105 protein-coding genes, 1 pseudogene and 5 riboswitches (2 of these 111 cut by a window edge) are annotated in these 115,343 nt (G+C 36.7%); of the genes and pseudogenes, 36 read left to right on the top strand and 70 right to left on the bottom strand.

Going from position 1 to position 115,343, the window contains the following annotated elements; genetic code table 11:
* Together pflB and pflA are read left to right on the top strand one after the other, a co-directional pair.
* On the top strand, nt 1-1,434 hold the 3' portion of the coding sequence (pflB, locus tag OEV98_RS13220) for a formate C-acetyltransferase (protein ID WP_263073791.1). 795 nt of this gene lie to the left of the window's left edge; the window shows 1,434 of its 2,229 coding nt (coding positions 796-2,229); the start codon falls outside the window, past its left edge; its stop codon occupies nt 1,432-1,434.
* Nucleotides 1,435-1,725: 291 nt separating this feature from the next.
* Nucleotides 1,726-2,469, top strand: coding sequence for a pyruvate formate-lyase-activating protein (gene pflA / locus OEV98_RS13215; protein WP_263073790.1), 744 nt, complete (start codon nt 1,726-1,728; stop codon nt 2,467-2,469).
* Between the two features lie 191 nt (nt 2,470-2,660).
* Here the strand turns inward: pflA and OEV98_RS13210 are convergent, their stop codons facing one another.
* The 4 genes from OEV98_RS13210 to OEV98_RS13195 form a co-directional block, all read right to left on the bottom strand.
* Nucleotides 2,661-3,011: a hypothetical protein gene (locus tag OEV98_RS13210; protein WP_263073788.1), complete on the bottom strand. Its 351-nt coding sequence runs from the start codon at nt 3,009-3,011 to the stop codon at nt 2,661-2,663.
* Between the two features lie 204 nt (nt 3,012-3,215).
* Nucleotides 3,216-4,433, bottom strand: coding sequence for a DUF819 family protein (locus OEV98_RS13205; RefSeq protein WP_263073787.1), 1,218 nt, complete (start codon nt 4,431-4,433; stop codon nt 3,216-3,218).
* 140 nt (nt 4,434-4,573) lie between these two features.
* The gene (locus tag OEV98_RS13200) at nt 4,574-5,581 is read right to left on the bottom strand and encodes an LLM class flavin-dependent oxidoreductase (protein ID WP_263073785.1); all 1,008 of its coding nucleotides are present in this window, start codon (nt 5,579-5,581) and stop codon (nt 4,574-4,576) included.
* 105 nt (nt 5,582-5,686) lie between these two features.
* Nucleotides 5,687-6,352 (bottom strand): SIMPL domain-containing protein, encoded by a 666-nt coding sequence (locus OEV98_RS13195; protein ID WP_263073784.1) that lies wholly within the window; start codon nt 6,350-6,352, stop codon nt 5,687-5,689.
* A 171-nt stretch (nt 6,353-6,523) separates the two neighbouring features.
* Between OEV98_RS13195 and OEV98_RS13190 the strand changes: the two genes are divergently transcribed.
* Nucleotides 6,524-8,080 carry an ABC-F family ATP-binding cassette domain-containing protein gene (locus OEV98_RS13190; RefSeq protein ID WP_263073783.1) on the top strand — a complete coding sequence of 519 codons (1,557 nt, stop codon included), beginning with the start codon at nt 6,524-6,526 and terminating at the stop codon, nt 8,078-8,080.
* 1,296 nt (nt 8,081-9,376) lie between these two features.
* On the opposite strand, the gene OEV98_RS13185 is transcribed toward OEV98_RS13190, so the two are convergent.
* From OEV98_RS13185 to OEV98_RS13155, 7 genes are all read right to left on the bottom strand, one after another.
* A complete protein-coding gene (locus OEV98_RS13185) occupies nt 9,377-9,883 on the bottom strand; it encodes a GNAT family N-acetyltransferase (protein ID WP_263073782.1) in 507 nt (168 codons plus the stop codon).
* 44 nt (nt 9,884-9,927) lie between these two features.
* A complete protein-coding gene (locus OEV98_RS13180) occupies nt 9,928-10,557 on the bottom strand; it encodes a response regulator transcription factor (RefSeq protein ID WP_263073781.1) in 630 nt (209 codons plus the stop codon).
* A 19-nt stretch (nt 10,558-10,576) separates the two neighbouring features.
* A complete protein-coding gene (locus OEV98_RS13175; protein ID WP_263073780.1) occupies nt 10,577-11,650 on the bottom strand; it encodes a sensor histidine kinase in 1,074 nt (357 codons plus the stop codon).
* The gene (gene liaF / locus OEV98_RS13170; RefSeq protein WP_263073779.1) at nt 11,647-12,381 is read right to left on the bottom strand and encodes a cell wall-active antibiotics response protein LiaF; all 735 of its coding nucleotides are present in this window, start codon (nt 12,379-12,381) and stop codon (nt 11,647-11,649) included. The genes OEV98_RS13175 and liaF overlap by 4 nt, the downstream gene beginning before the upstream one ends.
* A 223-nt stretch (nt 12,382-12,604) precedes the next feature.
* Nucleotides 12,605-13,249: a PspA/IM30 family protein gene (locus tag OEV98_RS13165; RefSeq protein WP_263073778.1), complete on the bottom strand. Its 645-nt coding sequence runs from the start codon at nt 13,247-13,249 to the stop codon at nt 12,605-12,607.
* 43 nt (nt 13,250-13,292) lie between these two features.
* Nucleotides 13,293-13,646 (bottom strand): lmo0954 family membrane protein, encoded by a 354-nt coding sequence (locus tag OEV98_RS13160; RefSeq protein WP_263073777.1) that lies wholly within the window; start codon nt 13,644-13,646, stop codon nt 13,293-13,295.
* Between the two features lie 84 nt (nt 13,647-13,730).
* The gene (locus OEV98_RS13155; protein WP_263073776.1) at nt 13,731-14,246 is read right to left on the bottom strand and encodes an RDD family protein; all 516 of its coding nucleotides are present in this window, start codon (nt 14,244-14,246) and stop codon (nt 13,731-13,733) included.
* Nucleotides 14,247-14,597: 351 nt separating this feature from the next.
* Here OEV98_RS13155 and OEV98_RS13150 point away from each other — a divergent pair, with 351 nt between their 5' ends.
* Nucleotides 14,598-15,800 (top strand): serpin family protein, encoded by a 1,203-nt coding sequence (locus OEV98_RS13150; RefSeq protein ID WP_263073774.1) that lies wholly within the window; start codon nt 14,598-14,600, stop codon nt 15,798-15,800.
* A gap of 280 nt (nt 15,801-16,080) precedes the next feature.
* Here OEV98_RS13150 and OEV98_RS13145 read toward each other — a convergent pair whose 3' ends face one another.
* From OEV98_RS13145 to OEV98_RS13125, 5 genes are all read right to left on the bottom strand, one after another.
* Nucleotides 16,081-17,559: a flotillin family protein gene (locus tag OEV98_RS13145; protein ID WP_263073772.1), complete on the bottom strand. Its 1,479-nt coding sequence runs from the start codon at nt 17,557-17,559 to the stop codon at nt 16,081-16,083.
* A 77-nt stretch (nt 17,560-17,636) separates the two neighbouring features.
* Complete coding sequence (locus OEV98_RS13140; RefSeq protein ID WP_263073771.1) at nt 17,637-18,176, bottom strand: hypothetical protein; 540 nt, start codon at nt 18,174-18,176, stop codon at nt 17,637-17,639.
* Nucleotides 18,177-18,426: 250 nt separating this feature from the next.
* The gene (locus OEV98_RS13135) at nt 18,427-18,624 is read right to left on the bottom strand and encodes a hypothetical protein (protein ID WP_263073769.1); all 198 of its coding nucleotides are present in this window, start codon (nt 18,622-18,624) and stop codon (nt 18,427-18,429) included.
* 122 nt (nt 18,625-18,746) lie between these two features.
* On the bottom strand, nt 18,747-20,657 hold the full coding sequence (locus tag OEV98_RS13130) for a PAS domain-containing sensor histidine kinase (RefSeq protein WP_263073768.1): 1,911 nt from the start codon (nt 20,655-20,657) through the stop codon (nt 18,747-18,749).
* 848 nt (nt 20,658-21,505) lie between these two features.
* Nucleotides 21,506-21,670: a hypothetical protein gene (locus OEV98_RS13125; RefSeq protein WP_263073767.1), complete on the bottom strand. Its 165-nt coding sequence runs from the start codon at nt 21,668-21,670 to the stop codon at nt 21,506-21,508.
* A gap of 459 nt (nt 21,671-22,129) precedes the next feature.
* Here OEV98_RS13125 and OEV98_RS13120 point away from each other — a divergent pair, with 459 nt between their 5' ends.
* Complete coding sequence (locus OEV98_RS13120) at nt 22,130-23,506, top strand: MATE family efflux transporter (protein WP_263073766.1); 1,377 nt, start codon at nt 22,130-22,132, stop codon at nt 23,504-23,506.
* 111 nt (nt 23,507-23,617) lie between these two features.
* Here OEV98_RS13120 and OEV98_RS13115 read toward each other — a convergent pair whose 3' ends face one another.
* The 7 genes from OEV98_RS13115 to OEV98_RS13085 form a co-directional block, all read right to left on the bottom strand.
* Nucleotides 23,618-24,661 carry a ribonucleotide-diphosphate reductase subunit beta gene (locus OEV98_RS13115; RefSeq protein WP_263073765.1) on the bottom strand — a complete coding sequence of 348 codons (1,044 nt, stop codon included), beginning with the start codon at nt 24,659-24,661 and terminating at the stop codon, nt 23,618-23,620.
* The gene (locus OEV98_RS13110; protein ID WP_263073764.1) at nt 24,606-25,088 is read right to left on the bottom strand and encodes a flavodoxin; all 483 of its coding nucleotides are present in this window, start codon (nt 25,086-25,088) and stop codon (nt 24,606-24,608) included. The genes OEV98_RS13115 and OEV98_RS13110 overlap by 56 nt, the downstream gene beginning before the upstream one ends.
* Entirely contained in the window at nt 25,073-27,307 is a 2,235-nt protein-coding gene (locus OEV98_RS13105) for a ribonucleoside-diphosphate reductase subunit alpha (protein ID WP_263073762.1), read from the bottom strand. Before OEV98_RS13105 ends, OEV98_RS13110 begins: the two co-directional genes overlap by 16 nt.
* A 126-nt stretch (nt 27,308-27,433) precedes the next feature.
* Nucleotides 27,434-27,629: riboswitch (cobalamin riboswitch) on the bottom strand.
* Nucleotides 27,630-27,796: 167 nt separating this feature from the next.
* A complete protein-coding gene (locus OEV98_RS13100; protein ID WP_263073760.1) occupies nt 27,797-30,052 on the bottom strand; it encodes an ATP-dependent helicase in 2,256 nt (751 codons plus the stop codon).
* A gap of 296 nt (nt 30,053-30,348) precedes the next feature.
* Nucleotides 30,349-31,218 (bottom strand): peptidylprolyl isomerase, encoded by an 870-nt coding sequence (locus tag OEV98_RS13095; RefSeq protein ID WP_263073759.1) that lies wholly within the window; start codon nt 31,216-31,218, stop codon nt 30,349-30,351.
* 319 nt (nt 31,219-31,537) lie between these two features.
* Nucleotides 31,538-32,965 (bottom strand): HAMP domain-containing sensor histidine kinase, encoded by a 1,428-nt coding sequence (locus OEV98_RS13090; RefSeq protein WP_263073758.1) that lies wholly within the window; start codon nt 32,963-32,965, stop codon nt 31,538-31,540.
* Complete coding sequence (locus tag OEV98_RS13085) at nt 32,949-33,632, bottom strand: response regulator transcription factor (RefSeq protein ID WP_263073757.1); 684 nt, start codon at nt 33,630-33,632, stop codon at nt 32,949-32,951. Before OEV98_RS13085 ends, OEV98_RS13090 begins: the two co-directional genes overlap by 17 nt.
* A 169-nt stretch (nt 33,633-33,801) precedes the next feature.
* Between OEV98_RS13085 and OEV98_RS13080 the strand changes: the two genes are divergently transcribed.
* Nucleotides 33,802-34,449 (top strand): glycoside hydrolase domain-containing protein, encoded by a 648-nt coding sequence (locus OEV98_RS13080; protein WP_263073756.1) that lies wholly within the window; start codon nt 33,802-33,804, stop codon nt 34,447-34,449.
* 72 nt (nt 34,450-34,521) lie between these two features.
* Here the strand turns inward: OEV98_RS13080 and OEV98_RS13075 are convergent, their stop codons facing one another.
* Nucleotides 34,522-36,138 (bottom strand): carbon starvation CstA family protein, encoded by a 1,617-nt coding sequence (locus OEV98_RS13075; protein WP_263073754.1) that lies wholly within the window; start codon nt 36,136-36,138, stop codon nt 34,522-34,524.
* A 5-nt stretch (nt 36,139-36,143) separates the two neighbouring features.
* A complete protein-coding gene (locus tag OEV98_RS13070) occupies nt 36,144-36,671 on the bottom strand; it encodes a hypothetical protein (protein ID WP_263073753.1) in 528 nt (175 codons plus the stop codon).
* A gap of 280 nt (nt 36,672-36,951) precedes the next feature.
* Here OEV98_RS13070 and OEV98_RS13065 point away from each other — a divergent pair, with 280 nt between their 5' ends.
* Nucleotides 36,952-37,869, top strand: a complete 918-nt coding sequence (locus OEV98_RS13065) for a ketopantoate reductase family protein (protein WP_263073752.1) — start codon at nt 36,952-36,954, stop codon at nt 37,867-37,869.
* 52 nt (nt 37,870-37,921) lie between these two features.
* Here OEV98_RS13065 and OEV98_RS13060 read toward each other — a convergent pair whose 3' ends face one another.
* Nucleotides 37,922-39,088 (bottom strand): DHH family phosphoesterase, encoded by a 1,167-nt coding sequence (locus tag OEV98_RS13060; RefSeq protein WP_263073751.1) that lies wholly within the window; start codon nt 39,086-39,088, stop codon nt 37,922-37,924.
* Nucleotides 39,089-39,296: 208 nt separating this feature from the next.
* On the opposite strand from OEV98_RS13060, the gene OEV98_RS13055 reads away from it, so the two are divergent.
* On the top strand, nt 39,297-40,070 hold the full coding sequence (locus tag OEV98_RS13055) for an AAA family ATPase (RefSeq protein WP_263073750.1): 774 nt from the start codon (nt 39,297-39,299) through the stop codon (nt 40,068-40,070).
* A gap of 205 nt (nt 40,071-40,275) precedes the next feature.
* Nucleotides 40,276-41,298 carry an NADH:flavin oxidoreductase/NADH oxidase gene (locus tag OEV98_RS13050; RefSeq protein ID WP_263073749.1) on the top strand — a complete coding sequence of 341 codons (1,023 nt, stop codon included), beginning with the start codon at nt 40,276-40,278 and terminating at the stop codon, nt 41,296-41,298.
* Nucleotides 41,299-41,325: 27 nt separating this feature from the next.
* Here OEV98_RS13050 and OEV98_RS13045 read toward each other — a convergent pair whose 3' ends face one another.
* The 6 genes from OEV98_RS13045 to OEV98_RS13020 form a co-directional block, all read right to left on the bottom strand.
* The gene (locus OEV98_RS13045) at nt 41,326-42,048 is read right to left on the bottom strand and encodes a metallophosphoesterase family protein (protein ID WP_263073748.1); all 723 of its coding nucleotides are present in this window, start codon (nt 42,046-42,048) and stop codon (nt 41,326-41,328) included.
* Between the two features lie 85 nt (nt 42,049-42,133).
* On the bottom strand, nt 42,134-42,958 hold the full coding sequence (locus OEV98_RS13040; RefSeq protein WP_263073746.1) for an arginase family protein: 825 nt from the start codon (nt 42,956-42,958) through the stop codon (nt 42,134-42,136).
* Between the two features lie 128 nt (nt 42,959-43,086).
* Nucleotides 43,087-43,569 (bottom strand): nucleotidyltransferase domain-containing protein, encoded by a 483-nt coding sequence (locus tag OEV98_RS13035; protein ID WP_263073744.1) that lies wholly within the window; start codon nt 43,567-43,569, stop codon nt 43,087-43,089.
* A 232-nt stretch (nt 43,570-43,801) separates the two neighbouring features.
* On the bottom strand, nt 43,802-44,185 hold the full coding sequence (locus OEV98_RS13030) for a hypothetical protein (protein ID WP_263073743.1): 384 nt from the start codon (nt 44,183-44,185) through the stop codon (nt 43,802-43,804).
* 158 nt (nt 44,186-44,343) lie between these two features.
* Nucleotides 44,344-47,079, bottom strand: a complete 2,736-nt coding sequence (locus OEV98_RS13025) for a tetratricopeptide repeat protein (protein WP_263073742.1) — start codon at nt 47,077-47,079, stop codon at nt 44,344-44,346.
* Between the two features lie 1,495 nt (nt 47,080-48,574).
* A complete protein-coding gene (locus tag OEV98_RS13020; protein ID WP_263073741.1) occupies nt 48,575-49,033 on the bottom strand; it encodes a divergent PAP2 family protein in 459 nt (152 codons plus the stop codon).
* Nucleotides 49,034-49,391: 358 nt separating this feature from the next.
* On the opposite strand from OEV98_RS13020, the gene OEV98_RS13015 reads away from it, so the two are divergent.
* The gene (locus OEV98_RS13015) at nt 49,392-50,807 is read left to right on the top strand and encodes an amino acid permease (RefSeq protein WP_263073740.1); all 1,416 of its coding nucleotides are present in this window, start codon (nt 49,392-49,394) and stop codon (nt 50,805-50,807) included.
* A 49-nt stretch (nt 50,808-50,856) separates the two neighbouring features.
* Here the strand turns inward: OEV98_RS13015 and OEV98_RS13010 are convergent, their stop codons facing one another.
* A complete protein-coding gene (locus OEV98_RS13010; RefSeq protein ID WP_263073739.1) occupies nt 50,857-51,300 on the bottom strand; it encodes a threonine/serine exporter family protein in 444 nt (147 codons plus the stop codon).
* Between the two features lie 14 nt (nt 51,301-51,314).
* On the bottom strand, nt 51,315-52,076 hold the full coding sequence (locus OEV98_RS13005) for a threonine/serine exporter family protein (RefSeq protein WP_263073737.1): 762 nt from the start codon (nt 52,074-52,076) through the stop codon (nt 51,315-51,317).
* A gap of 331 nt (nt 52,077-52,407) precedes the next feature.
* Here OEV98_RS13005 and OEV98_RS13000 point away from each other — a divergent pair, with 331 nt between their 5' ends.
* Nucleotides 52,408-52,776, top strand: coding sequence for a hypothetical protein (locus tag OEV98_RS13000; RefSeq protein WP_263073735.1), 369 nt, complete (start codon nt 52,408-52,410; stop codon nt 52,774-52,776).
* 239 nt (nt 52,777-53,015) lie between these two features.
* A riboswitch (PreQ1 riboswitch) is annotated at nt 53,016-53,060 on the top strand.
* Nucleotides 53,061-53,067: 7 nt separating this feature from the next.
* A complete protein-coding gene (locus tag OEV98_RS12995; RefSeq protein WP_263073734.1) occupies nt 53,068-53,553 on the top strand; it encodes a QueT transporter family protein in 486 nt (161 codons plus the stop codon).
* Between the two features lie 460 nt (nt 53,554-54,013).
* Here the strand turns inward: OEV98_RS12995 and OEV98_RS12990 are convergent, their stop codons facing one another.
* From OEV98_RS12990 to OEV98_RS12980, 3 genes are read right to left on the bottom strand one after another with little or no spacing between them, the layout of a single operon-like run.
* On the bottom strand, nt 54,014-54,379 hold the full coding sequence (locus tag OEV98_RS12990) for a PH domain-containing protein (RefSeq protein ID WP_263073733.1): 366 nt from the start codon (nt 54,377-54,379) through the stop codon (nt 54,014-54,016).
* Between the two features lie 12 nt (nt 54,380-54,391).
* Entirely contained in the window at nt 54,392-55,777 is a 1,386-nt protein-coding gene (hemG, locus tag OEV98_RS12985; protein ID WP_263073732.1) for a protoporphyrinogen oxidase, read from the bottom strand.
* 5 nt (nt 55,778-55,782) lie between these two features.
* Nucleotides 55,783-56,355, bottom strand: a complete 573-nt coding sequence (locus tag OEV98_RS12980) for a DUF1836 domain-containing protein (RefSeq protein ID WP_263073730.1) — start codon at nt 56,353-56,355, stop codon at nt 55,783-55,785.
* 176 nt (nt 56,356-56,531) lie between these two features.
* On the opposite strand from OEV98_RS12980, the gene trhA reads away from it, so the two are divergent.
* Nucleotides 56,532-57,179, top strand: coding sequence for a PAQR family membrane homeostasis protein TrhA (trhA, locus tag OEV98_RS12975; protein WP_263073729.1), 648 nt, complete (start codon nt 56,532-56,534; stop codon nt 57,177-57,179).
* Between the two features lie 100 nt (nt 57,180-57,279).
* Here trhA and mbcS read toward each other — a convergent pair whose 3' ends face one another.
* Nucleotides 57,280-58,875 (bottom strand): acyl-CoA synthetase MbcS, encoded by a 1,596-nt coding sequence (mbcS, locus tag OEV98_RS12970; protein WP_263073728.1) that lies wholly within the window; start codon nt 58,873-58,875, stop codon nt 57,280-57,282.
* A 305-nt stretch (nt 58,876-59,180) separates the two neighbouring features.
* Between mbcS and OEV98_RS12965 the strand changes: the two genes are divergently transcribed.
* From OEV98_RS12965 to OEV98_RS12935, 7 genes are all read left to right on the top strand, one after another.
* Nucleotides 59,181-59,636, top strand: a complete 456-nt coding sequence (locus OEV98_RS12965) for an OsmC family protein (protein ID WP_263073727.1) — start codon at nt 59,181-59,183, stop codon at nt 59,634-59,636.
* 23 nt (nt 59,637-59,659) lie between these two features.
* Nucleotides 59,660-60,466, top strand: coding sequence for a pyrroline-5-carboxylate reductase (proC, locus tag OEV98_RS12960; RefSeq protein ID WP_263073725.1), 807 nt, complete (start codon nt 59,660-59,662; stop codon nt 60,464-60,466).
* 305 nt (nt 60,467-60,771) lie between these two features.
* On the top strand, nt 60,772-62,046 hold the full coding sequence (locus OEV98_RS12955; RefSeq protein WP_263073975.1) for an ammonium transporter: 1,275 nt from the start codon (nt 60,772-60,774) through the stop codon (nt 62,044-62,046).
* Nucleotides 62,047-62,097: 51 nt separating this feature from the next.
* Nucleotides 62,098-63,069 (top strand): DUF294 nucleotidyltransferase-like domain-containing protein, encoded by a 972-nt coding sequence (locus tag OEV98_RS12950; RefSeq protein ID WP_263073724.1) that lies wholly within the window; start codon nt 62,098-62,100, stop codon nt 63,067-63,069.
* 1 nt (nt 63,070) lies between these two features.
* Entirely contained in the window at nt 63,071-63,805 is a 735-nt protein-coding gene (locus OEV98_RS12945; RefSeq protein WP_263073723.1) for an exonuclease domain-containing protein, read from the top strand.
* 327 nt (nt 63,806-64,132) lie between these two features.
* Nucleotides 64,133-65,638, top strand: coding sequence for a glycosyltransferase family 2 protein (locus OEV98_RS12940; protein WP_263073974.1), 1,506 nt, complete (start codon nt 64,133-64,135; stop codon nt 65,636-65,638).
* 349 nt (nt 65,639-65,987) lie between these two features.
* Nucleotides 65,988-66,278, top strand: coding sequence for a hypothetical protein (locus OEV98_RS12935; RefSeq protein WP_263073722.1), 291 nt, complete (start codon nt 65,988-65,990; stop codon nt 66,276-66,278).
* Between the two features lie 104 nt (nt 66,279-66,382).
* On the opposite strand, the gene OEV98_RS12930 is transcribed toward OEV98_RS12935, so the two are convergent.
* From OEV98_RS12930 to OEV98_RS12910, 5 genes are all read right to left on the bottom strand, one after another.
* Nucleotides 66,383-67,123 (bottom strand): amino acid ABC transporter ATP-binding protein, encoded by a 741-nt coding sequence (locus OEV98_RS12930; RefSeq protein WP_263073720.1) that lies wholly within the window; start codon nt 67,121-67,123, stop codon nt 66,383-66,385.
* 29 nt (nt 67,124-67,152) lie between these two features.
* Nucleotides 67,153-67,896, bottom strand: a complete 744-nt coding sequence (locus OEV98_RS12925; RefSeq protein WP_263073718.1) for an amino acid ABC transporter permease — start codon at nt 67,894-67,896, stop codon at nt 67,153-67,155.
* Between the two features lie 58 nt (nt 67,897-67,954).
* Nucleotides 67,955-68,791, bottom strand: a complete 837-nt coding sequence (locus tag OEV98_RS12920) for a transporter substrate-binding domain-containing protein (protein ID WP_263073717.1) — start codon at nt 68,789-68,791, stop codon at nt 67,955-67,957.
* 168 nt (nt 68,792-68,959) lie between these two features.
* Nucleotides 68,960-69,144, bottom strand: a riboswitch (Lysine riboswitch).
* A gap of 158 nt (nt 69,145-69,302) precedes the next feature.
* Complete coding sequence (locus OEV98_RS12915) at nt 69,303-70,556, bottom strand: MFS transporter (protein ID WP_263073715.1); 1,254 nt, start codon at nt 70,554-70,556, stop codon at nt 69,303-69,305.
* 309 nt (nt 70,557-70,865) lie between these two features.
* A complete protein-coding gene (locus OEV98_RS12910; protein WP_263073714.1) occupies nt 70,866-71,471 on the bottom strand; it encodes a VanZ family protein in 606 nt (201 codons plus the stop codon).
* 219 nt (nt 71,472-71,690) lie between these two features.
* Between OEV98_RS12910 and OEV98_RS12905 the strand changes: the two genes are divergently transcribed.
* Together OEV98_RS12905 and OEV98_RS12900 are read left to right on the top strand one after the other, a co-directional pair.
* The gene (locus OEV98_RS12905; RefSeq protein WP_263073713.1) at nt 71,691-72,161 is read left to right on the top strand and encodes a DinB family protein; all 471 of its coding nucleotides are present in this window, start codon (nt 71,691-71,693) and stop codon (nt 72,159-72,161) included.
* Between the two features lie 649 nt (nt 72,162-72,810).
* On the top strand, nt 72,811-74,319 hold the full coding sequence (locus OEV98_RS12900) for a glycine betaine uptake BCCT transporter (protein ID WP_263073712.1): 1,509 nt from the start codon (nt 72,811-72,813) through the stop codon (nt 74,317-74,319).
* A 93-nt stretch (nt 74,320-74,412) separates the two neighbouring features.
* On the opposite strand, the gene aguB is transcribed toward OEV98_RS12900, so the two are convergent.
* Entirely contained in the window at nt 74,413-75,288 is an 876-nt protein-coding gene (aguB, locus tag OEV98_RS12895; protein WP_263073711.1) for an N-carbamoylputrescine amidase, read from the bottom strand.
* A gap of 11 nt (nt 75,289-75,299) precedes the next feature.
* Nucleotides 75,300-76,325: an agmatine deiminase family protein gene (locus tag OEV98_RS12890; RefSeq protein ID WP_263073710.1), complete on the bottom strand. Its 1,026-nt coding sequence runs from the start codon at nt 76,323-76,325 to the stop codon at nt 75,300-75,302.
* Nucleotides 76,326-76,763: 438 nt separating this feature from the next.
* Between OEV98_RS12890 and OEV98_RS12885 the strand changes: the two genes are divergently transcribed.
* On the top strand, nt 76,764-77,330 hold the full coding sequence (locus tag OEV98_RS12885) for a nitroreductase family protein (RefSeq protein WP_263073709.1): 567 nt from the start codon (nt 76,764-76,766) through the stop codon (nt 77,328-77,330).
* Between the two features lie 123 nt (nt 77,331-77,453).
* Here the strand turns inward: OEV98_RS12885 and clpP are convergent, their stop codons facing one another.
* Nucleotides 77,454-78,050: an ATP-dependent Clp endopeptidase proteolytic subunit ClpP gene (clpP, locus tag OEV98_RS12880; protein WP_263073708.1), complete on the bottom strand. Its 597-nt coding sequence runs from the start codon at nt 78,048-78,050 to the stop codon at nt 77,454-77,456.
* A gap of 14 nt (nt 78,051-78,064) precedes the next feature.
* Complete coding sequence (locus OEV98_RS12875; protein ID WP_263073707.1) at nt 78,065-78,757, bottom strand: sigma-70 family RNA polymerase sigma factor; 693 nt, start codon at nt 78,755-78,757, stop codon at nt 78,065-78,067.
* A 465-nt stretch (nt 78,758-79,222) separates the two neighbouring features.
* On the opposite strand from OEV98_RS12875, the gene OEV98_RS12870 reads away from it, so the two are divergent.
* Both OEV98_RS12870 and OEV98_RS12865 read left to right on the top strand, forming a co-directional pair.
* Complete coding sequence (locus OEV98_RS12870) at nt 79,223-80,239, top strand: D-alanyl-D-alanine carboxypeptidase family protein (RefSeq protein WP_263073706.1); 1,017 nt, start codon at nt 79,223-79,225, stop codon at nt 80,237-80,239.
* Nucleotides 80,240-80,414: 175 nt separating this feature from the next.
* The gene (locus tag OEV98_RS12865) at nt 80,415-80,891 is read left to right on the top strand and encodes a DinB family protein (RefSeq protein ID WP_263073705.1); all 477 of its coding nucleotides are present in this window, start codon (nt 80,415-80,417) and stop codon (nt 80,889-80,891) included.
* Between the two features lie 50 nt (nt 80,892-80,941).
* Here the strand turns inward: OEV98_RS12865 and OEV98_RS12860 are convergent, their stop codons facing one another.
* The gene (locus OEV98_RS12860) at nt 80,942-82,144 is read right to left on the bottom strand and encodes an MFS transporter (protein WP_263073704.1); all 1,203 of its coding nucleotides are present in this window, start codon (nt 82,142-82,144) and stop codon (nt 80,942-80,944) included.
* 136 nt (nt 82,145-82,280) lie between these two features.
* Between OEV98_RS12860 and OEV98_RS12855 the strand changes: the two genes are divergently transcribed.
* The 3 genes from OEV98_RS12855 to OEV98_RS12845 all read left to right on the top strand — a co-directional run bounded on the left by OEV98_RS12855 (nt 82,281) and on the right by OEV98_RS12845 (nt 84,504).
* The gene (locus tag OEV98_RS12855) at nt 82,281-82,724 is read left to right on the top strand and encodes a hypothetical protein (RefSeq protein WP_263073703.1); all 444 of its coding nucleotides are present in this window, start codon (nt 82,281-82,283) and stop codon (nt 82,722-82,724) included.
* Between the two features lie 149 nt (nt 82,725-82,873).
* Complete coding sequence (locus OEV98_RS12850; RefSeq protein ID WP_263073702.1) at nt 82,874-83,302, top strand: MarR family winged helix-turn-helix transcriptional regulator; 429 nt, start codon at nt 82,874-82,876, stop codon at nt 83,300-83,302.
* Nucleotides 83,299-84,504, top strand: a complete 1,206-nt coding sequence (locus tag OEV98_RS12845) for an MFS transporter (protein WP_263073701.1) — start codon at nt 83,299-83,301, stop codon at nt 84,502-84,504. Before OEV98_RS12850 ends, OEV98_RS12845 begins: the two co-directional genes overlap by 4 nt.
* 155 nt (nt 84,505-84,659) lie before the next feature.
* Here the strand turns inward: OEV98_RS12845 and OEV98_RS12840 are convergent, their stop codons facing one another.
* From OEV98_RS12840 to OEV98_RS12825, 4 genes are all read right to left on the bottom strand, one after another.
* A complete protein-coding gene (locus OEV98_RS12840) occupies nt 84,660-84,941 on the bottom strand; it encodes a hypothetical protein (RefSeq protein WP_263073700.1) in 282 nt (93 codons plus the stop codon).
* Nucleotides 84,942-84,950: 9 nt separating this feature from the next.
* Nucleotides 84,951-85,340, bottom strand: a complete 390-nt coding sequence (locus OEV98_RS12835) for an SHOCT-like domain-containing protein (protein WP_263073699.1) — start codon at nt 85,338-85,340, stop codon at nt 84,951-84,953.
* Nucleotides 85,341-85,355: 15 nt separating this feature from the next.
* Nucleotides 85,356-85,721, bottom strand: a complete 366-nt coding sequence (locus tag OEV98_RS12830) for a DUF2089 domain-containing protein (protein WP_263073698.1) — start codon at nt 85,719-85,721, stop codon at nt 85,356-85,358.
* A gap of 289 nt (nt 85,722-86,010) precedes the next feature.
* Nucleotides 86,011-86,985, bottom strand: a complete 975-nt coding sequence (locus tag OEV98_RS12825; RefSeq protein ID WP_263073973.1) for a cation diffusion facilitator family transporter — start codon at nt 86,983-86,985, stop codon at nt 86,011-86,013.
* A gap of 185 nt (nt 86,986-87,170) precedes the next feature.
* On the opposite strand from OEV98_RS12825, the gene OEV98_RS12820 reads away from it, so the two are divergent.
* Together OEV98_RS12820 and OEV98_RS12815 are read left to right on the top strand one after the other, a co-directional pair.
* Nucleotides 87,171-88,391: an EAL domain-containing protein gene (locus tag OEV98_RS12820; RefSeq protein ID WP_263073696.1), complete on the top strand. Its 1,221-nt coding sequence runs from the start codon at nt 87,171-87,173 to the stop codon at nt 88,389-88,391.
* 256 nt (nt 88,392-88,647) lie between these two features.
* On the top strand, nt 88,648-89,184 hold the full coding sequence (locus OEV98_RS12815) for a ribonuclease H-like YkuK family protein (protein WP_263073695.1): 537 nt from the start codon (nt 88,648-88,650) through the stop codon (nt 89,182-89,184).
* A 47-nt stretch (nt 89,185-89,231) separates the two neighbouring features.
* On the opposite strand, the gene OEV98_RS12810 is transcribed toward OEV98_RS12815, so the two are convergent.
* The 4 genes and pseudogenes from OEV98_RS12810 to OEV98_RS12795 form a co-directional block, all read right to left on the bottom strand.
* Nucleotides 89,232-90,581 (bottom strand): MATE family efflux transporter, encoded by a 1,350-nt coding sequence (locus OEV98_RS12810; protein WP_263073972.1) that lies wholly within the window; start codon nt 90,579-90,581, stop codon nt 89,232-89,234.
* Between the two features lie 294 nt (nt 90,582-90,875).
* Nucleotides 90,876-91,835, bottom strand: a complete 960-nt coding sequence (gene manA / locus OEV98_RS12805) for a mannose-6-phosphate isomerase, class I (RefSeq protein WP_263073694.1) — start codon at nt 91,833-91,835, stop codon at nt 90,876-90,878.
* A 107-nt stretch (nt 91,836-91,942) separates the two neighbouring features.
* Nucleotides 91,943-92,125, bottom strand: a pseudogene (locus tag OEV98_RS12800) (PTS sugar transporter subunit IIA); the annotation flags it as partial.
* Between the two features lie 154 nt (nt 92,126-92,279).
* Nucleotides 92,280-93,041: an SDR family oxidoreductase gene (locus OEV98_RS12795; protein WP_263073691.1), complete on the bottom strand. Its 762-nt coding sequence runs from the start codon at nt 93,039-93,041 to the stop codon at nt 92,280-92,282.
* A gap of 197 nt (nt 93,042-93,238) precedes the next feature.
* Between OEV98_RS12795 and OEV98_RS12790 the strand changes: the two genes are divergently transcribed.
* Nucleotides 93,239-93,877: a TetR/AcrR family transcriptional regulator gene (locus tag OEV98_RS12790; protein ID WP_263073971.1), complete on the top strand. Its 639-nt coding sequence runs from the start codon at nt 93,239-93,241 to the stop codon at nt 93,875-93,877.
* A gap of 68 nt (nt 93,878-93,945) precedes the next feature.
* On the opposite strand, the gene OEV98_RS12785 is transcribed toward OEV98_RS12790, so the two are convergent.
* The 5 genes from OEV98_RS12785 to OEV98_RS12765 form a co-directional block, all read right to left on the bottom strand.
* Complete coding sequence (locus OEV98_RS12785) at nt 93,946-94,899, bottom strand: ATP-grasp domain-containing protein (protein ID WP_263073690.1); 954 nt, start codon at nt 94,897-94,899, stop codon at nt 93,946-93,948.
* Between the two features lie 12 nt (nt 94,900-94,911).
* The gene (locus OEV98_RS12780) at nt 94,912-95,967 is read right to left on the bottom strand and encodes an LLM class flavin-dependent oxidoreductase (protein WP_263073689.1); all 1,056 of its coding nucleotides are present in this window, start codon (nt 95,965-95,967) and stop codon (nt 94,912-94,914) included.
* 155 nt (nt 95,968-96,122) lie between these two features.
* A riboswitch (SAM riboswitch) is annotated at nt 96,123-96,230 on the bottom strand.
* Nucleotides 96,231-96,316: 86 nt separating this feature from the next.
* A complete protein-coding gene (locus OEV98_RS12775) occupies nt 96,317-97,510 on the bottom strand; it encodes a nucleoside transporter C-terminal domain-containing protein (protein ID WP_263073688.1) in 1,194 nt (397 codons plus the stop codon).
* 126 nt (nt 97,511-97,636) lie between these two features.
* Nucleotides 97,637-97,738: riboswitch (purine riboswitch) on the bottom strand.
* A gap of 338 nt (nt 97,739-98,076) precedes the next feature.
* Nucleotides 98,077-98,718 carry a lysozyme inhibitor LprI family protein gene (locus OEV98_RS12770; protein ID WP_263073687.1) on the bottom strand — a complete coding sequence of 214 codons (642 nt, stop codon included), beginning with the start codon at nt 98,716-98,718 and terminating at the stop codon, nt 98,077-98,079.
* A gap of 225 nt (nt 98,719-98,943) precedes the next feature.
* Entirely contained in the window at nt 98,944-99,795 is an 852-nt protein-coding gene (locus tag OEV98_RS12765) for a Cof-type HAD-IIB family hydrolase (RefSeq protein WP_263073686.1), read from the bottom strand.
* 143 nt (nt 99,796-99,938) lie between these two features.
* Here OEV98_RS12765 and pfkB point away from each other — a divergent pair, with 143 nt between their 5' ends.
* Genes pfkB through OEV98_RS12745 form a run of 4 tightly spaced genes read left to right on the top strand, consistent with a single transcriptional unit; the run spans nt 99,939 to nt 103,687 of the window.
* Nucleotides 99,939-100,868 (top strand): 1-phosphofructokinase, encoded by a 930-nt coding sequence (gene pfkB, locus OEV98_RS12760; RefSeq protein WP_263073970.1) that lies wholly within the window; start codon nt 99,939-99,941, stop codon nt 100,866-100,868.
* 12 nt (nt 100,869-100,880) lie between these two features.
* Nucleotides 100,881-102,308 carry a PTS fructose transporter subunit IIC gene (locus OEV98_RS12755; protein ID WP_263073685.1) on the top strand — a complete coding sequence of 476 codons (1,428 nt, stop codon included), beginning with the start codon at nt 100,881-100,883 and terminating at the stop codon, nt 102,306-102,308.
* Nucleotides 102,309-102,342: 34 nt separating this feature from the next.
* Nucleotides 102,343-102,792, top strand: a complete 450-nt coding sequence (locus tag OEV98_RS12750; protein ID WP_263073969.1) for a PTS sugar transporter subunit IIA — start codon at nt 102,343-102,345, stop codon at nt 102,790-102,792.
* 46 nt (nt 102,793-102,838) lie between these two features.
* On the top strand, nt 102,839-103,687 hold the full coding sequence (locus OEV98_RS12745) for a tagatose bisphosphate family class II aldolase (protein WP_263073968.1): 849 nt from the start codon (nt 102,839-102,841) through the stop codon (nt 103,685-103,687).
* Nucleotides 103,688-103,800: 113 nt separating this feature from the next.
* Here the strand turns inward: OEV98_RS12745 and OEV98_RS12740 are convergent, their stop codons facing one another.
* Nucleotides 103,801-104,304: a hypothetical protein gene (locus OEV98_RS12740; RefSeq protein WP_263073684.1), complete on the bottom strand. Its 504-nt coding sequence runs from the start codon at nt 104,302-104,304 to the stop codon at nt 103,801-103,803.
* Nucleotides 104,305-104,446: 142 nt separating this feature from the next.
* Nucleotides 104,447-105,223 carry a MurR/RpiR family transcriptional regulator gene (locus tag OEV98_RS12735; protein ID WP_263073683.1) on the bottom strand — a complete coding sequence of 259 codons (777 nt, stop codon included), beginning with the start codon at nt 105,221-105,223 and terminating at the stop codon, nt 104,447-104,449.
* 386 nt (nt 105,224-105,609) lie between these two features.
* Here OEV98_RS12735 and OEV98_RS12730 point away from each other — a divergent pair, with 386 nt between their 5' ends.
* Entirely contained in the window at nt 105,610-107,547 is a 1,938-nt protein-coding gene (locus OEV98_RS12730) for an NAD(+) synthase (RefSeq protein ID WP_263073682.1), read from the top strand.
* 47 nt (nt 107,548-107,594) lie between these two features.
* Here OEV98_RS12730 and OEV98_RS12725 read toward each other — a convergent pair whose 3' ends face one another.
* The 7 genes from OEV98_RS12725 to OEV98_RS12695 form a co-directional block, all read right to left on the bottom strand.
* A complete protein-coding gene (locus OEV98_RS12725) occupies nt 107,595-109,457 on the bottom strand; it encodes an FtsX-like permease family protein (protein ID WP_263073681.1) in 1,863 nt (620 codons plus the stop codon).
* Nucleotides 109,432-110,196 (bottom strand): ABC transporter ATP-binding protein, encoded by a 765-nt coding sequence (locus OEV98_RS12720; RefSeq protein WP_263073680.1) that lies wholly within the window; start codon nt 110,194-110,196, stop codon nt 109,432-109,434. The genes OEV98_RS12725 and OEV98_RS12720 overlap by 26 nt, the downstream gene beginning before the upstream one ends.
* A 117-nt stretch (nt 110,197-110,313) precedes the next feature.
* Complete coding sequence (locus OEV98_RS12715) at nt 110,314-111,315, bottom strand: sensor histidine kinase (RefSeq protein WP_263073679.1); 1,002 nt, start codon at nt 111,313-111,315, stop codon at nt 110,314-110,316.
* Nucleotides 111,312-112,019 (bottom strand): response regulator transcription factor, encoded by a 708-nt coding sequence (locus OEV98_RS12710; protein ID WP_263073678.1) that lies wholly within the window; start codon nt 112,017-112,019, stop codon nt 111,312-111,314. The genes OEV98_RS12715 and OEV98_RS12710 overlap by 4 nt, the downstream gene beginning before the upstream one ends.
* A gap of 124 nt (nt 112,020-112,143) precedes the next feature.
* Complete coding sequence (locus OEV98_RS12705; protein WP_263073677.1) at nt 112,144-113,202, bottom strand: C40 family peptidase; 1,059 nt, start codon at nt 113,200-113,202, stop codon at nt 112,144-112,146.
* A gap of 240 nt (nt 113,203-113,442) precedes the next feature.
* Entirely contained in the window at nt 113,443-114,264 is an 822-nt protein-coding gene (locus tag OEV98_RS12700; protein WP_263073676.1) for a Cof-type HAD-IIB family hydrolase, read from the bottom strand.
* A gap of 53 nt (nt 114,265-114,317) precedes the next feature.
* Nucleotides 114,318-115,343, bottom strand: partial view of a class I SAM-dependent rRNA methyltransferase gene (locus tag OEV98_RS12695; protein WP_263073675.1) — the 3' portion only. It continues 171 nt past the right edge of the window; 1,026 of the gene's 1,197 nt are visible here — the last part of the coding sequence; its start codon lies beyond the right edge, outside the window; the stop codon is at nt 114,318-114,320.

Raw genomic sequence — 115,343 nt, 5'->3', positions numbered from 1 at the left:
GGTCGGGTATCCACTTTCTTAGATATTTATATTGAACGTGATATTCAAAACGGAACATTAACAGAGCAAGAGGCACAAGAGCTTGTCGATCATTTTGTAATGAAATTACGTCTCGTAAAATTTGCTAGAACACCAGAATACAATGAATTATACAGTGGCGATCCAACTTGGGTAACGGAATCCATTGGTGGTATGGCACTTGATGGTCGTCCATTAGTGACAAAAAGCTCCTTCCGTTTCTTAAATACATTAGACAATTTAGGACCAGCACCAGAACCAAACTTAACTATTCTATGGTCTACAAGCTTGCCAGCGGCATTTAAACAATATGCTGCAAAAATGTCGATTAAATCAAGCGCAATTCAATACGAAAACGATGATATGATGCGGGAAATTTACGGCGATGATTACGGTATTGCATGCTGTGTATCTGCTATGCGAATCGGAAAACAAATGCAATTCTTTGGTGCTCGTGTAAATATCGCAAAAGCATTACTATATGCAATCAACGGCGGGGTTGATGAAAGATACAAAACACAAGTAGGACCATCGTACGCACCAATTACTAGCGAGTATTTAGACTATGATGAAGTAATGAAAAAATACGATGTAATGTTAGATTGGCTATGCGAATTATACGTAAATACATTAAACGTTATCCACTATATGCATGACAAATATAGCTATGAACGACTAGAAATGGCTCTACATGATCGAGAAATTCTCCGTACAATGGCTTGCGGAATTGCCGGATTGTCTGTAGCTGCTGACTCACTAAGTGCCATTAAATATGCAAAAGTAAGAACCGTACGTGATGAAAACGGCTTAGTAATTGATTACGTGATTGAAGGCGACTATCCAAAATACGGAAATAACGACAATCGTGTAGACGATATTGCTGTCGGTCTGGTAAAAGAAATCATGAACAAAATTAGAAAACATAAAACATATCGTGGTGCTGTTGCAACACAATCTGTATTAACGATTACATCGAATGTTGTATATGGTAAGAAAACAGGTAGCACACCAGACGGACGGGAAGCTGGTAAACCATTTGCACCAGGCGCTAATCCTCTACATGGTCGCGATACAAAGGGTGCCCTTGCTTCTTTAACATCGGTAGCAAAATTACCTTATGAAGCATCATTAGATGGAATTTCCAATACCTTTACGATTACACCAAAAGCACTTGGCCGGGAGGACGAAACACAAATTAATAACTTAGTAGGAATGTTGGACGGATATGCTGTAAAACGCGGACATCATCTAAATGTGAACGTACTAAATCGTGATACATTATTAGATGCAATGGATCATCCAGAGCTATACCCACAATTAACAATCCGGGTATCTGGATATGCGGTTAACTTCATTAAATTAACACGCGAACAACAAATTGACGTAATTAACCGGACATTCCACGAATCCATGTAAACAGAAAACCAAAATCACCAGTTTAGGGACGTACAAACTGGAGCCCTTCGAAATGAGATAAAGGAACACAACGCGCGTGTGAGTTGATGTTTACTTATCGTAGTGGAAAAGCGTGAAGTTTGTTAGTCCCTTGGCGATATAGCCGGATCAATACCGTGAGAGCTACTTGATTGGCATCGTACCAACTTATAGCATCAAAGTAAAATAAAATAAAAGTATGAAAAATAGAGAAGTCGGGGCAGCAATCTTCCCTCCAACTTCTCTAATAAAATTTGCAAGGAGGATTTTATCATGGTAACAGGTCGTATCCACTCAGTTGAAACTTTTGGTGCAGTCGACGGACCGGGTTTACGGTATATTGTTTTCACACAAGGATGTTTATTACGTTGTCAATATTGTCATAATCCAGATACTTGGAAAATCGGAAACGGAAAGGAAACTACTGTTCAAGAAATAATGGCTGATTTAGTAGATTATTTACCATTTTTTGAAGCAACAGGAGGCGGCATTACCGTTAGTGGTGGGGAACCATTACTACAGATGGACTTTTTGATTGAGCTTTTTAAAGAATGTAAAAAGCTCGGAATTCATACAACAATCGATAGCTCCGGCGGTCCTTTCTCCCGTAGGCATCAATTCATGGAAAAACTCGATGAACTGCTCGGGTATACGGATTTAATTTTACTAGATTTAAAGCATATTGACAGTGCGAAGCATAAAATTATTACCGGTTTACCTAATGAGCATATTCTTGATTTTGCCACATACTTGTCTGAAAAAAATATACCAATTTGGGTTCGGCATGTGCTAGTACCAACTTTGTCTGACTTTGATGAGGATCTTATCTGCCTTGCAGATTTTATTAAAACATTGAACAATGTACAAAAGATTGAAGTACTCCCCTATCATATAATGGGTATTTATAAATGGGAATCGCTTGGCTTGCAATATAAGCTGCAAGGTGTGGAGCCGCCAAGTAACGAACAGGTGGAAAATGCAAGAAGGATTTTAAATGGTGGTTTAGTTGAGCTTTAACCATGTAGCAATAAAATCACCAGTTACGTCAAATAGACCGGAGGACCATCCTACAGAAGAAATACCATCCATAATCCCTGTGGGAATTCGAGCAACTTCGTGTAATCCTTCTGTTTTCCCCTACTTATCGCCAAAAAATGTTCAGATTTTATTCTGGACATTTTTGTTTATTTCTTCCATTTACCATTTCCTTACATCGAAGTAATAAACACCATTAATAATTTTAACATCGCTAATAAAATACTAAGTAAAATTGTTAGGGTAGCAATAATTACATAGTTTTTAATTTCCATCATCCCATAAATAAGTCCACATAAGACAGTTGCCCACCAAAGAATGTCAATTGATACTTCATTTAAATTTGCTAGTTTGTCCATAAAAAATAATGCAAAAACTAGTATTTGTAGTGCAAATATAACAATTCCGATGAAAGATAGTTTATTATTTGTTCCACTTTTTCGTTTGCGTAAAGTGGAAGCAACGATGATAGATAGAAATACGAGAAATAGGACAATTGCCATTATTGTACTAGTAAATGACATCAAGTTTCTCCTCTCCTTTTATTTTCACGTAATAAATATCACTAGTAAAAACAAAAATTTCTAAATCTTATATAAATAATTTACCATAGAATTACCATTTATCTAAAAATTTCCGTAAAAAAAATAGGATACAAATCTTTTACGAATTGTATCCTTACGCGTAATGCTACATAAAAAGCTAGTAGATTATTGGCTAGGAGCATACTATAACATGCTTTCAAATAAATAACCCATCATACTTCCGATATAATTTCCGATAATATAACCTAAAGTACCGACAAGCATAATTGGAACGATTAATCTTGTCCACCCTTTTGCAATGGCCATTGCTGCTGCGGTTGTTGGACCACCGATATTAGCATTACTTGCGAGGATCATGTCCTCTAAATTAAACTTCAATAGCTTCCCGAATCCAAAGGTAATTAGCATATTAATCAGTACTATAATAAACACAAATACTAATAACAGTGGTGCATTACGAATCAATTCTGGTATAGATGCAGGGACTCCTATTACTACGAAAAATATGTAGATAAGAAACGTTCCAAATTCTTGCGTACCTTGTAGCTTTTCAAAAAATCTCGAAAATGTTGTAACAACAATAATAGTAATTGTCGTCAACATTAAGTATTTATCTCCAAAAATTCCCGCGAGGATATTCATGAATACTGATGCATCATCTCCTGATGGAATGATGGATGCAAAAATCTCTGCTAATTTAAAGGAAACCGCAACAATTGCAAAGGCACTTCCAAAAGCAAAGGCAATATCTTTTAGCGAAACTGACTTTGGTTTCCAATACGAAGATGCTTGTGTTTCTCCAGCAGCCTCGTTCCTTTCTACCTCATCAATATGTGGGGTTTGAAATTTTTTTCGGAAAAATGGAATCGCTGGAATTGCCATTAATACAAAGAAATATACTGCCATCATTAAATTATCTGCAACGACTGCTGCAGAAACCATTTCCCCTGGTGTATGAAATTTTACTGACAAAGCAGCAAAATTGATGCTTCCACCAATATAGGAGCCCGTCATCATCGCACCAATTTTATCTAAAAATGGAATGGTATCCTTTAATGCTATAAATGCTAAGTAAACCCCGATGACAGTTCCTACCGAACTAATGAGAAACAGCAGTAATAGTCGACCACTTTCATTCCATATCTTTTTCAAATTGGCTTGAAACAATAGTAACGGAATTGCAAGTGGGACAACATAGCTCCATACCGCATCATATGCTGGCGCTGCTGTTGGAATAATATTTATATTAGCTAATATAAGCGCACCAATTAATGCAATGACTGCACCTGATATTTTTGCCGCCCATTTATATTTTTGCTCCAAAAAAATACTAAGTGCTGCCCAACCAACAAGAAACGCCCACAGCAGCCAAGTATCCTCTGGCTTAATCAAACTATCCATCTATCTCATCCTTTACTACATCTATATTTGATATAAGTTATCTGAAAATACTTTTTTTATTATAGCATAAGCGAATGGCATTGATTTAACATTTTTATTAAATGTTGGTAACAACATAGCTCTTTATTCCAATTTCAATTTTAGCTTCCTAGTTGAAAAGCTGCTGCTAATAATTCAATACCTTTCATTCGCTTGTCCGCTCCTGGAAAATTCGGGACAATCGTCAGCTCATCGGCATGATAATATTCAGCTAATTGTAGTAGTTCTTCCTTTACGTTACTAGGTGTTCCAATAATTGCTCGTTTCCGAAGCTGGCTCACCTTTTGTTGCTCAAAGGAACTAAATATATAGTTTTTAGCTGTTTCTACAGATGGGAAATGCATTGGATTTTTCGCTGTTTCAATAGCTACTAACCACATAAAGAACGCTTGGGCTAATGATTCTGCCTCTTGCTCGGTTTCTCCAATAATAACAAAAACAGCTACCCCTACATTTGGGTTATTTTGAAATATCGATGGCTGGAAATTTTGGCGATATTGTTGAATAACCTCTTTTCCTGTAGGTGAAGGATGGAAGAAATGCGCATAAATATAAGAGGTTCCATTTTCGGCGGCAATTTTCGTACTTCTACCTCCCGCTCCAAGCATCCATACCTCTGGCTTTGACTCAATGGCAGGAGTCGCAATTAATTTTTGAAAACGATGCTCCGAATCAATGTCATCCGTTAAATATTTGATAATATCGCCTACCTGCTGCTCGTACGGTAGCTTCGTTTCTCCTTTTTCCTCGTGCAATGCTGCTTGCACTAATCGCCCACCTGGACTATTGCCAATACCTAAGTCGATTCGATGCGGATGAAGTGCCTCTAGCATTCGAAAATTCTCAGCAATTTTATATGGGCTATAATGGGGAATCATGACCCCACCTGAACCAATCCGTATCCGTTTCGTAACAGTTGCTAAATACATCATGAGCATTTCTGGCGTACTGCTAGCGATGGAATATGCATAATGCTGTTCCGGTACCCAGAAACGTTTATATCCTAATTGATCCGCTAATTTAGCCAACTCAGCTGTTTCATGCAAAGCCTGACTAGGACTAGATCCTTCATCCACTAGTGAATAATCCAATATATTTAATGACACCATGCTACAAGCTCCTTTTTTCTAAGCTAATACTGTGACTATTTTCTACTATGGAGGATGAAATAGCAACTAATCGGACCTAAAATCATACGCCAGGCTTCCACTCCATTAATAAGCAAATTTCGCTAAAATAACGGCTTCAATCTCTAATGTACCTGGCTGAATCGGTGTACTCGCAACTTTTTGAACAGTAAATGCTTGGTAGGGGATAGGAGCAATTTCCGTTTGTGCCTCGGTAACCTCAAATGGAATTAAAGCAAAAGATACTCCTAATGCTCTAGCAAGCGTACCCGCCTTTTTTTGTGCATCTTTTACAGCCTGTGCCAATGCCTCATGATATTTTTCCTTTCGGGCTGTTGTATCAAAGCGAATGTTATAAATAATATTTGCGCCCGCTGCGATAACTGCATCGACAATCACTCCAATTTTTTCAATATCGCGAACTTCTACCTCCAATAAATGTCGCACCTCATAGCCTCGAAAAATTTGTTTCCCTTCAACATAGTCATAGGCGTTATCGATTCGAAATTCCACTGTTTGGATACGATTTCTGGCAATACCTAAATTTAAAATTGCGGCAATCACATTCGTTGAAATTCGATTATTTTCTGCTTGTGCGGTTTGTAATTGTGGATTTTCCGTAATTACACCAATTGTTATAAACCCCATATTTGGTTCTGTTTGTACTTTTCCTTCTCCTGATACCGAAAGAACATTTACCTCCCTTCTTGCATATATTTGGCTTGGTAATTGATTTCGAAAATAACTATACATCTCCTTTATCCCCCTCTTTTCCCTTTCAAATGCCAATTGTTAAATTTTATGTCTACCCCAATGAACATAATCTCGCTATAATAAAGATTATGCATAGGAAATAAAAAGCGCGTCTATTACTTTTGATAACTAATTAGAACGTTTAACTATTTTATATAGAAGGAGCTATTTATGAGTATTTTAACAGTGGAAAATTTAAGCCATGGCTTTGGTGATCGCGCAATATTTAATCAAGTATCGTTCCGTCTTTTAAAGGGAGAACATATTGGACTTGTTGGAGCAAACGGAGAAGGTAAATCTACCTTTATGAATATTATAACTGGAAAGCTTCAGCCAGATGAAGGTAAGGTAAACTGGGCAAAAAAAGCGCGAGTTGGTTATCTTGATCAGCATGCAGCCCTGTCCAAAGGAATGACCATTCGGGATGTGTTAAAAAGTGCATTCCAATACCTTTTTGATATGGAAACAGAAATGAATGCATTATTTGGAAAAATGGGTGATGCAACACCCGAGGAGCTAGAAAGCCTCCTTGAGGAAACTGGTACAATCCAAGATGTACTAACGAATAATGATTTTTATTTAATTGATTCGAAGGTAGAAGAAATTGCCCGCGGTCTTGGGCTAAATGATATTGGCTTAGATCGGGATGTGCATGATTTAAGTGGTGGCCAACGAACGAAAGTATTATTGGCAAAGCTACTTTTAGAAAAACCAGATATTTTGCTTCTGGACGAGCCGACAAACTATTTGGATGAGCAGCATATTGAATGGCTGAAACGCTATTTGCAGGAATATGATAATTCATTTATTTTGATTTCTCATGATATACCATTTTTAAATAGCGTTGTGAATTTGATCTATCATATGGAAAATCAAGAATTAAATCGCTACGTTGGGGATTATGACGATTTCTTAAAAGTATATGAAATGAAGAAGCAGCAATTAGAAGCAGCATATAAAAAGCAACAACAAGAAATCGCGGACTTAAAGGATTTCGTTGCAAGAAACAAAGCTCGTGTTTCAACCCGTAACATGGCAATGTCTCGACAGAAGAAATTAGAAAAAATGGATGTTATTGAGCTTGCCCAGGAAAAACCAAAACCATCGTTTCGCTTTAAAGAAGCCAGAACTGCTGGACGAGTGATTTTCGAAACAAAGGATTTGGTTATTGGTTATACTGATCCATTATCTAAGCCATTAAATTTACGAATGGAACGCGGTCAAAAAATTGCTCTCGTCGGTGCGAACGGAATCGGGAAAACGACTTTATTACGTAGTATTTTAGGAGAAATTCAACCGGTATCTGGCTCAGTGGAGCTAGGCGATTATTTGCATATCGGCTATTTCGAACAAGAAATTAAAACCGCTAATTACAATACGTGTATTGAAGAGGTTTGGAACGAATTCCCATCGATGACCCAATACGAAGTACGCGCAACATTGGCGAAATGTGGATTAACGACGAAGCATATCGAAAGCAAGGTGGAAGTATTAAGTGGTGGGGAAAAGGCGAAGGTACGGATTTGTAAGCTAATCAATAAAGACACTAACCTACTAGTACTCGATGAGCCTACGAACCATTTAGACGTAGAAGCAAAAGAAGAACTAAAACGCGCACTCCAAGACTACCACGGCAGCATTCTTTTAATCAGCCATGAGCCTGAATTTTATCGTGACGTTGTAACAGATGTTTGGAACTGTGAGAATTGGACAACTAAAGTATTTTAATTTGTAAAGGTATAGAATCAACAGCTTCGCATGTTTGCGGAGCTGTTTTTAGTATGGTTTTGTTAGCTGGAAGGAGGTTAATCTTTTTCTCGGTATCAAACGGATTTCGGGGGATTTATTGTGTTCAGAATCCCTTTGTTTATCGGCATCAACAGGAATTCTAGCAATCTTTTCTTTCAGATTCCTTTTGATCATCGGCATCAATAGGATTTCTTTCTATTTTTCCTTCCATAATCCTTTTGATCATCGGCATCAACAGGATTTCTAGCAATTTTTTCTTCCAGAATCCTTTTGACACTATTCATCAATAGGATTTCTAGCAATCTTTTCTTCCAGAATCCTTTTGATTATCGGCATCAACAGGATTTCTAGCAATCTTTTCTTCCAGAATCCTTTTGGTCATCGGCATCAACAGGATTTCTAGCAATCTTTTCTTCCAGAATCCTTTTGACACTATTCATCAATAGGATTCCTACCTATCTTCCCTCCAGAATCCTTTTGACAACAACCATCAATAGGATTTCTACCTATCTTTCTTTCCAGAACCCTTTTGATAACATCCCTCTACACGATTTCTACCTATCTTTCCCTCCAGAATCCTTTTGACATTATTCATCAATAGGATTTCTTCCTATTTTTCTTTCCAGAATCCTTTTGACAATGACCATCAATCGGATTTCTTCCTATTTTTCTTTCCAGAATCCTTTTGACAACGACCATCAATCGGATTTCTCCCTATTTTTTCCTCCAGAATCCTTTTGATACCTTTCATCAACAGGATTCCTACCTATCTTTCCCTCCAGAATCCTTTTGACAACGACCATCAATCGGATTCCTACCTATCTTTCCCTCCAGAATCCTTTTGACAACAACCCCCTACACGATTCCTACCTATCTTTCCCTCCAGAATCCTTTCGACAACAACCATCAACAGGATTCCTACCTATCTTTCCCTCCAGAATCCTTTTGACAACGACCATCAATCGGATTTCTTCCTATTTTTCCCTCCAGAATCCTTTTGACAACAACCATCAACAGGATTCCTACCTATCTTTCCTTCCAGAATCCTTTTGACAACAACCCTCTACACGATTTCTTCCTATTTTTCTTTCCAGAATCCTTGTAATAACCACCCTCAATAGGATTTCTAGCAACCTTTCTCTTTCAAATCCCTATGATAACATTCATCAGCAAGATTCCCGGTAACTTTCTCTTTCAAAATCCTTTGATCATTGGCAATAACGGGAATTCTAGCAATCTAGCAACGAAAAATTCACGATTCCCCAGCTAAAAAATCTACTTCACAAATAAGACCATATAGTCCTCATCATAATAAGTAGATCCAGATTTCATCGCTTTTTCTTCATGCCCAAATACTTGAAATCCTAATTTAGTGTAAAGCTGTTTTGCTTGTTCATTGGACGAAACAACCGATAAATTAATTTTTTCTATCTCTCGTATTGTTCCTGCATGCTCAATGGCTGCTTCTACCAATGCTTTTCCTACACCAGATTTCCGTACGGACGGGGTGACATACATAGCAAAAATAGAAGCCCGATGCTTCAGTTTCTCATGTCTTTCCTGAAGTAAGGTGACGACCCCAACTAGCTGATCATCCACAAATGCTCCAAAATTAAAATTCCCCTCTGATTGAAAATTACGCATCACCTGTTCGACAGGATTTTCTCTCGTTAACGCTTCCTCATAGCTCGTCAAAAAAGCTTCCGGATTATTTTTCAATGCTTCCAATCGTAATATCCAATATTTTTCTGCATCATTCGTTGTAAGTAATCGTATTTCCATCCTTTTATCCCCTTATTTTTCAACTGTTTATCCTATCCGACAGGTTAAACTAACGAATGCCGAAACGCATAAATGACCGCCTGTGTCCTGTCTTGAACCTCTAGCTTGCTTAAAATATTGCTAACATGTACCTTCACGGTTTTTAAAGAAATAAACAACGCATCGGCGATTTCTTGGTTTGATTTTCCTTCAGCCACCAGTAGTAATACTTCCATTTCCCTTGCAGTCAGTTCCTCGTGTGGTAAGCTAGTTTGCTTCGTGCGCATTTTTGCCATCATTTTATTCGTTACCTCTGGTTCAAGAATCGATTGTCCTTGATAAGTGGACCGAATCGCATTGGCAATTTCCTGTGCCTTCGATGTTTTTAATATGTAGCTTGTCGCACCTGCTTCTAACGCTGGATATACTTTGTCATCGTCTAAAAAGCTTGTTACAATAATAATTTTTGCTTCTGGCCATTCCGTCATTATTTGCTTCGTTGCCTCAATTCCATCCATTTCATCCATCACTAAATCCATTAAAATAATATCTGGTCGTAAAGCTAGTGCCAATTCTACTGCTTTTTTGCCATTTTCTGCTTCCGAAACCACTTCAATATCTGATTGTGCGGAGAGATATGCCGAAACCCCTATCCGTACCATTTCGTGATCATCAACAAATAATACTTTTATCATTTGGCCATTCCCTCCTTAACTAATCGATTTTCTTGAGGCTTTGGATTGCTTCTGTTTCTATCTCATTTCCCTCTGGCTGCCATTTTGGAACTTTTACCTCAAGACGGGTTCCCTTGCCAGGAAGACTGACAATCTTGAAGGTCCCGCCAATTTCCGTTGCGCGTTCCTTCATATTTTGCAAGCCATAGGAGCCTGATTTGGAAGCATCTACTTCAAATCCCACACCATCATCTACAATACGCAAAATAATAAATTGATCTCTTTCAATCAGTAATACTTCTAATTTTGTTGCTTTTGCATGTCGCAAAGTATTCGAAACCGATTCCTGAACAATACGGAATAAATGGTCCTCTACCCCGCGGGTTAACTGCATTTCCTCTGCAATCCACTGAATATTCATCGGTACCTTTTGCCGTAACTCCGTTAGTAATTCCTCAATTCCTTCTTGCAATGATTTTCCTTTTAATGCAACAGGCCGTAAATGGAGGAGCAGGGCACGCATCTCTAATTGGGATTGATGAATCATTTCTTCTACTAATTTCAATTGCTTAGCCTGTGGAAGCTCGTGTTCCGTTGATTCTGTAATTGCTGAAAGTAACATTGAAGCAGCAAATAATTGCTGGCTTACCGAGTCATGCAATTCCCTTGCTAGCCGATTACGCTCCTGGGAAATGATTGCTTGAATTTGCTTTTCTTCTACGTCCACCTTTTCGCTTACTAACTTTTGCGTAATCAAGGTCTGTTCTTTCCATTGCTTTTGCAATGCTTCCATTTCGGTAAAAATTGCGGTTAATTCACTCGGGACTTGATCCTGCGCAATTTTCTTCGATTCTATCGGAATTTCTGCCAATGTTTTTTCTAACAGCTTCCATTTTTGCATGTCATTGATCCCGGAGGCAACACCTGTAATTACCCCAATAGTGGCAATAATCGCAAGAACCATCACAGCGAAAGGAACATCAAATAAGCGCTGATGCCAAAGATCTGCCCAATTTTCTAAACGGAAAGTATAAAAAATAAGAGCGGCACTACACAACATGACAAGCAAACTGATACCTAAATGAGCCAAAAGCTTTTTTACAATAGTACTCATATCCGTTTCACCTCAACATTTCCAATAACCATGGAGGTGATAATTTTTATTTTATTTGCTGTTTCATCAAAATGTTCGGTTTGCACATAAATGGTTTTATTCATCACATTTTTTTCTTGAAAATCAAATACTGTTAACGAGCCCGATAGTACGGAGTGATGAACAGAGACTTCCTGCTCATATGGAATGAGTATTTGAACATTACCTATAAAACCACGGATGGAAATTACAGCAATTCCTTCAGGAAGCACAGTATTACTTAAATCAATAACCGTATCCCCTATTCCTGTTTGGATATTCACATCATTCCATTCATACACATTCGTCGAGCTACTTTGGTTGCCAAAAAGGAAATTCCGTAATAGTGAGGTTTTCCGGATAATTTTGCTGCCAGTAGCATTACTATCATTCATCGTAACTTCTGGTTGTACTACGGTAGGATTTTTTCTTGTTTGCGTAAATTGATAAATGGCAAAAATTAATAAACCAAATAAAAGGATCCGAAAAACAAATAAATTAATAACCGTAATGATAAGGAATAGGATTCCTAACCAAAAGAATATTTTCCCTAAAAACACATGTAGGATTTTTTTCCCGACATATAGGAAAACGATGGCAATGATTAATAAAAAAATAAGTCCTGGATTAAAAATAGTGAAATCCATTATGAGCAATAGGATACTAATGAGGATAATCCACGATATTGTTTCTTTATTGTTGTGAAAAAACATGGATACCTCACCTCCTGTATAATAAAACTGATAGTATATTGCTTAATGATTAACAAAAAAATTGTTAAAGGTTCCCGTTTATTTAAGATAACAAAAAATATATAATGAAAGATACCCTACAACCAATGAAAGGCGGAAAATGTCGTTCTTCCGCCTTTCTAGAATATCATGAAAATTTTTGAAAATCTATTATTCTTAAGCATGTTAGTGCTATTCAAAATTGCTATGATTGTGTAACGGTATTCTCTGATTGTTGCTTCTCTAATTTGGCAATTCGTGCATCAATCGTATTTCGGAAATAGCTAGAATTCACTTGATGCTCCAAACGTTCAAGGTAATTTTCCATTTCAGAAAAGCGAGTAAAGGAGGTGCTAGATTGATTGGATTGCTCTAGCATTTTACTCACACGGTAGTTGGCTCTAGCAACATTTTCTTTGCCCATAAGTTCCAACCGTTTTAATTGCATATCCTTTAATTTATGCTGCATTTCTGTATAGTTTCTTTCCAGCGTGTCTAGCTGCTCCATCGTCGTTCGGTTTGCTTCCTCTAAGCGATTCATTCGATCCTCGTATTGAATTTGTTCTCCATTTGCAAATTCATATAATTCTTGTTCACCTGCTTTTAATGCAACGGCAGCTTGATGCTTTCTTTTTTCTGCAAGATCTTTTGCCTGTACATATTCTCTTGTAAACTCTTCCTTCAATACGTATTGCCGTTCAATGAGCTTACGTACCTTTTCGATTTCCTTTTCACATTCCCGTAAATATTGATTTAATAAGGAAATTGGATTTTTTTGTTCCTTTTGATCTAGCATTTCATGCAAATCAGCAGTTACTGAGTTTTTTACTCTTCTAAATAAGTTGGTCATCTATCTCGTCTCCTCTTCTTTCATTATCTTCATGATTGAATAATTACCATGTTTTGTTGAGCTTTTCCCATTCCTTTTCAAAATTTGTAAATGGATCATCGGAAGGCTTTTCGATAATAACATCTGATTTTTTGTTCCAATTTTTATACACGTAATAAAGCACATATGCTGCAACTAAACCGATGATTGCTGGGAGATTAGATATTGCTCCAATTAACGCAACCACCCCAATAATTCCCCAGAAAACCTTACTTGTGGTTTCACTCGCTCGAACAAATTTTTTAAAGGAAAAGTAAAGAATTCCTAAGCAGATGGCTAGCCCTATCATTGGACCTATTGTGGAAAATAAAATGATTAGCGCAACGATTGCCGCAAACACGAAAATGAGTTTTTTCATTTTTTATTTCCTCCTTTCATGTTACTAGCATATCTATTTTTACGTCTCTTCATCATGTACTGTAGCTATATTTTCTAGTAGTACTTAAGTCTTAGTGAGGGTACGTCCTTCAATTTTTATAATAAAAACACCGGTTGCTCGATCATATAGGGGTTGATTTTGCTTACTGTAAAGGAGACTTCCAATACAAATTACAACAAAAAGAAACCAAAGAACGAATAAAATTAGCGGAGTGTCACTTGCTTGCTCAATGTAAACACGCAGAAGAAGAAAATGTGAAAGAAAAAGAATCATAGCTTTAATAATGGAACGAAACAATGTCTGAAGGAAACCGATCTTTCCACCAGAAAAATCGACTACCTTTAAGCACAGTAATTGCTTACCAATACTTGCCTGCCAGCGGGATCGCTCAAAATAAGGAAAAATAATATTAGCGAATAGGAAGAGGATGATTCCATAACCAGTTGCAAGGAAAAAGATTTTACTTACTATAAAGGCTAAAATAGAAAGAAGGAGGCTGTCTATTGCAAATGCCGCCAATCTTTCCGCAACAGTTGCATAAGTAACGTCCTCTCGTTTCACAAAATTCATTCGAACCATAATCCACGCTCCTTATCTTTAAATAACGTTAACTAAATCATATCATTTCCCCTATTGATGGTGAAAATATGCATGCCAAAATAGTTTGTCTCCATAGCCACCACTTAATTTTAGGCTGTTTTCGGATAAATGATTGCTATTTGTAATAGTCCTCAAACTGAACACACTCTGCTTTTCGTGGAGTGTGTCAGTCAACTCATTAGTTTAAACAAAATTTCTTATCTTGCTATATTCCAACAGTCCGTTAGAAAATGGCCATATGTTAAAACATTAATATCGTACGGAACTTCTTAAAGATTTTCTCGTCTAATTGATAAATAGACACCAACTTGATAGGAGGGAATTTCTTAAATGAAAAGACTTATTATCGCATTAACATTTAGCTTACTTGCTGGTTGCGGTACCTCTAGTTCAGCTAACTTTGCTGAAGAAGATTATAAAATGATGTCAGAAGCCAATAATCAATTTGCATTTGATTTATTTAATGAGTTGTTAAAAATAAAAGAAGCAGAAAATATCTTTTTTTCTCCGACGAGTGTCCATTTAGCATTAGCGCTTGCCTATAACGGGGCAAAAACCGAAACGAAGCAAGAAATGGGTGCTGTCCTTCATGTGAACCAATATGAGGTTGAGGAAACGAATCGTGCTTACGCTTCGTTCTTAAACAAAATGAATAGTGACGACGGTTATGCGACAGTAAACATTGCTAATTCCATCTGGATTCGCAACGGCTATCCCTTTTTAGAGAGTTTTCTAAATACTACAGAGGATTACTATGGGGCAGAAGTTCATTCGGTAGATTTCATGGATCCAAAAACGAAAGATGAAATCAATGAATGGGTTGAGGATGCGACAAACAAAAAAATCAAAGATATGGTACAACAAATTAAACCGAACACTGTGAGCTATTTACTCAATGCGATTTATTTTAAAGGAGAATGGAAAACTCCTTTCGATGAAAAACAAACCTATATCGATACCTTTACATTAGCTAATAAGCAAACGAAACCGCATCCTTTTATGAGTCAGTATGGGAAATTTGACTATTTAGAGACTAACGGATTTCAAGCAATTTCCCTGCCCTATGCGAATGACGAAATGAGCATGATTGTTGTATTACCTAGGGAAGGTAAAAGCTTGAAGGAGTTTTATTCTCAATTAACTGCAGCCCAGTGGGATTCATGGCTAAATGATTTTTCGAAAAAGGAAGGAAGTCTTCAGCTACCTAAGTTTGAAATGGAATTCGAAGCAACTTTAAATGATCCGCTAATAAACCTAGGTATGCCTCTCGCCTTTAGTGGGCAAGCAGATTTTCGTGCAATGGTTGAAGGTGGAGGAATTGCTATTGATGAGGTCCGTCATAAAAGCTATATTGTCGTCAATGAAAAAGGGACAGAAGCAGCGGCTGCCACTTCGATAGCAATGACCGAATCTGCTGCAATGGATACCTTCACGATGACCGTCAATCGACCATTTTTCTATGCAATTGTAGATAATGCTTCTGGGACGATTCTATTCCTCGGAGAGATGGATAACCCTGTATATGTGGAATGAAAACTGTGGCGAGTGGCATGGAATTCCTCAAAGATTATGAAAAAATAACAATGGAAGCCGCTACTCGCCCCAGTTATACCAATCGTTTGTAACTTTTTAAGTGCTACTAGTAAATAAAAACTGAGGTAAAAAAATGTGATAGAATTATTGAAAAAATTGATGGGAAAATACATTATCTATTACCTATTTCCATAGAGAAAAAAGCAGTGCTATCGTTTAATAATAAAGTATTAAAAAAGACGCTTGGTTTTGAAATTACCAAGCGTCTTCTCTTCTTACATTATTCGTTCATTACATTTCCTTTACCCGAAAGATTTCCCAGCAATTCTTTTACATCAATTCCTGAGGATGCTTTTAATGATTCTTGTAGGGTGGACATTAAATTTGTGGCATATCCAGTAATTTTATTGGCTCCGCCATTTTTGTCACTGCTACCTGTATCGACAACTGTAATCTTTTCAATATTTGCCAATGGTGCTGCAACCTCTTTCGCATATTCAGGAAGCATTTTCAAGATCATGTCGAGCACAGCTGCCTGACCAAATTGCTCGAATGCCTCGGCAATCTTTTGTTTTGCTTCTGCTTCGGCAATCCCTTTGAGTCGAATAATTTCTGCTTCGGTTTCCCCTTGTGCTCTTTCTGCTTCCGCTTTCGCTAAACCATCCAAACGAATCCGTTCTGCCTCCGCTTTTGCCATTGTTTCGACACGATATTTGTTTGCTTCTGCTTCTGCATATTGTTTTGCCTTTTCCGCTGCCGCTGCTTGCTCTACTGCATAACGATCGGCATCTGCCTTTTTCTTCACTTCTGAATCATATTGGCGTTCACGACGCAAAATTTCTTTTTCTTCTAGCTCGATTTGCTTTTGGCGCTCAATAATTCTAACTTGCATTTCTTGTTCTGTTACTTGTTGCTTTGCACGAGCAGATTCTAAATCATAGGCTTGGTCGGCACGTGCTTTGGCAATGTCCTGCTCCAAACGGTATTCAGCAATTTTCAATTGATTTTCTTTTTCCGCTTCCGCAATTTCTGTTGCTCGTTCCAATTCTGCCTTTTGCGCATCTTTACTAGCTTCTGCCTTTTTAATTCTTGTTTCTTTCTCTGCTTCTGCGGTTGCAATATCCGCATCACGTTTTACTTGTGCAATTCTCGGTTTTCCTAAGGAATCCAAGTAGCCATTTTTATCACGTACATCTTTAATAGTAAAAGATACGATGATCAATCCCATTTTCGCTAAATCTTGTGTTGCAACGCGTTGTACCTCTTGTGAGAATTTATCGCGATTTTTATAAATTTCCTCTACCGTCATAGATCCTAAAATCGAACGTAAATGTCCTTCTAACACTTCACGTGCTTCATTTTCTAAATCCTGCTTTGTCTTCCCTAAAAATTGTTCTGCAGCTGTTGCAATTTCCCCAATCGAGCTTCCTACTTTAATAATTGCGGTTCCATCTGCCATAACTGGAACCCCTTGCTCTGTATATACTTCTGGCGTAGAAACTTCTAGTTTACTAGATAATAAGCTGAGTGGCTCTGCACGCTGGAATACTGGCAATACAAATGTACCGCCACCACGAATAATTTTCACCTTATTTCCGGATTCGTCAACGTGGACGTTTTTACTACCTAAATAGCTACCAGTTACAATGAGTGCTTCATCTGGTCCCGTTGTCCGGTATTTGGAAACAAAGACACCAATAAGTGCAAGAAGAAGAACTACTACAATCGCAATAATAATCCAAGTACTGTTTAATTCCATTTTCCTACCTCCCATAAATTTTCATTATATATTTTTTTAAACATTACAAACGAAATCTACTATTCTCATATTGGGTACTATGTACGATAGATGCTTTTTTCATCATATGGTGTGACATATAATACCCCTTTTTGCACATCTACTATTAATACCTTTATTCCTTCTCCAATTTCTTCCTGCTCAAAGCTCACTGCTGATTTTGCAATCCTTCCACTATTGCTCTCAATGAGCACTTCACCATAGCCATCCTTTGGAATCGGGATAATTGTCGTTCCTAGACGACCTTTCAGTGATTCATCGGTGTATGCTAATGACTCCTCTGCCGAAGAAAGTGGAACAAGTACAAAAATATGGAGCAGCGCTGTCAATAGGACAGAAAGTAAAGCTGATAAAATCATAATTAACCAGCTATTCATTGCTGTAACCTGTTCCATCACATAGCCAGATGCAGAATGGAAAATGAGAAATACAAGTATGATTACTGGATTAAGAAACGGAATTCCTTCACCAACTGCATCTAAAAAATCACCAAACAAAATGTAGAGCAGAGTAAGCGCGCCTGCTATTAATAAAACCCATAAATAAACATTTTGAATTGGCATTCCGAAAAGTTCCATAGGCATCTTCCTCGAGTTTTATATTTTCATGAGCTCCATTCCTTTATTGAAAAATGGCAGCACATTATTCCCTACATATATAATGCTAGTATTGCTTAATATTCTGCTTTCTTAGTCTTTTTGACTACATACCATTATTACGATTTGGAGAATATATAAGTTTCAAATATTTTTTATTTTTTACAAAAAAATAATAGTTGCCACATACTGGAATATCATGACAACTATTTATTACTCTCGTATACATACATTAATTATTTTCTCTTTGCTGCCCAACTTCACCTTCACTAAGCATTATATTCGCTTCCTCAATATTTTTATGTTCATTAACTGAGTCACCAGGGTAATAATGCTGTGCTTGCAAAGGATAGCGCGAATTCATTTCGGTAGAAACAGAAACTTTTTCCTCTTGTGGTGTATCAGTTAATAGCTGTTTTGTTTTTTTCATTAGTACATTTTCCCTCCTTCATTAGTCAAAAGATGTTTACTTTCTTAATATGACCGATGAAGACAATATCATTCTAATGAAAAAGACACCACTATGGGTGTCCTGATTTCCAATAAAGTATTTTACTTTGCACTTTCTGAATCGATTGGCAAACAAACCGTTACAATCGTTCCTTGTCCGACCTCACTTTGAATATCTAGTGTTCCACGATGATTTTCTACAATCGTGTAGATCATTGACATGCCAAGACCTGTCCCTTTTTTCTTCGTCGTATAAAATGGTTCCCCGATATGCTCAAGCTGCTCTTTCGGAATACCGATGCCTTGATCCTGGAAGCTAATGCAAACTTCCTTGAAATTTTTCCTTTTGGCAGTAACTGTAATAACCCCGCCTTTATCCTCCATTGCTTCGATACCATTTTTAATAATATTTATAAAAACTTGTTTTAATTGTTTTATATCACATGGAATGTCTGGTAAATCATTCTCGGTCGTCAGCTGGATTTCAACATTATGCAGAACTGCTTGCGAATTCATTAGCTGCACAATATCAGATAAGCTGGAGGTAATATTTTCTTGCTTCATTTGCTTTACCTGTGGCTTCGATAATACTAGCAATTCATTTGTTATCGAATTGATTCGCGTTAATTCATCAAGCATAATTTGATAATATTGATCATTCATCCCAGTATTGCTTTTCATTAACTGTAAAAAGCCCATTAAGGATGTTAACGGATTTCGAATCTCATGAACAATTGATGCCGCAAGCTGTCCAACTGCGGAAAGCTTTTCCGATCGGATAAGCAATTCCTCCGTATGTTTATTTTTTGTAATATCCTTTACGATAATATAAAATCCATCAATTTTTTCATCAATAAATATTGGTATAATAGTCATGGAAGTATGGATTTTTTTTCCGCCCTTTGTTATTAAGGTTCCTTCAAAGGAATCGACGGCACCATGACCACTAAGTACTTGCTGAATAGAGGCAGTAAAATTTTGTTCATTCTTAGGATTAAACAATTTCATAATATTTAACTGAAAAAACTCTTCTGTACTGTATCCGGTAATTTTCTCAACTGCTGGATTAATGCCAACTAGATTTCCATAAATATCAAACGAGCAAATCCCGTCAGTATTATGTAATTTTAAGGATCGGTATTTTTGCTCACTTCGATGCAAGTTCTTTTCCATTTCTTTTAGTGACGTAATATCCTTGAGGATTCCAAATATGCCAACAATTTCACCTATAACCTTAATTGGAAAATAGGTAACAACACAATGACGGACAATGGAATTTTTATCGATTATGCTTAGCTCAAAGGTTTGCGTTTCGCCACTTCTAGCCTTATTAAAAAATGATTTCAGCAATTCAATATCCGTCTGTTGGATAAATTCAACCTCAAAATATTTTTTTCCCGAAAAATATTCTCGGTCATAGCCTGAAATTCGCTCCATACTTTGATTAATGCTCGTAATATATCCATCAAAGTCTAAGGAAAAGACGCCATCCGGATTTTGGTCAAATAGTGACTTATAATATTCATCATTAATTTTCTGTTTTGCACGTTCGACAGTGATATCTTGAAAAAATACAGAAAAGCCATTTTTGGATGGATGTACACGAACATGGAACCATTTATCTACTGGCGCCGGGTAATATTCATCAAACTCTACACTTTTTTGCTCTTCCATTATTTTATTATAGTGATGATGGAATTTTTGATCGATTCCCGTAGGAAACTCTTCCCATACATATTTCCCAATTAAGTCTTGCTGCTTTTTCTCCAGCATATCGGCACCTTTTTGGTTCATATATGTAAATCGCAAATCACGATCTAGTGCAAAAAATGCATCTGTGACACTTTCTATAATTTCAAGAAAATCGATATGATACGATTGATTTCCTTCCACTTCAGCCCTCTCCTGTCGCAAATATGTAGTTCTTCTTTTTTTATTGTAATGAACGATTATATGTATAGAATTTATCGTAAGGATAATTGCTCGATAGTTAAACAGATTAAATTTTTTCACACCAATTTCTCCAATACCACATTGGAGTGTAGTTTAAACATATTTTTGATAATTTTTTATATTTTATTAGATACAAATGTTTTTGTGAGGACTGTAGATGTGAATGTTTTCTTTTGTTGGTATGCTTTATTCCGTGCGGATAGCTTTTATGAGCGCGATATGGATCGATTTCTTTGCTGGAAGTGCGGGTGTGCCGTTTATGTATATGATTCTACGTGCTTTGTTTATTTGAAATCTTGTTGATACTATTTCTCTAAAGGATTTTAGCCGAAAATTTTGCTCGGTTTCCGGTTGATACTCCCTCTCTTAAGGATTTTACCCGAAAATATTACTCGGTTTCCTTTTGATACTTCCTCTCTAAAGGATTTTAGCCGAAAATATTACTCAGTTTCCTTTTGATATTCCTTCTCTAAAGGATTTTAGCCAAAAATAATACTCGGTTTCCTTTTGATACTCCCTCTCTAATGGATTCTTCCTCAAAATCATGCTCCATTTCCTTTTGATCCCCTCCCTCTTAAGGATTTTAGCCGAAAATATTACTCAGTTTCCTTTTGATATTCCTTCTCTAAAGGATTTTAGCCAAAAATAATTCTCGGTTTCCTTTTGATACTCCCTCTCTAATGGATTCTTCCTCAAAATCATGCTCCATTTCCTTTTGATCCCCTCTCTCTTAAGGATTTCGTTCGAATATATTACTCGGTTTCCTTTTGATACTTCCTCTCTATAGGATTCTTCCTCAAAATCATGCTCCATTTCCTTTTGAACCACTCCCTCTTAAGGATTTTAGCCAAAAATATTACTCGGTTTCCTTTTGATACTTCCTCTCTAAAGGATTCCATTCAAAATTTTTACTCGGTTTCCGGTTGATACTCCCTCTCTAATGGATTCTTCCTCAAAATCATGCTCCATTTCCTTTTGATCCCCTCTCTCTTAAGGATTTCGTTCGAATATATTACTCGGTTTCCTTTTGATACTTCCTCTCTATAGGATTCTTCCTCAAAATCATGCTCCATTTCCTTTTGATACCCTCCCTCTTAAGGATTTTAGCCGAAAATATTACTCAGTTTCCTTTTGATACTCCTTCTCTAAAGGATTTTAGCCAAAAATAATTCTCGGTTTCCTTTTGATACTTCCTCTCTATAGGATTCTTCCTCAAAATCATGCTCCATTTCCTTTTGATACCCTCCCTCTTAAGGACTTTAGCCGAAAATATTACTCAGTTTCCTTTTGATACTCCTTCTCTAATGGATTCATCCCAAAATAACCTATTCAACCACTCTTCTAAAATATACATAATGCCCTAAAAGAAGACATTGAATACGCTCACTTTTAAATAGAAGAAAAATGTCGGAATATCGCCTTATTTATCCAAAAATTTCATTAGATTTCCACTAATTTATCTATTCCTTTTTATTCGCTTTGGAGGTACAATAGATTCCATATGAATTTTAGAGTAAAGAAGGAGATTGCCGTTGACAGAGGAACAAAACAGATATCAGGAACAATCACTTTTTAGTATTTCATGGCCGTTATTTATCGAAATTACCTTGCATATGAGTACCGGTATAATTGCTACGCTTATTTTAAGTGGATACGCGGATAATGCAGTGGCCGGTGTTGGGGTTGCAAACCAAATCTTAAATATTTTTATTTTAGTATTTAATGTAACCGCTATAGGAGCCACGATATTAATTGGGCAAAATTTAGGAGCAGGGAAATTAAATCAGGCTAGACGTCTTGCACGGACCGCATTTGGTGTAAATTTCTGGGTTGGAATTTTCATGACGCTAGTTGTCTTTTTCTTAGGAGGTATCTTTTTAAAGTTTTATGGACTTAGTGGAGAAGTGTATCAATATGCACTAACATTCTTACAAGTTACTGGACTATCACTTTTTCTTGAAGCAATTTCCTTAGCGATTAGTGCCGTTCTACGTAGCTATGGATATACAAAAGAAACGATGGTTGTTACCGTTATAATGAACTTCATTAGTATTATCGGATATTTTATCGCAATTAAAGGATTATTTGGATTGCCTGTAACAGGGGTAGTCGGAGTTTCCTGGTCTATTTTTGCAGCAAGAGTTTTCCTTATTGTAGCACTTCTTATTTTAGTTTATCGAAAAATTGCTTTACGCTTATATGTGAAAGATATTTTTTCCATGAACAAGGAAGATGTAAAAGGAATACTTGCGATTGGGATTCCATCCGCTGGCGAAAACTTATCCTACCAATTTTCTCAAGTTGTTCTTACTAGCTTTGTAGCAGTCATTGGTGATGCTGCACTTGCTGCACGTGTCTATATATTAAATATTTCCATGGTATGCTTTTTATTCACAATGGCGATTGCTCAAGGAACACAGTTACTTATCGCCAGATATATTGGTGCAAAGCAGTATGACCGAGCATTAAAACGGGGAATTAAAACATTAAAAATTGCGATGATTGCCTCTACTGCTGTATCGCTAATCGTAGCATTAATTGGTGAACCGATTCTTGAAGTATTCACGAATGATCCAGAAATTATTGCCGTTGGTCTTCCCGTATTATGGGCGATTGTATTTATTGAACCTGGCCGTGCGATGAATATTGTTTTAATGGGTGCTTTAAAATCAACTGGTGATGTCCGCTTTCCAGTAATTATCGGTGTGATTACAATGTGGGGAGTAGCTGTTGCGTTTGGTTACTTATTTGGAATTACATTAGGATTCGGATTACTTGGTATTTGGATTGCCCAAGGATTAGATGAATGGGTTCGCGGGATATTTGCCTGCAAACGTTGGTTAACAAAGCCTTGGGAACGGAAACAAACTGTGCAAAAACCGTTACCGGCAGCAAAGCCAAGCTCATAAACAGAGCTTGGCCTTTTATTTTTCTAATATACTAGATTCATTGAATAACCTGTAACCATTTCTATCGTGAAAATCTCAATAATTTTTGCTAATTATTCATAAACCTTAATATTATAGTTCATCAAAACCATTTAATTCACTAACCTTTGTATAAGAACGAGATTTTTGTTCAAAGAAGTCTGTTTTCGTCCCATCGAAATTATCTACATACACACGAATCCACTTCATCGGATTTTGTAAATGTTCTAAGTAAATTTCACTTAGTCCAATCATCCGTAGCATCTTGTTTGCTCGATATTTAATAAAGCCAGCCATTTCTTCTAAATCGATTCCCTCAACATCCTTTAGTACGTATTGTGACCATTCGATTTCTAAATCAACTGCTTCTTGAAATTGATTATAAACCCAATCGGTGAAAGACTTCGTATTGTACTCTGGATGCTCTGCTAACACAGCACGTATCAATTCGCATATAAACCGGCCATGCTCAAGCTCATCCCGATTAATATAACTAATCATTGTGGAAGTACCAACCATTTTATTTTGTCGTGATAAGTTATAAAAAAAGGCAAATCCAGAATAGAAGAAGAGTCCTTCTAACAAAGTCGAGTACACCAACGTTTTCAAAATACTTTCAATGGTTGCCTCTTCTACAAATTGATTATACTGTTCCATTAAAAGCTGATTTCGTTTACGTAATATCGGATCCGTTCTTCCAATTTCAAATGCCTGATTTTGTTTTTCCAATGAGACTACCGACGATAAAATATAGGAATAGCTTTCATTATGAACTGCTTCCTGCTGGGCAATTACCGCCAAAATCGATTGTACCGAAGGATCTGTTGCATAAAGAGATGTCAATAATATTGTTCTTGTTTGCGACGAATCAAGAGTCGCAAGCAAACTAATGACCTTTAAATACGTCTCTTGTTCCTTTTCCGATAAGTTTGGAAACTGTTTAACATCACTTGACATATTTATTTCATCAGATTGCCAAAAGTTCCCTAATAATCGTTTATAGGTTTTATACCAATGCGGATATTCGATATCATTCCAGTTTAATATACCACTAGATTTGCCTCCAAATAATGCCGTTGCTCTATTTGGATTGATTGGTTCTAATGTTTTTGCTTTTTCTAGTAAAAAATTTGACATCGTCCATTACTCCTTCCACCCATTGTTTCACTTGCTCCTCCTGACTTCCCCGTGGAGACTGTTCAATTTTTAATGCTTTCCATTTACTCCGATAAAATTTTGCTAATTTGACAGCAGCTAAACAAAATAAATCATCGCCACCAAATTGGGTATCACCTGTACCAAATACCGCAATATTTTCCGGCTTATATCCTATCTCTAATACGAAATCCTTTACTTCATCGGGAGTAGCACCCATTGCCCAAGTAAAAGTTCCGATAAACATAATTTCGTATTTATCCGGAGTAATCGGTGGATCAATCCCAATACGATGCATATCTACTTTAAACTCATTTGCCGTAAGCTTGTCATAAATAAGCGCTGCAACTTCCGCTGTATTGCTGCTATAGGATAAATAAGCAATTAATGCTCTCAACTTTGACACCACTCACATTCCTCTACATCATTGGAAGTAGAACGTACATAGTACGTTGTTTTCAAGCCTTGTCGCCATGCTTGAAGATGGAGATCCAACAAATAAGCTGCTTTAATCGTATTTGGTACATAAAAATTAAAGGATAAGCTTTGATCAATATGCTTTTGACGTGCAGCATTTTGCTTAACCGACCATCTTTGATCCAAAATATAAGCAGAGCGTCGGTAAATATTATATGTCCGATGATCTAAGTCAGGTGCGGTTGTTGGAATACGATAGTCCTTTTTCTCCTCTGTATAAAATGGTTTAAAGATTGGATCAATACTTGCAGTGGAACCAGCAATAATCGATGTTGTTGCATTTGGTGCAACGGCCATTAAATAACCATTTCGAATTCCATAGGTTTGCACATCCTCCATCAGAGCTTGCCACTGCTTGCTTATATAGCCTTTTTCCGTAAAATAATTACCCGTATTCCATTTACTTCCTGCAAATACAGGATAATGGCCCTTTTCCTTGCTTAATTCCATACTACTTTTAATTGTTAAATAGGCGATTTTTTCATAAAGCTTGTCTGCATATTGAACAGCCTCATCTGATTCCCATTGTATATTTTTTAATGCAAGCAAGTGATGCCAGCCAAAAGTACCAAGTCCAATAGCCCGATATTTTTTATTTGTTATTTCTGCTTGCTTAATTGGTAATGTATTAATATCAATGACATTATCTAGCATACGGACTTGAATCGGAATAAGACGCTCCAATACTTGATCAGGTACAGCTTTTCCTAGATTAATAGAGCTTAAATTACAAACAACGAAATCGCCTGCTTTATATTTTTTAACAACCGTATTCTCATTCTCAATATACTCTTCAAAAAATTCTGTTGCTGATTGGTTTTGTGTAATTTCTGTGCATAAATTTGAACAATAAATCATGCCAATATGGGTATTCGGGTTATGGCGATTGACTTCATCACGATAAAACATGAAAGGAGCACCTGTTTCTAACTGTGATCGCATAATTCGTTTCATAATTTCGATTGCCGGCACCTTTCGTTTGGAGCGTAAATCTGCCCGGACGCATGCTTCATAATTTTTGCGCCATCGTCCATCACCTTTTGTTTCATCATAGAAATCTTCTAAAGCAAATCCCATTACCTGCTGAACTTCATGTGGATCAAATAAATACCAGTCTCCTCTATTTTCAACCTGTTCCATGAAATAATCCGGAATACAAACACCGGTATACACATCATGTGCACGTAACCGGTCATCACCATTGTTTAATTTTAAATCAAGGAAATCCTCAATATCTCGATGCCATATATCTAAATAAACGGTTATTGCACCTTTTCTAGTTCCTAATTGATCAACACTGACTGCAGTATTATTCAATTGTTTAATCCATGGAATAACACCGCTTGACATTCCATAATACCCTTTAATAGAGCTACCTCGTGCACGAATTTTCCCCATATAAACCCCGATACCACCTCCATTTTTCGACAGCTGGGCAATATCTGTATTACTATCGTAAATACCTTGGAGACTATCATTTACCGTATCGATAAAACAACTGGATAATTGCCCATGTGTTTTCCCTGCATTTGCTAATGTCGGAGTTGCTACGGTCATATATAAATTACTAAGCGCCCAATAGGCTTCCTTCACATGCTCCAAACGGTTTCCTATCGGTTCATCCTGCATCAAATACATTGCAATAACCATCCACCGTTCCTGTGGTAATTCATATGTGTTCTTTTCAAAATCGCTGGCAAGATAACGTGTAGCAAGTGTCAAAATACCTGGATAGGTGAATAAAAAATCTCGCTTTTGTTCAATCAAATCGCCTAAGTATTCTATTTCAATTCTTGAATATTTCGTAATAAGACTAGGAGAATAGATTCCTTTTTCTGTTAATTGCTCTAATAATGGATAGAATGAACCGTACTTATCGTTCAAATCATAGTTTCGACTCACTGCCGCTTGTTCATAAAGCCTATGTAAATAAATTCTTGCCGCTAGAAATGTCCAGTTTGTATTTGCCTCATCAATATTTTCTAGTGCATGCTTGATAAAAATATCTATATAATGGCCCTTAGAACCAGTTGATTCCCAAACATGTGTTACCTTCTTCAGATAGCTTTCCGTCTCTAGCTGTAATTCTTGTCCCCATTTTTCTATAAATGGTAGAATTGCGTCTAATTCCCTTTGTTTTACTGTTGTCATACTCTTTCCTCCCTTTTTTAAAAACAAAAAAACCGTTCATTCTCGGGATGAACGGCAAAAAACGACAGAAAGACAGTATATATAAATATATAGTTTCTATCGTTTCACCTTCTTACACCCCGAAGAATCGAAACTTTAAGTATGGCAGGTCTCCTGGCTAGTGTTTCACCCTACTAAAGCCCTTCCCATATCAGCACCAGATAAGCACGTGATACAGTGGTTTGCTCGTTCGTCCACACATACAGTTGCGGGGGCAGCTCCAGATTCTAACTGGATTCCCTTTTCAGACATTTACATGTCACCATTACTTTATGAACTACATTTAGTATTAAGTTAATAAAAACAATACAATATATTGATAAACTATCATATATAAAAAGTTATTTCAATATTAATAGAGTAAAATTTTCTAACCGACTTTCTTCACGATATCATTTTTACTTTGTTATCAACGTGCCAACTGCTAAAATCTTTTTAGAAAATCCGGTGTTATTCGTATATTACTTTCTCACCCTTTGCCATTTTTTCTTTACATAAGGGACATTCTCTTTCATCCTCTACTAATTCTTCCTCGCTAGTAATCCTTTGCCATGCCTTACAATTAGTTGTAGTACAAATCCACGCAAGTACAGTACGCTTACGCTTCTCCTGTTTGCCTTTGTAATGATGAACCGTACCTTCCGTAGTTTCTTTTCGATAATTCGAGGAAACTACACCATATGCTTCTAGGAAAAAGCGTGAAATACTGGCTTCCTTTCCACGGTAATAAGCAGGAGAGCTAATATATAGTTCTTCTTTCGCCCTTGTTACCGCAACATAGGCTAATCTGCGTTCTTCCTCTAACGCTTGTTCCATAAATCGTTGCTTTTCTTCCTTTGTCGCTTTCTCTACTTTCCCCGCTTCCAGTGCAGTAACATGTGGCAAAATGCCTTCCGAAGCACCAATTAAATAGAGTAACGGGAATTCGAGCCCCTTCGCTTTATGAATCGTCATTAATTGAATATGATTTCGTTCTTCTAGCTTACTGTTCTGTACCTCTTGCTGTTTTCGTTTAATTTCATCAATAAAGGTAAGAAATTCCGCAATCGTAGCAAAACGTTTCGCAGAGGTTTCTAGCTCATCAAGCATTTCTTTTATCGTTTCTTTTCCAATTGTGATTTCTGATCCTTGATTGCCGTGAATATACTTATCGTAAAAGTCTTTGCGAATCGTCTTGATTGCTTTTACCGGGGACATTGTATTTAATGTTTCCAAAAGCTTCATGCGTTCATTGACCGTTTTAATTTGAAATCCTTTAATTGATGGTAGCTGTGTCAAATGACTGAGCGGATAATCCTTTGGTTGAAGCTGATTATTCAATTGAATAAAGCCAAGCCCTACCTCTTTTTTTATATAAAGCGTTGGGATTACCCCTTCGATAGCATCCATATTTTTCGGATTAAACGAAAGTCGCAAATAATCAATGATTGGTTTTACAATCCATTGATCATAAAACATTAAATCGCCTCTGGCATAATGAATAAACGGAAGATCTGCAATCATTAATTCCTCAAAAATTGCCCGGCTATTACTGGCAGCACGGTAGAGAATGGCAATATCACCGTATGCAAAGTTTCCATCGTGAACCTTCTGCTTTATCTGCTCAACTACCCATTTTGCTTCCTCATCGACAGTCGCCGGACGAGTATACATTGGATTCCGATTACTTTCATTGGTTGCAAATAATTTTTTTTCTTTGCGAAGTTTATTATGCTTAATTAATTCATTGCCAAGACCAACGATTGCCGCATGGGAGCGATAGTTAACATTCAAAATAACTTCCTTCGTGTTAAAAAATACTTTATGGAAGTTTAAAATCAATTCATTTCTAGCCCCATTAAAGCTATAAATGGTTTGGTCATCGTCGCCAACTACCATTAAATTTTGATTGGCCATCGCAATTAATTTGATTAGCTCATATTGTAATAAATTTGTATCCTGAAACTCGTCTACCATAATAAACCGAAAACGATTTTGCAATGCAGCAAGTAACTCTTCGTCTTCCTTTACGAGCTGATAGGAAAATACTAAAATATCATCAAAATCCATCTGATTATTTCTTTGCTTCCACTGCTCATATTTCTTATATACTTCGATTATTTCATCCCCAACAGAATGCCTAACCTCGCGATCGGTGATATCTACCATATTCATTTTCCAAGAAGAAAACAGATCCAATAAGGTTTCTGCCTCTAATAAGTCTTCTTTCTGCTGCTCTCGTAAAATTCCTTTAATTATCAATTGTTTAAAACGATCATTACTTAAAATTTTGTGCTGATAGCCACGACTTCTTAAAATAGTTAAAAAGAATGAATGAAACGTGCTTGCTTGCACGGATGATGCCTTAAATTTTGTCATTCCCGGTAAATGTGTTAACCGCTGTTTCATTTCATCCGCGGCTTTTTTTGTGAAGGTCATAAGTAATATATTTCGAGGGTTTACTTGATGAACATTAATTAAATAACCTGTTCGACATACAAGTACAGTCGTTTTCCCAGAGCCTGCACCTGCAATTGTCAAGAGAGGACCTGTATAATGCTGTACTGCTTCTAATTGTGCAGTGTTCAACTTAAATTTCTTTAATTGCTGTAAATAATGATCCGCTAATTCCAGCTCATTTTCTACTTGCGAATCAATTACTTCGGCAACAGGTACTTCCTTTCCATTAATCCCTTTTGGAAATGGACTGATCATTAACTCTTGCATGATAAAACCACCTAATCGTACAATTTCCGTTCTCTCAAAAAAAAAACTACTAGAAATTCTATTATAGCGATTTTTTCATTAGAAAAAAAGAGCAGTAGAAAGATAACTTCGTCTAATAAATGATACATATAATTGATCTTTACTCGGTTGGGCACATCATGAGGAGAGTCTATTCATCACGTGAAGAGGGAAATATGATGAGCTAATTAATTTCTAACTCTCTTGAAAATAAAAAAGGTGACATCTGCGGAAAGCTGATTACTACAGATACCACCATTTTTTTATTAAAATAGCAACTACAGATTATTTTCTATTTCATACTCGTCATACTTTTCGTCCAACCACGTATTATATTCCTCTGATATTTTCGAATTTAATAGTGTCGAGCGGATTTCTTCCTTCACTTCATCATTTAGCTCAGCATCCTTTGCCGCCTTTTTATCGGTTACTTTAATAATTTCAAAGCCATCGTCAGTTTCAACTGGATCGCTGATAGCATCAATATCTAAGGCAAATGCCGCTTCGTCAAATGCATCTCCCATTGTACCTTTACTAAAGTAACCTAATTCTCCGCCAGCTTCACTAGTTGTCGTATCCAAAGAGTAGGTTTTAGCAAGCTCTGCAAAGTCTTCTCCTGCTGTAAGCTTTTCGAGCACTTCATTGGCAGTTGCTTCATCCTCTACTAAAATATGACTTGCCTCCACTTGCTCTGCTTGTGCAAAACTAGCTTGATTTTCTTCAAAATATGCCGCTATTTCCTCGTCGGTTATTTCAATTCGTTTTTCCAAAATTTTATTTAAGGCAATGTATTGCTCTACATCCTGCTTAAAGCGATCAAGATCCGCACCGGACTCTTCTAAAACAGATTTAAACCCCTCTTCCCCGCCATAGTAATCATAGTAGTTTTGCATTTCCTCATCAATTTCTGCTTGTGTCACTTCAATACCTTCCTTTTCAATTTCCATATCGGTAATTTTCGTGACAATTAACGAATCAAGCACTTCACTTCCATACTGGGTAACAAGCGCCTCATTCAAGTCCTCTTCACTGATTTTTTCTCCATTTACTTTGGCAACATAGGAATGTTTACCAACTACTAGAAAAATCGCCACGATTATCCCTGCAACAAAAATAACACCAACTGTCCAATAAATTTTCTTTTTCATCGACTACTCCTTTTTTCTCGGTATCGTTCGATCAGAACGAATACCATTTTGTCTTTTAATGCTTGTCTATACAATATCGGAGAAATGTGTCAGGAAAATGTCAAGCTGGTAATCAGTTGATGATGCTTTTTGAAGAATAGTAATAATGGCGTACAGTCATCATGACAATACAGCAAAGCATTTTTTGCTTAACTCTACAAAAAAAGGATTTCATGCAAATTCTCCTCCAAAATCAAAGGTTATCAATAGCTACAGCCAACAGCCAACAAAAAAAGACTACTAAATAACATTAGTAGCCAACACAAGCTTTTCTTGCCGATCACAACTTTGCAATCGGCAACGTAATCCGAAAGGTACTCCCTTTCTCACTACTTTCGATAAGCACTAAATCCCCACCTAACGATTGAGCAATCATCTTACTAAATGGTAATCCTAAACCAAGCCCTCGTATTTTATATTTTTTATTCTCGCCACGATAAAACCGTTCAAAAATAAGGGATTGTTCCTCTTTTCGTATCCCGCCACCGGTATCGCGAACATCGATGAATACCTCATTCTGTATGATTCTAATCGTAATATCTATTTCTCCATTATCATCCATTGCTTGCATTGCATTATTCAAGAGATTGGTGAAAATTTGCTGTAGACGAATTGGATCGACAAAAACCTCCACAGATTCCGGTAATAATGATAATTTTACATTTAGCTTTTCATTTCCTTGCAAAATCTTCCATTGATGGATAAAATCCTGGACAAGCTCAATGATCGAATGCCGTTCATTTTTGATTGGTATTGCATTGGCAGCAAATGTATTAAATGCTAACAAATCCTCGACCATTTTACGCATCTTTGCTGTTTCTTTTAAAGAAATTTCTAGAAATTCCTTTGCTTCATCACCAGTAACTACTTCATCATTTACTGCCTGTAGCAAGCCACTAATTGAAGTAACTGGTGTTTTTAGTTCATGGGTAACTCCTGCTAGTAATTCCGTCCGTAGTGACTCCAACCGCTGTAATTGCTGTGACATTTCCTTAAAGGAATGAATTAATTCATCAACTTCTGCTTCCTTCCAGTCATCTGGTAAATCAATATGATAATTTCCTTGCTGCACTTGACGCGCTGCTTTCGCTACATCCTTAATTGGTTTCGATAAACGTTTCGATAGAAAATAAATGGCTGCCCAGCCAAGAATCGCAAGACCAATAATCATTATCGATAATTGGCGGTATTCTTGATTTACCTTTGCAAGGTTTTTCTCACTAGCAGTGACAATGACATAGCCAATAACCGTTTCATCCGCTTCAATCGGTTTTTTCACCACATACGTATGCCCTGTATCTTCCTTCATTTGTAGCTTTTGAACTTCAGCTGTATTTGCAATGATTGCCTCATTAATCTTAGCTTCTAATGGTCCTCTTGGCCGGTTACTAAGCAGAATGGTCCCTTCTGTATTGACGATATACATTTTCGGATTTGTTTCCATATCTAAAAATTGTCCACGATTTTCAAGCAAGCCAGGCCCTCCGTTTTCAGGGCCGACCATGTTCTCATCTAAATTAACGATCCGGTGGGCAATTTCCTCTGCCATAAATTCCATCATATTTAAACGATTTTCTAATGTGTTATGTCTGATCCATAACGCAGAAATAATCGCAATCACTACTAACCCTATAACAAGTGTTAGTAAATAACGGGTTGTCCAATATTTATGTAATGGGATCTTCTTCCCTTTATTTCGTGTAAACACTAAACTGATACCCCAATCCCCGAAGTGTTTTAATTTCCCCCTCTGCTTCTGGCCAATCCTTTAAGGCTTTCCTAAGTCGCTTTATCGATAAATCGACCGCACGATCACTTCCATCGTATTCCCAGCCCCAAACATACTCAATTAATTGATCCCTCGTAAAGGTTTTATTTGGATGCTCGGATAAAAACAGCAATAGTGATAAGTCCCTCGGGGTTAGCTCTATTTCCTGATTATTTAAGCGAACCCGGTGGGCATCGTAATTTATTTCTAGCTGCCCGAAACGTTTCAAACTACTTTCATCCGTATTTTCAGTTCTTCTTAGCACTGCCTGAATTCGAGCAATTACCTCATCCCCATTAAACGGCTTCGCAATATAATCATCTGCACCACTATTCAACCCATCTAAGCGATAATTCACATCCCCTAGTGCCGTTAGCATAATAACCGGACAGCTACTAATTTCTCGAATTTCCTTTAATATATCCCAGCCATTTTTTCCCGGTAGCATAATATCTAATAATACTAGCGCAGGTTGAATTTCCTTAAACTTTGAAAGTGCATCCTCCCCACTGAAAACTTGTTCCACCTGAAAATTTGCTTTTTTTACATATGCCTTTAGCACCTGACTAATCGGATATTCATCTTCTATAATCATAATTGTTTTCATCGGTATTCTCCATTAAACTAATATAATCTTTGTCCTTATATTACACTACAAAAAGATGTCAAGAAAATGTCAAGACGGCTATTTGTCTATTTTCACTTATTTCCTTATCCTCCATATGATAGTTAATAAAAGAAATTCAGCTGCTTTCAATGGTGGGGAGGAAAAATGCTTGAGTTATGTATGGGGTGTGGATTCGTCTCTAAATGTCACAAGCGAAAGATATGACTGTGTATTAACGAACTTTGGACGGCCAGATTTTTGGGGTCGTTATCTATCTACTGTTCCAAATGCAGCGGAAGGGATAACTGCTGAAGAAGTTCAGTTATTGCATAATAGCGATACACGAATTCTTCCTATTTATAATAATTTTCGTGAGGCTACAGGTTATGAAAATGGAAGAGTCGTGGCTAGGAATACAATTTTTCATGCAAGACGATTAGGTATTCCTACCGGGAAAATATTATTTGCCAATGTGGAAAGATTTTTTGCGATTGATGCTGATTGGATTCGCGGCTTTGTTGATACCTTTTTCCCGAGTGGGTATCGTCCAGGCATTTATCATGATCCGGTGGAAGGAAATTTTCGTGAGGCATATTGTTCAGCTGTTTCTCAAGATCAAAAGGTTGCGACGCAATTAATTCTTTGGAGTGCTGAGCCAGATCCTGGTGTGACAACAAAACAAGAAGCTCCGTCATTTAATCCAGCCAAACCAGCATGTCGGGCAAATGTTTGGGCTTGGCAATATGGGCGTGATGCAGAGGCTTGCCCTATTGATACAAATATTATCGATCGCAGGCTATATAATCTACTTTGGTAAAACACAGCCTTATCAGGGAAGAGCGCAACTAAGCTGCTTAGCGCGCTCCTTCCCTGCAATACTTTTATTCGTTTACACCTTTATCGTCTGATCCTTATTTTTTGCACCAGTAAAGGAACGCCACGCTTCGATTACAAGATAGACACATAAAACAAATAAGACGAACCCTGAAATTGCTAGAAAGTAGTTACCACTAGTAAAATTATTATACATTAAGACAGCTAAAGCAGAGATGGTAACAATAAACATGAAAATCATTGGAAGAACGACAAACCAGCTTTTCATTCCTTTTCGAATTAACCAAACGCTGACAGCCAATAGTGCTAATGCACCTAGCATTTGATTCGCCGATCCAAATAATGGCCAAACATCACTCCACGTACCGGAAATTGCAAGTGCACCAGCACCTACGATTACAATTAATGTTGCCATATGTTGATTGGAAAATAGTTTTGATTTCCCTTCCGCAAATTCTTGGATTCCATATTTTCCTAATCTAGTCGCTGAATCTAGTGTTGTTAATAAAAACGCAGAGGCAGTTAATGCAACAAAGGTAGTTCCTGTTGCTTCCGGGATACCAAAGAAGCTCATAAAATAACCGAGGCCTGCGGAAAATGTCGGTATTGGTCCACCGAGTTCAGAAAGTCTACTTGCAAAATCAGCTGACGACAAATATGCCACTGACCCAATAACTATAATGGCGAGAAAGCCTTCAATCAACATACCACCATAAGAAATGAACCGTGCATTTTTCTCATTATCGAGCTGCTTAGCAGTCGTACCAGAGGACACGAGGGAATGAAACCCTGATACTGCTCCACAAGCAATTGTGATAAAAAGAATAGGGAATAATGGGCCTAGCCCCGCATTATAGAAGCCAGTAAATCCTGACATTTCAATTACTGGGTTTGCAAACAGAATACCAAGTACGCCGCCAAGCATCATACCATATAACAAAAAAGAGTTTAAATAATCGCGAGGCTGTAATAATAACCAAACAGGTAATACAGAAGCAAGATAAGCATATACGATTAAAATGATGACCCAAGCAGCTCCTGGTAGCTCAAGTGGAAATAGATTGCCTAACCAAACACAGATAAACATTGCGACTACTCCAATAACGCTCGCCGCTACAAAATTCATCCTCACTTGGTTTACGAGTATCCCAAATATTATCGCCACAGGTATAAATAAAACAGAAGCTGTGGCAGCCTGTGGAACCGAAACAAAGGTATCACGTACTAAAATAATAAATACCCCAACAATTAATATTAACGTAGCTACCGAAAATGCTAAGAACAGTACTTGACCACGTTTACCTATATATTCTTTAATAATTGCTCCAATCGATTGGGCACGATGTCTAATGGAGGCTTGTAAGGATGCAAAATCATGGACACCGCCGACAAATATACTCCCAAATACAATCCAAATAACTGCAGGAATCCAACCAAATACTGCCGCAGTAATTGGTCCAACAATTGGTCCCCCACCTGCAATCGTTGCAAAATGATGTCCTAATAATACCGGTTTTTTTGTTGCTACATAATCTACTCCATCCGCAAGCTCTACTGCTGGCGTCGTACGATTCGGGTCTACACCTAGCTTTCGCTCGAGAAATTTTCCATACGTAAAATAGGCAATTAGAAAAATGACACCAGTAATTAACAGCAAGGTTATTAAACTCATAAATTTTATTTCTCCTCTCCTAATATTTTTTCGATAGAGAAGACAAATGGCCTCCCCTTTGCGTGAATCTCCACGCTTTTGTTCTTTGGATTAACGATTGCCAAATACATCTCTGCCCATCCATGCAGCCCGTAGTTGAAAAACTTGATTTTCCGAAATCGCCTCACCTCCTTTACGATTGCTTTATCTACTTCTTGATCGGTAATGATAAGACCAAGTACAATCGTGGACATATGCTCCTGATGCTTAGGAATGAAGGTACTTGCATAGCTTTCCATTACATAATGTAAGCGCTTCAAAAAGTGCCCAGTCAGTTTTTCCTCACAAACATTTGCAAATACCAATTGCTGATTTTCTACTCCATATACCTTCATTTTCTTCGTAATCATATAACGTTCATCTCTTCGTTTATGCTGCGCAATAAATGCAAAAGGTACGTCTTCTACCATTTCCTCTCGATCTACATCAAACATAACTGTATATTTATTAGCCATTTCATGAATAAATTGATGAAGAGTACTATTTTTCTTCACTTATATACCTCCATTATATATTTTACTTTTTATATTATTCATTATATTCTGTTATTATAATTATCCTATAACACTATCGAAAAATAAATATCGAACGTTATTTATTTTTTAAATATTTTTATCTATAATGGATTCGATGGTAGTACATAATGTACTTCACTAGCTAACATTCATCACGTTCTTCCGCTGCCATATGGGAAATTCATTCTTTATATCTAGCAACTGCTGTTTTTGCGAACGGGAAGAAGAGAATTTACTATTTTACTAAGGGGGATTTATGATGCATATAACCGTTTTAGGAGCAGGCGCACTTGGTGTTTATTTTGGTGGCCGAATGCAGGAAGTTGGTCACGAGGTTACCTTTCTAGTTAGAGAGAAGCGTGCACAGCAAATCGATAGAGAAGGTTTACAGATACATAGTGTTGCAGGCGACTATACAATTCATGATGTACGCACTGTCCAAACGACTGATGCGATACGCAAGGTGGATCTCGTTTTATTAGCAGTAAAAGGCTATCATTTAGAAGGTGCGATTCCACAATTAAAAGAATTAGTGGAAAAAGGGGCAAAGGTGTTACCAGTGTTAAATGGTGTTGAGCATTTCCAATTATTACAGGAAATACTCGGCGAAGAAAATGTAATTGGCGGATTATCCTTTATTATTGCAACTCTTGATGAAAATGGCCATGTCCATCATGCAAGTGATCAGCATAGCATTGTATTAGGTCCACTACACGACAGCCAGCTTGCCTTCTGCGAGCAATTTGCTGAATCCTTACAAAAGGCAAATATGGAAGTGTCAGTAAACGAAAATATATTGACTGCCATTTGGGATAAATATATGTTCATTACTGCTTTTTCTGGATTAACAAGTGCTGTTAATTTACCGATTGGTCAAATTCGCCAAGTTCCTGCAACATTCCAGCTTGGAGTACAATTGCTAAAGGAAATGAAAGCACTAGCCAATCACCATGGCATCCCATTAGCCGATGAAAACATCGAGCAGAAAATTGCGATTTGGAACAGCTTACCAGAGGCAGGAACGTCCTCTATGCATCAGGATAAAAGGAAAGGACTTCCACTAGAGCTAGATTCCCTACAAGGTGCTGCATTACGTCTAGCAGAAAAAATAAAGCTTGAGCTCCCTACCATTAAAGTAATATATAGTATTTTAAAGCCATATGAAAAAGGAATATAAATACAAAAAATTGCTGTCCAAATAATTTTTTTTTTATTCGGACAGCAATTTTTTAATGTTTCTTTTTCATATCGCGATCAAATTGTAACCAAGAGGCGAAATTTCGTTTCACAAATCGCTCTGCCTCTTCAAAGGAAGCATGTTTCTCTTCTAGTAGCTTTCCTTGATGATATACCTCGTATTGCCCATCTGCTAGCTTCTTAATAAAGCTAATTTCGCCTTTACGATTCTCATAATAGGTTCCATGATCGGCATCCTTTGTATTGTACTCATTTTTCTCAGGATCCGGTTTAATCGGCTCGTGGGAGAATACATCGGTAATAAACAAACGGAAGGTTTCTTCATTCAAGTCACATCCAGAAGCCTTCGGATGTCCACCGCCTCCAAAGCCTTTCGCAAATTTTGCGACATTTACTTCCTCGTGAATCGTTCGGAATCCTACTTTTCTACTTCCCACATTTACAAGGACAATCGCATCTAAATGAGGATTCTTTTTATTTAGCGCATTCCCAAGCTCAGACAAATATTGCTCGGCATATACGATTCCAACACATAAATCTCCGACAAAATGCTGGATAATTTGTTTATTTTTCGAGTAAATATAGCGCTCAATTTTTTTCTCTTCCACATCCATTAGCATGCTTTCCATATCCGTAAGCTCAAAGGATTCTTTGTTTTCTTTAATTCTTCTGATTAAATCCTCTTCAAATTGCTCTCTTCCAAACATGAAAAATAAATCATTCAAATGCTTTGCAAGCACATTATCGTTGGCATCCCATTCCCAAGTATCATATTGTCTAACTAAATCAACAAATTCATCAAGTGCGGGAGTCGCGGTTAGTATTTTTTTCTCTAATAAATAATCATAATATAAGGACGTTGCAGATGTTTTCTTTCCTGATTCATACTCTGCAAGAATATACCCCCACGGATAATTATTAAAATGCATTGCTGTCACATGATGATCAATTACTTGTACATGATGACCATGTGAAAACCGTTGCTCCAGCATTTTCTCCACCTGGCTATTTACCGCTAAATCGGTAATAAATAGTTCCACCTGGTGGTTATCTTCTTTTTTCAAAAAATCTTCTACTCGTTGGTTTAAGTTTCGATAATTACAATGTGTTACTTCTACATCATCGCCATATGCAAGCTTAGCGACGATTGCACACCCTAAACCGTCTAAATCACTATCTGTAAATAGTTTAACCTTCAAAATATTACCTCCTGTATACACTCATGCAAGTAACTTATGTGTCATATTTTACCATTAATTATCATCTTTCTGTTGTAATTCTTTCGATTCTCTATTATTTTTTCTTTCCAATTTATGTCATTTACAACGGAATCTCTTATTAATTTTTCCAAATTTACTGTCTTCATGTACAATATGTGTAACAATACCCGACTAGGAGTGAAGCTATGTGCAGCTAAAATCCGTGCAATTAATGGAAAATATAACAGAACATTCATATCCATTTAGTTTGCCTTTAATTCAAAATTTTACAAGCTTAACATTTGAAAAACCAATAACCATTCTTGTTGGAGAAAATGGAACCGGTAAGTCGACCTTTTTAGAAGCATTAGCTTCCAGTGCGAGTATGATCCTCATTAGTGGGGAAACATTAGATAAATCATTTATGCATGCCATTACATTAGGTGAAAAATTTAAATTGGGCTGGTCGATAAAATCGAAAAATGGGTTCTTTTTCCGTGCAGATGATTTTATTAATTTTATCCGAAATTCTGCTCAAATTAAAAAGGATGCCGAAGAAAAGCTAAAAGAAATTCGCGAGCGATCTCCACATAGTTTAGAGGTTTTGCCATATGCGCGGACAATCGGTGAATTGAATCAATTGTATGGTAATGGATTGGACACCCGCTCCCACGGAGAAAGCTTCTTAGACTTATTTCAGGCACGCTTCCGTCCAAATGGGCTCTATATTTTGGATGAGCCAGAAGCACCCCTTTCACCAATGAAACAAATTGCGCTTCTTTCTATGATTATGGAGATGATAAAAGATGGTGCACAATTTATTATCGCCACACATTCGCCAATCATTATGGCATTACCAAATGCAGATATTTATGAACTAGATTCTGGATACTTTGAAAAGAAGGACTATCAAGATCTTGAACACGTTCAACTGACGAAATTATTTTTAGAAAATCCGGAACGATTTATCAGACATTTATAATCTTCCTGTTCATTTATTTTTACAGGCAAGAAGAAAGCCAGTTGATTACTGCTGGCAAACCGAAATTCAGGTAGGCTTGTCAATGGAACTCTACGTTATTTTTTACACAAATTCCCAGTGAAATAAGTCACTTTATTTGACTGCATAATTTATTGGGTGTAAAACTGAACTATCTTTACTAATGTAAGCAGAAAGGATGTTTTACATGACTTCATTATTAGAACCATTCGAATGGAAAGGTTTAAAATTAAAAAATCGTATCGTCATGCCACCTATGTGCCAATACTCCGTAACTGCAAAAGACGGAATACCAAATGATTGGCATTTTACCCATTACACAAGTAGAGCCGTTGGTGGTGCTGGACTAATCATTATGGAAATGACAGATGTCGAACCTGATGGGAGAATTACCGATTTTGATCTAGGATTGTGGTCAGATGAACAAATACCTGCATTCCAAAGAATCATCAAAGTATGCCAAAGCTATGGCACAAAGGTAGGTATTCAAATTGCCCATGCTGGAAGAAAGGCAGAAGATGCTGCACAGCCTGTTTCTTCCTCTGCTATTCGCTTTTCCGACCGTTACAAGCAACCAAGAGAATTATCAACAGAAGAAGTCAAGGTAATGGTGCAAAAGTTTGAGGCTGCCTTTGAACGTGCCGTTAAAGCTGGAGTGGATACCATTGAAATTCACGGTGCACATGGCTATTTAATTCACCAATTCCAATCCCCGCTTACAAATAAACGAAACGATGTATATGGTGCCAATAAAGCACAATTTGGAATAGAAATTATTCAAGCTGCTCGACGTGTAATGCCTGAATCCATGCCATTAATTATGCGACTTTCTGCAGTAGAATATGCCGAAGAAGGCTATGATATTAATTATTCCATTGAGCTTGCGAAGCAATATAAAGAAGCTGGAGTAGACATTTTCCACGTTTCCTCTGGTGGAGAAAGTACCAATGGTCCATCCTTTGCAGGTCAAGGATATCAATTAGAATTGGCAACAGCCATTAAAGAAGCTGTCCAAGTTCCTACCATCGCCGTAGGTAGGATGGAGGATCCGAAATTTAGTGATGCTGCAATACGGGAAGGTAAAACAGACTTAGTAGCAGTTGGACGAGGAATGCTTGGCAATCCTTTCTGGGCTTCAGAGGCATCCATTGCTTTAGGTGGACAACCTCTTACTCCTAAACCAGTAGCACCAGCCTACAGCATTCGATAACAACACATTAAAACGAACAGGTAGCCATCATTGGCTACCTGTTTTGATTATTTTACTCATCATTTCTCCATTTGGATAATCACTTGTTTGATATAGTGAAATAACTTTTTCTCTATCATAGCCAACTCTGCGGATAGCAACTTGGACCTTTTGTTCATGGATTTCCAACAGACCATAAGACGCCATCGCCACTCCATCAAACGGTAAACCAACACTACCTATATTGATTACTATTATACCTTCTATATAGCGAACATATGACTTATGGATATGGCCATATACATACACTGATGCATCAGAATTTTGCATGAACATTTCCTTTAATGTGTCATCTGCTGCATCTGGCAAAACTGCATCAAATAAACTATTCGGTGTCGCATGAAAAGCATGAATACTAATGGAATCATTCACCGAAAACGTAACATCCTGTGGTAAACTATCCAAATAAGCAATATCTTCCTCGCTTAATTTTGCTTTAATCCACTCTCGTTCTTTCGCCATCATTGCAAACGCTTGGTCGGGAACCTCTCCCTTTTGTATTCCGCGGACTACCCATTCATCCGCATTGCCTTTCACTACATCGGTATGTAGCTGCTGAATTAATTGCAAAGACCTCTTCGGTTCTGGTCCACGGAAGCAAATATCACCAAGCACGAATATTTTATCTACTTCTTGTGTTTTAATATCTGCTAACACTGCTTCTAATGCAACAGCATTACCGTGAATGTCAGAAATAAATGCGATTTTCAAAACAATTCCCCCTGATAAAATACATCATTTTTATTCATCATAGCAATTTGACAAAGAAAACGGAAGATAATGAAAAGACAACGTTTTAGTGGTGTACAATTTGCTCCTGTTCTTCCCGAGTATCTGATAGATTCGTCACCAAATCAATCAATGACCTATTTACTATTTCATTCATCTTTATATGTTCGCCCGTTATCGCCTGAAAATGATTGTGATCATTAAAAATATATTCTCCACAAACATCCAATCCTAACACTTGATATTTATTCATAAATTTTTCAAGTAAAAATAATAATTGCACTAATGACATCGTCCCTTGATCCCAATTAGTCATCGCTTCTGTCCGAAAAAGGACATCCTTATCAATACTCACATATATATTTAATTCCGCTCCTAAAAAGGCTCCTACCTCTGACATTATTTCATGAAGTGAATGGCTATGGAGCTTATGCTCAGAGATCATATAAATCCTATCGTTAGCTCCCTGCCGGTTTTCTACGAAGATTTTTGCATCGGTTTCGTTGACTCCAATAATAACTACCTTTTGTAATAACGGAAGATCGCGGAGAGCGTGAGCAACCCAGGAGCCACAGGAGATTAATGGCTGACTGGCATCCATCATATCGGAATGATGGTCAAATAATATGAGAGAAAAGGGCAACGTTATTCTTTCTAGTAATAAATAGGAAACGTAATGATAATTACCGTTGCCAATAAAGACAAGATTACCTGTCCCACCAGCATGTAATTTTTTGCGAATTTCGGATAAAGAAGCAGCTTCACAATAGCCGTTAGTATGGAGAATATGTGAACAGTCAATCCAATGGTGTGGGAATTTATGAAGATTTTTTTGCTCTGTTAAACTATAATCGAAGTTTAAAAATGTAATCTCATCAACAGAATAACTCATTCTTAATCCTCTCCTATAATTGATATGTACCTATCATTCTATTATAAAAGATTTGCTATTTTTATGTGCCATTCCTGCTTAAAGAGGCTTAACAATCGTGTGAAGTTCCTTCAATCATAGATCCTACGTTACAAGAAATCTATTTTTCTACTATCTTTCCCATTATTTTTATCTGCTCGATAACTATCCAGAGAGGAAGCCTCATAAACAGATAAATATTGCTTCGGATTTAATAAATAATACATTGCATTTCGTTTTTCATGTAACTCTAAATCCTCTAAAGGGACACCAGCGAAGTCTGGTAACGTGTCAATAATTCCAAACTCGACGGATAATCCATCCTTCCTGAACTCATGCTCATGTAAATCGATGAGACGATACGATAGCAAATGCATGATTTCCACAATTTCGGTCCAGTTATGAATCGATAATTCAGGTGGCACTTCCCATCCTCTTTTATCACCAGGTACATGGATATCTAAATCTTGTGATTCCCAGCTCTTTCCAGTGACCACTTCTAAACCTACAGAACCCATCAGCAACGGAATAATCTGTATCTTATTCAGCTTTTTCGTAATTTTTATAAACTCTTCGAACTTGTTATTATTCATATTCACCTCCGCTATTTCTCCGTTTCCTTAAAATTAAAGCAGTTTGGTTATTATTCCATGTGCTAAAAAATATCGGAAAACTATTAATTGAAAACTAGCAATTTTCCATCCTGTTAATTTTAACATATTTTTATCCCCCCTATAAAAATCGAGTATAAAACCATCGCGATTTTATACTCGATTACAGTTGCCTTTTCGATTTTTCATACGTGCACTGGTCATTTTGGATAATTTAAAGCTCTCTTACGTAAATTGCTGACGAATGCTTTCTATCCTTCAAGTCAGATAATGAATCAGCTGGAATAATTCCAAGCGTAATTGCCGCGTTTACTTTTTCCTCATCAACTTTTTTCTCTACTTTTATACAATCCGTTAAGCGCATCTCTTCTAATTTTTGAACTGCCTCTTCCCGAAATTTTTCCGATGTACGAATTTGCCGCTGGAGCACATAATTTTCAAAGGCAAGCTCGCCTTTTTCATTTTGCCCAACTGTCAAATCAAAATAAAGATTAAATGACTTTTTCAGCTTGGATAATTCTTTCTCTAATTCCTTCGCCTGTTTATTTAGTTCATGATAACGTTCCACCATTGCCTCGGTAATGAGCACACCGTCCATTATCGATTCCCCCTATCCTTTTCTCTATACAGCTTATGAGTGTTATAGAAAAATAGAACATAGGTTTTGGACAAGTTCACTACTATGAAGACAAAACAAAAAGAGGACGATTTGCCCTCTTTCGTCAACATTAGCAAAAGATGGATAAGATCTCGTAATTAATATTCCCCTATCTTCACCATTTCCTTTGCTTCTAAAATATATTTATATTGCAGTAGAATGATTTCAAAAATCGTTAATGGATCACGGAACGCCTCTGGATTTTCTTTCAGTTTTTCCATTTCCATTTTCCGATTTGCTACCTCTTCCTTCGTATCCTCCACTAAATTCTTCAATGTACTAAAGGATTCCTTGAAGAATATTGTCACATCCCGCTCCAGTCCTTGCTCTAAAATAACAAATGGAGCGACAAAGTTATCTGCAACCGATTGAGCTACCTCCAAATAATCTTCTGATTCTATAAAGCTCTTATACCGTTTAGCAAGCATTGATTTATTTTGCGAAAAGGCATTTAAAAGTTTACCGGCACTTTTTAGCAATACTTGAGAAGGAGTAAATCGTAACAAAATATTTTCTTTCGGTACATATATTCTACTCGTTAGGCGATCGATATCTCGTTGCCAATCCTCTACTACTTTAAAATCACATGGAAGCTGTAATGTTTCTGTGCCCATCATTGCATTAAAGCCTTCACTAATTTCCTCTAAGAAATGTTTACTATGCTGAAGTTCTCCTTTGGATAGGAGTAACCATTCATTAATCCGTTCGAGAAAATCTGGTAAGATTTTCGTATTAATAAAGCTGCCAATTTTTTTGTTCATTTCTTTGTTTAATTCCTGATGAATTTTACTGAAATCACTGGATTCATCAATAGAAGTGGAGCACTCTTGGAGTAGCTTCGGCAGTTTCTTTACAATTTCCTTTTTAATTTCTTCTCTCACTAATATATAGCTTTGAGAAATCATATCTATTTTTTCACGCTCGAGATCTTCCAATTGATGAATAGCTCCGTTTACCCTTGCTAGTAAATCTTCTTTGCTTTGAATCGCCTCTGCTAAATTATTTTCCATTTTTACTCGTTGCTCTAAAAGACCCGCCATCATTTTCTTCAATATATATAAATATTTCTTCAAACGTGCACTCGGATTATACTCCACCTTCCATGTTGATTGAAGAAGCTCGTATAGCCCTCTACGATAAGCTTCTGTGTCAAAATATTGATATGGTGTTTCATTAGGCACTACTTCATTTAATAATACATTTGTCAGCATACTATCGGCTTGTTCTGGCTGATTCCAATTCATTACGACAAAATGAAGTGGGATACCCGGATAGTTTTTCTTAATATGGTGAATTACTTCTATTTCTTTATCTGTTAAATTTCCGTCCTCATCTAAAACGTAGAGAAGGGAATCGACAAAATAGAAATAATCATCTAGATGTGGTAATGTTGTCCGCGCACCACTCAAATCAGGAGTATCAAGCAAACCAATTGCTTCGTTCGCCAACCAACGATTAGGAAGCTGAACATCCATTAATATATCAAGCGAGCGTCTTCGTTGTGTGGCGATTTGCGTGTATTCCTCTAATGTCGTAATCTCTCTTATCGCACTATCCTTATACTCGGTAATATTCACGCTCTCTCCGAAGGTATACAAGGACATGACAGAGGATGGTGCTTCCTGTAATAATGGCTCATTAAGCAAGGAATTGATAAATAACGATTTATCCGATCCAGCCATACTAATGATACCAATATGTTGGCGCTCCGATTCTAAAAGTTGATTACTTAAAAACTGTAATCGTCCACTAATTTCCAACTGATTTTCTGCCGCCCAATCCATCACCATTTGGCAAAGCTGTTGACTTTTTTCCAATACATCGACATCATTTTCTGCATGAAAGATGATGTGCTCTGCTGTTCGAATCGTTTCTTGATCCATCGTACTTGGCATCATTTCATTCCAAGCAAAAATTGCCGCAGCTGGGATAACACCTTCCGTTGGTTTCACAAGCTTCACCCATACAGTTAACACATCTGGAACAATTTCTGCTATTTCTCGAATGAAATATTTTCCACTTAGTAATTCCGCAACAATCGACTGATATAGGAATGGTAGCTCCATCCAAACATACTGCTCATCCAGCATCGTATGTAGGAAAAATTGATTCAATTGCTTTATCCATTCAAAATACAATTCCTTCTCTTGATAGGTTTTATCAAGTGCAACAATAAACTGCTCCAAAAAGTCTAGATCCTGCTGTGCTATCGTTACAAAGGAATCATGGAAATAATTTGGAGCTAAATCTTTCGTATATCCTTTGTGGACATATGATTTTAAAATTTCAAACCAGTTTAATGATTCTGTCCGGATTCCTTCTTCAATTGCCAAATCAATCGCACTTTGCCAATCCTTTTGTTGCTCATAAAAGCGATGGGCTATCGTTGTAACATCTGGATAACTAGGATTTAATGCGACCGTTTCTTTAATTACCTTGTCTGCCTGCTGGAAGTTTTCTTGTTTTAGGTAGAGAGAAAATAATTGAAGCATCACTTCAGTACGCAATACGAGGGAGTCGGTTTGAATGGATTTATAAAGCTCCTCAGCTGTAGTAAAAAGCTCAAGTTCCATATAGGCATCCGCACTATTTTTGCTTGCCCATGCTTTCAATTCGTTATGTACATTTTCCCATTTGTAAATTGCTGCTTCATAGTCGCGATTATGAAAATAGACTTCCCCTTGGGAATAACGAATAAAAGATGCATCTGGAATTTCTTGCTTTTGCTCTTCTAAAAATAGTTCACCTAATTGTTCAATCGGATGCTTTTTTTCGTTTTGATTTATTAATAACTCGTAATAGGATTTCGTAATTAACTTATCCTCAATTGTCATGTTCATCACCTTTACTTTTTAGAATTCTTATAGATTGTTGCTATTACTTTAAAGCATGCTCAACACTTAAGCTGTTTAACTACAACAATAAGAAAATAGTTTTTTTTAAAATACCACAAATTTTTTCATTTTCTTGTAGAAATTTGTTGAAAAAATTAATATTCACCTGAAGATATTTATTACAGAATGATAATATTAGTTCGTGATTAGGCACACAGGTGGATATGATATATCGTAACAAAACATTATATCGTTCCCTTTGCAATTTCCTTTCAATTTGACAACAATCAGGTATAGTTTTGTAATAAAGTAAGATGGAGATGACAAAAAACACCTAGGCTGTTCTAGGTGCTGGCTCTTTTTGGGGAAATGGTTTGTCTTTTGATGATGATAGGCTTTATTCAACGGATTTCGGTTTATTTTTTAGTACACTTTCCTGTCGAGGAGCTTTATCAAACGGATTTCACTCGTTTTTCCTACTCACTTTCCTTTGGATGATCACTATCAATAGGATTTTGCTTTAATTTCTTGCTCACTTTCCTGTTGACGGCCACCATCAATTGGATTTTACTCGAATTTTTTACTCACTTTCCTGTTGACGGCCCTGTCAAATGGATTTCACTCATTTTTCTTGCTCACTTTCCTGTTGAGGATCTCTATCAATAGGATTTTACTCGAATTTTTTGCTCACTTTCGTGTTGAGGAGCCCTGTCAATCGGATTTCACTCATTTTTCTTGCTCACTTTCCTGTTGAGGATCTCTATCAATAGGATTTTACTCGTTTGTCCTACTCACTTTCCTTTTGATGATCACCATCAATCGGATTTCACTCGAATTTTTTGCTCACTTTCGCGTTGAGGAGCTTTATCAAACGGATTTCACTAGTTTTTCCTGCTCACTTTCCTTTGGCTGATCACCATCAATCGGATTTCACTCGTTTTTCTTGCTCACTTTCCTGTTGATGATTACCATCAATCGGATTTCACTCGTTTTTCTTGCTCACTTTCCTGTTGAGGATCTCTATCAATAGGATTTCACTCGCTTTTCCTGCTCACTTTCCTTTGGCTGATCACCATCAAACGGATTTCACTCGAATTTTTTGCTCACTTTCGTGTTGAGGAGCCCTGTCAAACGGATTTCACTCGTTTTTCTTGCTCACTTTCCTGTTGATGATCACCATCAAACGGATTTCACTCGTTTTTCCTGCTCACTTTCCTTTGGATGATCACTATCAATAGGATTTCGCTTTAATTTCTTGCTCACTTTCCTGTTGACTACCCCTATCAAATGGATTTCACTCGTTTTTCCTGCTCACTTTCCTGTTGACTACCCCTATCAAACGGATTTCACTCGTTTTTTCTGCTCTCTTTCCTGTTGACGACCACCATCAATCGGATTTCACTCGTTTTTCCTTGTCACTTTCCCTATGATATCATCTATCTACCATAATTTCGGTTCACTTCTAACCTATTCTCCCGTACATCCATTCTCCAAACTAATCCTCCAACAATGTATAGGCTAATGCTCCAGTAGCAATTCCTAACAATGCTCCACCGACGACTTCCTCTGGTTGATGTCCTAATATTTCCTTTAATCTTTTCGATTTTCGATCATGGTAATGATGATCCTGCTGACCTGCCAGTCGCTCGACTTCTTCCTCTAAATCGTTTAATTTAATCGAAATTTCTCCCGCTTGCCGTCTGACTCCTTGGGCATCGTACATGACGAGCAAACCAAAAATCGTTGCTAAGGAAAAGTCGACGGTTCGCATTCCTCGTTTTAAGGCAATATATGTAGCAAGAGATGCAACACCAGCGGAATGCGAACTAGGCATCCCTCCCGTTTCAAAAAACGTGTCCCATTCCCATTTTCCCGTCGTCATTTTCTTTAATGGTATTTTTAGAAATTGGGCAAGTCCTATTGTCAAAAGTGCAGTTTTTATTGGCTTATTCATTCAACCACCTCTTCGTTATTGTTCATAAACGATAGTAGAATTATGCATAGGATTGAAGACATTCTATACAGATTTCCAGCGATTTTCCCCTCGCAAAATTCAAAAAAATCGTCTACTTTAGGGAAAATTACTTTTCTCTACCATATTGAATATTCAATCAAAATTTATGTATAAAAAAATGTTCACATTTCCGGAAATTGTTATCTTAATATAATTATTTCCATTGACAGCGCAAAAAAAAATCACTAGTCTATTTATATTGTCTTTCTTAGGGAATTTATCCACTGTAAAGAATAAAAATACACAATTTTAACAATAAAAATCACAATATATATCCATTGAATAAAGGAGATTTTACATGCAAAAGAATAACAAACTTAGTTTATGGATATTAACTTCGTTAGTGGTCGGAAACATGGTTGGTTCGGGTATCTTTATGCTCCCAAGATCATTATCTGAGGCTGCAAATCCATTAGGTGTAATTAGCGCCTGGATATTCACTGGTATCGGTGTGCTAATGATTGCCCTTGTATTCGGTAATTTAGCACTTCGGAAACCAGAGCTATCTGGCGGTCCGCAAATTTATGCAAAAGAACTTTTCCCTAAAGGATCTAAAATATCAATATTGTCCGGATTTATGGCTTCCTGGGGCTATTGGATTGGAAACTTTGCTGGAAATGTCGCTATCATTACAACGTTTGCAAGCTATTTATCGACATTCTTCCCGATCTTTTTAAGTGAACAGCCTTGGTTTATGATTGGTGATTTTAGTGTAAATGTCGGAAATGGATTAACCTTCATTCTTTGTACGGTTTTATTATGGGGAATACATTTTATCGTGTTACGTGGACTCGAAGGTGCTGGTAAACTAAATTTCATCACTACCGCTGCAAAAGTTATTGGATTCTTCCTATTTATTATCATCAGTTTATTCGCATTTGAAAAAGCAAATATTGTTCCAATGGATGCACCAAGAACTACGAATGATGGAACCTCCATCAGCTTATTAGGGCAAATCAATTCCGCAGCATTAGCAACATTATGGGCATTTATTGGGATTGAATCTGCAATGGTCTTTGCTTCTCGGGCGAGAAAGCAAGTTGATGTAAAAAGAGCAACCATTATCGGACTTATTATTTCTTTAGCCATTTATCTTGGCATCAGTATTCTTGTTATGGGGTTACTTCCACAAAATGAACTTATTCAATCAGAAAAACCATTAATTGATGCAATTGAAAAAGTATTAGGACCTATCGGCGGACAAATTTTAGCTGGAATTGGCTTAATTAGCTTACTAGGCTCCACTATCGGTTGGATACTATTAAGCGCGGAGGTGCCATATCAAGCAGCAAAACAAGGACTCTTTCTTCCAGCATTTTTAAAAGAAAATAAAAAAGGAATGCCAGTATTTTCGCTTATTGTTTCGAATGGACTTGGACAATTATTTATCTTTTCAACTATCTCTAATTCGATATCACAGGCATTTGACTTTGTAATCTATATCGCAACATTATCGTATTTACTACCGTATTTTATCGCATCTGTTTTTCAATTAAAATTAGTATGGACTGGTGAAACATACGACCATCGAAAATCACGGATTCATGATGCAATCATCGCAGCGTTGGCAAGCATTTATTCTTGTTGGGTAATGATAGCCGGAACTGCAGATATGAAAACTTTTTTACTAGGCATCGCATTGCTGCTCAGTGGAATAATCTTTGCGAAAAAGGTGATTGCACAAAATCACCTAAAAGCAGATGAAAAAAAATAATAGTTGGACATACATGAAGCCACTGCCTTGAACAGGTACAGTGGCTTTTTTAAGCATTTTTCCGTAAATGAACCATAATATTTCGATATACTTGATTAAATACTTCTGAAAAAACAATCCCGATCGCAATTGCACCGGCTATCATTAATACTTTTGCTGCTAATTGAATGGCCATATTATAATCATTAAGCACAAAATATCGCATCGCATCATATGCCAAACCACCAGGAACTAGTGGGATGATGCCACCAACGGTAAATATGATTACTGGTGTTTTATATTTTCTTGCAAAAACATGGCTAATTACCGCGATGAAAAACGCAGCGATAAAACTCGCCGGTACAGAATCCATCGTTTGCTCGACTAAATAATAATAAATCAGCCAACCTACCATACCGACAAATCCACATTTTATTAACGCTTGCTTCGGTACATTGAAGATGATTCCAAAACCACTTGTTGCAATAAAGCTTGTGACTAGTTGTGCGAGCAAATCATTCACATCCTTTAAAAAATTGCTAATATAACGGCTATCCCTGATCCAATTGCAAATGCTGTTAATACTGCCTCAGAGCCTTTCGTTAAGCCTGACACTAAATGCCCTGCCATTAAATCACGTATCGCATTTGTTATGACAAGTCCAGGAACAAGCGGCATGACAGAGCCAATAATAATTTTGTCTACTGCCCTACCAAATCCGTAGTGCACTACTAAAACTGCACATATCCCAATAATTAAGGAAGCCGAAAACTCTGAGAAAAATCGGACATGTACATGGCGATCAATAAAGAGAAAGAAGAAATAACCAACTCCTCCTGCAAAAAATGCGGGAAGAAAGTCAATCCATCCGCCATTAAACATAATTACAAAGCATGCACTAGAAATTGCAGCCGCTAAAACCTGCAACCAAAACGGGTAGGTGAAGTTCGTTTTCTCGGCCACCGATAATTGCTCGTATGCTTGTTCAATCGTTAAATTTCCTGCAGAAATCTCCCGAGAGATATGATTCACAATGGCTACTTTATTTAAATCAGTTGTTCGTTTTACGATCCGTTTCATTTTTGTTTTTGTCGGATAATCCCCTTCAATAGTAAAAATAATCGCTGTCGGGGTTACATAACTATCTGCACTTTCTACACCAAAAGCAGACGCAATCCGTACCATTGTATCCTCTACTCGATACGTTTCCGCTCCATTTTCCAATATGATTTTACCAGCAAGCAAGCAAACCTCACTGATTTCATAATTTCTTTCCAATAATTTATCCACCGATATCCACCACAATCCAAGCTAAATTTATCTATGTATGATTAAGTAAAAACAAGTGAAGAAGTCCTCTTTATCGATATTCAGTTTAATTCATTTCCTAAACAAGATGCAATGGATACTATAGAAAATAAAATAATAGAAAATTTACAAATATATCGTCTATTGGTCATTATCCTATAAAAATCAAGATAGCCAAGGAGAAAACACCCTACTTTTCTATAAATGAAAAAGAAACGAAAAGACATAGGTACATCGCCCGGTCATTTCTTTACGATAGTCATATTTTATAGGGAATTTTCACTAATATTAACAAAGAGGAGAGATTCTACACATGCTTCCATATGGATATTATCCACCAATGCCAGTTCCATATTTTGAAGGACATCCTTACGGGCAAGAAAATATTATTCCTACAGATTCCGTCCGACAAACTTCCTCATTAGAGCGTCGGATGACCCAGCTAGAAAGACAAAGTCAACGACAAACAGAGGAATTAACAAGACAAAACGATGAAATTCGTAGATTAAACCGAGAAATCCAACGCATTAATCGCGAAATACAACGAATCAACGGTGAAATCACAAGACAAAACACAGTAAATGAACAACAAACACGGCGTCTCCAAAGATTAAATCAACGCCTTCGTGCAGTAGAAAACCGCTTCAACTTCCCATTTAGTCCAACAGAAGACGGATTTTAATTTTGTAAAATTAACTTCCTTGAATTTCGACAAAGACATCAAGAGGCCACTCTCGATGTCTTTTCTCAATTTTAGTTGATTTTCATTTAAAATACGTTAATTTCTCCTAAGTATTGGTGTTCCGGTTACCTGAATTTTTCCATTCCGATTGTAAAGACTTACAAGCACTATAATAAAAAGTATTCCTTGTTTACGACTGAAATATTTTATATACTAGGAATGTTGTTCATCGGGAATTTCCCGACGTGGTTCGAAACCATCCCACGTAAAAAAACTAAGGGAGAGGATAAAATGAAAATTAAAACTATCGCAGTAAATGGAATCATCGCGGCACTTTATATTGCCATCACCGGAATTATCCAACCTATTGCCTTTTCGCAAATACAGTTTCGGATTCCGGAAATGTTCAATCATCTCATCGTTTTCAACAAAAAATATTTTTTCGGCATAGTTCTTGGTGTCTTTTTGGCTAACTTATTTTTTTCTGATCTGTTGCCATATGATCTTTACTTCGGTGTAGCTCACTCGATTATTTGTCTATCTTTAACTATTTTAATTAGTACGTTCGTGAAAAATGTGTGGGCACGGATGATTGTAAATACATTGATTTTTTCAGGAATGATGTTTATCATTGCCTATGAACTAAATTTAGCAATCGGGTTACCTTTTTGGGAAACTTGGTTATTTACAGCCATTGGAGAATTTGTCGTAATGGCAATCGGTGCACCATTAATGAAGGCTATTGATGCACGCGTGAAATTTGAGAAGATGATGTAATTCTATATGATGATTGATAAAAAGGAGCAGGTAATAAATATTACCTGCTCCTTATATGAATACTGAAAATTCGACAATGTCCTGTATTTTCTTTGTCTTATTTCCTCGGAAATTTTCGGATATCCCTGAAATTCGACACAACTTATAAAATTCTAATGTATATTCTTCTTTCTTCCGACATTCATTTTCTATTTATATATTATATGGAGCTGCTTCTTAGCAAACATTATGCTAAATCTAATATTATGTATAAATATTGCATACCAATTCGGATGATAAAGACGTAAGTCACCCGCAGCTAACCTTAACTCCCGCCGAATGGATGCACGAAATGTATTCAGTCTGCTCTCTTTTACAAATAGCAATCGATACGTAAACAGCCTATAAAAAAGACCCAACACTGCCAATACCGTAGTGCTGAGCCCTTCTTCGTAAAATAATACACTCGATTTTTATACTACTATAATATATGCGATGCAATTAGCCGATCAAGCTTACGAATATCCACCTTTTTATTTAAGTTTAGCTTAAACTTACCCGTTTTCGTCCATAATTCTATCTCGGCATTAAAATCCAATCTGCCTCCGTTTTCCGTGGAATACATATCGATGGATTTAAATGGAATCGTATAGATTTCTACTTTCTTACCAGTTATCCCTTGACGGTCCGCTATAATAAAACGTTTATTAGTAACAACCGCAACATCTCGAACTGTCCGGTAGGCTACTTCAGCATATTCACCATCCACTAGTATTTCTTCAATATTCTTTGGGACATTTACTTCTTCGTAAAATGTCCATTCTAAAACTCCATCAATTTCTGCCATTATTCTAACCTCCTATAGAGATTGTATAATTTTTTGGGCAATCTCCTTTCCATTTTCGATACAGTCTGGAACTCCAACACCATAATAGGAGCTTCCTGCCAAATATACTCCAGGATAATTGACGGAAAGCTTCGTTACAAGAGCAGTAATCGTTTCTGCATGATTAATTTGGTATTTCGGCATTTTCCCAGTCCAATCCGTCACAATGTGAACCATTGGCTCTGCTTTTATCCCGAGACTTTTCTCAAAATCTGTTAAGGCAACCTTAACTAGTTGTTGCTCATTCATCTGTTGAATTTCAGAAAATCTCGGATTACTATTTTTGTAAAACATCCGAACTAATAAATTGCCTTGATTTGATGTATGCTCCCATTTCCTGCTTGTCCATGTACAGGCATTACAGAATAAATCCTCTTGATTTGCAGTTATGAAGCCTGTTCCATCATACGGTAGTCGCTCATCTGGTATTGCAAATCCTAAATATACACTAATAAGTGCACTCGTTTGTAAATGAGAAAAGTCCGTATCCAATCCATCAAATTGTAATAATCTTTGTGCTGACGAATGTGGAATGCTGAGAACAACCTCATCAGCTTCAATCTTTTCCCCATTTGCAAAGGTAACTTGATACTTGTCCTGTTCTCGTTCCATACGTATTGCTTCCCAATTCGTATAAATTTCAGCCCCTTTTGAGTGTTCCACTAATCCGTCAATTAATGTGTGCAACCCGTTTTTAAAGGAAAGGAATTTCTTACTACCACCAGATTTAAATTTCTCCTTATTGGCCGAAAATCCTTTAATAATGCTTCCAAATTCATTTTTATAATCTAAAAGATACGGCATCGTTGATTTAATCGATAGCTCGGATAATTTGCCTGAATATACACCAGATAAAACAGGTGCAATTTGCTTTTCTACTAGTTCTTTCCCAAAATAATATTCGAGAAAATCTCCAATCGAATCATTTTCGGTGAATGGATTATCCGTCACATAAAAATCTTGAAGCGCTGCAACCTTTCCCTCCGCTGACACTAATGTAGTCGTCGCTAACGATTCAATGCTTGTCGGTATTCCAAAAATAGCATCTGCAGGGATTTGTTTTAGTTCACCATCTACATAGATATAGGAGATTCCCGCTGAATTATAAACTTGCTCTGTATGTAAGCCAAGTTCCTCTAATAATCCTCCATTTTCGATTTTCCGACTGACGATGGAGTCTGCACCGGTTTCCATAATAAATCCTTTTTCCGTTACCGTTTGAATTTTCCCACCAAGTTTTGGACTAGCCTCTGCGAGCATTAACCGGACATCCGCGTTTGACGCTTGACGCCATTTATTCAATTCGTAAAGTACAGTTAAGCCTGTAATTCCCCCACCTAGTATTAATATATTTCGCATTTTCCTCACCTTTTCTGAATGATTTCATCTACTAATTTCTCTACCGCCCGGCGATATAGATTACTCATGTACGAAAGGGAAGCAATCAATAGCACCTGTTCTAAATAATCCTCGTCCTTATCTTCTAATTTTATCACTTCAGACTTTGTTGCAACCGCAATATCTTTTACATCTTTTTTAAAGGTTTCCACATTTTCGTTAACTAGTTGAAGATAGCTATTGTAAAAATGCTCCAACGCAAAATCACTCGTCATTATTTTCTCGTTTAGTCCTTCAAACAACACCTTTATGTCCTTTATAGACATATTTCCTTTCAACTGATAAATAAGACTAATTAGTATAATATGATCCTTTGAATACTTTTTATTTTTTATTGGGAAAAATAATTTCCCCTTCGCATAGTTATTTATCATCGTCTTTGTTAATATTTTTTCTTCTTCATCACGCTTCGTACTATTATATGTATTTTCAAAAAGCTGAATTACTTGATCCATGTATAAGTCAATGTCTGGAATATTCTCTAATGTTATATTTTGTTCTAAACTTAATGCAGTCAGCAAATCTTCTATTTTTTCCACAAATATACTCCTCGTATCATTATTTAATTTTCTGCTTTCTAGCTTTGGATTTATGTAAGTTTCTATCGTTCATTTTACTGTACAATTTTTTGAAAGTAAACATTGACTACATTCTGTTATTCCTATATTATTATAAGTAGTTTCGAAAACTACATGTTGTATTAGGAGGATTAATAATGGGGAATTACATTCGTGAACCAATTAACAGTCTCACACATTTGGCTGGTGCAGTGCTTGCTTTTTTTGCATTACTAGCAATGGTAATTAAAGCAGCAGAGGATGCTGGATCAATGCTTAGTCTTTTTGCCGTCATCGTTTTCGGCATTAGCATGATTTTGTTATATTCTGCTTCTGCCACCTATCATATGGTAATTGCAAAGGATAAAGTCATTGCCTTTTTTCGAAAAATTGACCACTCTATGATATTCTTACTGATTGCCGGCACCTATACACCTTTTTGTTTAATTACACTAAAGGGCACATTAGGTTGGACATTATTTGCCATTATTTCCACAATTGCCATTGCTGGAATTGTCTTTAAAATGGTTTGGTTTCATTGCCCAAGATGGATTTCAACTGTACTTTATATTGCAATGGGCTGGATTATTGTGTTTGTCTTCCCAAGCCTTTCAGAAAAACTTGCAACTGGTGGAATTACTTTATTAATAATCGGGGGCGCAATGTATACAATTGGAGGAATCATTTACGGAGCAAAACCAAAGTTTTTACAGTTTAAACAAATGGGGTTCCACGAAATCTTCCATGTATTTATACTTCTCGGAAGTCTGGCACATTTTTTAAGCGTATTTTTATATGTACTATAATCCATCATGATCATCATAAAAACAGGGAAGCCTGCTATCCTTTAAACACCATCAAATCAATAGAAATGATGGAAGGTTAGCACGCTTCCCTATCGTTTAACTATCGCTGTAATAGCTCTTTCTCCTTTTGTCTCAATTCCACTCTACGGATTTTTCCAGAAGTGGTTTTCGGTAATTCCTCTACAAATTCAATTTTCCTTGGATATTTATACGGTGCAGTTAGTGCTTTGACATGCTCCTGTAGGTCACCAATTAGCTCCGGATGATTGCTGTCCCCGGGATTTCGCAAAACAACAAATGCTTTGACAATATTACCGCGGTCCGGATCGGGGCTAGCAATAACAGCACATTCCTTTACCGCTGGATGCTTCAATAAGGCGTCCTCGACTTCAAATGGTCCAATTGTATATCCAGAGCTAATGATAATATCATCCATTCTACCCTCATACCAAAAGTATCCATCTTCATCCTTCTTCGCTTGATCTCCTGTTACATACCAATCACCTCGATATGCATTCCTCGTGCGCTCCGGATCTTTATAATACTCTTTAAATAAGATAGGCATCGTTTTATGGACCGCAATATCCCCTACTTCCCCAGGCTTTACCGGCTCCCCTTTTGCATTAATCACTTCTATTATATATCCCGGCATCGGTTTGCCCATAGAACCCGGGCGAATTTCCATTTTCGGCAATGTGCCAACCAATAAAGTATTTTCTGTCTGTCCGTAGCCATCACGGACATCTACATGAAAATATTGTTTAAAGGTTGTAATTACTTGGGCATTTAATGGCTCCCCTGCAGAAACAGCGCTTCGAAGCTTCGGCAAAGAGTATTTTGCTAGATTATTAAGCTTCGCCATAAATCGGTATTCTGTTGGTGTACAGCATAATACATTCACCTCATGCTCTTGAAGCAGCTCTAGATATTTTTCTGGATCAAATTTTCCTTGATAGACAAATGCAGTAGCTCCCATCCCTACGGTTGAAACAAATGGACTCCATACCCATTTTTGCCACCCCGGTGCAGCTGTTGCCCAAACGACGTCCCCCTCTTGAACATCTAACCATAATGTTGGGGCTACCTTTAAATGAGTGTACGCCCATCCATGCGTATGTACTACCGCCTTCGGATTACCTGTAGTTCCAGAAGTGTAAGGTAAAAATGCCATGTCATCTCTTTTCGTATTTGCCCCTTCATAGAATGCGCTTTCATTATTTGCTAGCTTTGATAAGGAGGTCCACCCATCCACTCGTTGTTCACCAATAGTAAATTTTCTTTCTAAAGAAGGCAGTGACTCGTCAATCCGATCTATTTCTGTCGTGAATGAGGAATAAGCAATAACTGTATTTGCCTCCGCATGGTTAATTCGATAGCTAAAATCTTTGGCACGGAGCATCTCTGAGCATGGAATAATGACTATTCCGGCTTTTAAACAAGCTAAATATAAATAATATGCCTCTGGAACTTTCGGTACAATTAATAATGCTCGATCTCCCTTTTTTATCCCTTGATTCAATAATGCATTGGCATATTGATTCGTTTTCGCAATTAATTCGGGATAACTTATCGTAAGGATTTCCCCGTTTTCACTTACCCACTTAATAGCGATTTTACTAGAGTCGGATGCAAATTTTTCTACTTCCTTAACAAAATTATAATATTCAGGTGCTACGAACCGTTCTGCTGCATTCATTTTATACCCTCCTTTAAGACAATATTTCTTTCTATTATACTAATATTTCGTAAAATTTAGTATATTGTTTTATAAAAATTTCAATGTGATTTTTTTCAACAAGTACCTTCTTCAATACGATCGTTTCATCACCTTTTACTAATGTGTTACAGTTGTTCATTGTAAGCGATTATTGAATAAGAGAAATTTTATTTCGAAAACAATGAAGTTTTCGAAACATATAAATAAAGGTTCGTCCTTTGACTGTCGGATGAAAATGGATTAATCTCATTAATGAAGAAACGATTATTTAGGGGGATTTCATAATGGCAGAACATCAATTTCATTTAAAAGCACATTGGCCCGGGTTACGTAATGATGTGGGGCAAATTGAAGCAGGAAATCTTGTAACAAAAATCTCCATTCCTCCACAAATGGAAGGTCCAGGAATTGGGACAAATCCGGATGAAATGCTATTAGGTGCTGCAGCTACTTGCTATATCATCACATTAGCTGCTATGATGCAAAGAAGCAATTTAGAAAAAGAAGATTTATCTATGGAATCTGTCGGTATCGTCGACGTTACAAACGGAGTTTTTACATATAAAAAAATCATTCATCGTCCTACCATTGTATTAAAGGAGGATGCGAGTCAGCGTGATAAAGATCTGGCACTGAAACTCGCTACAAAGGCAGAAAGTTCGTGCATGATTAGCCGGGCAATTCAAGGAAATGTGGAGCTTGAATTAGAGGTGAAAATTGAAACAGCAGAAAAGGTATAATCATGGAGTAGAAAGGATTGTTTATGAAAAATAAAAAAATCGGTTTTATTGGTGCTGGAAATATGGCAAAGGCAATTATTGGGGGAATTGTAAATTCCCATTTAGTGCCTGCAAAAAATGTATATGCCTCTAATCGTACAGAGGCAAAGCTTGTCGAGCTTAAGCAGGAATTTGGAATTACAATTGCAACCGACAATAAAGTAATTGCGAAAACATGTGATATTGTATTTCTTTCCGTGACACCAGAAATGTACGAAAAAGTTATTGAAGAAATTAAAGCTTCTATAAAAGATAACGCAATTATTATTTTAATTGCAGCTGGTCAATCCATTGAGCAAAATGAACAACGTTTCCAACGACCAGTAAAAATTGTAAAAGCAATGCCAAATACACCTGTGCTCGTTGGTGAAGGAATGACAGCAATTTCTACAAATGCTTTACTAACTGCTGGGGAAAAGGAAGATATTCAGAAATTATTTGAAAGCTTTGGTAAGGCTGCCTTTATAGATGAATCCTTGATGGATGTCGTCACTGCAACAAGCGGTTCATCACCTGCATATGTTTACCAATTTATCGAGGCATTAGCAGACGGGGCAGTTATGCACGGATTGCCGCGAAAGGATGCATACCTATTCGCCGCTCAAGCAGTACTCGGGGCAGCAAAAATGGTATTAGAAACCGGTATTCATCCCGGAGAATTAAAGGATCAAGTTTGCTCCCCTGGAGGAACAACCATTGAATCAATCGCAACATTAGAAAAACATGGCATGCGCTATGCGATCATTGATGCCATTGCAGCAAATATTAACAAATCCCGCTCCATTCATTAAAATAGTTATTCATCCATTTCCCAATAAGGAAACCAAGAGTACGCACTTTACTCTTGGTTTTTTATTTAGAATAATTTCTCCCCAATAGCTCCGACAATATTTACAAATAGCGGATGTCCCACATGAACCATTCCCTTCATTTCACCATAAAATGATGTTAACTTTTCTAACATAAAATTTTTAAAATTGATTGACAACTCAAAATTTAATGCTAAAATTATGGATATATTACAAATGTTATATTTTCTAACATGAAAATGTAATAAAAAATTATCTTTCATAAGGGGGAAAACGAAAAAATGGAGATGGATGCAACATACTTAATGAACAGTTTATGGACCATGATTGCTGCAATTTTAGTTATTTTTATGATAGGCGGGTTCATAATGCTAGAGGCTGGCTCTACTAGAATGAAAAATGCTGGCCATATCGCAGGGAAAACAATTTTTACTTTCGGTCTTGCTTCACTAGTATTTTGGGCTGTTGGGTATGCATTTATTTTTGGCGGAAACGCTAATTTCTTTGTAGGCTTAACCGATTTCTTCTATGGCGGTGATTTAGCAGCGGACGGGTCGCTAGCCGATACCGTATTCTTTCTTTTCCAATTAGCATTCGCCGGAATTTCTTTAACAATTGCACTTGGCGGATTTGCAGAAAGAGCAAAATTTCCACTTTATGTTATTTTCGCGATCCTTTTCGGTGCCATTGTTTATCCTGTTGTCGCACATTGGATTTGGGGAGGCGGCTGGTTAGCTGAACACGGTAAACAGGACTTCGCAGGTTCCACTGTCGTTCATTTAACTGGTGCGATGGGTGCATTAGCTGCTACTATTCTATTAAAACCTCGTATTGGAAAATATAACAAAGATGGTTCGGCAAACAACTTAGCCGGTCACAACCAAGTATATACTGCATTAGCTGTATTAATTCTTTGGGTTGGCTGGTTCGGATTTAACGCTGGTAGCACAGTTTCTGTAGATGGGGCATTCTTTGGTTATGTAGGCTTAACGACCAACTTAGGTGCTGCTGCTGGAGCAGTTGCAGCAACATTAATTTCTTGGATTGTTCTAGGCAAATCCGATATTCCAACAATATTAAACGGCGCTTTAGCTGGGCTTGTTGCTATTACTGCATCTTGTGCGTTTGTTGCTCCTTGGGCTGCAGTAGTAATCGGCTTTATCGCTGGAATTTTAGTGTTCTATAGTGCAAGATTCTTTGATAAGATGAAAATTGACGATCCTATATTTGCATTGTCCGTCCACGGAACTGCAGGGGTTTGGGGAACACTATCCAACGGATTTTTCGCAACACCTGAATTAGTAGAAACAACTGGTGTTGGTAAAGCTGGTTTATTTTACGGTGGCGGATTCGAGCAATTAGGCGTGCAAGCACTCGGTGTTGTCACAGCTGGTCTTTTCGCTTTTGTTGTTTCCTTTCTCATCCTATATGTTGCGAAGCTAGTAATGGGTGGAATTCGTGTTTCGGAAGAAGAAGAAATAATGGGATTGGATATTAGTGAGCACGGAAGCTACGGCTATCCAGAACAAATTACTGCAAATGATTCAAAAATAACTTCATAAGTAAAAAGCCTCTGAAAAGGGGCTTTTGCTTTCTAATAAAGGAAGGTTGCTATGGCTGAATTCGATTGCTATGAAGCTATTAACCAATGGAAAACAAATAATATAATGCACTATATGACAAATCCTAAAGCGTTAAATCAATTTCACGATCTCATTATGGAAAAAGTATTTCACTTGGCAATTACTCGCCTCCTTCCAAATAAACCACCTTGTGACTTTTGTTGGTTCATCACCGGTAGTGGCGGACGGTTGGAGCAAGGCATGATTAGTGATCAAGATCACGGAATCGTATTTCAAACGTATAGCGAAGAAAACAATGCCTTTTTCTTACAGCTAGGCAAGGAAATATCCGATGGATTGGATATTGTTGGATACCCTTATTGCAAAGGTAATGTCATGAGTGCTAATCCCCTTTGGTGTAAACCACTCAGCGAATGGAAAAATCAACTAGTTTCCTGGATGGAAGAAGGTAGCTGGGAATCGATCAGAAATCTACAAATCTTTTATGACGCAAGAAGCTTAATAGGAAATGATTGCTTTCTACATGGGTTAAAAAAAATGATTTTCGAATACGAAAGGAAGCATCCTCCGCTACTAGAACGGCTAATGGATAATATTATGCATATTAAAAAGGCTATTGGTCCGCTTGGCCAAATTATCGTAAATACAACTGGTGAGCATCGCGGCTCGATTGACTTAAAATATTCAGCATTTATTCCATATGTGAATGCGATTCGGCTACTATCGATAAAGGAAGGATTATTGGACACGTCGACAATTGCAAGAATGAAACAATTATCTACAATTGATAACTATCGATTGCAAATGAAAAACTATATAACAAACTTCAAGGCTTTGTTAGAGTACCGACATACCCTTTCCAAAGTAAACTCTTACGAGGAAACACATTATTTAAATATTCAGCGGTTACCACCCTCCAATAGGAAGGAAATAAAAAAAATTTTAAAGGATGGGAAAAATCTCCATCAATATGTACATTCACTTATAAAGAAGGGTGTTTAAGATGGCTTTTGAACCAATTATTCATTTAATGCGCGGCATACAAAATCGATTAAATGGTAGCAGTCTTCGTCTTAACGGAAATGTACAAGATCCTAAACAAATCGCATTTTTACGTCAGCTCCAAAAAGAGATGCGACAGGAATTTGTATTAGACATTCCACTAAACGAATTAAATGTCGTCGTCTTCGATATTGAAACAACGGGTTTCTATCCAAATAAAGGAGATGAAATCATTTCCATAGGTGCCGTAAAGGTTATTGATGGAAAAATTGCAGAGGATCAAGCATTTTATTCTCTTATCCAAAGCAATGGAGAAATTTCAAAGGAAATTCAGTTGCTAACCGGTATAACAAATGAACAAATAAAGGATGCTCCCCCCCTTTCCGAGGTTCTTATCCGTTTCTTTCAATATGTACAAGATTTGCCACTTGTCGCACATCATGCAAATCACGAAAAAAACTTTTTACAGCATGCAAGCTGGCTATTATACAAGCTTCCGTTAAAACATCGGTTAATAGACACCTCCTTTCTGTATCGTATTGCAGACCCTCAATTAAATATTGTTAAATTAGAGGATTTTTGTGAATATCATCAAATCCCAATCGAAAACCGCCACCATGCGCTCAGTGATGCAAAGCTCACGGCAAAGCTTTGGTGCATTTATATCCCAAAGGTTCAAGGGCTTGGTTGTCATACTCTTCGAGAATTGTATGAGCAACTCGCATTAATAAAATAACGCTATCCGTACGTAAAAGAGAACATCTTCCATATAAGGGGAAGCCCCCCTTTCCTCACACTATTTCCATTCCCTTTCCAACCCTATAGGTTAAATTAAATTTTATAATATTTCACCAAATTGTAATTTACAATTTCGAAAAACTGGTTTATTATTATTTTAATAGTTCTCAATAAAGAACAAATTGTGCAATTTCGAGAACAGATAGAAAGAGAGACATATTACCTGGGAGTTCTTTACGAATTGGGAGGGGTATTGTTGGAGAACCTGTTTATTACAGAGGAAAGAAAACAAATTCAGCAGCAAAATAGGCTGGATTTAGGAGAAATGCTAACGGACAATATTTTTAATGTAACAGGGGTCAAAAATTCATATATGCGCCCACGAATTGTTGCATTTATCCCAGCGCATAACGAGGAAAAGTCGATTCGAGATTGTTTAGAAGGTTTGGCAGACCAAACCTTACCGAAAGATATTGATCTCGATGTATATGTAATTGCTGATAACTGTACCGATCGAACCGAGGAACGTGCATTGCAAGCAGGAGCTGATTTTAACCTTAATCTTGTCGTTCTAACTACAAAAAACAATAAACAGCGGAAGGTCGGTGCATTAAATACCGCATGGAAGCATATTTACGGTGATAATCTCGATATATATTTTAGAAAATTAACACAGTGGCAAGAGGTTTATAAGCAATCCATAAAGGCAGTGCTAGGTATGGATGCCGACAGCAGACTCGCACCTAATGCACTTAATTATTTATGGGATGGACTCATGAGCTCTCGAAACATCGGTGGTGTCATGGCGAAGTATACGATGAGAATGCCAAAGAAGAAAAGCGCACTCGCAAAGGATGATCCGCACTATGAGGAAAAAATTGCGAGTGGAGAATACGGTGGGCCGCTCACACGTTGGTGGACCCATCAACAAAAGCAAGATATGGCAAGCTGGATTTTGGATATCCAATATCATGGTGGAAGTACGTATGTCCTCGGTGGTCAAGCAACATTATTTCGTCCAGAAGCTCTTCAAGACATTACAGAAGAAAACAAGCTAGATGGACCATGGCAGGATGAAAGTGATGTAGAAGATATGCTATTAACATGGCAGCTGCAAAAATCCAATTGGAAAACATTGGTCAGTCCGAAGGCGCGTTGCTTTGTAGATGCAATGAAATCCTATCATACATTTCGCCAACAGCGGAATAAATGGCAATCTGGTACTGTCAATTTATTAACTAGTAAAGATATTGATGTAAAAACGAGACATCGTGGAAAACTTTGGCGAGCACAAATAAAAACCTTTGTCGACCTCATTACCCGCGTGCTTTTTTTATTGTTATTAACAGTAGCAATCGCAACCGACCAATTTTATTGGTCATGGATTTGGGCAATTCCAGTAGTCCTTGCCTCTATTTTAAATATGATACTTGCAATTAAGACTCCAATGCATCGAACGATTGATGTCGTGATGGCAGGCTTGCTTATAAGTCCGGAAATATATTTATGGGCCAATTTAGTAACCTTCTGTCAGGTATGGTTGGAAAAAATGGCAGCACATAAGAAAGATGGATGGGCAAATCAATATAATGCTGAAGGCGGAAAAACAAGTAGTAAACTAGTGCATGGGATTATCCTAGCAACATTACTTGTAGGTATAGGTGTATTCCTTTGCATTAATTACCGCGATTTCCTCACAAGCCAAATGGTGCAAGATGCACTATATCCATATTTAATGTCTGGCTGGGTAGTGTTAACCTATTTAACGATTTTCGCTTCAATTTATATGGTTTATCAAATTTGGACATTACGCGGAAGACATTCTGCTTAATAAACAGTTTACGTAATCACGAGGCTGGGACATAACAATTGATGTTTAAGTGTAAGACGAACAATCATTCGGATAGCGGAGGAAATATACGTAGACTCCTGCGGGAGAAGCATGAGCCGAAGACCCCGCACGAAGCGTATCGGAGTAGGCTAAGGCCATGCCCGCGGAAAGCGAAGTATATTTCCGGAGCGAATTTACCTACTTAACTTTGTTCGGATTCTCTTACATAAAAATACTTTTGTCCCAGCCTCTTTTTTATCTCTCAATCAAAGTTGTAATCGAAAATAGACAACCATCGCATGTGTTCACAATGAAACGACCATACTAACAAACGAAAGGAGAGAGACAAATGGACTTCGATATATCTGCTATTTATAATCAAATGCCTGACTTTACTACACATGAAGAGGCAAGAGCCTGGTTTAAAGAGCAATTTCATGATCAATTTCTTTTGAAAACAACCGATGTGATAGACGGAAAACGCGTATTTTACTATCATTTAATAAAGCATCCGGAAAAATATGAGGAATTTGTGAATACGTTGCGGAGTGATAATACCGAAATAGACAGTCTAGATTTGTTTGAAAGCTACTCCACAATAGAAATAAGCGAGGATGGTAATATTAGCTTCACAATATAAATTTAATTAAAAAGAGGTTTGGACAAAAGCCTACTTCAAAAATAAGAAAGGACACTTTCTATTCCTATAAGAAGTGTCCTTTCGCCATATTCTTAAGTGCCGTCTTATCCTTGCTTTAACGTACGCTTTAAAAATTCTCGTGTTCTCTCTTCATTTGGATTGCTAAATATTTGTTCTGGAGAACCGGCTTCTGCAATTACGCCTTTATCCATAAATACAACGCGATCCGATACTTCTCTAGCAAATTCCATTTCATGGGTAACAATAAGCATTGTTAACCCTGTATTTGCTAGCTCCTTCATTACCTTCAAAACCTCTCCAACCATCTCTGGATCTAATGCCGATGTAGGCTCGTCAAATAACATAACATCCGGCTCCATCGATAATGCCCGTGCGATTGCTACCCGTTGCTTTTGTCCACCAGATAAATGCTTTGGTTTCGCATTAATATACTGCTCCATCCCTACGACAGATAAATACTTTCTAGCAATACTTTCCGCTTCCAGCTTCGAACGCTTCAACACTTGAACCTGCCCAACCGTACAATTTCCTAATACATTCAAGTTATTAAATAAGTTAAAATGCTGAAACACCATTCCTAATTTAGTCCGATATTGGTTAAGATCATGCTTATCATCCAAAATGTTCTCGCCATTATAAATAATAGCTCCACCTGTTGGTCGTTCTAAAAGATTCACACAACGTAATAAAGTTGATTTACCAGATCCTGATGAACCTATTATCGAAACAACCTCTCCTTTTTCAACAGAGAAATTGATGTCCTTTAACACCTCATGAGCACCATAGGATTTACTTAAATGCTGTATATCGATTACCTTTTCCATTATTCTCCCTCCTTATTAATCCAGCACTTTTATAGTGTAGCTTTTTCATTTTGTAAGGAACTACCAATCATAGTGTAATTATCTGGTCCATCCAGCTTCCGTTCGAAATAGCGTAAAATTCTTGTAATCGTAAACGTCAAAATGAAGTAAATGACGGAGGCAACAAAGAATGATTCAAAAAATCGGAAGTTCATTCCGGCAATAGAATTTGTTACAAAATACAACTCAGATACAGAGATAACGTTAAGGACGGAGGTATCTTTAATATTGATGACAAACTCATTACCTGTTGCGGGTAGAATGTTTCGGATAACTTGTGGAAGTACAACATTTTTCATTGTTTGCCAATGATTCATACCAATTGCTCTAGCAGCCTCGAATTGACCTTTGTCTACTGATACAATGCCACCGCGGACAATTTCTGCCATATAAGCACCTGTATTAATAGAGACAATTAAAATAGCGGCAACAATTCGGTCCATATCAATTTGAAATGCCATCGCAATACCATAAAAAATAACCATCGCCTGCACAATCATCGGCGTGCTTCGAAAAATTTCTATATAAATTGAAAATATTACATTTACAATTTTTAATACTACTCGTTTCACTTTGCTTTCTGGTCGCGGAATCGTTCGTACAATTCCAATCAATAAACCAATGACTGCACCAATGACCGTTCCGACAAGGGCAATTAATAATGTCAAACCTGCTCCACGTAAAAACATTGGCCAATAATCAATGAAAATCTTTACTATATATTCAAAGCTCATGTCTATCCCCCTCATAAAATAGGATGCCGGCCACTTGTGGCAGCCGGCGGATTCGTAATTATTCTGCAGTTGGTTGATTTTGTATCGCTGCATCCATAATATCTTGACGCTCTTGTTCGGAAATACCTGATAAAATTTCATTTATTTTTTCTGTATATTCATAGCCTTTTCGTACGCCAACTGCTGTCGTTGTTTCTTCTATCGATGTTTCAAACCCATCGGTGAGTTCAATCATGACAAAATTATCATTTGCAGCGGATGCACTAATACCTTCTGGACGTTCCGATACATAGCCATCAATAATTCCAGATTCTAGTGCAACACGCATTGCTGGGAAGCTATCCATTGCTGTTTGTTTTTTCACACCATCGATTTGGTCAATCACGTTGTAGTGGAATGTATTATTTTGCGCAGTAATTTTGGCCCCAGTAAAATCCGCTAAAGAGGTTGCATTCTCATATTTTCCACCCTTTTTCACAACCATTACAAGTTGTGATGTGTAATAAGTATCCGTGAAATCAATTTTTTCCTTGCGTTCTGCTGTAGGTGACATTCCTGCAATTATTGCATCAATTTTATTTGCTGATAATGCTGGTTCTAAGCCTTCCCATTTTGTTTTCACAATAACTAATTTTTTACCTAAACCTTCTGCAATTCGTTTTGCAATTTCTACATCATAGCCACCTGCATATTCTGCAGAACCGTCAATTTTCACTGCACCGTTTGCATCATTTAATTGTGTCCAGTTATATGGGGCATAGCCTGCCTCCATCCCGACTCGAAATACATCATCCGAACCGCTAGCTTCACTTGCTGTGTCATTCGATCCACAAGCTCCTAATACAAAAATAACCGATAATAATAAACCAACGAAAACTATTACTTTTCTTTTCATTCCTTCTTCTCCTCCTAATGTTTTGATGTATCATCGCATTGGGAAAACTACAACGCTTTGAAGGACTTGATTCAAACTACCATGTTTTAAAAACACAAAAAGGCAGTCTGAGATGAACTCAGGCCGCCTTATATACACAGTCATACCTAGTCCCTCAACTTTTTCCCAAAATGAGATAGCCCAACTCAATAAACTAGGGTCGTTTATTGAGACAGTCCTGCAGCTATTAACTACAAGCCCAGCATGCAATATCGAGAACTATTGCACACTTCGGCGATATTTCCTTCTCCTTAGCTTCTACGTCTTCTCCAACTCGACTAAGGACTGTTAAATACCGCGCCTCTACCCCACTAGTAAAAAGTGAGGTCATATTAAATTATGTTTAGTATTCTACTATAATAAGTTAGGTGTGTCAAATACATTTCATGCTAAACTCTATTAAAATAAATATATTCTCTTAGAAACAATAAAAGCAGGATATGTATACTGCCCCGATCTACTTATTTGCTAATTAGATAGTTTTTTCCAAATCCGCAGATGTTCTTTTTTCTAATGCATAGCCAATTCGCATAAAAATGAATACTCCTAAAAACCCAATACATGCAATAAAAATAGACATTCCGAAAATGGACATATATGCACTAATCATAACGGTTATCGAACAGATTAATTGAGATAAATTATATCCCATTCCCCCAATTGCTAAATACGAGCTGCGTTTATCTTCAGGAGGTAGCGTCGCCATATAGTTTTGTTCCACAGGCACTCGTAATACCTCGGCAACAGAGGCAATCAGCATAGCAAAAAATAATAACCACAAATTATTAGTGTAGGAGATGATTCCATAACCTAGAACAAATGCAGCACAAGTAATAATTAACACATTACGGTCTTTAAATCGGGAAACAAATTTTGCAGCAAACAGTGCTAGTAGCACTACTAAAATCGTGTTCTCTGTTCTAAGTAAGCCGGTAACCTCTATTCCACCAACTTCATAGTTAAATATTTTTATACCTGGAAAAGTATCAGCAAGTCGTATTCCAATATAATTTCCTAATTGGAACTCCATCGACATTACAAGTACAATCGCAACACAATAAAGGATAAATAACTTATCTTGAAAAACTTCTTTATAGCCATGAAACATTTGCGAGGCGTGTCTTGTCAGCTTTTCCGCTTTTACTTTCACTGGAATAAAGCTTTCATCAATAAAGAAAACAATTAATATTAACGTAATCAGTGACGTAATGGACAATGCAATCATTAATTCAAATAAATAATCTTCAAAAAGGAAGCCACCAAGTGTTCCACCTATTGCAATCGACATATTCGATGCCCAGTACATGATGGAAAACATTTGCTTTCGTTCCTCTGGCTTACTTACATCAATCAGCATTGCCTGATTTGCCGGACCACCCAATGCCCAGCATATCGTGTTAATGGTCATCATGAAATATGTAATCAATGGAGACACAAACCATGGCGAATTACATAGCATCATGATTGTAAACGCGATAAAACGTAGCGACTCTGCGAACACTATCAATTTTTTTCGTCCGAAATTATCCGAAAAATAGCCACCAAAGAAGGATAAGCCAATTCCTATAAAGACGTTTATCAATAATAAAAGCCCAGTAATTTTTACACCAAAATAAGCAGATAAATAGATTGCCATAAACGGCAAAATCATATTACTAATTGCGGTGCTTAAAAAAGATTCGATGATTCGAATTTTAATCGTTCGATGAAACTGTGAAAAAATCATTCCACACCCTCTTTTCATAACAAATTTGCTTGGAATGAAAGGATAGTACAAATAACATTTATTTATCGTTGTTTTTCGTTACGGTTGTTGTATTTCCGACTTAACCACCCATCGAAAAAGCTATGATGAAGCCACCATTTTACTATTTGCCTAAAATTTCATTAATTACCGCAGCAATTATCAGTATAGAGGGATTTATCACATAAAACAATATTCTTATATAATTTTTTCAACTCTAATAAATTTGATGAACATGAAGCATAAAAAAAAGATTAACCACGAATAGCGTAGTTAATCTTTTTCCATTGTTTAGCGGGCTTCCTGCTTCCGATAGCTAGAAAAACTGTTGCTCGCCATTTTCTTGCCAATCTTATAGAGAATAAAGCCGATTAATCCACCAAGGGTATTCATAATAACATCATCAATATCTGTTGCTCTCGGTAAAAAGAGCTGCGTCACTTCGATTAAAATCGATAGTCCAAGACAAGTACCGACTGCAGGAATTAATTTTTCAAATCTTTTCCAAAGCAATGGTAATATAAAGCCCATCGGAATGAAAATGCCAATATTTCCAAATACCTCAATCAGTAAATAATTATTATTGCCATTTTCAATAAAATAACTGGTTTCCGCTATTTTATGGAGAGGGGTTAAATTAATTCTATCTTCTTCTACATCTCGGAAATCAAATGTAAGCTTTCCGTCCTCAATAATCAACTCGGAAAATATTGTTTGCGAGGCAAGTCCAACTAAATAAAGACAAAGTATAATAAATCCAACCTCGTGTAAAAAGCTCGATTTCACTCCTCGATATTTTCTCCATCGAACGAGGATTACCCTGCCAATAACTACCAATGGCAATGCTAATACCATATAGGGAAGCATATCCAAAAGATAAGATTCAATTGCACTCATTTACTACCATCCTTACTACCATCATTTCCCTATTTACAAAAGATATTTGCATATTATTTCTTCAGGAATTGAAATTTTGATTTAAATTTTTGATGTCTATAAGTATACTGGAATTAGTCAGAATAATGAACCCGTCACAAACATTTTTTTCTCTGACATCCATCACGAGATTCAACAAGACTATCGAATACATGCTTTCGTATAAGGAGGGAAAGGTTTTTGCAAAGCAAAGAGCAATTAATAAATGATTTTTCTACATTAATTTCCTTTGTTCAGTCGCTAGCAGCATTAGATGAAAAAAGATGGCTGACACCTATCCAAGAGGGAAAATGGACAACAAGAGACATTATTGCACATATAATGCTTTGGGATAAATATTTTTTAGAAGAAGCGATAATAAAAATCGTCGATCAGCATCCTGTTACTGTCAAACATTTAGATTTCGATCAATTTAATAAAAATGCAGTAATTTATGCGAAAGGAAAAAGCAAACAGGAAATTTGCGATATGGCCATTTATTACCGTGCAAAAATAGTTAGCCATTTAAAATACCTATCAGATGAAGAATTTTTCAAAGAACATATCGTTGGGGACGGCAACAAATTCTCAGCTTACTCTTACATAGAAGATTTTATTGACCACGATACCCATCACATAAACCAAGTGAAAAAATTTCTTGCAACTAGCTAATGGATTTTTCCTATTATTTTCATTAAAATATTTGCTATATCCTATTTCCTTGTTATGGAAATAATTTAAGTTGGTGAAAACGTAATGAAGAATAAAATTATTATTCAAATCGTCGGCCTCCTCGCTTGCCTCATTTCTTTTTTAATCGCATGCGGACTCGGATATTTTATTTGGATAGGAACATCATTAAGCAGGGCATTAAATTCCAGCACCCCTGCCACGTTTGAAATATTGATTTTCATTCCGATTATCATTATATTTATTAGCTGTATTTTTACCTTTATATGTACCTTTAAATCACTTCAAAAAATTACGAGGGTACTTTTTATTATCCACTGTATAGTGATCGGGATTTGTTATATAACCATTTCCACTTTGGGCAGCTTAGGGAATTTTTTTGAAAACATTTTCCTTTGTAATGGATTGCTATATTTATTACTGGCTGTGTTGCATATCTTTCCCTTTAAAAAAAAATAATTACAGGAAACAAAAATCTGAACAACTACATTAATTTGTAGTTGTTTTTTTCATATGTAGTCCAGGTAAACTTTTATATGAGTAATAGCTTCGAAAATAGTCATACTAAAAAGGATCGGGTGAATTCGTAAGTTCATCAGAAAAGCAAATTATAGTAAGGAGTTTACGACTAGTGAAAAAGCTGTCTACCGTTTTTAACGTTTCAGCAATCCTATTAATTATTCTCGTGGCTTTTGGAATTATTGCCCCCCATCTGCTCGAAGAAGTTACCGCCAACATCCAGGCTTTTATTTCTAGCGCCTTTGGTTGGTATTATCTTATTATCGTGACCATTTTCCTTTTAGTTTGCTTCTATCTATTTATTACACCGGTTGGACGGATAAAACTAGGGAAGCAAGAGGATAAACCTGATTTTTCTCGTGCTACATGGATTGCCATGTTGTTCAGTGCAGGGATGGGAATTGGTCTTGTATTTTACGGATCTGCAGAACCTATTAGCCACTTTGCGATTAGTTCACCAACTGGAGAGGAAGGCACGAAGCAAGGAATTAAGGACGCACTTCGTTTCACCTTTTTCCACTGGGGATTTCATGCGTGGGCAATATATGGGATTGTTGCATTAATACTCGCCTATTATATTTTTAGAAAGAATGAGCCCGTCACTATCAGTTCTACCTTACGACCAATTTTCGGTTCCAAGGTAAATGGAAAGATAGGGAAGGTAATCGATATTATCGGCGTTCTTTCCACTGTATTCGGTGTAGCTACCACCCTTGGCTTTGGAGCAGCGCAAATAAATGGAGGACTTTCCTATCTATTTGATATTCCATCAAATTTCTTGGTTCAGTTGATCATTATTGTGATTGTTACCGTGCTATTTATTTTCTCCGCATTATCTGGACTAGGAAAAGGAATAAAAATTTTAAGTAATACGAATATGGGGCTCGCATTTTTATTGCTTGCGATCATGTTTATTGTCGGCCCATCCCTACTTATTTTAAACTTGTTTACTGATACAATCGGGAATTACTTACAGGATTTATTAAGGATGAGTTTTCGCTTATCGCCATTGGATGAAGAAAATCGGACATGGATTAATACATGGACCATTTTTTATTGGGCATGGTGGATTGCATGGTCACCATTTGTCGGCATCTTTATTGCACGTGTTTCCAAAGGCCGTACAATTCGGGAATTTATCCTTTGCGTATTGTTATTACCATCCATAATCGGCTTTTTCTGGTTCGCAACCTTTGGTGGCTCTGCGATTGCACTTGAATCTGAAGGAGTAGCAAAGATTTCTGAATTACCATTAGAGCAATCCTTATTCGGTGTTTTTGCAAATTATCCTTTAGGTACACTATTGTCCATTTTGGCGATCATTTTAGTAATGACCTTCTTTATTACTTCTGCGGATTCCGGTACTTATGTGCTAGCAATGATGAGTACGAATGGTTCACCGAATCCTTCGAATCAAATGAAAGTACTTTGGGGAATTTTACTTACCGCCATAGCATTAGTGTTACTATATTCCGGCGGGCTAATGGCACTACAAAACGCAATGATTATTGCAGCTCTTCCTTTTTCTGTAATCATCATTTTAATGACGATTAGTTTACTGAAATCTTTAAATAAGGAGATGAAAGAAATAAACCGGCATTTTCATCCGAAAAGGAAATAAAGGTTATTGGGCTGTCTGTATTTTCTAAGGATACAGCATAAAAAAAGGCACTTCTCATGTTTTGAGAAGTGCCTTAATTTTCAATTGTACCGTTTATTCTTTTACTACACCATCATACGTTAAAATTGCCTTGTATAGTTCTGGGCGGCGGTCGCGGAAGATTCCCCACTCGATTCGTTGGTCTTCTAATGCGGATAAATCGAACTCTGCTACTAACACGTCCTCGTCTGTACGATTAGCTTCAACGATTACTTCGCCAGTTGCATTTGCAATGAAAGAGGAGCCATAAAAATTAATTTCCGAGCCATCGATTACTTCTTTTCCGATTCGGTTCGAGGCAACAACCGGAACTAAATTACATGCAGCATGTCCAATCATACAACGTTGCCAATGATCCTTTGAATCGATAGAAGCATTTTCCGGTTCTGAACCAATCGCGGTTGGATAAAATAAAATTTCCGCTCCCATTAATGCCATAACTCTTGCGGCTTCTGGATACCATTGATCCCAGCAAATTCCAACGCCAATTTTTCCGTATTTCGTTTTCCACACCTTAAAGCCAGTGTCTCCAGGATTGAAATAATATTTTTCCTCATAGCCTGGACCATCAGGAATATGGCTTTTACGATATACACCTAATACCTCGCCATCCGCATCAATTACAGCTAAGGAATTGTAGCGTGCATTATTTTTGCGCTCATAAAAGCTAATAGGAAGTACTACTTGTAATTCTTTTGCTACTTTTTTAAAGTGATTAATTGCTTTGTTCTCTTCTACCTCTGTCGCTAAATTATAATATTCCGGTTTTTCTTTTTGGCAAAAATATAATGTCTCAAATAGCTCCTGAATTAAAATAATTTGCGCTCCTTGGGCAGCAGCCTTCCTTACGAGACGATCTGCATTTTGAATATTCTCTTCTATATTATTTGAGCAGCTCATTTGTGTTGCTGCAACAGTTACTTTACGCATGCACTAACCTCCTATCGAATCCCTTTTGGCATTTGTTGTGTTATACAATGAACATTTCCGCCCTCTTTAATAAGCGGCATTCCATCTACAGGAACAATTTTACGCTCAGGGAATACCTTTTGCAAAATCATTTCTGCTTGTTTATCGGTTTCTATCGCCTCGCCACCAAAGACAGGTAAAATAATTCCGTTATTCACAAAATAAAAATTTATATAGCTTAACGTCAATCGCTCATCGCGATACATTCGTACAGGTGCCTGTGGAATTTCAATAATTTCTAACTTTCTTCCTTTAGCATCTGTTGCATTACGCAAAATATCCAAATTTTCTCTTGTAATTTCATAATTCGGATCGGTTGGATCATTACATACTTGAATAATAACCTTTCCAGGTGCTGCAAAACAGGCTACATTATCGACATGACCATCTGTTTCATCACCTGACAATCCACGCTTCAACCAAATGATTGTCGATACATTCAACTTGCTTTTTACTTCTTGTTCGATTTCCTCTCTTGTCAAATGCGGATTACGATTTGGATTTAACAAGCATTCCTCTGTTGTTAACAAAGTCCCCTCACCATCAACATGAATGGATCCGCCCTCTAACACAATGGAGGAATCAATGCGAGCAATATTTAGGAAATCTAAAAGCTTCGGCGCTACTTCATCATCTAAATGATAAGGGGTGTATTTTTCACCCCATGCATTAAATTTCCAATTAATTGCCGAAAGCTGTTTATTTTCATCCCAAACAAATGTTGGACCATTATCTCGGAACCAAGCATCATTGTGAGGAATGGTTAATAATTCAACCTTATCTCCACATAAGGATGCCGCTAGCTCTTTTGTATCTTCATTTACAATTACCGTAATCGGTTCAAATTCCGCAATTGCCTTTGCTACATTCGCATATCCTACACATACTTCTTGATAATTTTCTGGCCAAACTAACGAATCCTTTACCGGCCAAGAAATAAATGTTCGTTCATGTGTTTCCCACTCTGCAGGCATGAAGGGATGTAATTTGTTCTGCATCTGTTTACACCTCTTATTATTAAGTAGTTTTTTCTATTTATATTTATCATCAACGAAAAAGCCATCAATTATTATGGATTCTACTTTGTTAATCGTTAGCAAAATAGACTCTAAATGCTATTAAACTATATTTGTCCGAAAGTGTAAATAATTTTACTATCCTTTACGCTCTGGTAATTTTTTCGGATCCTTTGACAAAGAAAAAGAGATTTTCCCCTCTTTGGAAAAATCACCTCTTCTTTTGTTTATTATTTTTTCTCCCATTTCCTTCTTTTTGCGTTAACAGCATAATTTTACTAACTCGTACATATTTTCAATTCCTACTATCGGAATTCATGAATTTATTTAGGAGTCGCATACAATTATATATGTTACGATTAATACCACTAGATTCCTATGTTATGATAGTTATAATGTTAATAAAGGGGGATAGGTAATATGGAAATAAGTGAGTTAATTAAGGCACGTCGTTCGATTGGGGCGGTGGAGGACACGCCTGTTCCAGATGACGTTATTCAAGCATTATTGGATGCAGCAACATGGGCACCAAACCATAAAAAAACAGAGCCTTGGAAATTCCGTGTCGTTACTGGGGTTGGACGCGAAAAATTAGGTGAGGAAATGGCTCGAATTACAGCAGCAAATACGAAGGACTTAAGTGAAGAAGATGCAGCAAAAAAAATTGAAAAGGTGCGAAAGGGACCCCTTAGAGCACCTGTCATCATCGTTATGGCCGTTAGTCCTTCTGGGAAGGTTCCTGAAATCGAAGAAATCGTCGCTTCTGGCTGTGCCTTACAAAACCTATTATTAACGGCAACAGATAAAGGATTAGCTACAATTGTACGTACCGGTGATATTGCACATGAGCCTGAATTAAAAGCATATCTTCAGTTAGAAGACAATGATAAAATTGTTGGCTTCGTTTATGTCGGTTATCCGAAAAAATCTTTTGAAATTAATGGATCTCGCATTCCATCGGAAGAAAAAACCATTTGGTTTAAATAAACAATTTTAAAGCCAAACACATCAACTCAAGTAAAATTGCCTTTGATGATGTTTGGCTTTATTTACAGGTCATGATATTAAAGGATTAATAAAACAACTAAGTCGTTTCCGCTTTGCTTTTCTTCATTTTTCTTCGGTGGTATCTCTCGTAATAATTTTGTCGATAATTCCATATTCCAATGCCTCTTGAGCACTCATAAAATAATCACGATCCGTGTCCTTTGCAACCTTTTCCACTGACTGACCGGTGCGTTCCGCAATTATTTTGTTAATATGCTCCCGCGATTTTAATATTCTTCTCGCGGATATTTCAATTTCTGTTGCTTGACCTTGTACTCCGCCAAGTGGCTGGTGAATCATGACCTCACTATTTGGAAGTGCATATCGTTTTCCTTTTGCTCCTGCCAATAATAGCATCGCACCAAAAGACGCTGCCATTCCTACGCAAATCGTACTTACATCTGGTTTAATATGCTCCATCGTATCAAAAATCGCAAATCCTGCTGAAATTGACCCACCTGGACTATTAATATAAATAGAAATATCTTTTTCTGGATTATCTGCCTCTAAAAATAACAACTGGGCAATTACGCTATTAGCAACCTGATCATTAATTTCATCTCCAATAAAAATAATCCGGTCCTTTAGTAATCGTGAATAAATATCATAGGATCGCTCCCCACGATTCGATTGTTCTATTACATATGGAATTACACTCATATCCTTTTCCTCCTTTAGGCAGCCATACAGTATGGAGAGGTGGTCGAATGATTAGCATTAGATGGCACTGCTGCTTGCTTAGGCATGATCGCAATAGTAGTAATGTATGAACATCCTTCTAATAAAATTTGCGGATCATCCTGTTGGAGTGATTGATAAATGGACTGTGAAACTCTTTCCTTTTCATCCTCTGTCCAAAACGATTCTACCGTATGCGAATTGTTATTTTTTTCCAAGCGGCGTTTTGCACGATGAAGTAATGATTTAACAGCCATTTCGGTCATATTCATATGGACAGCGATTTCCTTCGCTTGATATAGAAACGCCTCTTTTAATACATAAATTACTGCTTGCCTTGGCGTTAAATTAGTCATTAGTAATCCGACCATATCCAATAGTTCATCAATATGATTGGAGATGACCATTTCGTTTACATCAGCAGTATTAGCAGTTACCTCATACTTTCTTTTCCTCATGTTGTCGATCCATTGATGATACGCAATTTTGTGTAAAAGCGGACTACTCCATTCGGATATATGATATGACCGAATGGCTTTTATAATGACATCTTGCACTAAATCATCTGCTTCCCATTTGTTCCTCACTAGAAACAAAGCATACTTAAACAGCCTATTATACAGCTGCTTTACATTTTCCTCCTCCAACATTTCCCAATCCAATCCAACAGCACCATTTGAAGAAACCATTCCACCCACTCCTTAAAAAAAACCTCTCAACTTTATAACGAATATCTGAAAGAAAAAGATACGGCTTTTTTAATTTTTGTTTGGTTTTCGTATAGATTATTGCTTTTTCTAAAAAGACCAAGAGACTGAATACATGTGCTTCGCTTTAATAAACTATCCCATGAAATAACAACAATCCTATAGTAAACAGTCCTATTTTTTTGTTTTTCTGTATTCCAATGATTATTGTTATTTATTGATAAAGAAAAAGCTTATATCATCCGGTATACAGGAAGACTTGCTTCCACTTGCTCACTGTTCTTTCTGCGCACGTTACTCCAACCGCTATATTCTATAGTATACTTTTTCCTGTCGATACAAACACCAATCATTATTTTATTTTCTTTTCTTATTTTTTTGAAACGCTTACCTTTTAAAAATTTCCCCACCTATGCTTTAATAGAAAATATAGAAAGGAGTTACTTTATGAAAAAAACCGGATTTCTGCTTGCTGTCTTTTTAGGAATGATTATTCTTTATATTGGCCTTAACAATGGACAACTACTGCCAGAAAAAGAAAATACTGCAGAAGATAATCCTCCTGTTCCAACCACTGTTGAGTCTGGAGATACAAACGAAGAACAAGCAGCTAGTGTCGCTTCCCAATCGATACCTCAAGAGCAGCCTGAACCGAAACAAGTTATTGAAGATTCGTCTATTCAATTGTATAGTCCTTATGCCATGCTAGTGCATGTCGATAATCATGAGGTTTTATATGAAAAAAATAGTGAAGAGACAATGTACCCTGCTTCTCTTACGAAAATCATGACGGCCATTATCGCAATTGAAAATATACCTGATTTACAAACATCTATTTCATTATCACCAGATATGTTCCCTTATTTATATGCAGAGAATGCTTCTCTAGCAGGCTTTATGCCGAATGAAGAAGTATCTGCAGAGGATTTACTATATGGGACACTCTTACCTTCTGGTGCAGATGCAGCAATCGGGTTAGCTAACTATGTAGCAGGTTCTGAAGAAGAATTTGTAAAATTAATGAATGATAAAGCAGAAGCACTAGGTATGGAGAACACGAATTTTACCAATACAACAGGTCTCCATGATCCGAATCATTATTCCACTGCAAAGGATATCTCGATCCTATTACAATATGCGTTAGAAAACGAAACCTTTAAGACCATTTTTACAAGTAAATCATATACAACAGCAGGAACAAATTTACATCCCGATGGCATTACCGTATACAATACGATGTTTAATAAAATGGACGAGCCAATGCTTACTAATGGTGAAATTCTTGGCGGAAAAACAGGTTTTACAGATGAAGCTGGTTTATGTTTAGCTAGCCTTGCCTCCATAGATGGTGAAACTTACATACTCGTTACCGCTGGTGCACAAGGGAATAACCAAACCGAGCAATATAATATTAGCGATGCTTTTACCGTATATGAAGGCATACATACCAAATCGAGCGAGTGATGATCCTTTACAAAAATGTAGCTCCTTCTCTATTTGCTAATCCTTTTGGCAAAGCATTAAACGAACAGAGCAAACGATTTCAAAAGTTATTTTAAATCGTTCTAGGGAAAGGGATATTCCTATGTTCATCGAATATGTATAACATAGTGAAATTCATTTTGAAGGAGTGAGCTTGTTGGAAAAGACAATTTTTCATCATATGGATACAGTGCGAGGGATAACAGAGCAGACGATTCAACGAATAGGAGAACAAATTGCCGATGTTGTACCTGATGGATTCAATAACAATATTCGTTGGAATCTCGGCCATATACCGGTAGTACAGGAAGCTCTTGTTTTTGGTACATTAGGTGAAAAGCAAGCATTACCGGAAGCATTTTCGGAATACTTTCGTCCGGGTAGTAAGCCTGCAGATTGGACTAGCGAGCCTCCTACACTCGAGGAGATTGCAACTGTTTTATCTAATCAAAAATTAAGAATAAGAGAAGCATTACAAGGTAGATTAGAAGAAACACTTCCGAAACCTTTTACCTTACCTGCAGGTATTACGTTTCAAACTGTGAGTGAGACACTACTATTTAGCTGTGTACATGAAGGATTCCATATTGAAGCTATTAAACGAATTTATCGATTTGCCAAAAGGCAAAAGTAAACGTACGATTCAAATAAAAAGCCGATAGCACTCGCTACCGGCTTTTAAACTTATGATGCAGCAGGGGATTGCTGCTGAGCGATTGTTCCTTTTTTTCCGTGTAAAAAATAATATAAATAGATTGATAAGAAAACAAGAATTGCTAAAGCAATATACATCCCACGGTAGCCTACATGCGGAACAATCATTCCAATAAGAAATGGCCCAATTCCCATTCCACCATCCAAGCAAATAAAGAAAGTTGAAGTAGCTAATCCAACACGATGTTTGGGCGACAATTTAATAGCGATAGCCTGTGCACTGGACATCATCGTTCCAAAACCTAGCGCAATTAATGCCCCACATAATAGAAAGACAAATGCGTGATGGACCTGGCTAAGCAAAAGTAAACTCAAGGAGAAGATTATCAGCGCAGGATAAATAACAATATTATCCCCTTTAGCATCTAGCAATCGACCCGTGAACGGTCTGGAAAGAAATAAAAAGACTGCATAAATAATAAAAAATAGACTTCCAGATTCTACTAAATCGATATCAATTGCATAGGAATTAATAAAAGAAACAATACCAGAATACGCAATCCCCATAAAAATCATAACTATGGAAATAGGTAATGCTTTTCTTTCAAAAAAGTCCTGTAGTTTAAAGCCTCTTTTCATTTCTTCCAACTGGGCCATTGTAATCGTTGCTTGAGGAATTTTTGTAAATAGTAAAATAAAGATTGAAACAACTGTAAACAATGTACACGCAACAAAAATCATTTTTGGTGCTGCATGCTGTGAAATAAATAATCCAAGGAATGGACCGACTGCCGTTGCTCCAGTAGCACTTAAGGAGTAGTATCCTGTTCCTTCTCCTCGACGATCATTCGGAATCATGTCCATTGCGATAGTGGATAACGCAGTGTTAGCCACACCGAATGCGACTCCATGGATAAACCGCACCAATAGTAAAAGATTTAAAGAAGCTACAGGAAAATAGAGTAATGTAGCGATAAAAAATAATAGTAAACTTCCAAAAAGCATATTTCTTCTTCCAACCACTTCAATATACTTTCCTGCAAAAAGACGTGATAACAATGCGCCAATAATAAAAATACTGGCAGCAAGTCCTGCTTTACTTTCGGAAGCATGGAATTGTTCGATTGCAAAAACAGCCATTGTAGTCATTAATAAATAAAAACTTAATGCTACAAATAAATTAGCTAAAGCAATCGTAATAAAATTTTTCGTCCATAATTTTGATTTATTCAATCTTCATACCCCCATACTTATTAATTTATATACCTTTTGAAAGTTTATGTCCACTATTTTAATAGAAAATACTTTCTGCGACTTTAGATAATTACTATTTTTCTGATAAAATAGTAATAACATAAGGAGGTCCACTATGACAGAAAAATTGAAATCCTGGACGAAGAAAATTGCCATTGTATTATCATTAATCATTGTTGTATTTTGCTTGTTTTATATTGTTGTTTTTCCATTGTCATTTCTACCGAATGGATATACTATCATTTCGGAAACGGATACTACAGTTGTAGTAAAAGGATTAACCCTTTTCGGTACGGAGGATGTACGATATGAGTATGAACCGAAAGATGCAATTTTTACACTTGAGGAGTTCCGCTCGATTATTAAAAAGCAAAAGGATTTTTACTGGCTTTTATACTCTTTTGTCACCCTATCCATTATTTATTTCATCAGGCTCCGGAGGAAGGGAAAACGATTTCCACGGGCATTATTTGACAGTAATTTATTGTTTTCTATTTTTATTCCAATTATTCCACTTAGAAACTATTTAATCGTTATTGATGCTTTACTATCTGCATAACGGCAGTAAAATAAAGCCATTGGCCCGCTCCTTTTTTCTCCAAAAGAAGGTTTTGGGCTTTTTTCCTATTGAAATTATTTTCAATTTCCTATATAGTTACCTTTGTTAATAATTAATCAAGGTAACTATTTTTATGCAGGGGGATTTGTATGGAAGGATTTTTCCGACGCTTTATTAAGCTTTACCGCCCGTTAATTAGCCAATTAAATCATTTACTTAGTGACTATAATCTTTCCTATTCCCATTGGCAGATCATTTATTTCATTAAGGAGTACGGCCCTTCTACGTTAGTGGAGATTGCCAATTATTATCATGTGGAAAAACCTAGTATCACAAGAAATGTTCACCGACTAGAAGAAAATTCACTCGTTATCCAAATTCCCGGAAAAGACAAACGGGAAAAAATCATTCAATTAACAAATACCGGGGAAGAAATATATCAAGCGTGTAGAAAAAAAATCACTGCATTAGAAATGCAAATAATGGAAGGAATTCCAGAGGAACAACAACAAGCAGTGTTCGAGATGCTGCCAAAAGTACGAAATAATATTCTAAAAAAAGAAGGTCATAATGAATGAATAAACCAAACCTATGGACGAAGGACTTTATTATCGTTTCGGTTGCAAACTTTTTTCTTTATTTTACATTTTATTTATTAATCGCGACTGTCACCGTTTTTGCAACAGAGAAATTTCATGCCTCCCCTAGCTTAGCCGGACTTGCTTCCGGAATTTTTATTGTCGGTACATTAGTAGGAAGACTTTTTGCCGGGAAATCAATTGAACAAATCGGCCGAAAAAAAATTCTGTACACTGGATTCACATTTTTCTTGATTATTACCCTGTTATATTTTGTCGTATCAAGTGTTTCCATTCTTTTACTTATCCGGCTTTTCCACGGAGCAGCATTTGGTTTAGCTTCTACAGCAACTGGTACGATTGTTTCAAGCATTATTCCGAATGAACGAAGAGGAGAAGGTACTGGATATTATGCACTAAGTGTGACACTGGCTGCTGCAGTTGGTCCATTTTTAGGAATGTACATTAATCAGCATGTTGGTTTTGAGATGAATTTAATTCTATGTACGATTCTTTTAGGATTAAGCTTCCTTGCCTCCCTTTTCATGATAATACCGAAGGCGGAATTTACAAAAGAGCAATTGAAAAATATGAATAGCTTTAAGCTAAGTAACTTCTTTGAGCCTAAGGCATTTTCAATTTCCTTCATCAGCTTGTTTATCGGATTAGGATACTCTAGCATTCTTTCTTTCCTAACTTCGTATGCACAAGAAATTAAATTAGTTGATGTAGCTAGCTTCTTCTTTATTGTTTATGCGATAGTCATTTTAGCTTCCAGACCTTTTACTGGTCGTTGGTTTGACCAAAAAGGAGAAAATTTTGTTGTATATCCATCTCTTGTTCTTTTTGCGATTGGATTATGGACATTAAGTCAGGCTCATCAAGGCTACTTCTTACTAATAGCCGGTGCTTTTGTTGGATTAGGATATGGAACGTATTCAGCCGCTGCACAAGCAATAGCGATTAAAGTTTCACCTAAGCATCGTATGGGATTAGCAACTTCAACTTATTTTATCTTTTTAGATTTCGGTCTAGGGGTTGGTCCTTTCCTATTAGGATTGTTTATCCCAATTATTGGATTCCAAAAATTGTATGAGACAATGGGGGTTGTTGTGATTGCTTGTTTAATTCTTTACTATTTCCTACATGGAAAAAATATTGGGGTACGTAAAAGCAATCAAACAGAATCCGTTCAACAATAACAGTAATGAAATTTAATAGTGGAGGGATAAATCCGTAGCTTGGACATTTATTAAAGCTTATTTAGGCTTTCTTTCACCTGAACAAAAACCCAAGAATGTAGAAATAATTTCATTCTTGGGTTTTACTTATATTATTCAAGTTAGACAATCCTATTCTATAACTTTATGAATATTTCTGTACCATCTTTATCCTTTATTTTCACAATCTCATAGCCTCTATATTTCTTTAACTCCTTCACAACTTTCTTTAAGTTTTCTTTTTCTAAAGGAGGCATCGTAAATGTGCTTTTTTTATCTTCTCCGTTACCTTTTACCGCTTTATTAAGTTGTTTTGTTATGAAATCGGATGATAGTATGTTAATACCTAGGTTCAGCAATCCATATGGAATAGGCACGAAAAACTTTTTCCCATTTGTTTTCACTTTAATCGTTATCATGAAAAGCTCCTATTCGATCGTAATGGATACGATTTCCCCATTTGAAGATTTCACATCGATAATTTCTCCATCTAATTCATTATCGATTGCTTCGAGAATAACATTGAGATCAATATTTTTCACGTATTTTTCCGATTCTGGAATACTTGCAGCAATATTCATCCCGGCAGATAATAAAACTTTTATGAGCTTAATTGGTAGATTAACAGAAACATTGCCATCTTCTTCCGATACAATCCGGATCCTCAAAATTTTATCGGTATATTTTGTTGCTTTAGAGGTCTTTGTTGTATTTCCTGATTCTCTTTCATTTAATAAATAAATCAATTCCGATGCCTTTGCTGCATCTATTTTTCCTTCTTGAACCATTGTTAATACTTTTTCGATTTCGTTTTTCATGCCTTATTCCCCCTATTATTCATTTTTTAAAAGCTTGAGTGCCTCATCTGGCGAAATTTCCCCGTTTTCTAACATTGTTACTACTGTTTTTTCATCAATTTCATTTTTCTTTTTTGTATCATATCCTAAGGAGCTAATGACCTCATTTAGCTTACCGCGTACGGTTGGATAAGATATACTTAATTCCTTTTCTACTTCTTTAATATTGCCCCTACAAGTTAGAAACACTTCCACAAATCGTAGCTGTTCACTCGATAATGATGCTAATTTAGATAACTCAAATTCATTTTCTATCGTTGTTTGACAATGGGAGCAGTGTAACTTTGTAATTTTCAATGTTTCGCTGCACACCGGACATTGGCTAATAACTTGATATGCCATGTTTACTAGCCCCCTCCTTAAATTTAAAATACTGCTGTTCTATAAAATTGTGCTAATAGAATTCAATCAACAGTTTTTCCAAAGTTCTTATTTTGTTAAAAACTTATGCAATTGAGAAAACAGCTATTTGAAATCATCATATTACATAACTCGATTTAATTCAAGCGAAATATTCATTTTTTTAATATATAAATTAACTTTTTTAATTTTTTTAAGTGTATATTTTAAAATTTTAACCTTTCAATTAAAAAGCATAAGCATTAAATGGAAAATGCTTATGCTTTTTGCTTTATTCATTTTCTTTTCCTGTTGATTTTTCTCGTTGCCAAGTAGGTATTGCGTCATCCTCGTCGAATTCGATAATGACATCTGTTACGCCTTTCATTTCATGGATTTTCTCTTCTAGTCGATCTTTTATAGCATTTGCTTCTCCAACTGTTAGCGTGGAATCAATTTCTAGCTTCATCTCGACATGATAATCCTCTCCTTCCTTTGCAACATATAACGTTTGGATATCTTTAATTTCTGGGTTTGTAAATATGTATTGTGCGATTTCTTCTTCCATTTCCTCATCTGCTTCCCCAAGTACACCTCTTGCATTATCTAAAAATACTTTCCCGACAACAAAAAACATCATAATACCGATCAAAATGGAGGCAATTCCTTCTGCTGCATGGAGACCAAAAAAATACGAGAGGAGAATGCCGATGATCGCTATTAAACCACCTAGCGTTGCCACTAAATCCTCCATAAATACAAGTTTAGTCGCTGGCTTTGCACGTGATAATCCCGCAAAGCTTTTCCATAACAAGGAGATTCCTTTAGCATTAATTTTTGTTTCATGGGCAATTTCTGTCATTGCTTTATACAGCACAAATGATTCTAACAAAACTCCAAGTACTAGTACCGTAATATTAATGAATATACCTTTAGATTCCGTTGGGTGTATAATATGGTGGATGCCTTCTTTTATTGTCTCATAGCTCATAATGCCGACAATTATTACTGCTCCAAGTAGCACGAGGTTTACAAGTCTGCCAAATCCGTTCGGAAATCGTTCTGTCGGTCGCTTCTTACTTAAAGCACTGCCGATAAATACGAAAAATTGATTTGCCGCATCTCCTAATGAATGCATCGTTTCTGCAAACATCGCTACATTTCCAGTAAAAAAATATGCTACTCCTTTTATACAGGCTATAATTGCATTTACTATAGCGGCAATTAGTGCTGATTTATTTCCTTGTTTTAATAAATTTTCTTTCACTGCCATTCACATTCCTCCTTATCTCTACTTACTTACTATTATCAACTTTCCTTTATTGAATTCGCGTTTGTTTTCGACAGTTGTTCGAATCATTCCAATTTCGTGTACGAAGGTTCCAAGTTCCGTACACGACTTTTTTATAATATAATGGGTAAATATCATTGTCAGTGGTGGAGGTAATTACATTGGATCCATTTGATATCATGCTAAACCCGGAAAACGTAATACCATATTATCAGCCTGTTTTAAGTGCTGATACACAACAGGTTATTGGCTATGAAGTACTAGCATATTTCCAGAATTCCTCGGACGACGTTCAAAACCTTGGCTGGTTTTTCAAAGATTCCACCATACCGGATGAATTTCGCCTAGAATTAAAAAATGTAGTCCTTCAAAAAGCATTGGATTATTACTTAAATACGGATTCTTCCATAGAATTATTTTTTCATTACGATGCTCTTTTACTTTATAAAGATAACGGAGAAGCACTACTATCCCTTTTACAAGAATATGCAGATAGAGGCCTGAATTTAAATAAAATTATTATTCAATTAAAAGAAGAATTCCCTGCTGATCAGCTCGATTCGGTGCAAAAATTATTCTTCTACATGAAGACAATGGGGCTTCGGATTGCCCTCAATGATTTCGGTGAACGGAACGGGAACTTGGATCGTCTCGCAAAAATAAAACCAAATCTCGTAAAATTGGATGTCGGATTTTTACACGATCATGAGCTACCACACTTATATCGTGATGTACATCATTCCATTTCGTTATTATCACGAAAAATTGGAGCAACATTAATGTTTACCGGTATCACTTCCTACAATCAGCTTAATTATGCTTGGCGAAATGGGGGGCGCTATTATCAAGGGAGTTATCTCGGCCGTCCACAGCGAGAATTCGTTGCAGTTGATTTTTGTAAGGAAAAAATTCAAACAGACTTCCAACATTTTGTTAATTTTGAGCGCAAGAAGATTAAGGCACAATTAGCTTTAACAAATGAAATTAATCAACAATTTAAAACTACGTTAAATACCATTAAGCCTGAGGATACGTATGATGAGATGCTCTTGAAAATTGGAAATGCTTGTGCAAACTACGGTTTCCGGGTATTTATTTGTAATGATGAAGGGCTACAGCTTTCTTCCAATGCGGAAAAAAATAAAGATGGAAATTGGGAGCTACTTCCAAAGGGAAGACAAAAAAATTGGAGCTGGCGTCCATACTTCTTGGAAAATATCGCCCGCATGAATGTAGAAAAGAAAGGAATCTTGTCAGATTTATATACTGATATTGAACGGGAGGAACAAATTCGAACCTACTCCTATCCTATTTCAGAAACATTATATATATTTCTTGATATTCCTTATGCTTATTTATTTGAACAAGAAGGGTTATTATAAAGTTGAAGTAAACGATACTAGCCAAGCTTTATTAAAGCTTGGCTTTTTCATGTCCTGAGACTTTTTCAAAAAATAAAAAACAATGGAATAAAAACGATTTTTTAGCGAATAATGCAGGTTAAGGAAGATTTTAGGGGATGAAACTATCGTTTACAAACTCCTAACAATTTTTCGGGAATGTTAATGTTCCCCAATCATTATAATAAATAGTGAATATACTGTAAAAACAACTTGACTACAGATAAGGAAGGGAAACATGAAAAAATTTAAAGTTTTCGATTATACCTTTCAAAATTTAAGTCAAAAAAATATGTCATTTGAGCAAGTTTTTCAGAATATCCTGCAATTTATGAAAAAGGATCCAAAAGGAAATTATCGTTTAATGTTTGGTACGGATTCACAGGTGCATCCACAGTATACGAAATTCATTACTGGTATTGTTATTCAACAGCCAACAAAAGGGGCATGGGCTTGCATTCGGAAAGTAGTAGTTCCTCGAAAAATGACCAATCTTCACGAGCGCATATCCTATGAAACCACCTTAACAGAAGAAGTGGTAGCCATGTTTACTGAAGAAAGAAAAGATCAATTAATAAATATTATTTTACCTAATATATACAAAGGTGCTGGCTTTATAGTCGAAGGTCATATTGATATCGGATCTGGCAGCCGCAACAAAACAAAAGTATTTGTAAATGAAATGGTCGCTCGCATGGAGTCGCTTGGTTTACAGCCGAAAATTAAACCAGATTCCTTTGTCGCTAGCTGCTATGCCAATCGTTACACGAAATAAAAAATGGGTCAGGTAATTTCCAAAAGGAGATTAGCCTGACCCGGTTATTATACTAGTTTATGGGCGTACCATTTTACACCTTTAAATCTCCAAACAAAGATAGCACCCCGAACGACCCATTCTACATTCATCGCAATCCAAACACCAACAATACCGAATCCTAATGTAATTCCTAAAACATAACCAAGAATTACCCGTAACAGCCACATTGTTAATAATGAAGTGACGGAAGTGAAATTCGAATCTCCTGCTGCACGTAATGCGGATGGTAAAATAAAACTGGGCGACCAAAAGAATGGCTGTGAGATGGCACAAATAATAACGAGCGTAAATATTGTCGGAATAATTTCCGCTGGCGCACTAAACATCTTCATCAGTAATGGGAAAAACGGCAATAAAATCAGCGTTGTTACAACAAAGAATACCATCGCTAAACCAATTAATGATTTCGTAAACTTCCTCGCGTCCGCAATATTTCTTCTGCCGATACATTGGCCGACAACTGTAATGATCGCAATACTAATTGCATTTGGTCCAATTTGCATTAACATAATGATGGAATTTCCAATGGCATTTGCTGTTAATGCTAATGTTCCAAGCTGAACAATAAAGGTTTGTGTTAAAAGCTTACCACCATTAAAAAATATTTGCTCTGCCGCAAAAGGCAAACCTATAAACATTACCTTTTTCAAAATAGAAAAGTCCAATTTCAATGCATTTTTTACTCTAAATCGAATCGTATCATTATATTTGATAATATAAATTAAGGATGCAATTACTCCTAATAATCGAGCAGTAACGGTAGAAATTACTAATCCTATTACACCTAGGTCAAAAATAGTAATCAATAATATATTTAAAATCGTATTTGTCACATTTATTAATAACGATAAGTTAAGGACTGGTTTCGTTTCCCCTACCCCTCGTAATGATCCAGAAACTGCTTGGAAAATCGCAATTAATGGATAGGAAAGACAGCTTCCAATTAAATATATTTTTGCGTTTTGTAACACATCTGCCTCTGCTTTTCCAAATAGTAAATCTAGTAATGGAACATGAAAACAAATTACGAGAACGCTTAATAGAATAGAAAAAATGGTTACAGCTGAAATTGCTTGGGTCGCTGTTTTAGAAACCATTTGCTGATTCCCGATTCCCTTGTATTGCGCTACAATAACCGTACCCCCGGTTGCAACTGCGATAAAAACGTTCACTAAAAAAATATTTAGCGAATCTACCATACTTACGGCACTTACTGCCGCAACACCTGATGAGCTTATCATCGCCGTGTTTAATAAGCTCATTAAGATTAGAAATGCTTGGTCGACAAGAATTGGTAGAATAATAGCGATAATTTGCTTATAATCAATGGATTCTCCTGTGAAATATTTATTCATTAAAAAAGCGGTTTGTTGTTCTAACTTCGATTTTATGCTTTTCACTTTGCAACACACTTCTTTACATAGATTGTGTTTCATTTATCTGTAGTCGATTAATAAACACGGATAATTATAACATTATTCAAAAAAGAGTACAGTATTTTTTCTTCTATAAAGACTTGTATCTAAAGAATTATCTTTAATGAAAGGTAAAAGAAAAAGTAGTTCACATTCAAATACCATGAATAACTGGAACTTGAATATAGAACTACTTTTTAGCTTATTTATATCGTTCGTTTTTCCAACACTTACTTATTCATGAGAAACAATAAATTTTGCGTTTCCAGATAGAGAGTATTCGCGGATACCATTTGGCAATAGGAAATGCGTGCCTTTTTCTACTCCAAAGGATTTTCCATCGATGATAATTTCTGCTTTACCTTCGGTGACACTAACTTGTAAAAAGTTATTCGTTATTTGACGAGTAACTGTACCATTTAATTCCCAATGATAGACTGTGAAATATTGGGCCTCAACAAGTTTCTTTTCGACTAAATCTTCAAAGCTTACCGTTTTTTGTTCAACAATAGCATCTTGATGTGGAACAGTGGATACTTCCTTTGCTCGTTCCAAATGTAATTCTCGTTTATTTCCTGCTGCATCCTTCCGGTCATAATCGTACACGCGGTAGGTAATATCAGAGCTTTGTTGTGTTTCTAAAATAACGATTCCTTTTCCAATCGCATGGATAGTTCCACTAGGTACGTAAACAAAATCTCCTGCCTTTACTTTTACTCGGCGTAATAGCTTGTCCCATTCTCCATTATCAACCATATCCGCAAATTCTTCTTTCGTTTGGGCATGGTGGCCAAGTACTAGTTCTGCACCTTCCTCTGCACTTAACACATACCAGCATTCCGTCTTCCCATATGGAACTCCTTCTACTTCTCGTGCAAATTGGTCGTTTGGATGAACTTGGACGGAAAGATCATCGGCTGCATCTAAAATTTTTACAAGCAATGGATATTCTTCATTTTGATCAACTTGTTTATTAAATAGTTCTCCATGCTCATTCCATGCATCTGCTAATGTTTTTCCTGCAAGTGGTCCATTTTTGATAATACTTGGGCCATGTGGATGTGCAGAAATCACCCATGCTTCTCCTGTTTGGCTAGATGGGATTGTATAGTTAAATTCTGTTTCTAGCTTGTTTCCACCCCAGATTCTTTCTTGAAATACAGGTTGTAAAAATATCGGTTCTTCCTTATACATAATGTCCAGTTACCTCCATCAACAATTACTACTAATTATTATAATCGAAAAGAGAGCAGATTCCGCTCCTTTTTCCAAATTTATTCAGATTTTATTACAGCTTTTCTTTATTGAATAGTATCTAATAATTCGAATGCTTCTTGTTTAGATGTTACTTTTAATAATTGCTCTCTAAAGCTATCATTCATTAATTTTCTCGAAAGCATTTGTAGGATTCGTAGATGTGCATCTCCTGCTGCCTTTTCTGGTACTGCGATCATAAAGATAATTTTAGCGTCGGTGCCATCTAAGTCAATCATTCCACGTACTTTTAATGGAATAGTTAACAAATTATGGATATTTAAATTAAGTTGGGGAAGTTTTTCAGTCTTTATTTGGAGAATAAAAGTAAATAGAAAAACCCCGTTTCATCAAGCGACTAACGGGGTTTGTATACCAATCGTATTAAAATGCTGCTGTCCAGCCACCATCTACTGTAAGGATTGTTCCATTAACAAAATTGGACTCCTCAGAAGCTAAAAATAGTGCTGCTTGTGCAATATCTTCTGGTTCGCCCATTTTTGGCATTACACTTTGTGCTACTTGTGAACGTTTCATACCAAACTCACTAACATTTTTGATTGAAGAACCAATATTCGTATTTACACCGCCTGGTGCAATACCATTGCAACGAATACCTTCATTAGCATACATGAAACCAGTGTTCTTTGTTAATCCAACTACTGCATGCTTAGAAGCACCATAGGCAGCACCTGCATGAGCACCGTTTAATCCACCTGTAGAAGCAATATTAATAATATTTCCTTTTCCTTTTTCTAAAAAGATTGGAATTGCTTTACGCATTGCACGCATAACACCTTTTGTATTTACTTCAAAAATTAAATCCCATTTTTCATCTGGAATTTCTCCAACCGGCTCAAATCCGTCCATAATCCCTGCATTGTTTACTAATATATCAAGTGTGCCAAATTCATTGACCGCTGTATCAATCATGTTTTCAATATCCTCTAATTTTGCAACATTCGCTTGAACTGCTTTAGCCGTTCCACCATTGCTTGTAATTTCAGCTGCTACTTGTTCGGCACCGTCAATATTTAGATCGGCAACTATAACTTTTGCACCTTCTTTAGCATACAATGCAGCGATTGCCTTCCCCATTCCGGAAGCCGCACCTGTTACTACTGCTACTTTACCACCTAGTTTCATCCTTCATACCACCTTTACCATTAGTATATTTGTAATACATATGCTAGGAAGCGCTAACATCTGTATATTTCCATCTTAATATTCTATAATGGATGTAACAATATGCAATTTCTGTTGCAAATGTTGACTAATAAATGCTTTCGACCTATTTTGTACAATAGGGCAAAAATAATAGCCATTTAGGTGGTGTTTTGTTGATGATTATTGATAGAAGGATTAATAAATCAAAATCCGCTTTGAAAGATGCACTTCTGCAGCTGATGGAGGAAAAGGATTTTCGTAAAATAACGATTACAGATTTGGTAAACATTTCAAACTTGAATCGAGGAACATTTTATAAGCATTATCAATCGAAGGAAGAATTACTTGACGAGTTGATAGATGATGTAATCCATGATTTAGTCCATTCTTACCGTGAACCATATCTTCATACAGATAAATTTGCAATTAGCGAGCTTACCTCTGGTGCCGTAAAAATTTTTGAGCATGTTGCTTCTTATGCTAAATTTTATACGATAATCGTGAATTCCAATGTGTTACCAGGTTTCCAAAATAAAATATGTGATGTTTTAAAGCAATTATCGCTCTTAGATTTACAGAATGTAATAAACGTGAAAAATACTATTAATAGGAATCTATACTCAAGCTACACTTCCTATGCACTTTTCGGTTTAATCGTAGAATGGGTGAAGGAGGGATTCATCTATTCTACTAAATATATGGCAGATCAATTAATCGAGATTATTTCCTACAGCTCGTTTAAGCCGATAATTGATACATCCAAAAAATCGAATGTCAATCAGCTAATATCCTCAACCAGCCTGGAAAAAGGATGATTCTAGCAATTGCAAGAAACCTAATGATTCGCTTTAGCCAATCATTAGGTTTTTCTTATTTGGTTAAGCTAAACATGTATAGGTTTTTGTAATTTTTCTAGCTGACTACCTAAATATTTTGCCACCTGTAGCATGCCGTATTTTCCTGCACTTGCTTCTGCTTCACTATTATAATTTGTATTCGTATTAATATCGTACGTATAAATCGTGCCCTCTTTATCTTTGATAAATTCGATTCCGGCTACTTGAATATTATTTGCCGCCAATACTTTTTCATATTTTTCTAGAATTGGGTCATGAAAGCCTTTGATAATTTCAAACATTGCAGGAGCTTCATTGACCTCCCCTACTGGACAAAATAGATCATCAATTCGGCAAGCATCCGCAGGGCATAATTGGAACCCACCAGAAGTATCAACACGAACCGCATAAAAGAATTTTCCACCAATAAACTCACAGCGGGTAATATACGATTCTGGTGATTCGATATATTCCTGAATCAATGTAATTCCATCGACAGGCTCTTCAAATTCAGGTCCATCGATATATGCTTGTAATGCCTCGACAGAGTTAAACAGTTGTACCCCAAGTCCTTTACCTGCACGGTTATGCTTCGTAATGAACTTTTTACCTTTAAACGCATTTGCTGCTTTAATAATCGCTTCGTTACCAACAGCTGCAATTGTCTTCGGTGTTTTCACTCCATATTTTTCTAGTTCTAAATACTGCAGTACTTTACTCACTTCTAATTGGATGGCACGACTACCATTAATAACGGTTCTTCCATGATGCTCTAACCAAGCCAAAACCGAACTTGTTAGCTCTGGTGCAAACCGGTGTCCTCTCGTATGGGAGGAAGCACTCATGCGACTATAATAAATTCCCTCCGGAGGCTCTGATAAAAGATTAACCACACCATTGTCCAAATGCCAATCCTCATATGGGAGACTTAATTCTTCTAATCTTTTAAATAAATGCTCCGTCCATTCATTATTTTCATGAATAACAAATATTTTACTCATTTTTATCTCTCCCTAATCAATGTTTGACAAGCTAAAACGCAGCTCCTCGACCTTTGGCATTACTTGCTTTGCAAAACGTTCCAGCTCTTCTAGCTGTGGGGAACATTGCAATAATAGCAGATTAACTCCTACTTTTTCAAATTCTAAAATTTGTCTTGCTATTTGTTCTGGTGTACCAATTAGATTCGGTCGTAAGCCTCGATTCGATACTGAATAATCCTGAAGCTTTATTTGCTGCTCTAGCTCAGATTTAGAAGTAAAATCCTCGAATCCCGCATAGCCACTTAAATCGTCTACTGTCGTAATTCGCTTAAGCTCTTCTTGGGCTTCTTCCTCTGTATCGCGGCAAATGACATAGGCTGCCATCCCAAAGGATTGCAGTGGCTCTCGGCCCGTTTGTTGTCTACGCTCTTTCATCTCTTGAATTTTTACTGCTGCTTCTTCTATCGTATGTCCATGAATAACATATGCATCACATAGTGTGGAAATTATTTGCTTTCCTTTTTCACTTTCGCCACCTGCATATAATACCGGATTCGGCCGTTGGACGGGCTTCGGATAGAGCTTCGTATTTTCAAGTTGATAAAACTTTCCATTGTAAGAGAAGGTTTCTTCTGTCCATAAACCTCTTAACACTTCTAGAAATTCCTTTGTTCGGTCATACCGTTCATCATGTGCTGTAAAATCACCGCCATATTGCTTTGCCTCCTCTGCCCACCAGCCAGAAACGACATTCAATGTAAATCTACCATTACTAATATGATCAATATTTGCTGCCATCTTTGCAGTAACTGCTGGATTATGATAGATTGGCCGAACGGCGGTCATAATTTCTATTTTTTCTGTAACAGCTGCAAGTGCTGCTGCTGTTGACCATGCCTCAATCGAATCCTTATCCGTCCCTTTAATATCATTTAAATATAATTCCGCAATTAACGTTGTATCATATCCCCATTTTTCCGCGGATTGAATAACCTTCTTCGCATATTCAAAGGTTGGCGGCATGTTTTCCTCTGTAACATTTCTTAACCAGCCTCCAAAAATCGGTAACCAAAATCCATATTTCATTCTCCATCCATCCCTTTCTTTATTCATTTCTAGGTAGTATCTGAAACTCCATAACGTATTGCAATACGAATGATAAAAATGCTTCTTCGTCAATGCAATCAACAAAAAAACTCTTTTCTCAAAATAAGAAAAGAGTTTTTATTACGAAACATCTTTTCTTATCTTTCAAGCAGCCTGCTTGATGGAATTAGCACAGTATTCTACTAAAGAACCTGTTGCTGAGGTTTCATAGGGCCATATCCCTCCACCTCTCTAGATAAGAAATAACTAGAAATATTTAATTAATGATTGAATCATAATACGAAATTTATGAAATGTCAATTAATTATTACAGTTTGTTTTTACTCCCTTACCAAATAAATAACCCTACAATCATTGCGCTAAGAAGTGATACTGCGATACCACTAACGAGTAGCTTCCAAACATTTTTTCCGATAATTGCTGATTTTCCTTCCGATAGAATAGAATTATATGTTCCATAAATCATTCCAATCGTGCTGAAATTTGCAAAGGAAACAAGAAATGTTGATGCAACCGCAACCGTATGGGGAGCAAGTGAATCTAATTGTGTTTGCAAATCCAGCATCGCAACAAATTCATTGGTTGCTAATTTCGTTCCCATTAATTGTGCGACATACATTGCATCATGCATCGGTAAGCCGAGTAGTAATGCAAATGGACTAAAAATATATGAGAAAATGGTCTGAATGGTTAATCCATCAACAATTGCACCTAAAATCCCATTAATAGCTGCCGTTAAGGCAACATACCCGATTAGCATAGCAGTAATAACAATGACCATATTCATCCCAACCATCATACTATTAGAAATTGTCGAGAAGAAATCCTTGCGTTCCGATTTCGGTTGTTCATAAATGATATCCTCTTCCTTTGGCACTGAAACAGGATTTAATATATTGACGATCAGAAGTGCATTTAAACAGTTTAACGGTATGGCACTAAATACATATGCTGCAGGAACCATTGTTAAGTATGCTCCAATAATCGATCCACTAATACAGCTCATGCTCATGATCCCGATAGTAAGCAGACGATTTTCTTTAATTACTGCTAGCTGATTACGAATAACTGCCAATGCTTCTGTATTTCCTAAAAACATCATTTGAATGGAATAAAAGCTTTCTAATTTCGGTAATCCAGACACCTTCGAAATAACCCAGCCAATTTTATCAATCAACCATGTTAAAATCCCGAAATATGAAAGAATATCGAAAAAAGTAACAATAAATATTATCGGTAGTAGTGCACTAAAGAAAAAATCTAATGTCTCATTTGCCATCGCAGACGGGAAAACAAATGCGATGCCTTCACTGCTACAAGCGATTAACCAAGTAAAGAAGGACGCGATTTTATTAATAACCCAACTACCAACCTCTGTCCCTAGCATAAACCACGTAATAAGCAGTTCTACAATAACAATCGAAAGGAGTGGTCGTAACTTTACTCCTTTTTTATTCGGTGATAATAAATAAACGATACCGAATACAACGATTAAGCCAAATAAGTTTAATAAAATATACATGAAAGCAACTCCTAGATGTCATATTCTCCAATTAAAAAAGCTCTTATTTTTCCTATACCTTCCAAACAAGAAAGTATGAAAAATAAGAGCTAGAGAAAAGCAGATGCCGTCCGTTCTTCTTTATCCTTAATTATCAAACTTTCCTGTAGTCTAGCGATTTACGGTTGCTAGGTAGAAACGATTAAGCCATATTCTTAATCATATACAAGAAAATTGAGCTAAAATTGATATGAAAGAAATGATACGCCTATCCGTTTCGATTATCAATATGTTCACTTTTATTCGTAATAATAAAATTTACCGAAGGATTCGCAAACATAAAATAATTCATAACCGTATTATTTGTCCTATAGTATGCTCATTTTTCGGTTCATTCATGTTAAAAATCATAAAAATTTCCTTGAAAGAAAATGTCTATTCGTAAAGCTATCAACTCAAATACATCTCACGCCAATAGCAATAAATAGTGGAAAAAATCCTAAAAATAAAAAAACGTACGGATACCATCCATACGTCAGTTACTCATCTTATTATTAACTCTTTTCGTAAATCATTTTCGTTCTAATTTACATAAACATATCAATTAAATCATAGCATCTAAATTTTGTTATTTCGGTTTGCGTGCTTACATATGTAAAGGACTCTAATGATCCACCTTCATATCTTTTCGATTCCGCTATGGCTGCATCATCTCTTTGGATAATCCATTCTCGTTGAGCCTCTTTTAATCTATACATATCACTTTCAGATAATTGACGCTTTAATTCCCCATAAATATCGTTTAGCGCCTTATCCCATGCTGCATAAATTTCCGCCTGCGCTTGTTCCATATCTGTTTGGGTTCCATTTTGGACGATTTTCTCTAAATCTGCTACTTCTTTTTCCGTATTCTCTAGCATTTGCAAATACTTTTCTCTAATGCCTTCCAATGATTCATCACTGCTTGAATCCTCTGCTTCTTCATTGTTTTCCTCTGTTGTAGTATCTGCATCTACTACCTCGCCTGCAGTACTCTCTTCCTCGGTGGAGCTAGCTTCCTCCTCTGCTAATGCTTCGTTTAATTCGCTTGAATCGTCGGCTGTACCTGCTACCGATTCTGTTCCCGCTTCTAGTCCAATATTGGACTTGCTTGATCCATTCTCTGTTTCTTCACATCCCGCTAATATTAATAATAATAATAGGATGCTTAACGCTACTAATTTTTTCATTGTCTCTCTCCTTAAACGATGATTTGAAATTAGTTCGCTATTAATCCTAGTGAACTCAAAAACATACAAATAGCCACTCCACTACATTCTACACACTAGTATACCATTTATCATTTAATTAGGAATAGTTTACCAGTTTTTCCTATGTACATAATAATAGAAAAAAGGTATCAGCAATTAGCCAATACCCTTCGCTTAAATACATCAAGAGATTGCTTGTTTATTCTAAAGTACAAATTTCTCTAATGCATAGGCTACACCATTTTCATGATAGCACTTTGTTGTGTAGGTGCATTGCGCTTTGATTTCATCACTAGCGTTTCCCATAGCAATGCTAGTTCCGGCTACTTTGAACATTGGTAGATCGTTCAAATTATCTCCGATTGCAATCGTATTTTCCACAGGTATTTGATAATGCGCTGCTAGTATTTTTAACCCATTCCCTTTACTAACCTCTGGGTGAGCAATTTCTAGCTTCGTCCAACCGGATGTCGTAAGCGAAACTAATTCATTTTCTGCAAGGGAAACCTCCAATCTTTTTAATTTTCCTCTATCAAAAGACAACACAAAAACTTTATATATTTGTAAATCTTGTATTTTCGTATGGTCAAAGGTGGAAGAATAAAGTAAGCCTTTTTGATTATATTGAATTTCTATTTGTTCATATGCCCATTTTACAGGGAAGTCTGCTTTATCTTTGCGTAATTTTTCTATCTCCGCTTTCAATTGCTCTCTTCCTGATGTAAAAATTTGCACCCCTTGATGTGTATAAATCTCAAAATAGTAGTTTTCATTTACTAATCGTTCAGTAATTTCCTTCGCTGCTATGCTCGACATACAAAATTCAGCTACAGTACGCTCTCCATCATACACATGTGCACCATTTGATGATATTATTGGACAATCAATACCTGCATCCTCTAATATCCCGAGAATATCTTGTAGTGATCTTCCAGAACAAATCGCAACAATATCTCCCTTGTCTTGACACCGATAGATCATATCTCGATTATCTTTACTTATTGTTCCATCCTCGGAAAGTAATGTGCCATCCATATCCAATGCAATTAATTTCAATCTTTCTACCCCCTTTCCTTCTATTATAAATAATACATTATGAAAACCTTTACACATTCTGAAAACATTTTCACCAATAGATGTGTCATAATCAAATTACAGCAAGATAGTAAAACATTCAAAGGAGAAATGGGGTGGTCCCAATTATTTATACATGCACATTAAACCCAGCGATTGATCTATTTGTAAATATTGACACTTTAAAACCAAATGTTGTAAATAGAACAAATGCTGAGGATTATATTCCAAACGGGAAAGCAATCAATATTTCTTTCATTTTAAAAAGAATGGGGGTAAATAATACCGCTCTTGGTTTCATCGGAGGATTTACTGGCAGTTTTATAAAAAACGAATTAGAATACCAAGGGATAACAACGAATTTTATTGAAGTAGATGGTATTACTCGGGTAAACACTTTTGTTCGAGATAGGGAAAATGAATACAAAATTGTCAATAAAGGACCCGTCATTCCTCAAAACAAAACGGTAGAAATGCTCGAAAAGATTTGCGAGATTCCTGCAGGGAGCTTATTATTTGTATCTGGTAGTCTCCCGAGAGGCGTATCTGAAAATATTTTTGAGGAGATTGCGAAAATCAGTAAAAAAAATAACGTTAAGCTAGTGCTCGATATTAGTTCTAAAAAACTTCTCGATTGTTTACATTATCAACCATATTTAATTAAACCAAACGAAGAGGAGCTTGCCGATTTATTTGAAAAAGATAGTTTAACAGAAAAGGATATTATGGAACTTAGTGAAGTATTACTTACGAAAGGTGCGCAAAACGTACTAGTTTCCTTAGGAGATAAAGGATCGCTTTTTCTCTCCGAGGAAAAAGTATTACGAGTATCTGCTCCACAAGGAAACGCCGTTAATACTGCTTGTGCAGGGGACGCATTATTAGGATCATTCGTAGGAAAGCTAGTTCAAGGTTCTAGCCTTGAGGAAGCGCTAATTTTTGCATCCGCAACTGGAGCTTCCACCGCCTTTACTTCAGGGCTTAGTGATTTAACCGATGTTAATGAATTAATAAAAGAAATTAAAATAAAACAACTAAATCTAAATGTATCTTAGGGGGTAGTAATGATGAGTAAAATAAAAATTATCGCAGCTACAGGCTGTCCAACAGGAATTGCCCACACATTTATGGCCGCTGAGGCGTTAAGCATTGCTGCAAAAAAACTTGGTGTGGAAATTAAAGTAGAAACACACGGTCAGGTCGGAATTGAAAACGCTCTATCGAAAGAGGATATCCGTCAGGCAGATGGCGTTATCATCGCTGCAGATAAAGATGTACAGGCAGAACGCTTTATCGGAAAACCAGTGGTAGACGTTTCTGTAGCTCGCGGAATTAGAGAGGCAGAAAAATTAATTCAAACAATTATTGACGGAAAAGCAACCGTTTACAAAGCTTCTAAAAAACAGGATGATTCATCTACTGATGAAGAACAAAGTACATCTGGATCTTCTATCGGTCGTTCCATTTACAAGCACTTAATGAATGGGGTATCTCATATGCTTCCATTCGTTGTAGGTGGTGGGGTATTAATCGCCATTTCGTTCCTATTCGGTATTTACTCGGCTGACCCAACCCATGAATCGTACAATGAATTCGCTGCAATGCTAAAAGATGTCGGTGGTATCGGCTTCGCCTTAATGGTACCAATTTTAGCAGCCTACATTGCGGAATCAATTGCAAAACGTCCCGGCTTAGTTGTTGGTTTTATCGGCGGTATGATTGCATACAATGGTGGCGCAGGCTTCCTTGGTGGAATTGTCGCAGGTTTCCTTGCCGGCTATATCATTCTTCTATTAGGAAAATTATTACAAGGTCTTCCTAAATCCCTTGATGGTTTAAAAGCAATATTCTTATACCCTGTAATCGGTATATTCCTAACTGGTTTCATAATGACATATTTAGTAAATCCAATGACTGCAGTTAATGAAGCAATGATGAATTTCTTATCTGGATTCCAGGATGCAAATCCAATCGTATTAGGTTTAATTGTTGGTGCAATGTCTGCATTTGATATGGGTGGTCCAATTAACAAAGCTGCATATGTAACTGGTACAGCATTATTAGCAGAAGGTAACTTCTACTTCATGGCTGGTGTATCTGCTGCATGTATTACACCACCGCTTGTAACAGCATTTGCCGTACTATTCTTTAAAAAATATTTCAATCAATCGGAACGAAATGCTGGTTTAGTGAACTTTATTCTCGGAGCAACTCATATTACAGAAGGTGCAATTCCATTTGCTGCGAAAAACCCGATTGTCGTTCTACCAATATTAATGATTGCATCCGCCATTTCCGCCATTTTAACTTACCTATTTGGTGTTCAAGTACCAGCTCCACATGGTGGATTCCTAGTATTACCAGTTGTAACTGGCGCAGTCAAATGGTTAATCGCTATCTTAGCAGGATCACTAGTAGGTGCTTTCCTATATGGAATGGCTAAAAAAAGAGAAGCAAATAAAAAACAAGAAGAACAAACAATAGACGCAGCATAAGTATTTACAAAAGGAGTGGGAGTCATTGCTTACGATGTATCGAAAAGAAAATATTAGCGTAAACGAAAACATACAAACACAATTAGAAGCATTTGAAAGAATCGCAGAATTGGCTGTTTCTAACGGAATAGCCGATTCCAAACAAGCAGTAGTAGACGGTTTACTGCAGCGGGAAAAAGAAAGCACCACTGGCTTTATGGAAGGCTTCGCGATTCCGCATACGAAAACTACTGCAGTCACAGAAGCAAGTGTCATCATTTTAAAAACAAATGATGGGATTGAATGGAACTCACTTGACGGGAGCCCTGTCCGCTTCATCATTTCACTATTAATACCGGAAAGTGAAGCAGGCACAACCCACCTAACCCTTTTATCTGCATTATCGAGAATGTTAATTCATAGTGATGTTCGTGAACAATTAATGCAAGCAAATAATGCAACGGAAATATTAACTGTTTTAACTTCGGTAATGCAAAGTAATTAAAACAACATTGGAGGTAGTTTCATTGACTATAACAATTGATACAAAAATGGTAAACACAAAAGATATGTTATTGAAAGCACAAAAGGAAAAATACGCAGTCCCCGCTTTTAACATCCACAATCTAGAAACGATTCAAGTTGTGGTAGAAGCAGCAGCTGAAATGCGCTCTCCAGTTATTTTAGCTGGTACTCCAGGCACATTTAGCTATGCTGGACGCGATTATGTCCAAGCGATCGTTGAAACTGCAGCCCAAAAATATAATATACCAATTGCGCTACATTTAGATCATCACGAAACATTTGAAGATATTAAAGAGTCGATTGATTTAGGTACAAAATCAGCAATGATTGATGCATCCCACTTCCCGTTTGAGGAAAATATTAAACTTGTACAAGAGGTTGTTGCATATGCACACGCAAATGGTGCAACTGTAGAAGCAGAGCTTGGCCGCTTAGGTGGGCAAGAGGATGACTTAGTTGTAGATGATAAGGATTCCTTCTTCACAGATCCAACAGCTGCAAAGGAATATGTAGAAAGAACAGGCATTGATTCCCTTGCAGTTGCGATTGGTACCGCACATGGTATGTATAAATCCGAACCTAAACTAGATTTCGAACGTTTAGCAGAAATTCAAAAACTAGTAGATATTCCTTTAGTGCTACACGGTGCATCCGGTATTAGTGTGGAGGACGTAAGGAGATCGATTGAATTAGGTGTTTGCAAGGTTAATATTGCAACAGAATTAAAAATACCTTTCTCCAATGCATTACGGGAATTTTTAGTAGAAAACGAAGATGCTAATGATCCAAGAAAATATATGGCTCCTGCTAAAGCAGCTATGCGCGAAGTCGTTATCGAAAAAATTAAAATGTGTAAAAGTGAAAATCGGTATTAAGCCGAAAGAATTTCAATCGTTAGTATAGAAAAGCAAATTAAAATAAAAAACGCTTGGGATGGACGTCATCTCAAGCGTTTTTATATTTATTTCCAATCATAACAGTCTATAAGTTACGGATTTAAACTTTCAACCTGGCTAGACTTTCTTGCGTGGATTTTTTTCATTGCAAATCTTGCGATTGGCTGTGCAATTATTAATTCAATCCAAAAAGCAATCCCGAAATTTCTAAACCAACTATGGAAGAAGTTTTGAAAAGGAGCAAGACTTACTTGTCTCGTACCTACCCAAGTACCTATAATGGTTAACAGAATCGATAACACTATCACATTAAATAACGTACTGAACAATACTCTCGCATTAAATCCATCGGTCTGTCCAACGAACTTTTGTAATATTTTTCCTACAATCGGTCCCGCAACTAATTTTACTAATAAAACAACGATAATCCACATAACTGGAAGAATCTTAAGCGTTTCTAAATAATTTTCTTTACTAAAGCCACGTTCCATCCCCATAATGATTGGAGCGATCGTGTTTACAGAAATAATAGAAACAATCAATAAAAACAATATGCCTTCCTTTGCATTTTGTGGCAGTCTTTCGTCTTTATACATGTCTTTCCCTCCGAAATAAATTATTCCAGATGGTAGACGTATCTTGCGACATATATTTTTGGCCAGGGGAACTGTACCAATATCTCTACACACTGATTCATACATTATATCAAATGTTTCATGGCTATGAAAATAACAAATTCTACATTGTACGGATTACATAGGCATCGAGTAAAATACGTGAAATAACCTGTAGTGGTAGCCGTGAACGCACCTCAAAGTCTGGGAAAAAGGATTGTGCTCCTTTATAGCCTAGAAGGACGATTTCCGATAATTTCGCGAGTGAAGAATCAACACCAGCGGTTAAAGTAATCGTACTAATCTGCTTCATTTTTAAATTTTTACATGCCTCCACTAGCTCTGGTGTCTCACCATTCAAAGAAACAATAATCGCAATTTCCTTTTCCTTCATTCTTTTCGAGATCACTTTAATAATGTTTGGATCATTGTGCATCTCGCAATTTTTTCCTATTAATTGCAGCTTTACTTTCATTTCATTTCCGATCATTTCCGAAAATCCTCTACCAAAAATAAATATCTTTTCGGCATGATAGATTTTTTGAATCGCGTCCTCGATATTCCCTCTACTAAGCATTTTAATTGTGTTTAATACTTCTTGTTCATTTTTTCGAATGGCACTATTTATTTTCTTTTCGATATTATCAATGGAATTTTCATGCTCAACAGGCTTTAGCTTATCTTTAATATTATATTTAAACGAAGTAAACCCATCATAACCAATCTTTTTCATCAACCGGACAATCGTTGCCGTCGAAACGCTTGCCTCTTCACTTAGCTTCACAATGGAGATATTGGCAATCTCTTCTATATGCCTCACAATATAGTCTAATAAATAACGCTCCGTCTCACTTAATGCTTGATATTTTTCTGCAGGTATATTAAAAAGCAACTCATTCATTTGAACTACACCCTTCCTTCGGAGCGTTTCGTTACTCCGAATTTCCTTCTCAAATTCGTACAGTTTTTTCTCGTTTTCTTATGTATCCAATTATAAAAAAAGATAGGAAAAGATTCCATTAAAAATAAGAAATTATACCCACTTGAAAATGGTACAATAGAAATGACGATCTTGTAACATTTGCTCTGCTTGAATGAATAAGTGAACAGGATTACAATACATAGAGTCCGCCATCCTGATTTGTCATACAGTACAACTTTACTCACACAATTTAATGAAGCACAGATAGTAGCAATATTTAACGGGATTTGGGTAAAATACTATTTATACATAGACGTTTTGTCTTTATATACTTTAACTTTAGGCTTTAGAAAGGTTTGATAGTAGTGAAACTAGCTGATTATGGGTTTATTCGTGCTGGAGTAGCCGTACCAACACTCCAAATCGGTAACCCAGTATACAATTGTAAAGAAATTGCACAATTAATAAAAAAAGCTGCGGAAGAAAACGTAAAAGTATTAGGTTTTCCAGAATTAAGTATAACCGGTTATACTTCTGCGGATTTATTTCATCAACGCCATTTATTAAAAGAATCGGAAAAGGCATTAAAAATGCTTATAGAGGAAGTAGCATCCATTAATATGCTAGTAGCTGTCGGGATGCCGCTAGAGTGTGATAATCAATTATTCAATACTGCGGTCATTTTTCAAGCAGGGAAAATATTAGGTGTCGTTCCGAAAACATTTATCCCTAATTACAATGAATATTACGAAAAACGCTGGTTTGCATCATCGGTTAATCGCATCAGTGACACGATTTATTTATGTGGACAAGAAGTACCATTCCATGAAAATCTATTATTTCGCGATAGAGAAACCGAAGCCATTGTCGGCGTAGAAATTTGTGAAGATTTATGGATGCCAATTCCACCTAGCTCTCATCATGCTATATATGGTGCGAACATTTTAATAAATCTTTCCGCTAGTAATGAAGTGATTGGTAAATATGAATATCGTAGAGACTTAGTCCGTATCCATTCCGCAAAAACCTTCAGCGGCTATCTTTATGCATCCGCTGGACAGACAGAATCGACGACTGATGTTGTTTTCAGTGGGCACTCGATTATTGCGGAAAATGGGACCGTATTAGAAGAACTAAATTTTCCGGAGGAATCGGCATTTATTTATCAGGATATTGATATAGAAAGATTAAGAAATGACCGGCGCAAATTCCATACTTTCATGGGAAAAGTCGAAAAACGCGAATATAAGTATGTGGATATTTCGCTAGCAGAAAAGGAAGAAAAGATAGTAGCCTTTGCTCGGCCAATTGATCCACGACCATTTGTTCCAGCCAATAAAGAAAAACGCGATGAACGCTGTCGTGGTATTTTCCAAATTCAATCGTCTGGACTTGTGCAAAGATTATCAAAGACAGGAATTAAAAAAGCAGTCGTTGGTATTTCTGGCGGACTAGATTCTACATTAGCACTTCTCGTCATGGTTGAAGCATTCCAGCGTCTAAAGCTGCCAATGGAAAATATTATCGGTGTGACAATGCCTGGATTTGGAACAACGGATCGTACGTATCAAAACGCTATCACGTTAATGAAGGAATTTGGTATTACCGTTCGTGAAATTCCAATCGCGAAATCCGTCGAACAGCATTTTAAAGATATTGGCTATGACTCCTCCAACCGTGATGTCGTTTATGAAAATTCACAGGCAAGAGAACGTACACAAATATTAATGGATGTTTCTAATCAGGTTGGTGGACTCGTAGTGGGAACAGGCGACCTTTCCGAATTAGCATTAGGCTGGGCGACTTATAATGGCGACCATATGAGTATGTATGCTGTAAACAGTGGGGTTCCAAAAACATTGGTCCGCTATTTAGTTGAATGGTATGCAACAACAACAAAAAACGAAAAAATTGCTACTGCATTAATGGATGTTTATCATACACCTGTTAGTCCTGAGCTATTGCCACCAGATGAGCAAGGAAATATTCAACAAAAAACCGAAGAAATTGTTGGCTCCTATGATTTAAATGATTTCTTCTTGTATTATATGCTCCGTTTTGGCTATACACCTGGTAAATTAGTCTTTCTAGCTGAACAAGCTTTTCAGAATGTTTATACGAGAGAAGAAATTAAAGCATGGTTAAGGAAATTTTATCAACGATTTTTTACCCAGCAATTTAAACGTTCCTGCCTGCCAGATGGGGTAAAAGTTGGTTCCATTAACTTATCCCCTAGAGGTGACTGGCGGATGCCTAGTGATGCATCATATCAGCTATGGGTACAGGCGCTCGAGAAATTGTAATCGAAAATTGCATCAAAAAGCGAACAGTGCAAACTGTTCGCTTTTTCTTAAACGACGGACTGAATCTGTTTCGTATAAAAATGTCGAACAATCAAGAAGTAAACTACTTGAATTGCCAAAAATACACCTAATACCACAATAGATTCAATCACTAAACTATAGTAGAACAAGCGAGACAAGGCCGTTAGTGCAACTGCACCGTGAATCAGTGCCACTACTATTGGAACAAAAAATAAAATCATGGTTTGTCTCGTCAAAACATGCTTTAATTCTTTATCGGTAAGCCCCATTTTCGCAATCGATGAAAATTTTTGTTTATCCTCATCCAAATCCATATATAAACGGAAATATAGAAAACTACCGGCAGATACAAAGAAAACAATACCAATAAATAAGCCGACAAACAGAACGGGTCCATAGCTCTGTAATGTCCGATATTCATTATATTCCCCAGAAATAATTTCTTCTCTAGGTACTAAATCATATAGTTTTTTCGAAGCAGCTAAAATATTTTCTTGTCCATCGGTTGCTTGCCATGCATAAAAGCTTGTGCTTCTTAGTGAATTCGGCAGCTGTTGAAAATCATTATCCGATACTACATAATAGGAGTCCACCTCCGGCAAAGCTCGTGAATAGACGATTTCCTCAGGCTTCAGTTTACGACCTGAATGTAATGAAATTGTTTGCTTCATAAGCTCTTCTGTTTGCCCATATGCACTTCCTTTAAACTCCACGACGACTACTTGACCATCTCGAAGTTCTATCGTATTCTCTCCGATTAATCGAGCGAAACGATTAAAATCTGATTGCTTCGAAATTAATATAGTATCTCCTCCGATTTCGTAATAGCGAAGTGTAGTGTGCTCCATCTCAGACTTAATTTGATATTCCTGTAAAGTATCGTTAATAAGTGCAACTTTCTGTTCTTCCCCTGCTTCCATTGTACTAAAAGTGAACGTATTCGGGTTCATATTCTTCGAGCTTGCCGTAAGGTATGATTGAAGTCCAAATAATGCCCCGATCGCACTAAATGCAACAGTGGAAACGATAGCCACCATAAAAAAAGTCCGAGCATTATCCTTCATTCGAAAATCAAGATCTGATAGCAGCAGCATATTTGTTTTGTTCCAAAAAATACGTTCATTTTTCTTTAGCTTTCGGATAATAAATACACTTAACTGCGTAAATAAAAAGTACGTACCAATACAGACGACTATGACGACAGGAAGCATGACTACTACAACCGCGACTCCTTCAGCTAATAATGCCGTAGCGTATCCAATTGCCAATAAAACAATAGTGACTATGACTAAAAAGAGATTAGCTTTTGGTTCACCTCTTGATACTTTATTCCCTTTAATCAGCACCGCCAGTTTTTTACTTCGTAGCACATACGAAACAAATAGAGAAATACATAAGAACAATACAATAAACGCGATAAAAGTAATGATAATAGCCTTCAGTGGAAAATAAAAATCCAGCTTACCATCAATAATTAGTACATTTTCCGCCAGCAATAATATCGCTTTTGCAAATATAACGCCTAGTCCAATACCACCAAGAGTAGCAAAGAAACCAAGCAGCATATTTTCTAAAAACACCATAAAACGTATTTGCTTCATGGACATCCCTTGCATTACCAATATCCCAAATTCCTTCTTTCGTGACTGTAAAAAGGAGCTCATGGAATATAAGATAAAGAAAAAGGAAAAAACATAAATTATCCCAGAAGCAATATTCATTCCTCTGGATGCACTCGCACTCATATCCTCACCATTCAAGTCTGGATGGAAGGCAAAAATAGAAAAGGTAAAAAAGACCATTACCGTAAATAGGCTACTGAGGAAATAGGCAGCATATAATCGTTTATTGCGGAGGACATTATTAAACGCGAATTTGCGAAAGGTCATTTGCGTCCCCTCCCAGCAAAGAAAGTGTATCAATTATCTTTTGGAAAAATGCTTGGCGATTATCTCCGCGATGAATTTCAGAATAAAGCTTTCCATCGCGAATGAAAACAACGCGATTGCAATAGCTCGCAGCCATTGGGTCATGGGTAACTAGCAGCATAGTCGTTTGTTCAGTCTCATTAATCGTTTGGAGCATCGTCATAACATCTTTTGATGATTTGGAATCCAAGTTTCCAGTAGGTTCATCCGCAAGCAATAGCTTTGGATGATGTATCATTGCTCTTGCTACCGCTGCTCGTTGTGCTTGTCCACCAGATATTTCATAAATGCGTTTATTCATAATCTCTGTAATCCCTAATTTTTTCGCAATCTCATTTGCCTTCTCCTTCATGTCCTTCACTTTTTTTCCATCTAAAGTTAAAGGCAACACAATATTTTCTTCTACTGTTAATGTATGAAGTAAATTAAAATCCTGAAATACAAACCCTAATTCTCTTCGACGAAACTTTGCTAGTTCATCTTTTTTTAAGCGATGTGGGTTTTTTCCATCAATTAAAATTTCTCCTGTTGTTGGTTGATCGATAGTTGCAATCATATTCAGTAGTGTCGTTTTCCCACTACCGGATGGACCCATAATTCCAACAAATTCTCCTTCTTCTATCGTTAAATCAATATCTGTTAACGCCCGATAGGCAATTTTACCTTCATAAATTTTACTCACTTGCTTCACGTTCAGCATGATGAGACTCCCTTCATTAGCATGTATGTGCCAAAAAGCACGTAGCATTTCTATTGATTATGTGATTAGTATAACCGCACAACCCAATTTGAAAAATCGATTTTCCTTTCACTTTTCTTACATGCTTGTAAGGTTTTGTGTTGGAGTAAAAATAATTCGAAACGTAGCTCCTTCTCCAGCCTTTGATTCCAGTTCAATTCGATGCCCGAGATATTCCGCAACCTCGCGTGTTAAATAGAGCCCCATTCCAGTAGATTCTCTGAATTTGCGGCCATTTTCACCAGTATAAAAAGGATCAAACACGCGTCTCTGGTCGGTTTCTGGAATTCCTACACCGTAATCCTTCACTTCAAGTATTGCCTCCTCATTTTTTTCATAAATCGAAATATCGATCGTACTACTTTTACCTTTCGAATATTTAATTGCATTATTTATCAGCTGTGAAAGCATGAAAAATAGCCACTTTTCATCTGTTTCAACGGTTATTCTCTTCCGCTCCTGCGAGAAGCTTGGATATACGTTATTCCGAATATATAATCGTTTATTATCCTGATTTACTTCATTTACTAATTGCGCTAATTCAACCGGTCGGATATGGAAGTCTTGTTCTATCGTTCGTAAGCGCGCCATGTAAAGTACTGTATTTAACCCTGTTTTCATCCGTTCATTTTCTTCCCGAATATTGGAGGATTCCGGTTCATCTAAATCCTTTGCAATTAGCTCAATAACCGATAATGGAGTTTTCATTTGATGAACCCATTGATCCATAAATTTTAAATGCTCCGCTTGTCTTGCCTCTAATGTTTTGATTTGTTGCTGGTACAGCATGTATTGATTTTTTAATAAATTGTCCAGCGCTTCTGATAAGGGTGCTTGCTCTGTTTTTTGAAAGGATTCATCTAATGATTCTAACGGTTTACTTAAACGATGATATAATTTCTTACGACTAAAATAATGGTATAAAAGATAACAGCATAGAAAGAAGATACTAAGAAAAATAGCATAAAGTGCTGGTAATAATTGATGGTAGCCATCAAGCCAATATATTAATAGAATCATAACAAATTGGATGATTTGTACTATTATTAATAGAGTATGCTCCTTTAAAAACAATTTCATTTCTGCTCATCCTTTGACCATGTAACATGCATACGATAGCCTACTCCTCTTACGGTCTCAATAGCCCCTTGAATCCCGAACAGCTCTAGTTTTTTCCGAACTCTCGTAATATTTACATTTAATGTATTTTCATCCACATAGCTTAAATCATCCCATAATTTTTCTAGTAAATCCTCTCGACCAGCAACTCGAGGATACCGTTCCAGTAAGCTTTCCAAAATATCTGCTTCCTTTTTCGTCAAGGTAATCGTATTTTCCGCAAAGCTAAGCTCCATTCGCTCTGGAAAAAGCCTTAGTCCTTCTAATTCTAATACACGCTCTTCCGCCTGGATCGCATATTCTCCATAAGCACGTCGCAGCTGACTGCGTATTTTCGCCATTACGATTTCTGGATGAAACGGCTTCATGATAAAATCGTCGCCCCCATTTTCTAATGCCATTACTTGATCCATTTCCCCAATTCTTGCTGAAATAAAAATAACCGGACAGATCGATTCCTTCCGAATTTGTCGGCACCAATAATAGCCATCAAAGCTTGGTAAATTTATATCTAACAATACAAGACTTGGTCGATACTGATGAAAATCGTCCATTACATGGTCGAACTCGGAAACAATCGCCACGTCATAGCCGTATTTTGTTATATAGTTCTTTAAGTGATCGGCAATTTTCGTATCATCCTCGATAATCAAAATTTTGTACATTTTCTCCACTCCTTTATTTGAGAAAATTATCCCACATAAGAAGAATACCGCAAAATGAAAAAAGATAAAGCAATTGAAAAAGGAGGCCATATATTGCACCTCCTTTTCTACAACTGTTTATTCTTTATTTAATAATCCGTTTGGAGAATAAATAATTAGGCTTCCAATATGAATTACTTAGGACATTTTTCGTAATTGTAACTCCTGCCGAGGTGGAAGCATGTATCATGCTACCATCACCCATATAAATTCCAACATGGGACACCCGACCATCAGTGTACTGATCCTTATTAGTAAAAAACATTAAATCACCCTTCATTAAGCTTGTAACCGTTGTTCCTTTACTTGCTTGGTCACGAGATACCCTTGGAAGGCTAATACCCACCTGTTGAAATACTAATTGGGTATAAGAGGAACAGTCAAATAGTTTCGGTGCATCCGCCGCAGTTGCACCATATTTATAGCCGGCTCCTATATATTGCTTGGCAACATCGATAACTTTTTGTCTTTGTGCATCAACACTAGAATTACTATTATTTTGAATTGGCTCTTGCTCCTTAGCAGGCTCCATTTCCTTTGCTAAATTACTGGACGGTAATTTTAATATTTGTCCGTCTTTAATAATATTTGATGTTAAATTATTGGTAGTCTTCAGTTCATCCACTGTTACGTGGTGAAGCTGGGCAATTCGCCATAAGCTATCCCCTGTATGTACCACATATTGTTGTGCAGGTTTTTGAATTTGAATCGACCCATTGTCCTTTTTAAATGTCATGTATACATTAAATAAAGCGCCACTCGCATCTAATGAAATATAGGCAGTATTATTAATCCAACGTGGTGGTTTAATATTTACGTACTCATTTCCTTTTTTCGCTTGTGTTCCACCCATTGTTGCGCGAACGGACGTGGATCCATCTGTTACTTCATAAGTCAAAGTTTTTTCTTCAAAAACAATATGGTTGTAGCCTAATATTTTTGCTAGCTGTACAAAAGGCACATAGTAAACCCCTTCTAGCATAATTGGGTTAATTCCATTTACCACTTTACCATTGATAAATACCCCTGCTGTTGGTAGATTTTGTACTTGCGCATGAGCTGTGCCAGTACCATTCCATAAAAGCCCTACAATCAAACTAGCCATAATCATACCACGTAAGTTCTTCCATCGCTGCATTTTCATGTTCGATTCTCCTTTTTTTTTAGAACTAGTACAGGTAAAAATTATGTTGTGCAAGTTATGGTATTTTATACATGAAAAAAGGAGTGGTATTGTTTTGAATACGCTAGAGGGTTGGGATACCGATACCGAAAAGCTTGCTCCACCTCAATATTAAGTTTAAATAATATTGTGCCATACACTTTCAAAATTTCATTCAAAAAAGCCCTTCTCAGAGAAAGAGAAGAGCTTCCATTAATTCCATTACACATGGACTACATTTTGCAAGACAAATTGTTCCACTACTTTCGCAACACCATCATGCTCATTCGAATCAGTCACATAATCTGCCTTTTCTTTTATATCCCCTGGTGCATTTCCCATTGCAACACCAAGTCCGGCAAATTCAATCATCGATAAGTCATTATAGCTATCACCAATAGCAATAACCTCTTCACGCTTGATGCCACATGCTTTTATTAGCTGATTCAAGCTTTCACCTTTTGTAATACCTTTTTCCGTAAATTCTAGAAAAAATGGCTTGGAGCGCATAATGCTGTAATCCTCCGCAAGTTCTTCCTGTAACACCTGTTCAACTTTTCTTAATTTTTCTGGTTGGGCAACCATTAATACTTTTACAACTGGTACCGTAACACCGTCAACAAAGTTATCCACCATTCGTACAGGTAATCCTGTTAATGCTGACTCAATCGTAGTGAAAGGATTTTCTTTATCTGTAAGTATTTCATCACCCACATACGTATGAATATAGACATCCTCCCGACGACTTACCGCAAACAATTGGCGCACGTTCGCAAGAGAAAGCGTGCTGCTAAATATTTCCTCCTCCGTTTGACAGTTAATGATTTTCCCACCATTAAAGGAAAGAATATAGCTACCATATTCGGCTAATGAAAGCTCCTTTGCAATAGGCGCCATTCCAAAGGTTGGACGACCGGATGCAAGCACCACCTTCACGCCCATTTCTTGTGCTTCCATTAATGCATGTTTTGTTCGTTCTGATATCGTTTGATCTTCTCGAAGCAATGTATCATCTAAATCTAGTACAATCATTTTGTATGCCATGTTGTATTCTCCTCTAGTGCGCTCTATTTTTTCTAGCAAATCAGTAGAATTTTTTAAGATAGTTTTTTAAGGAAAACGACCTTTAAGTAGTTCCCTTCCTTATACTCTTTTATCGTCTTAAAATCACTCGGAAGTCGATATTCTTCTAATACTTCATATTTAACACCTGTTTGCTGGAAGGCTTTCTGAATAAAGCCTTTAAATTTATCCATACCAAATGAGCTGGCATTGGTGGATGCTACAATCACACCATTTTTTGCCGTTATCGTTATCGCCTTTTCCAGTAAGTCTGAATAATCCTTCTCGGCACGGAACGTATTTTTTTTCGAACGAGCATAGCTTGGTGGATCTAAAATGACTAAATCAAATTGAAGATTTTTTCTTACAGCATATTTGAAATATTGGAAGACATCGTCGACAATGATATCCTGTGCCTCAAAATCAATTCCATTAATACGAAAATGCTCGATTGTTTTACTTTTGCTACGGTTTGCTACGTCAACACTCGTCGTTTTCGCTGCACCGCCTAATGCTGCAGCAACCGAGAATGCACCAGTATAGGAGAAGGTATTTAACACTTGCTTATCCTTTGAATACTTATCCCGTATTGCCTTTCTAACCTCACGTTGATCTAGGAAAACACCGACCATTGCATTTTCGTTTAAATAGATGGCAAACTTAATGCCATTTTCTTTCACAATGAGAGGTGCTGGTGCTTTATCCCCTAATAGAAAATCATCATCCTCTATATAGCTACCTTGTGCGGCAAAGCGTTTTTTCTCATAAACACCTTTAAAGTCTGTTACCACAGATAAAGCCTGTAAAATATCGTCTTTAAATCGATAAATCCCTTCACTATACCAATTGATCACATAAAATCCATCAAAATAATCGATTGTTAATCCACCAATTCCATCACCCTCACCGTTAAAAACCCGAAAGGCTGTTGTATCTTGATTTTCGAAAAAAGACTTTCTACTATTTAGAGCAAGCTTTAGTTTTTTTTCAAAAAATGGTTGGTCAATTGGTTCTTTTTGTTGGCTTGTCAATATCCAGCCAATCCCTTTATTTTGGATCCC

It is taken from the genome of Perspicuibacillus lycopersici (assembly GCF_025660475.1).
Lineage (GTDB): Bacteria > Bacillota > Bacilli > Bacillales > Caldibacillaceae > Perspicuibacillus > Perspicuibacillus lycopersici.
The sequence above is the reverse complement of the archived record's forward strand: the minus strand, read 5'-3'. Positions and strand labels throughout refer to the sequence as shown.

Coding starts and splice junctions, on each gene's coding strand:
- pflA (WP_263073790.1), top strand. CDS start 1,726: ATGGTAACAGGTCGTATCCACTCAGTTGAAACTTTTGGTGCAGTCGAC.
- OEV98_RS13210 (WP_263073788.1), bottom strand. CDS start 3,011: ATGTCATTTACTAGTACAATAATGGCAATTGTCCTATTTCTCGTATTT.
- OEV98_RS13205 (WP_263073787.1), bottom strand. CDS start 4,433: ATGGATAGTTTGATTAAGCCAGAGGATACTTGGCTGCTGTGGGCGTTT.
- OEV98_RS13200 (WP_263073785.1), bottom strand. CDS start 5,581: ATGGTGTCATTAAATATATTGGATTATTCACTAGTGGATGAAGGATCT.
- OEV98_RS13195 (WP_263073784.1), bottom strand. CDS start 6,352: ATGTATAGTTATTTTCGAAATCAATTACCAAGCCAAATATATGCAAGA.
- OEV98_RS13190 (WP_263073783.1), top strand. CDS start 6,524: ATGAGTATTTTAACAGTGGAAAATTTAAGCCATGGCTTTGGTGATCGC.
- OEV98_RS13185 (WP_263073782.1), bottom strand. CDS start 9,883: ATGGAAATACGATTACTTACAACGAATGATGCAGAAAAATATTGGATA.
- OEV98_RS13180 (WP_263073781.1), bottom strand. CDS start 10,557: ATGATAAAAGTATTATTTGTTGATGATCACGAAATGGTACGGATAGGG.
- OEV98_RS13175 (WP_263073780.1), bottom strand. CDS start 11,650: ATGAGTACTATTGTAAAAAAGCTTTTGGCTCATTTAGGTATCAGTTTG.
- liaF (WP_263073779.1), bottom strand. CDS start 12,381: ATGTTTTTTCACAACAATAAAGAAACAATATCGTGGATTATCCTCATT.
- OEV98_RS13165 (WP_263073778.1), bottom strand. CDS start 13,249: ATGACCAACTTATTTAGAAGAGTAAAAAACTCAGTAACTGCTGATTTG.
- OEV98_RS13160 (WP_263073777.1), bottom strand. CDS start 13,646: ATGAAAAAACTCATTTTCGTGTTTGCGGCAATCGTTGCGCTAATCATT.
- OEV98_RS13155 (WP_263073776.1), bottom strand. CDS start 14,246: ATGGTTCGAATGAATTTTGTGAAACGAGAGGACGTTACTTATGCAACT.
- OEV98_RS13150 (WP_263073774.1), top strand. CDS start 14,598: ATGAAAAGACTTATTATCGCATTAACATTTAGCTTACTTGCTGGTTGC.
- OEV98_RS13145 (WP_263073772.1), bottom strand. CDS start 17,559: ATGGAATTAAACAGTACTTGGATTATTATTGCGATTGTAGTAGTTCTT.
- OEV98_RS13140 (WP_263073771.1), bottom strand. CDS start 18,176: ATGGAACTTTTCGGAATGCCAATTCAAAATGTTTATTTATGGGTTTTA.
- OEV98_RS13135 (WP_263073769.1), bottom strand. CDS start 18,624: ATGAAAAAAACAAAACAGCTATTAACTGATACACCACAAGAGGAAAAA.
- OEV98_RS13125 (WP_263073767.1), bottom strand. CDS start 21,670: ATGGAGCATGATTTTGAGGAAGAATCCTATAGAGAGGAAGTATCAAAA.
- OEV98_RS13115 (WP_263073765.1), bottom strand. CDS start 24,661: ATGTCAAATTTTTTACTAGAAAAAGCAAAAACATTAGAACCAATCAAT.
- OEV98_RS13105 (WP_263073762.1), bottom strand. CDS start 27,307: ATGACAACAGTAAAACAAAGGGAATTAGACGCAATTCTACCATTTATA.
- OEV98_RS13100 (WP_263073760.1), bottom strand. CDS start 30,052: ATGCAAGAGTTAATGATCAGTCCATTTCCAAAAGGGATTAATGGAAAG.
- OEV98_RS13095 (WP_263073759.1), bottom strand. CDS start 31,218: ATGAAAAAGAAAATTTATTGGACAGTTGGTGTTATTTTTGTTGCAGGG.
- OEV98_RS13085 (WP_263073757.1), bottom strand. CDS start 33,632: ATGAAAACAATTATGATTATAGAAGATGAATATCCGATTAGTCAGGTG.
- OEV98_RS13075 (WP_263073754.1), bottom strand. CDS start 36,138: ATGAGTTTAATAACCTTGCTGTTAATTACTGGTGTCATTTTTCTAATT.
- OEV98_RS13065 (WP_263073752.1), top strand. CDS start 36,952: ATGCATATAACCGTTTTAGGAGCAGGCGCACTTGGTGTTTATTTTGGT.
- OEV98_RS13050 (WP_263073749.1), top strand. CDS start 40,276: ATGACTTCATTATTAGAACCATTCGAATGGAAAGGTTTAAAATTAAAA.
- OEV98_RS13040 (WP_263073746.1), bottom strand. CDS start 42,958: ATGAGTTATTCTGTTGATGAGATTACATTTTTAAACTTCGATTATAGT.
- OEV98_RS13035 (WP_263073744.1), bottom strand. CDS start 43,569: ATGAATAATAACAAGTTCGAAGAGTTTATAAAAATTACGAAAAAGCTG.
- OEV98_RS13030 (WP_263073743.1), bottom strand. CDS start 44,185: ATGGACGGTGTGCTCATTACCGAGGCAATGGTGGAACGTTATCATGAA.
- OEV98_RS13025 (WP_263073742.1), bottom strand. CDS start 47,079: ATGACAATTGAGGATAAGTTAATTACGAAATCCTATTACGAGTTATTA.
- OEV98_RS13020 (WP_263073741.1), bottom strand. CDS start 49,033: ATGAATAAGCCAATAAAAACTGCACTTTTGACAATAGGACTTGCCCAA.
- OEV98_RS13015 (WP_263073740.1), top strand. CDS start 49,392: ATGCAAAAGAATAACAAACTTAGTTTATGGATATTAACTTCGTTAGTG.
- OEV98_RS13000 (WP_263073735.1), top strand. CDS start 52,408: ATGCTTCCATATGGATATTATCCACCAATGCCAGTTCCATATTTTGAA.
- OEV98_RS12995 (WP_263073734.1), top strand. CDS start 53,068: ATGAAAATTAAAACTATCGCAGTAAATGGAATCATCGCGGCACTTTAT.
- OEV98_RS12990 (WP_263073733.1), bottom strand. CDS start 54,379: ATGGCAGAAATTGATGGAGTTTTAGAATGGACATTTTACGAAGAAGTA.
- hemG (WP_263073732.1), bottom strand. CDS start 55,777: ATGCGAAATATATTAATACTAGGTGGGGGAATTACAGGCTTAACTGTA.
- trhA (WP_263073729.1), top strand. CDS start 56,532: ATGGGGAATTACATTCGTGAACCAATTAACAGTCTCACACATTTGGCT.
- mbcS (WP_263073728.1), bottom strand. CDS start 58,875: ATGAATGCAGCAGAACGGTTCGTAGCACCTGAATATTATAATTTTGTT.
- OEV98_RS12965 (WP_263073727.1), top strand. CDS start 59,181: ATGGCAGAACATCAATTTCATTTAAAAGCACATTGGCCCGGGTTACGT.
- proC (WP_263073725.1), top strand. CDS start 59,660: ATGAAAAATAAAAAAATCGGTTTTATTGGTGCTGGAAATATGGCAAAG.
- OEV98_RS12955 (WP_263073975.1), top strand. CDS start 60,772: ATGGATGCAACATACTTAATGAACAGTTTATGGACCATGATTGCTGCA.
- OEV98_RS12950 (WP_263073724.1), top strand. CDS start 62,098: ATGGCTGAATTCGATTGCTATGAAGCTATTAACCAATGGAAAACAAAT.
- OEV98_RS12945 (WP_263073723.1), top strand. CDS start 63,071: ATGGCTTTTGAACCAATTATTCATTTAATGCGCGGCATACAAAATCGA.
- OEV98_RS12940 (WP_263073974.1), top strand. CDS start 64,133: ATGCTAACGGACAATATTTTTAATGTAACAGGGGTCAAAAATTCATAT.
- OEV98_RS12935 (WP_263073722.1), top strand. CDS start 65,988: ATGGACTTCGATATATCTGCTATTTATAATCAAATGCCTGACTTTACT.
- OEV98_RS12930 (WP_263073720.1), bottom strand. CDS start 67,123: ATGGAAAAGGTAATCGATATACAGCATTTAAGTAAATCCTATGGTGCT.
- OEV98_RS12925 (WP_263073718.1), bottom strand. CDS start 67,896: ATGAGCTTTGAATATATAGTAAAGATTTTCATTGATTATTGGCCAATG.
- OEV98_RS12920 (WP_263073717.1), bottom strand. CDS start 68,791: ATGAAAAGAAAAGTAATAGTTTTCGTTGGTTTATTATTATCGGTTATT.
- OEV98_RS12915 (WP_263073715.1), bottom strand. CDS start 70,556: ATGATTTTTTCACAGTTTCATCGAACGATTAAAATTCGAATCATCGAA.
- OEV98_RS12910 (WP_263073714.1), bottom strand. CDS start 71,471: ATGAGTGCAATTGAATCTTATCTTTTGGATATGCTTCCCTATATGGTA.
- aguB (WP_263073711.1), bottom strand. CDS start 75,288: ATGCGTAAAGTAACTGTTGCAGCAACACAAATGAGCTGCTCAAATAAT.
- OEV98_RS12890 (WP_263073710.1), bottom strand. CDS start 76,325: ATGCAGAACAAATTACATCCCTTCATGCCTGCAGAGTGGGAAACACAT.
- OEV98_RS12885 (WP_263073709.1), top strand. CDS start 76,764: ATGGAAATAAGTGAGTTAATTAAGGCACGTCGTTCGATTGGGGCGGTG.
- clpP (WP_263073708.1), bottom strand. CDS start 78,050: ATGAGTGTAATTCCATATGTAATAGAACAATCGAATCGTGGGGAGCGA.
- OEV98_RS12875 (WP_263073707.1), bottom strand. CDS start 78,757: ATGGTTTCTTCAAATGGTGCTGTTGGATTGGATTGGGAAATGTTGGAG.
- OEV98_RS12870 (WP_263073706.1), top strand. CDS start 79,223: ATGAAAAAAACCGGATTTCTGCTTGCTGTCTTTTTAGGAATGATTATT.
- OEV98_RS12855 (WP_263073703.1), top strand. CDS start 82,281: ATGACAGAAAAATTGAAATCCTGGACGAAGAAAATTGCCATTGTATTA.
- OEV98_RS12850 (WP_263073702.1), top strand. CDS start 82,874: ATGGAAGGATTTTTCCGACGCTTTATTAAGCTTTACCGCCCGTTAATT.
- OEV98_RS12845 (WP_263073701.1), top strand. CDS start 83,299: ATGAATAAACCAAACCTATGGACGAAGGACTTTATTATCGTTTCGGTT.
- OEV98_RS12840 (WP_263073700.1), bottom strand. CDS start 84,941: ATGATAACGATTAAAGTGAAAACAAATGGGAAAAAGTTTTTCGTGCCT.
- OEV98_RS12835 (WP_263073699.1), bottom strand. CDS start 85,340: ATGAAAAACGAAATCGAAAAAGTATTAACAATGGTTCAAGAAGGAAAA.
- OEV98_RS12830 (WP_263073698.1), bottom strand. CDS start 85,721: ATGGCATATCAAGTTATTAGCCAATGTCCGGTGTGCAGCGAAACATTG.
- OEV98_RS12815 (WP_263073695.1), top strand. CDS start 88,648: ATGAAAAAATTTAAAGTTTTCGATTATACCTTTCAAAATTTAAGTCAA.
- OEV98_RS12810 (WP_263073972.1), bottom strand. CDS start 90,581: ATGAATAAATATTTCACAGGAGAATCCATTGATTATAAGCAAATTATC.
- manA (WP_263073694.1), bottom strand. CDS start 91,835: ATGTATAAGGAAGAACCGATATTTTTACAACCTGTATTTCAAGAAAGA.
- OEV98_RS12795 (WP_263073691.1), bottom strand. CDS start 93,041: ATGAAACTAGGTGGTAAAGTAGCAGTAGTAACAGGTGCGGCTTCCGGA.
- OEV98_RS12790 (WP_263073971.1), top strand. CDS start 93,239: ATGATTATTGATAGAAGGATTAATAAATCAAAATCCGCTTTGAAAGAT.
- OEV98_RS12785 (WP_263073690.1), bottom strand. CDS start 94,899: ATGAGTAAAATATTTGTTATTCATGAAAATAATGAATGGACGGAGCAT.
- OEV98_RS12780 (WP_263073689.1), bottom strand. CDS start 95,967: ATGAAATATGGATTTTGGTTACCGATTTTTGGAGGCTGGTTAAGAAAT.
- OEV98_RS12775 (WP_263073688.1), bottom strand. CDS start 97,510: ATGTATATTTTATTAAACTTATTTGGCTTAATCGTTGTATTCGGTATC.
- OEV98_RS12770 (WP_263073687.1), bottom strand. CDS start 98,718: ATGAAAAAATTAGTAGCGTTAAGCATCCTATTATTATTATTAATATTA.
- OEV98_RS12755 (WP_263073685.1), top strand. CDS start 100,881: ATGAGTAAAATAAAAATTATCGCAGCTACAGGCTGTCCAACAGGAATT.
- OEV98_RS12750 (WP_263073969.1), top strand. CDS start 102,343: ATGTATCGAAAAGAAAATATTAGCGTAAACGAAAACATACAAACACAA.
- OEV98_RS12745 (WP_263073968.1), top strand. CDS start 102,839: ATGGTAAACACAAAAGATATGTTATTGAAAGCACAAAAGGAAAAATAC.
- OEV98_RS12740 (WP_263073684.1), bottom strand. CDS start 104,304: ATGTATAAAGACGAAAGACTGCCACAAAATGCAAAGGAAGGCATATTG.
- OEV98_RS12735 (WP_263073683.1), bottom strand. CDS start 105,223: ATGAATGAGTTGCTTTTTAATATACCTGCAGAAAAATATCAAGCATTA.
- OEV98_RS12725 (WP_263073681.1), bottom strand. CDS start 109,457: ATGACCTTTCGCAAATTCGCGTTTAATAATGTCCTCCGCAATAAACGA.
- OEV98_RS12720 (WP_263073680.1), bottom strand. CDS start 110,196: ATGCTGAACGTGAAGCAAGTGAGTAAAATTTATGAAGGTAAAATTGCC.
- OEV98_RS12715 (WP_263073679.1), bottom strand. CDS start 111,315: ATGAAATTGTTTTTAAAGGAGCATACTCTATTAATAATAGTACAAATC.
- OEV98_RS12710 (WP_263073678.1), bottom strand. CDS start 112,019: ATGTACAAAATTTTGATTATCGAGGATGATACGAAAATTGCCGATCAC.
- OEV98_RS12705 (WP_263073677.1), bottom strand. CDS start 113,202: ATGAAAATGCAGCGATGGAAGAACTTACGTGGTATGATTATGGCTAGT.
- OEV98_RS12700 (WP_263073676.1), bottom strand. CDS start 114,264: ATGGCATACAAAATGATTGTACTAGATTTAGATGATACATTGCTTCGA.